The sequence below is a fragment of the Thalassovita litoralis genome, from assembly GCF_900182725.1.
In the GTDB taxonomy this organism is placed as follows: Bacteria; Pseudomonadota; Alphaproteobacteria; order Rhodobacterales; family Rhodobacteraceae; genus Thalassobius; species Thalassobius litoralis.
The window spans coordinates 229,270-312,195 of record NZ_FXTO01000002.1; the positions used below are offsets into that span (position 1 = coordinate 229,270).

The 82,926-nt window shown below is 59.9% G+C and carries 75 protein-coding genes and 1 pseudogene (1 of these 76 only partly in view); 24 read left to right on the forward strand and 52 right to left on the reverse strand.

From position 1 onward, the window contains the following. A protein-coding gene (locus tag FN828_RS03325) for a ribonuclease J (protein WP_142491968.1) crosses the window boundary here: on the forward strand, window positions 1-1,144 show its 3' portion. 524 nt of this gene lie to the left of the window's left edge; only the last 1,144 of its 1,668 coding nucleotides appear in the window; the start codon falls outside the window, past its left edge; it ends in the stop codon at window positions 1,142-1,144. Window positions 1,145-1,225: 81 nt separating this feature from the next. Here FN828_RS03325 and FN828_RS03330 read toward each other — a convergent pair whose 3' ends face one another. From FN828_RS03330 to FN828_RS03365, 8 genes are all read right to left on the reverse strand, one after another. After that, on the reverse strand, window positions 1,226-2,659 hold the full coding sequence (locus FN828_RS03330; protein ID WP_142491969.1) for a DEAD/DEAH box helicase: 1,434 nt from the start codon (window positions 2,657-2,659) through the stop codon (window positions 1,226-1,228). Between the two features lie 153 nt (window positions 2,660-2,812). Next, on the reverse strand, window positions 2,813-3,751 hold the full coding sequence (locus FN828_RS03335; protein ID WP_142491970.1) for a glycosyltransferase family 2 protein: 939 nt from the start codon (window positions 3,749-3,751) through the stop codon (window positions 2,813-2,815). Then, on the reverse strand, window positions 3,748-5,517 hold the full coding sequence (locus tag FN828_RS03340; RefSeq protein ID WP_142491971.1) for a glycosyltransferase family 2 protein: 1,770 nt from the start codon (window positions 5,515-5,517) through the stop codon (window positions 3,748-3,750). Before FN828_RS03340 ends, FN828_RS03335 begins: the two co-directional genes overlap by 4 nt. 176 nt (window positions 5,518-5,693) lie before the next feature. Beyond that, window positions 5,694-6,536 carry an alpha/beta hydrolase gene (locus FN828_RS03345; protein WP_142491972.1) on the reverse strand — a complete coding sequence of 281 codons (843 nt, stop codon included), beginning with the start codon at window positions 6,534-6,536 and terminating at the stop codon, window positions 5,694-5,696. A 235-nt stretch (window positions 6,537-6,771) separates the two neighbouring features. After that, a complete protein-coding gene (locus tag FN828_RS03350; protein ID WP_142491973.1) occupies window positions 6,772-8,382 on the reverse strand; it encodes a peptide chain release factor 3 in 1,611 nt (536 codons plus the stop codon). Window positions 8,383-8,463: 81 nt separating this feature from the next. Continuing rightward, a complete protein-coding gene (locus FN828_RS03355; protein WP_142491974.1) occupies window positions 8,464-9,303 on the reverse strand; it encodes a 2OG-Fe(II) oxygenase in 840 nt (279 codons plus the stop codon). 180 nt (window positions 9,304-9,483) lie between these two features. Continuing rightward, window positions 9,484-10,332: a universal stress protein gene (locus tag FN828_RS03360; RefSeq protein WP_142491975.1), complete on the reverse strand. Its 849-nt coding sequence runs from the start codon at window positions 10,330-10,332 to the stop codon at window positions 9,484-9,486. A 185-nt stretch (window positions 10,333-10,517) separates the two neighbouring features. Continuing rightward, the gene (locus tag FN828_RS03365) at window positions 10,518-11,546 is read right to left on the reverse strand and encodes a Hint domain-containing protein (RefSeq protein ID WP_142491976.1); all 1,029 of its coding nucleotides are present in this window, start codon (window positions 11,544-11,546) and stop codon (window positions 10,518-10,520) included. A gap of 206 nt (window positions 11,547-11,752) precedes the next feature. Between FN828_RS03365 and FN828_RS03370 the strand changes: the two genes are divergently transcribed. The 7 genes from FN828_RS03370 (at window position 11,753) to FN828_RS03400 (ending at window position 17,633) form a co-directional block, all read left to right on the forward strand. Then, window positions 11,753-12,532: an SDR family oxidoreductase gene (locus FN828_RS03370; RefSeq protein WP_142491977.1), complete on the forward strand. Its 780-nt coding sequence runs from the start codon at window positions 11,753-11,755 to the stop codon at window positions 12,530-12,532. 239 nt (window positions 12,533-12,771) lie between these two features. After that, entirely contained in the window at window positions 12,772-13,812 is a 1,041-nt protein-coding gene (locus tag FN828_RS03375) for a methyltransferase domain-containing protein (RefSeq protein WP_142491978.1), read from the forward strand. 69 nt (window positions 13,813-13,881) lie between these two features. Continuing rightward, window positions 13,882-14,976, forward strand: coding sequence for an ABC transporter ATP-binding protein (locus FN828_RS03380; protein ID WP_235891384.1), 1,095 nt, complete (start codon window positions 13,882-13,884; stop codon window positions 14,974-14,976). A gap of 151 nt (window positions 14,977-15,127) precedes the next feature. Then, window positions 15,128-15,343 (forward strand): twin-arginine translocase TatA/TatE family subunit, encoded by a 216-nt coding sequence (locus tag FN828_RS03385; protein WP_142491979.1) that lies wholly within the window; start codon window positions 15,128-15,130, stop codon window positions 15,341-15,343. A gap of 3 nt (window positions 15,344-15,346) precedes the next feature. Beyond that, a complete protein-coding gene (gene tatB / locus FN828_RS03390; protein ID WP_142491980.1) occupies window positions 15,347-15,883 on the forward strand; it encodes a Sec-independent protein translocase protein TatB in 537 nt (178 codons plus the stop codon). Continuing rightward, on the forward strand, window positions 15,880-16,800 hold the full coding sequence (tatC, locus tag FN828_RS03395; protein WP_142491981.1) for a twin-arginine translocase subunit TatC: 921 nt from the start codon (window positions 15,880-15,882) through the stop codon (window positions 16,798-16,800). The genes tatB and tatC overlap by 4 nt, the downstream gene beginning before the upstream one ends. A gap of 38 nt (window positions 16,801-16,838) precedes the next feature. Next, the gene (locus FN828_RS03400; RefSeq protein ID WP_142492051.1) at window positions 16,839-17,633 is read left to right on the forward strand and encodes an ATP-binding protein; all 795 of its coding nucleotides are present in this window, start codon (window positions 16,839-16,841) and stop codon (window positions 17,631-17,633) included. 98 nt (window positions 17,634-17,731) lie between these two features. On the opposite strand, the gene FN828_RS03405 is transcribed toward FN828_RS03400, so the two are convergent. The 5 genes from FN828_RS03405 to panC form a co-directional block, all read right to left on the reverse strand. Continuing rightward, complete coding sequence (locus FN828_RS03405; RefSeq protein WP_142491982.1) at window positions 17,732-18,943, reverse strand: M23 family metallopeptidase; 1,212 nt, start codon at window positions 18,941-18,943, stop codon at window positions 17,732-17,734. A 56-nt stretch (window positions 18,944-18,999) separates the two neighbouring features. Then, window positions 19,000-19,653, reverse strand: coding sequence for a protein-L-isoaspartate(D-aspartate) O-methyltransferase (locus FN828_RS03410; protein ID WP_142491983.1), 654 nt, complete (start codon window positions 19,651-19,653; stop codon window positions 19,000-19,002). Continuing rightward, complete coding sequence (gene surE / locus FN828_RS03415; protein ID WP_142491984.1) at window positions 19,650-20,432, reverse strand: 5'/3'-nucleotidase SurE; 783 nt, start codon at window positions 20,430-20,432, stop codon at window positions 19,650-19,652. The genes FN828_RS03410 and surE overlap by 4 nt, the downstream gene beginning before the upstream one ends. A gap of 252 nt (window positions 20,433-20,684) precedes the next feature. After that, window positions 20,685-21,494, reverse strand: a complete 810-nt coding sequence (panB, locus tag FN828_RS03420; RefSeq protein ID WP_142491985.1) for a 3-methyl-2-oxobutanoate hydroxymethyltransferase — start codon at window positions 21,492-21,494, stop codon at window positions 20,685-20,687. Next, a complete protein-coding gene (gene panC, locus FN828_RS03425) occupies window positions 21,491-22,339 on the reverse strand; it encodes a pantoate--beta-alanine ligase (protein WP_142491986.1) in 849 nt (282 codons plus the stop codon). Before panC ends, panB begins: the two co-directional genes overlap by 4 nt. A 193-nt stretch (window positions 22,340-22,532) precedes the next feature. Between panC and FN828_RS03430 the strand changes: the two genes are divergently transcribed. Next, complete coding sequence (locus FN828_RS03430) at window positions 22,533-25,037, forward strand: GcvT family protein (RefSeq protein ID WP_142491987.1); 2,505 nt, start codon at window positions 22,533-22,535, stop codon at window positions 25,035-25,037. Between the two features lie 179 nt (window positions 25,038-25,216). Further along, on the forward strand, window positions 25,217-25,534 hold the full coding sequence (locus FN828_RS03435; RefSeq protein ID WP_142491988.1) for a hypothetical protein: 318 nt from the start codon (window positions 25,217-25,219) through the stop codon (window positions 25,532-25,534). Between the two features lie 36 nt (window positions 25,535-25,570). Here the strand turns inward: FN828_RS03435 and FN828_RS03440 are convergent, their stop codons facing one another. From FN828_RS03440 to xdhA, 9 genes are all read right to left on the reverse strand, one after another. Then, a complete protein-coding gene (locus FN828_RS03440) occupies window positions 25,571-25,909 on the reverse strand; it encodes a carboxymuconolactone decarboxylase family protein (RefSeq protein ID WP_142491989.1) in 339 nt (112 codons plus the stop codon). 109 nt (window positions 25,910-26,018) lie between these two features. Continuing rightward, on the reverse strand, window positions 26,019-26,669 hold the full coding sequence (locus FN828_RS03445) for a DUF938 domain-containing protein (protein ID WP_142491990.1): 651 nt from the start codon (window positions 26,667-26,669) through the stop codon (window positions 26,019-26,021). Between the two features lie 182 nt (window positions 26,670-26,851). Continuing rightward, window positions 26,852-27,925 (reverse strand): BMP family ABC transporter substrate-binding protein, encoded by a 1,074-nt coding sequence (locus FN828_RS03450; protein ID WP_142491991.1) that lies wholly within the window; start codon window positions 27,923-27,925, stop codon window positions 26,852-26,854. Window positions 27,926-27,964: 39 nt separating this feature from the next. Beyond that, window positions 27,965-28,885: an ABC transporter permease gene (locus tag FN828_RS03455; protein WP_142491992.1), complete on the reverse strand. Its 921-nt coding sequence runs from the start codon at window positions 28,883-28,885 to the stop codon at window positions 27,965-27,967. Further along, window positions 28,885-29,970 (reverse strand): ABC transporter permease, encoded by a 1,086-nt coding sequence (locus FN828_RS03460; protein WP_142491993.1) that lies wholly within the window; start codon window positions 29,968-29,970, stop codon window positions 28,885-28,887. The genes FN828_RS03455 and FN828_RS03460 overlap by 1 nt, the downstream gene beginning before the upstream one ends. A gap of 48 nt (window positions 29,971-30,018) precedes the next feature. After that, entirely contained in the window at window positions 30,019-31,533 is a 1,515-nt protein-coding gene (locus FN828_RS03465) for an ABC transporter ATP-binding protein (RefSeq protein ID WP_185958918.1), read from the reverse strand. Beyond that, window positions 31,533-32,471 (reverse strand): xanthine dehydrogenase accessory protein XdhC, encoded by a 939-nt coding sequence (gene xdhC / locus FN828_RS03470; RefSeq protein WP_142491995.1) that lies wholly within the window; start codon window positions 32,469-32,471, stop codon window positions 31,533-31,535. Before xdhC ends, FN828_RS03465 begins: the two co-directional genes overlap by 1 nt. Further along, window positions 32,461-34,785: a xanthine dehydrogenase molybdopterin binding subunit gene (gene xdhB / locus FN828_RS03475; RefSeq protein ID WP_142491996.1), complete on the reverse strand. Its 2,325-nt coding sequence runs from the start codon at window positions 34,783-34,785 to the stop codon at window positions 32,461-32,463. The genes xdhC and xdhB overlap by 11 nt, the downstream gene beginning before the upstream one ends. Further along, window positions 34,782-36,176: a xanthine dehydrogenase small subunit gene (xdhA, locus tag FN828_RS03480; protein ID WP_142491997.1), complete on the reverse strand. Its 1,395-nt coding sequence runs from the start codon at window positions 36,174-36,176 to the stop codon at window positions 34,782-34,784. The genes xdhB and xdhA overlap by 4 nt, the downstream gene beginning before the upstream one ends. A gap of 227 nt (window positions 36,177-36,403) precedes the next feature. Here xdhA and dnaE point away from each other — a divergent pair, with 227 nt between their 5' ends. Continuing rightward, on the forward strand, window positions 36,404-39,910 hold the full coding sequence (gene dnaE / locus FN828_RS03485; protein WP_142491998.1) for a DNA polymerase III subunit alpha: 3,507 nt from the start codon (window positions 36,404-36,406) through the stop codon (window positions 39,908-39,910). A 256-nt stretch (window positions 39,911-40,166) separates the two neighbouring features. Here the strand turns inward: dnaE and FN828_RS03490 are convergent, their stop codons facing one another. The 18 genes from FN828_RS03490 to FN828_RS03575 all read right to left on the reverse strand — a co-directional run bounded on the left by FN828_RS03490 (window position 40,167) and on the right by FN828_RS03575 (window position 58,720). Then, window positions 40,167-40,814, reverse strand: coding sequence for an SDR family NAD(P)-dependent oxidoreductase (locus FN828_RS03490; protein WP_142491999.1), 648 nt, complete (start codon window positions 40,812-40,814; stop codon window positions 40,167-40,169). Window positions 40,815-40,900: 86 nt separating this feature from the next. Then, window positions 40,901-41,470 (reverse strand): DUF2199 domain-containing protein, encoded by a 570-nt coding sequence (locus FN828_RS03495; RefSeq protein WP_142492000.1) that lies wholly within the window; start codon window positions 41,468-41,470, stop codon window positions 40,901-40,903. A 78-nt stretch (window positions 41,471-41,548) separates the two neighbouring features. Beyond that, window positions 41,549-41,824 (reverse strand): pilus assembly protein PilP, encoded by a 276-nt coding sequence (locus FN828_RS03500; RefSeq protein WP_142492001.1) that lies wholly within the window; start codon window positions 41,822-41,824, stop codon window positions 41,549-41,551. Between the two features lie 371 nt (window positions 41,825-42,195). Beyond that, the gene (gene purF, locus FN828_RS03505) at window positions 42,196-43,650 is read right to left on the reverse strand and encodes an amidophosphoribosyltransferase (RefSeq protein ID WP_142492052.1); all 1,455 of its coding nucleotides are present in this window, start codon (window positions 43,648-43,650) and stop codon (window positions 42,196-42,198) included. Between the two features lie 177 nt (window positions 43,651-43,827). Then, window positions 43,828-44,382 carry a CvpA family protein gene (locus FN828_RS03510; protein ID WP_142492002.1) on the reverse strand — a complete coding sequence of 185 codons (555 nt, stop codon included), beginning with the start codon at window positions 44,380-44,382 and terminating at the stop codon, window positions 43,828-43,830. A gap of 26 nt (window positions 44,383-44,408) precedes the next feature. Next, window positions 44,409-45,773, reverse strand: a complete 1,365-nt coding sequence (radA, locus tag FN828_RS03515; protein ID WP_142492003.1) for a DNA repair protein RadA — start codon at window positions 45,771-45,773, stop codon at window positions 44,409-44,411. Window positions 45,774-45,804: 31 nt separating this feature from the next. Next, complete coding sequence (locus FN828_RS03520; protein ID WP_142492004.1) at window positions 45,805-46,245, reverse strand: paraquat-inducible protein A; 441 nt, start codon at window positions 46,243-46,245, stop codon at window positions 45,805-45,807. A 72-nt stretch (window positions 46,246-46,317) separates the two neighbouring features. After that, a complete protein-coding gene (locus FN828_RS03525) occupies window positions 46,318-47,064 on the reverse strand; it encodes an ABC transporter ATP-binding protein (RefSeq protein WP_142492005.1) in 747 nt (248 codons plus the stop codon). Beyond that, a complete protein-coding gene (locus tag FN828_RS03530; protein WP_142492006.1) occupies window positions 47,061-47,843 on the reverse strand; it encodes an MlaE family ABC transporter permease in 783 nt (260 codons plus the stop codon). Before FN828_RS03530 ends, FN828_RS03525 begins: the two co-directional genes overlap by 4 nt. Continuing rightward, the gene (gene alr / locus FN828_RS03535; protein ID WP_142492007.1) at window positions 47,840-48,883 is read right to left on the reverse strand and encodes an alanine racemase; all 1,044 of its coding nucleotides are present in this window, start codon (window positions 48,881-48,883) and stop codon (window positions 47,840-47,842) included. The genes FN828_RS03530 and alr overlap by 4 nt, the downstream gene beginning before the upstream one ends. 117 nt (window positions 48,884-49,000) lie before the next feature. Next, window positions 49,001-50,500 carry a replicative DNA helicase gene (locus tag FN828_RS03540; RefSeq protein WP_142492008.1) on the reverse strand — a complete coding sequence of 500 codons (1,500 nt, stop codon included), beginning with the start codon at window positions 50,498-50,500 and terminating at the stop codon, window positions 49,001-49,003. Window positions 50,501-50,680: 180 nt separating this feature from the next. After that, entirely contained in the window at window positions 50,681-51,361 is a 681-nt protein-coding gene (locus FN828_RS03545; protein ID WP_142492009.1) for an orotate phosphoribosyltransferase, read from the reverse strand. An 87-nt stretch (window positions 51,362-51,448) separates the two neighbouring features. Further along, entirely contained in the window at window positions 51,449-52,492 is a 1,044-nt protein-coding gene (gene pyrC, locus FN828_RS03550; protein WP_142492010.1) for a dihydroorotase, read from the reverse strand. 84 nt (window positions 52,493-52,576) lie between these two features. Continuing rightward, the gene (locus FN828_RS03555) at window positions 52,577-53,530 is read right to left on the reverse strand and encodes a phosphoadenosine phosphosulfate reductase (RefSeq protein ID WP_142492011.1); all 954 of its coding nucleotides are present in this window, start codon (window positions 53,528-53,530) and stop codon (window positions 52,577-52,579) included. Between the two features lie 87 nt (window positions 53,531-53,617). After that, the gene (locus FN828_RS03560; protein WP_142492053.1) at window positions 53,618-54,682 is read right to left on the reverse strand and encodes a glycosyltransferase family 2 protein; all 1,065 of its coding nucleotides are present in this window, start codon (window positions 54,680-54,682) and stop codon (window positions 53,618-53,620) included. Between the two features lie 8 nt (window positions 54,683-54,690). Beyond that, on the reverse strand, window positions 54,691-57,033 hold the full coding sequence (locus FN828_RS03565; RefSeq protein WP_142492012.1) for a glycosyltransferase family 2 protein: 2,343 nt from the start codon (window positions 57,031-57,033) through the stop codon (window positions 54,691-54,693). Continuing rightward, complete coding sequence (locus FN828_RS03570; protein ID WP_142492013.1) at window positions 57,033-57,692, reverse strand: sulfotransferase family protein; 660 nt, start codon at window positions 57,690-57,692, stop codon at window positions 57,033-57,035. Before FN828_RS03570 ends, FN828_RS03565 begins: the two co-directional genes overlap by 1 nt. Beyond that, the gene (locus FN828_RS03575; RefSeq protein ID WP_142492014.1) at window positions 57,689-58,720 is read right to left on the reverse strand and encodes a glycosyltransferase family 2 protein; all 1,032 of its coding nucleotides are present in this window, start codon (window positions 58,718-58,720) and stop codon (window positions 57,689-57,691) included. Before FN828_RS03575 ends, FN828_RS03570 begins: the two co-directional genes overlap by 4 nt. A 211-nt stretch (window positions 58,721-58,931) precedes the next feature. Between FN828_RS03575 and FN828_RS03580 the strand changes: the two genes are divergently transcribed. Next, entirely contained in the window at window positions 58,932-59,840 is a 909-nt protein-coding gene (locus FN828_RS03580; protein WP_142492015.1) for an AAA family ATPase, read from the forward strand. A gap of 48 nt (window positions 59,841-59,888) precedes the next feature. After that, window positions 59,889-61,148 (forward strand): vWA domain-containing protein, encoded by a 1,260-nt coding sequence (locus FN828_RS03585; RefSeq protein WP_142492016.1) that lies wholly within the window; start codon window positions 59,889-59,891, stop codon window positions 61,146-61,148. Here the strand turns inward: FN828_RS03585 and FN828_RS03590 are convergent. Continuing rightward, window positions 61,145-61,756 (reverse strand): class I SAM-dependent methyltransferase, encoded by a 612-nt coding sequence (locus FN828_RS03590; protein ID WP_142492017.1) that lies wholly within the window; start codon window positions 61,754-61,756, stop codon window positions 61,145-61,147. The genes FN828_RS03585 and FN828_RS03590 overlap by 4 nt on opposite strands. 189 nt (window positions 61,757-61,945) lie before the next feature. Here FN828_RS03590 and FN828_RS03595 point away from each other — a divergent pair, with 189 nt between their 5' ends. The 5 genes from FN828_RS03595 (at window position 61,946) to FN828_RS03615 (ending at window position 67,825) form a co-directional block, all read left to right on the forward strand. After that, window positions 61,946-62,911, forward strand: a complete 966-nt coding sequence (locus FN828_RS03595) for an XdhC family protein (protein WP_142492018.1) — start codon at window positions 61,946-61,948, stop codon at window positions 62,909-62,911. Next, window positions 62,908-63,897, forward strand: a complete 990-nt coding sequence (locus FN828_RS03600) for a molybdopterin-binding protein (RefSeq protein WP_142492019.1) — start codon at window positions 62,908-62,910, stop codon at window positions 63,895-63,897. The genes FN828_RS03595 and FN828_RS03600 overlap by 4 nt, the downstream gene beginning before the upstream one ends. A gap of 161 nt (window positions 63,898-64,058) precedes the next feature. Next, window positions 64,059-64,544, forward strand: a complete 486-nt coding sequence (locus FN828_RS03605) for a (2Fe-2S)-binding protein (RefSeq protein WP_142492020.1) — start codon at window positions 64,059-64,061, stop codon at window positions 64,542-64,544. 116 nt (window positions 64,545-64,660) lie between these two features. Further along, complete coding sequence (locus FN828_RS03610) at window positions 64,661-67,030, forward strand: xanthine dehydrogenase family protein molybdopterin-binding subunit (RefSeq protein ID WP_142492021.1); 2,370 nt, start codon at window positions 64,661-64,663, stop codon at window positions 67,028-67,030. A 12-nt stretch (window positions 67,031-67,042) separates the two neighbouring features. Then, window positions 67,043-67,825: an FAD binding domain-containing protein gene (locus FN828_RS03615; RefSeq protein ID WP_142492022.1), complete on the forward strand. Its 783-nt coding sequence runs from the start codon at window positions 67,043-67,045 to the stop codon at window positions 67,823-67,825. 133 nt (window positions 67,826-67,958) lie between these two features. On the opposite strand, the gene FN828_RS03620 is transcribed toward FN828_RS03615, so the two are convergent. Further along, on the reverse strand, window positions 67,959-68,552 hold the full coding sequence (locus tag FN828_RS03620; protein WP_142492023.1) for an SAM-dependent methyltransferase: 594 nt from the start codon (window positions 68,550-68,552) through the stop codon (window positions 67,959-67,961). Window positions 68,553-68,629: 77 nt separating this feature from the next. Continuing rightward, entirely contained in the window at window positions 68,630-69,244 is a 615-nt protein-coding gene (infC, locus tag FN828_RS03625) for a translation initiation factor IF-3 (RefSeq protein WP_328592201.1), read from the reverse strand. Between the two features lie 127 nt (window positions 69,245-69,371). Between infC and FN828_RS03630 the strand changes: the two genes are divergently transcribed. Beyond that, complete coding sequence (locus tag FN828_RS03630; protein WP_142492024.1) at window positions 69,372-70,088, forward strand: hypothetical protein; 717 nt, start codon at window positions 69,372-69,374, stop codon at window positions 70,086-70,088. Between the two features lie 73 nt (window positions 70,089-70,161). Here the strand turns inward: FN828_RS03630 and FN828_RS03635 are convergent, their stop codons facing one another. The 5 genes from FN828_RS03635 to FN828_RS03655 all read right to left on the reverse strand — a co-directional run bounded on the left by FN828_RS03635 (window position 70,162) and on the right by FN828_RS03655 (window position 74,200). Then, complete coding sequence (locus FN828_RS03635) at window positions 70,162-71,010, reverse strand: ferredoxin--NADP reductase (protein WP_142492025.1); 849 nt, start codon at window positions 71,008-71,010, stop codon at window positions 70,162-70,164. 80 nt (window positions 71,011-71,090) lie between these two features. Continuing rightward, on the reverse strand, window positions 71,091-71,501 hold the full coding sequence (locus tag FN828_RS03640) for a DUF934 domain-containing protein (RefSeq protein WP_142492026.1): 411 nt from the start codon (window positions 71,499-71,501) through the stop codon (window positions 71,091-71,093). Beyond that, complete coding sequence (locus FN828_RS03645) at window positions 71,498-72,241, reverse strand: phosphoadenylyl-sulfate reductase (RefSeq protein ID WP_142492027.1); 744 nt, start codon at window positions 72,239-72,241, stop codon at window positions 71,498-71,500. Before FN828_RS03645 ends, FN828_RS03640 begins: the two co-directional genes overlap by 4 nt. Further along, window positions 72,231-73,898, reverse strand: a complete 1,668-nt coding sequence (locus FN828_RS03650) for a nitrite/sulfite reductase (RefSeq protein ID WP_142492028.1) — start codon at window positions 73,896-73,898, stop codon at window positions 72,231-72,233. Before FN828_RS03650 ends, FN828_RS03645 begins: the two co-directional genes overlap by 11 nt. Beyond that, window positions 73,898-74,200, reverse strand: a complete 303-nt coding sequence (locus FN828_RS03655; RefSeq protein WP_142492029.1) for a DUF2849 domain-containing protein — start codon at window positions 74,198-74,200, stop codon at window positions 73,898-73,900. The genes FN828_RS03650 and FN828_RS03655 overlap by 1 nt, the downstream gene beginning before the upstream one ends. A gap of 157 nt (window positions 74,201-74,357) precedes the next feature. Here FN828_RS03655 and FN828_RS03660 point away from each other — a divergent pair, with 157 nt between their 5' ends. Next, on the forward strand, window positions 74,358-74,819 hold the full coding sequence (locus tag FN828_RS03660; RefSeq protein ID WP_142492030.1) for an Lrp/AsnC family transcriptional regulator: 462 nt from the start codon (window positions 74,358-74,360) through the stop codon (window positions 74,817-74,819). 88 nt (window positions 74,820-74,907) lie between these two features. Here the strand turns inward: FN828_RS03660 and tyrS are convergent, their stop codons facing one another. Beyond that, complete coding sequence (gene tyrS / locus FN828_RS03665) at window positions 74,908-76,161, reverse strand: tyrosine--tRNA ligase (protein WP_142492031.1); 1,254 nt, start codon at window positions 76,159-76,161, stop codon at window positions 74,908-74,910. An 83-nt stretch (window positions 76,162-76,244) separates the two neighbouring features. Between tyrS and FN828_RS03670 the strand changes: the two genes are divergently transcribed. Continuing rightward, the gene (locus FN828_RS03670) at window positions 76,245-77,348 is read left to right on the forward strand and encodes an anhydro-N-acetylmuramic acid kinase (protein WP_142492032.1); all 1,104 of its coding nucleotides are present in this window, start codon (window positions 76,245-76,247) and stop codon (window positions 77,346-77,348) included. Window positions 77,349-77,494: 146 nt separating this feature from the next. Here FN828_RS03670 and FN828_RS03675 read toward each other — a convergent pair whose 3' ends face one another. Continuing rightward, the gene (locus tag FN828_RS03675) at window positions 77,495-78,448 is read right to left on the reverse strand and encodes a radical SAM protein (protein ID WP_142492033.1); all 954 of its coding nucleotides are present in this window, start codon (window positions 78,446-78,448) and stop codon (window positions 77,495-77,497) included. 217 nt (window positions 78,449-78,665) lie between these two features. On the opposite strand from FN828_RS03675, the gene zwf reads away from it, so the two are divergent. The 3 genes from zwf to pgi are packed head-to-tail and all read left to right on the forward strand — an operon-like array spanning window position 78,666 to window position 82,404. Then, window positions 78,666-80,123, forward strand: a complete 1,458-nt coding sequence (gene zwf, locus FN828_RS03680) for a glucose-6-phosphate dehydrogenase (RefSeq protein WP_142492034.1) — start codon at window positions 78,666-78,668, stop codon at window positions 80,121-80,123. Then, a complete protein-coding gene (gene pgl, locus FN828_RS03685; protein ID WP_142492035.1) occupies window positions 80,102-80,791 on the forward strand; it encodes a 6-phosphogluconolactonase in 690 nt (229 codons plus the stop codon). Before zwf ends, pgl begins: the two co-directional genes overlap by 22 nt. A gap of 5 nt (window positions 80,792-80,796) precedes the next feature. Continuing rightward, a complete protein-coding gene (gene pgi / locus FN828_RS03690; RefSeq protein ID WP_142492036.1) occupies window positions 80,797-82,404 on the forward strand; it encodes a glucose-6-phosphate isomerase in 1,608 nt (535 codons plus the stop codon). A 35-nt stretch (window positions 82,405-82,439) separates the two neighbouring features. On the opposite strand, the gene FN828_RS03695 is transcribed toward pgi, so the two are convergent. Both FN828_RS03695 and FN828_RS03700 read right to left on the reverse strand, forming a co-directional pair. Beyond that, entirely contained in the window at window positions 82,440-82,841 is a 402-nt protein-coding gene (locus tag FN828_RS03695) for a hypothetical protein (RefSeq protein WP_142492037.1), read from the reverse strand. After that, window positions 82,838-82,926: pseudogene (locus FN828_RS03700) on the reverse strand (IS5/IS1182 family transposase); the annotation flags it as partial. The pseudogene FN828_RS03700 and the gene FN828_RS03695, both read right to left, overlap by 4 nt.

Consider the following 82,926-nt stretch of genomic DNA (forward strand, 5'->3'; position numbering starts at 1 on the left):
CGGCGAAGCCTTTGATTCCGATTTGTGGGCGTCGGTGGCGGCCCCCGGTGTGCGGGCGCTGGTGTGTGATTCCACCAACGTGTTCACCCCGGTTGCAGGCCGGTCCGAGGCCAGCATTGCCGATGAAATCACGAATCTGGTGTCCGAAGCAAAGCAGATGGTTGTTGCGACCACTTTCGCGTCGAACGTGGCGCGGGTCAAAACCCTGGCCGAGGCGGGGCAAAGGGCAGGGCGGTCCGTGTGTCTGATGGGGCGGGCGATGCGCCGGATGATTCAGGCGGCGGTGGAAACCGGCGTGCTGACCGATTTCCCGAAAACCATCAGCCCCGAGGATGCCGCATCCCTGCCGCGCCAGAATGTTATGCTGCTGGTCACGGGCAGCCAAGGCGAACGCCGCGCCGCCAGCGCCCAATTGGCCAATGGCAAATATAACGGCCTGACCCTGAAAGATGGGGATTTGTTCCTGTTTTCGTCAAAAACCATTCCGGGGAATGAACGCGGTGTGATCCGCATCGTGAACCAGTTCAGTGAAATGGGCGTGGATGTGGTGGATGACACCCAAGGCCGGTATCACGTCTCGGGCCATGCCAACCGCCCCGATCTGGTGACGATGCACAAGCTGATGAAGCCGCAGATCGTGATTCCGATGCACGGCGAACACCGCCATTTGCGCGAACATGCGAAACTGGCGGAATCGAACGGGTTCCAATCCGTTGTCGCCCCGAATGGCGTGATGCTCTCTCTATCTGCCAAAGGCCCGAAGGTCGAAGGCTATGTGGAAACCGGACGCACCTATCTGGATGGCCGCATCCTGATTGGGGCACTGGATGGCATCGTGCGGGATCGTATCCGTATGGCGCTGAACGGTCATGTCATGGTGACGGTGATCATCGACGAAGACGGCGAACCGCTGGGCGAACCGTGGTGCGAAGTCCGGGGCCTGTCTGAAACGGGCCGGTCCAACGCGCCACTGGTGGACGCGCTAGAGGAAGATCTGGATCAGTTTATGGGCCGCGCCAAACCCGCCACCCTGCGCGATGACGATAAGCTGGAAATGGAACTGCGGCGACTGGTGCGTAAAACCACGCTGGATGAAATCGGCAAAAAACCCGAAGTCACCGTGGTCATCAGCCGTCTGGCATAACGCGCCAAAATAATCGGTCGTTCCAAAAACAAACCCCCGCCAAAAGCGGGGGTTTTTAACGTTTTGGCGTAGATCGGAACCTTATCCGGCGCGGCGCTGTTCAAAGCTGAGCGCGATAAAGCTGGGCATGTGATCGCCCATGCCGACAACGTCCCGCCCACCGCGCGAGGACCGGCGGTCATATTTATCCGACTTAGAACTGGATTGCGGCGCTGCGTCCCGTGGTTCGCGTTGTTCGCGCGGGGTGTCTGCCTTGCGGTCGTCTTTACGCTCGTCCCGGCGGTCATCCGATTTCCGCGACCGCGAGGATTTTTCATCCCGTGCGTCGGGCTGATCGTCCTGCGCCTTGCGGGCGGGTTTTTCATCCTTCAGCGGGTTTTCAATCCGGGGGATTTCCAGCTCGACCAGCTTTTCAATCGCGTCAAAATTCTTCTCGTCGCGCGGGGTGCAGATCATCATCGCGGTGCCGGTACGCCCGGCGCGGCCCGTGCGGCCAATGCGGTGAACGTAATCTTCGGCATGAGAGGGCACATCGAAATTGAACACATGGCTGACATTGGGAATATCCAGCCCGCGTGCGGCCACGTCTGACGCCACAAGGAACCGCAAAGACCCATCGCGGAACCCGTCCAGCGTTTTCATGCGCTGGCTTTGGTCCAGATCGCCATGAATGGCCGCCGCGTCATAGCCGTATTTTTTCAGGCTTTTCGCGGTGATATCCACGTCAATCTTGCGGTTGCAGAAAATGATTGCGTTCTTGCACTTGTCGCCTTCGGCGTCGATCAGCGCGCGTAGAACCCGGCGCTTTTCGCTACCTTCGCGGTCGCGACGGCTGGCTTTGAACATCACCACGCCCTGCGTGATCGTATCCGATGTGGTGGCCTGACGGGCCACTTCGATCCGTTCCGGCGCAGACAGGAACGTGTTGGTGATCCGTTCGATTTCCGGTGCCATTGTGGCGCTGAAAAACAGCGTTTGCCGGGTAAAGGGCGTCAGGCTGAAGATGCGTTCGATATCGGGGATAAAGCCCATGTCCAGCATCCGGTCGGCTTCGTCCACCACCATGATCTGAACGCCGGTCAGCAGCAGTTTGCCACGTTCAAAATGGTCCAGCAGGCGGCCCGGTGTGGCGATCAGCACATCAACGCCGCGATCAATCAGCGCGTCCTGTTCCTTGAACGACACGCCCCCGATCAGCAGCGCCTTGGTCAGCTTCATGTGCTTGGTATAGGTGTCGAAATTTTCCGCCACCTGCGCGGCCAATTCGCGTGTGGGGCATAGCACCAGACTGCGCGGCATCCGGGCGCGGGCGCGGCCTTTGCCCAGCAGGGTAATCATCGGCAGGGTAAAGCTGGCGGTTTTGCCGGTGCCTGTCTGGGCGATTCCCAGCACATCGCGGCCTTCCAATGCGGGGGGAATAGCCCCTGCCTGGATCGGTGTCGGCGTTTCATAGCCGGCTTCTTCGATGGCTTTCAGGACTTTCGGATCGAGTTTCAGATCAGAGAATTTTGTCATGTGTATCCGTGGTTTACGGACACTTTTTGGCCCGTAGCGTATATGGAAGGGTGGGCCCGTGCGGCCCAGTGGCGTCAGCCTTGGGAACTTCCTGTGCGCGCCGTTTACCCGAAACTGTGCCTCGGGTCAATCTTTGCCTTTTTTTGTGGGGATTTAGGCGTCGGGAAAATGGATTTGGCGTTTGCGTTCCAAATCCATCGCGTGACTGGACAGCAAGTTTTCCGCCGACAGTCGCGCCAGCAGTTCGGGATTGGCGGTGCATACCTCGTTATAAAAGGCCAGCAACCCGGCTTCGCCGCTGTCTTGCCAGATGGATGAAAACAGATCGTGCATCGTCACGCCGCCCTGCGTGGCTGGCCCCAGTTCTGAACGGTAAGAGCCGCTTTTCAGCCGGTATCGGAACGCCGCCAGAAACGCCTTTGGGCTTTTGGCGTGCATATGCAGCAGCTCGGTTCCGGTTAGTTCCTGTTGGCCGGGGTTCATCTGCTCCCCTACGAAAACATTGTGGATTTTCGCGTGCAGGCCGGGCTGTCCGGTGCGGTAGATCAGTTTTCCCTGCACATGGGACAGAAACCCGCCATTCAGATGCCGCCCGAATGTGGGGTATATCCGGCGGCTTTGCTGGTCACGCATCGCGCGGTCAATGGTCAGCCGCTTGAAATGCGTCACCGGGGCCGGGGTGGTTGCCGCCAATGCCTCGGCCGGGCGGATGCGGGCTACGATGCAATCATCGGGCAGGGCCGCCAACTGATCGGGCAGGGGTGTTGCGGGCCACAGGAATTCATCCACGTCGATATGGGTCAGCCAATCCACCTCGACCCGGCGGCCATAGGCATGGCGGGCGTTTTCCACCTGTCGCGGCTGGTGCTTGGCCGGGCGGCGGCCCAGATGGCGGTTCCAATACCCTTCGTCACAGACCTGCACCCGCAGTTTCGGATGCGCTGACAGGCTGTCTGCGCCATCCTGTTCCGGGTCATCCAGATACAGGTAAATCCGGTGCGCCCCCAGTTGCAGATGGTGGGCGCAAAAGGTCTGTATCTCGACCAGCGGGGCTTTGATCGTTGATACGATCCCCCATTTTGGGGCACTCATTTCGTGGTCTCCTGTTCGGGCAGGGGGCCGAAATGACGCAAAACCTTGGCATCCAGATCCAGCGGATAGCGCAGCAACATATTGTGCGCCTCCAGCCCTTCGATCAGGCGCGGCGTGGCTTCGCAGACTTCGGTGAAAAAGGTGCGCACCCCTTGTTCGCCTTCTTCCTCTTGCAGAAAGGACAGGATGTCCAACAGGCGGAACTTGTCTTCGTCCGATTTGCGATATGATCCGCGCGTCATGCGAAATGCCATGTGATCGCGGAAATACGGCCAGTCCGGCGCATGGGCATGGCCGATATACAGGTTATCGACCTTGGTTCGGTTCGCCATCACAGCTCCGCCCTGCATCACCGTATGGATGCCCACGCGTATGCCCATCAGCCCGGTGCGGGCGAAATTTTTGCCTTCCCGGTGGCTGATGAACCCACCCGGCAAATGCGCCCCGTAGGTGGGATACAGGTCTTCCAGCACCCCGCGCGTCTGCCCGGCAAAGCGCGGCATCAGCTTGAACAGCTCGTTGCCCTGCGATCCTGCCAGCAATTCCACCGGATAGATGCGCAACACCGTGCTATACTTGTCCAGACCGGCCAATAATTCCTTCATCGGGGCAGGCGGCAGCAGGAATTCATCCACGTCGATATGCGCCAGCCAGTCCACATCCGTGTCCTGATAGGCCTGCGTTGCCACCCATGTCTGACGCATCTGATGCGCTTTCATTCGGGGTTTTTTCTGTGCCGCCCAGAACGCCGCATCGCATTCTGTCACCTGCACCTTTGGGTTTTGCGCCAGAAACGCCGCTGTTTCCGGCGCTGGCGCGTCCAGATAAATATGCAGGCGGTCGGCGCCCAAATCCAGATGATGCGCCGCGAAACGGGCGATTTGTGGCAAGGGGGCTTTGATCAGGCTCACCAGCCCCCAGCGCAACGTATCGGGGTCTTTTGACGCCAGAAACGCTGGCACCTCTGCCACGCGTTCCCGTTTTGGGCCGGATTTGCGACGAATGCCTTTCTCGGCCAATGCCGCTTCGCGCTCTTGTCGCATCAGCCGCAGACGGCGAAACACGGTCTTGTCATCTCCGATCAGCATATCCAGCAAATGCCGCGCCAGTGGGCGGATCACCGGATCATCCCCGGCCTGTACCCACAACCCGCCCAGCAGGTTCACATCCAGCCCCCCGGACGAAATCGCATAAGGGTCCATTTGCATGGCCAGATGTTTCGCGCTGCGTTCTTGTGTGGCAAAGGCCACGTTTGGCGCATGACCGGAATACAGCCGTTCGGTTTCGTACAGCTTCATCATGCCAAACAGAACCGACAAGGCCTGACCTAATTGTCGCTGGGTATCGGTCAGCCCGGCATCGCCAAAGGTGGTGATCGCCGAAACCAACCACCGGGCATCCAGATGCCGGATCAGATACTCGGATTCTTCGGCCCATAGTCGGACAAACAGCGCCGCAGTGTGTGCTGGCTGCCCGGTGCGGCGCAGGTTGGACACCAGCATTCCATGCAAATGCAACAGCGCCGGACGGCGATGAAACTCTTGTGCCAGTTCCCGATATTTGCGGGCATAGGTGGACCGTGACCGCCCCACCTCGGCGGCGTCTTTGTGTATGGTCTGCGCCTTCAAGGGCTGGAAATCCACATCCAGCGGCGGTAGCGCCTCCCCTTCGTCATAGGTCAGCGGGTCCATCCGCAGGCCCATCTGCTTCAGGATGGCGCGGAACCCGCCGGGATAGGTTTCCATCGGTTTGCTATCGTCGCTCATGACCCAAGAATGACCCGCCAACAGATGCGGGGCAAGCGAAAGCTGACCACCGTTTCCGCCCCCCATATCGCCGCCCACACAGACCCGATATTCAGCACAACCGCCTGTTTCATCTTGCCAAAAATACTCACTGCACAGCCGTTACTCTGGGTGTTTCGTTGCTTGGGGACACGCGGTCAGGGGTGTGACCAAAACCCGACCTTTGTCAAAAAGCTATCAATGGCATCGGTGTAATCCGGGTGCAGCCCCAATTGTTCGTTCACGGATCGGTGGCTAAGCGGAAGCGGCAAAACCTGTGCCGTTCCCCCAAGGCTGGACAGTTGCGCGGCGAACCCGTCGGCTTGTGGGCATGACTGGGACCGTCGGGTTGAACATACCAACAGGATCGGCGGGGCCACCGGGGTCAGCCGGTCATAGGGGGATGCCGCTGCCCAAATCGCCGCATCTGGCCCGAATGCCTGCTGATGAAAATAGGATGGCGTGGTTTGCATGATGGCCGGTACGTTGAGCGCCGCCGAATCCAGCACGACGCTGGCCAGCCATGCCTGTGCGCCCTCGGCCCAGGCCAGCGCGGGGTCGGCCGATAACAGCGCGGTCAGATGCCCCCCGGCAGAATGCCCCATCATGACCAAACGCTGTGGTTCTGCCCCCCAGAGCGGAGCTTTTTTTTGCACGAAAGCCAACGCACGGGCCACATCGCGGGCCTGCTCCAAGGGGGCCACCGCAGGCAACAGCCGGTAATTCGTGCTGACAACCACCGCGCCGCGCTTGGTCCAATGTTCGGCCTTGTGGCGCCATGTGGCTGCGTCTGATTTGTCGCCAAACCGCCAGCCGCCCCCATGCACCAGAAACAGGATCGGTGCGTTTCGTGTATGCGGTGGCAGATATACATCCAGCTTTTGCAGCGGGTCAGGCCCGTAGATGAAATTCAGCGGGCGCAAGGCGGGCTGGGCGGTTACGGGGGCCGATAGCACGCAAACCAGACAGATCAGGCGCAATACGATGAACAGCAGGGGCATTCGGCATTCCTTGGGGAATCGTTGGGGCGATCAGTTGGGGGGATGCAACTAGCATGTGGCGAAATTAGGGCGTTTTCCGCCCCCAGTTTTCCGCCGAAGATCCGGTTTGCAAAGACCAAACCGGGATTGTCCCCTGTGCCCTTTGGGCTTGTGACGAAAAAGACGGCAGGCGCAAGCGCTTGCCGTCTTTGAAACTGTATCTGCACAGGGGGCCGCAGGAGGTAGGGGGCAGGGCTTAGCCCCCGTGCATTTCCTTGGTCGCGGTCAGGGTGATGTCGGGGTAATCCCGTTCCACCCGGTCAATATCCCATTGCAGGCGTGTCAGATACACCACGTCGCCGTCATGGTCATGGGAAATGTGCTGTTTGTTGGCTTGGACGAATTTATCCACCGCCAGCTTGTCACCGGATACCCAGCGGGCGCTGGTGAACTGGGTTTGTTCAAACCGCACGGGCAGGCCGTATTCCAGCTCGATCCGGCTGGCCAGCACCTCGAATTGCAGCGCACCCACTACGCCCACGATGAACCCGGACCCGATATTGGGTTTGAACACCTTGGCGGCGCCTTCTTCGGCGAATTGCATCAGGGCTTTTTCCAGATGCTTGGCTTTCATCGGGTCGCCCGGACGCACGGTTTGCAGCAACTCGGGCGCAAAGGACGGGATGCCGGTGGCGCGGATCGCTTCGCCTTCGGTCAGGGTGTCGCCGATGCGCAATTGGCCGTGGTTAGGAATGCCGATGATGTCGCCCGCCCAGGCTTCTTCGGCCAATTCACGGTCGGCGGCCAGAAACAGCACGGGGTTGGAAATCGTCATCGGTTTCTTGGACCGCACATGGGTCAGCTTCATGCCCCGCAAGAAATGCCCCGAGGCCAGCCGCACAAAGGCCACGCGGTCGCGGTGTTTGGGGTCCATGTTGGCCTGAACCTTGAACACGAAGCCTGCGACCTTGGTTTCCTCGGGCAGAATTTGCCGGGGCGCGGCCTGTTGCGGCTGTGGTTGCGGGCCGTATTCCGCGATTCCGTCCATCAGCTCCTTTACCCCAAAGGAATTGATCGCCGATCCGAACCAGATCGGGGTCATATGCCCCTCCAGCACCGATTGCGGGTCCAGCGCGGGCAGCAGTTCGCGGGCCATTTCGACCTCTTCGCGCAACTGATCTACCAGATGGGCGGGAACGTGTTTATCCAGTTCCGGGTCGTCCAGACCTTTGATCTTGATCGATTCCGCCACCTTGTTACGGTCGGCGCGGTCCATCAGTTCCAGCCGGTCGTGCAGTATGTCATAGCAGCCGATGAAATCGCGCCCTACGCCGATGGGCCAGCTTGCCGGGGTCACGTCAATGGCCAGCATGTCCTGAATTTCGTCGATGATCTCGAACGTGTCGCGGGATTCGCGGTCCATCTTGTTACAGAAGGTCAGGATCGGCAGATCGCGCAGGCGGCACACCTCGAACAGCTTTTGGGTCTGGCTTTCCACACCCTTTGCCCCGTCGATGACCATGATCGCGGCATCCACTGCGGTCAGCGTGCGATAGGTATCTTCGGAAAAATCGCTGTGGCCGGGGGTGTCCACCAGATTGAAGCGGAACTTGCCGAAATCGAACGACATGGCCGAGGCCGAAACCGAAATGCCCCGGTCCTGTTCCATCTTCATAAAGTCCGAGCGCGTGCGCCGGGCTTCGCCCTTGGCGCGGACCTGACCGGCCATCTGGATCGCGCCCCCGTACAACAGGAATTTTTCCGTCAACGTCGTTTTACCGGCGTCCGGGTGCGAGATGATCGCGAATGTACGGCGCCGCGCGATTTCGGGCGGCAATTCGGGGCGGTTCGAGGTCGTGTCCAACATGTTCGCGCATATATTGGGGCGCGGAACGCTTGGCAATGATTTGCTGGCGGTCCCGCGCGTAACACGCCCCAAAACCGGGGATCAGAACCCCAATCGCTGCAATCGTCCGATCAGCTTGCGGAACACGAAAGGCGGCAGGATTTCCTTTAGCACCTGTTCGCGGGCGACTTTCTTATCCTTCTGGTCCTTGGTGCCGGGGCGTGGTTTGAACAGGGTGGTGTGTTCAATGCGTGTGTCATCCCATGTCGCGGTGTAATAATATAGCGCGATGGACAGGCGTGGTTCCCCATCCGGGTGGTTCACGGGTTCCGGATTGCCGTGGAACGTGTCCGATCCGGTCGAAAAGCACACCATCCGGTTATAGGTCGGGGTAAAGCTGGCCATTTTCCGGGTCATGTCATTGTCCCAGACTTCAAAACTGCCGCCGTATTCCGGTTGCCAGTCCTTGTTCAGATAGATCAGCACGTTCAGCCGCCGTTCCAGCCGCATCGCCTTGTGAACATTGAAATCGGCATGAATATCCAGATGCCCGCCATTCAGCGTTTTGTGAATGCCCGCGCCCACGAAATAGGGGTCGGGGATCAGCCCCTTGATGCCGGTCATTTCTTCCAGAAAGAAAATGAAATGGCGGGAATTGAAGCTGTTGAACAGATGCCGCGTAAAATCCGGCAACCGATCCGGGTTGAAAGAGCTTTTCAGGTTTTCCTGAGGGCGGGAAAAGTTGGATTCGGATTGCGGCAGATGGGCCATATCCGCGATGACGTGATCCACCACTGTTTCGGGCAGGAAATTGTCGATGCAGATGTGATGATAGGGTTGGCCGGACTGATAGGCCTCGGCATGGCTGCGCCCAATTTCACGCGCTTTGTCAGAGGACAGAAGCAGGGTGGACGGGTCCAGCGGATAGTGCGCTTCGGGCATTTGAAATCCTGTGTGTCTAATACTTTGGTCAGATCATCAGGCTAGCAAAAATCCGCCGAAACGCCTATCGAAACGGGCTGATTTTGCGAATATGGCAAAAATAAGGCCCGTTTTGTTGCTGCAAAAGGCAAAATCCCGCGCGAGGCGCGGGATTGATGAAATCTGTCATTCGGTGCTGATTCACGCTATGGGCCGGGCAATCAGAATGTCGCACGGCGGATTGCGCATCAAATCGGTTGCCACACTGCCCAAAAGCGACCGATGCGCCCCGGTACGCCCATGTGCGCCCACGGTGATCAGATGTGCGCCGGTTTCCGTAACCGCATTCGCCACCGCTAGAAATGGTCCGGCTTCTGGAAACAACGTATGCCCCAATCCAATCGGTAGCGCATGATGGGCACGCCATGCGGAATCGGCATCCTGTGCCTCGGCGCGGAAAGATGCGGAAATGGTATTGGTGGACATGGCCACCGCGCCACCGGCCCCCAGCAAGGCCTCGTATGGGATATGCAGAGCGTTGAGCGGAACAATCCGCGCCGATGGTGCCAACCTATGCCCCAGATTTAAGGCAGCGGTTGCCGCAGGGGTAAAATCAGTGGCGGCGATGATGGTTTCATAAGCGTGGTCGTCAGGGGCGCGCACAACCAGCACCGGGCAATCTGTCATGCGCACGACACGCTGCGCCGTGGTTTCGCGCCATTCGTCCAGCAATGATCGGGGTCTATGTACGCCGATCACCAACAGATCGGGGGCCTGATCCTGTATCGTTTCAATCAGCGTCGCCGCTGGACTGCCGATACAGGGCAACAGGCTGTAATCCAGCCCATCTGCAACATGGGCGGCAAAACGTTCTAATTGTTCAATCGCGCTGGCTTGGCGGACCGCCAGCAAATCATCTGGCAGGGAATCGTCCTGTACATGGACAAAGCTTAGACGGGCCTGATGTTCGCGGGCCAGCCGCACGGCGCGGAAAACAGCGCGGTCGGATCGGGGGGATAAATCCGTTGCAACAAGTATATGCTTCGGCATTGGGTTCTCCTGTATCAATACGGCGCACGAGACTACGCATACTGTGCCGCACCAGTGATAAGAGGCCAAGAGCCTATCCGATGAATATGACTGACATGCGCGTGTTGTCCGTGGGCGGCCTATTTAACCGTCGCGCCTGTGGTGGGAATGTCCACGCGCGACCGCCGGTATAGGGCGATAGGGGGCTAGCCGGTTGTCGCGCGTTTCAGCAGGGCCGCCATGTCGGTGTCACGGTCCAGTAGCGATTCCTCGACCTCGTAATCCCTTAGCAGATCGGCACTATGGCGCAGTCCGCTTTCTTGTAGGGTGGTTGCCAAATCCTCGGGCAGGGCGGGGCGGGTGCGTTCATCCAGCAGCAGGGTTTCGGCGGCGATCCCTTCGGCATAGATGATCTGATGGGCATCAAACAGCAGTTGGAAATATTCGACGAACCCGCCGTCCTGTCGGGTGATCGTGGTGCCGTTCACCAGATGCCGCGCCCGGATCAGCAATTCCGACCGCCCCACGCCCAATTCGTCGCTGCGCTGGTAAATGAACAGGCGGTGTTCGGGGCTGACGATCAGATCGTCCGTATTGTGCAAGACCCCGGCGGCAATGCGGATCGGGGCGAAATCACCCACGGCGCGGGTGGTGGATTGGCCGATCCAGCGGATGTCCTGCGGTCCGTCATCGCGCGTCAGAACCCGGTCGCCCACCTGTAAATCCTCGATCCGGCGCTGTTCGCCGGTGGCCAGCGTGATGTGGGTGCCACGGGTGAAGGATACGAACGCCACCTGCGCCAGCTTGGCGCGGGCGGTTTCAGTGTCGACCCCGACCAGCCGGTAATCTGTTTTCGAGGACATTCGCGCCAGAGGTAGCGCGTATAGCGCCGCGATATGGCCATCTGGTTCCAACTCCACGAAAATCAGCACTTCGGTGGTGCGCCCGTCTGGGGACATCAGCGTTAGGCAACTGTCCAGACAGACCTGACGTCCCGGTTCCCCCGTTTCGCTGCTTTGCGAGATTTGAAAGGCCCCCTGAGCCTGCGCCCCCTGCGGTTGGGGGATCAGGCTAAGCCGCCGGGGCGTGTGATCGGGCATCAGAACATAGGTATCGTCCAGAATCAGGTCATCCGCGATGGAAAGCGCATCGCCCATATTGGCCCCGTGTTCCACATGCAGCGCGGCGGCGGGCAGAACAGGCAGGGTGAAGATGGAATGCGGGCTGTTGGGCATGGAACACCTGATGGTCTGACGTCGGCGGGACATGCCCGACAAATCACGGGATAGATTAGGAATGTGGCAGTACCGGGTCAACGCGGCGAAGATTTGCAGGCGAATACCGTTCCGAATATCAAGGGGGGCATTTTGCAAGAAAACTTGATTCAGGTTTCTTGTGAAATACGCTAGGTCTATGCGGGATAAAAATGGGAGATGGACAAATGGATTTAGGTCTGAAGGGGAAGCGCGCATTGGTCTGTGCCTCGAGCAAAGGCTTGGGGCGCGGCTGCGCAGAGGCGCTTGCCGCAGAAGGGGTTAACCTGATCATGAACGCCCGCGGTGTCGAGGCGCTGGAGGCGGCCGCCGCAGAAATCCGGGCGAAATACGGTGTGGATGTGGTGGCTGTGGCTGCCGATGTCACCACCGAAGAAGGCCGCGCCAAAGTGCTGGCGGCTGCTGCTGACGTAGATATCCTTGTGACCAATGCCGGTGGCCCGCCCCCCGGCATGTGGAGCGATTGGGAACGCGAGGATTTCATCAAGGCGCTGGACGCGAACATGCTGACGCCAATCGCGCTGATGAAAGCGTTGTTGCCGCAGATGATGGCAAAGGGCTGGGGACGGGTGGTCAACATCACCTCGCAATCGGTGAAGGGGCCGATTGCGGTTCTGGGCCTGTCTAACTCGGCGCGTGCCGGTTTGACCGGCTATGTCGCGGGAACGGCCCGTCAGGTTGCCGGATCGGGTGTGACGATCAACAATCTGCTGCCGGGAATCCACGCCACGGATCGCGCCATTTCGCTGGACGGTGGTGTGTCCAAGGCCAAGGGGATCAGCATGGACGAGGCCAAGGCTGAACGATGCGCGACGATTCCGGCGGGGCGCTATGGCACCGCAGAAGAATTCGGCGCGGCCTGCGCGTTCCTGTGTTCGCAACAGGCCGGGTTTATTGTTGGGCAGAACCTTCTGCTGGACGGTGGCGCACTGAACGCGACGCTTTGAAGAACCAGAATCCCGCCTGAGCCAGATAAACGGTTTGGGCGGGGTTTTGCCCGCAGGGAAAAGCGCGGAGGGGAAAAGAACGGAAAATTTCAAATTTTCCGTGCCTCCGGCGGAAGTATTTGCAATCAGAAAGAAGCCGGGGCTGGGGGCGGTCATGGTTTCGTCATGCGACAGGCGTGGAATTGCGCCGGGCGTAGGGGGCATTTACCCTTACGATCATCATAAAAGCAGGGGCTGCGATGAAGCACGAAAGCGTTCAGGATTATTATGGCAAGGTATTGCAAGGCAGCGATGATCTGCAAACCAATGCGTGCTGCACCCCGGATGCCATGCCGGACTATGTGAAGGCAGTGCTGTCGCAAATCCATGATGAGGTGCTGACCCGCTATTACGGCTGTGGTCTGGTGATGCCCTTGGCGCTGGACGGGGCGAAGGTGCTGGATCTGGGCTGTGGGGCGGGGCGGGATGTCTATGCGCTGGCGCAGCTGGTCGGGCCAACCGGGCGCGTTGTTGGCGTGGATATGACACCCGAGCAACTGGATGTGGCACGGCGGCATCAGGGCTGGCACGCGGAGCGGTTCGGGTTCGACAATGTCGAATTTCATCAGGGCTATATCGAAGAATTGGACAAGCTGGGGCTGGAGCCGGGCAGCTTTGACGTGATCGTGTCTAATTGCGTGCTGAACCTGTCCACGGACAAGCAGGCGGTGTTGCGCGGCGCCTATCATCTGCTGAAACCCGGCGGGGAAATGTATTTTTCCGATGTCTATGCCGATCGCCGCGTGCCCGCAGCAATGGCGCAGGACGAGGTTCTGTATGGCGAATGTCTGAGCGGGGCGTTGTATTGGAACGATTTCCTGAGCTACGCCAAACGGGCCGGGTTTGACGATCCGCGATTGGTGTCGCATCGCCCGCTGACGATTGAAAACCCGGCGCTGGAGGCGCGGATTGCCCCGCTTAGCTTTACCTCGGCCACATATCGGTTGTTCCGGTTGGATGGGTTGGAACCGGCCTGCGAAGATTACGGGCAGGCGGTGATTTACAAGGGAACACTGCCCCACGCGCCCCATGCTTTTGAACTGGATGATCATCACGTCATGCAGGCGGGCAAGGTGTTCCCGGTGTGTGGCAATACATGGAAAATGCTGGCGGATACGCGGTTTGCGTCACATTTCGATTTCATCGGGGATTTTTCCACCCATTACGGTATTTTCGAAGGCTGCGGTGGCGAAAGCCCGTTCGAGCGGGACGAAAGCGTCGCGCCGGGTGGGTGTTGCTAATGAAGGCGGGGCTTGTTATCTGCGCCCGTGAAACCCGATAAATTCCATCGGAATAGCAGGAGGCGCCGCGTGGCCCAGCCCGTTCCCAGACTGGAAATCCGCAATCTGGTTCGCCGTTTCGGCGGGCAGACGGTGGTGGATCATGTGTCTTTAAGCGTGATGCCGGGGCAAGTAACCTGTCTGCTGGGGCCGTCTGGTTGCGGCAAATCCACAACGCTGCGGATGATTGCCGGTGTGGAAATGCAGGATTCGGGTGAAATCTATGTGGATGGTAATCTGATCTGCGACACGGTGTTCCGAATCCCGCCCGAGCGGCGGCATATCGGGCTGATGTTTCAGGATTTCGCGCTGTTCCCGCACCTGAGCGTGGGGGATAACGTGGCCTTTGGGCTGAAAGGCACCAAAGAGGAAAAGCGCGCGCGGGTCGAGGAACTGCTGGATAAGGTCGGGTTGAAACGCTTCATTGACGGCTTCCCCTATCTATTGTCGGGCGGCGAACAACAGCGCGTGGCGCTGGCACGGGCCTTGGCCCCGCGTCCCCGGATCATGCTGATGGATGAACCGTTTTCAGGGCTGGATAACCGGCTGCGCGATGACATCCGCGATCAGACATTGGAACTTCTGAAAGAAGAAGACGCCGCTGTTCTGTTGGTCACGCATGAACCCGAAGAAGCGATGCGCATGGCCGACGAAATCGCCCTGATGCGCAAGGGCAAGATCGTGCAGCAGGGTGCGCCCTATAATATCTATAACGCGCCGGTGGATAAGCAGGCGGTCTCCTTTTTTAGTGATATCAATGTGATACGTGGGGTCGTTAAGGGGGCGTTGACCGACACGGCCTTTGGGCAGTTTCTTGCTCCCGGTATTCCGGACGGGGCCGAGGTGGAGATTGTGATCCGCCCGCAGCACCTGAAGATTGATCTGGACCGGGCGGGCAAAGGGCCGCTGCCCACCCCGCAAGACGGCGTTGCCGCGCGGGGCGAGGTGGTCCGCGCCCGCTTCATGGGATCGGAAAGTTTGGTGGAAATCCGCATGGATTTTGACGGCTCGATTCTAAAGGCAACCGTGCCGAATGTGTTCCTGCCAAAACCGGGCAAACCGCTGTGGTTGATGTTCCGGCGGGATCGTTGTTTTGTGTTCCCATTGGGCAAAAGCGTGGTCTGACCCCGCGCCACAGGGGATGCCCCCGGTGGGCCTATACGAAAAATCCCCCGGTTGCGGCGCTTTGGTTCTTCCAACCATGCCCGTTCAACATTAGATACAGAATGTGTTTTCGCAGGGTCGGCACCAATGACCCAAGCAAGGGAGAGACAACATGCTTAACAATATCGGCCTGCCCGGCCTTCTGCTGATCGCCGTCGTTGTGCTGGTGCTGTTCGGCCGTGGCAAAATCAGCTCGTTGATGGGCGAAGTGGGCAAGGGGATCACCTCGTTCAAAAAGGGCATCAACGAAGGCACCAAGGAACTGGAAGACCAGGCCGCTGCCGACGCCAAGGACGTGACGCCCGAGTCCGAGAAGGACAAGGCGTAATTCATGTTCGATCTGGGCTGGACGGAGCTTCTGCTCATCGGGATCGTCGCGTTGATCGTGGTCGGTCCCAAGGATTTGCCGGGCCTGTTCCGGTCCGTGGGCCGGTTCGTGGGCAAGGCCAAGGGCATGGCGCGGGAATTCAGCCGCGCGATGGAAGATGCCGCAGATGAAGCCGGGGTGAAGGACATCTCGACCTCGTTGAAAGCAGCGGCCAATCCCAAACAGTTCGGTCTGGACAAGGTCAAAGAAGCAACCGATAGCTTCAAAAACTGGGAACCGGGCAAAGAAACCGGGCTGGACGAGGATCGCGCCGCGATGGCGAAAAAGATCCACGATGCCAGCGCCAAGGCCGCAAGCGACCGTCAGGCCGCCGAAGCTGCCGCCGCAGACAGCCCCGAACCTGACGCCAAACCAGTCAAGAAAGCGGCCCCCAAAGAGGCCAAGGCAAAGGCCCCGGCCAAATCGGGCGCAAAGGCCCCGGCCAAGAAGGCCCCGAAAAAAAGCGCCGGGAAAGCGCCTGCCTCTGAGGATAAGGCATGACCAACAGCGACGAGATCGAAGATACCAGCGCGCCCCTGATCGAGCATCTGGCGGAACTGCGCACGCGGCTGATTCATTCCGTGGTGGCATTCATCATCGGGATGGTGATTTGTTTTTCGGTCTGGAACCCGATCTTTAATTTCCTGACCCATCCGCTGTGTACGGCTATGGCTGAACGGGGGCATACCGATTGCGGGCTGATCCTGATCAAGCTGCAAGAAGGGTTCTTTGTCGCGGTGTCGATCTCGCTGGTTGGGGGGCTGGTGCTGTCCTTCCCCTATATCGCGTTCCAGATGTGGCGCTTTGTGGCGCCGGGCCTGTATAAATCCGAAAAAGGCGCGTTTCTGCCGTTCCTGATTGCCTCGCCCTTCATGTTCTTTTTGGGGGCTTCGTTTGCCTATTTCGTTGTCACCCCGATGGCGTTCAATTTCTTTCTTGGGTTCCAACAGGTTGGCAGTGTTCTGAACGAAGGGGACGTGAATAACGCCACCGCCGGGATCGCCTTTCAGGGGTCGGCGCAGGAATATCTGAACCTGACCATCAAATTCGTTGTCGCCTTTGGCCTGTGCTTCCAGTTGCCGGTTCTGCTGACCCTGATGGGTAAGGCCGGGCTGGTCAGCGCCGAAGGGCTGGCGAATGTGCGCAAATACGCGGTCGTGGGGATCTTGATCCTTGCCGCGATTGTGACGCCGCCGGATGTTGTGACGCAGGTCATCCTGTTCGTGGTGGTTTACGGCCTGTATGAAATTTCGATCTTCCTAGTGCGCCGCGTCGAAACCAAACGCGAAGAACGCCTGCGCGAAGAAGGCTATTACGACGACGAAGAGGGTTTCGCGGACGAGGAAGAAGAATTCGACGATCCCTTGTTGAAGGAATTCGACCAAGAGGATGACGACGACAAGGACACGTCCAAGTGAAAAAACACCTGAAACGGATCGCTGCGGCGCTGGAACGTATGTCCCCCGCGCCGCTGGATGCCCCTGATTTTGCTGCGGCGGATGCGTTCGTTTGGCATGTGGAACCGGACCGTCTGGCCCCCGTGCCACAGGTCAACCGGGTGGATTTGTCATTGCTGATCGGGGTGGATCGCACCCGCGATACGCTGCTGGCCAATACGCTGCAATTCGCCCAAGGGATGCCTGCGAACAATGCCTTGCTGTGGGGTTCGCGCGGGATGGGCAAATCGTCATTGGTCAAAGCCATCCATGCCGAGGTGCTGAAACAAGGCCATGCGCTGAAAATCGTGGAACTACAGCGCGAAGACCTGCCCAGCGTTGCCCGGTTGCTGAACCTGCTGCGCGACAGCGGCGAACGCTTCCTGTTGTTCTGCGATGACCTGTCTTTTTCCCACGACGACCAGCATTACAAATCGCTGAAGGCGGTTCTGGATGGCGGGATCGAAGGGCGGCCTGACAATGTGGTGTTCTACGCCACATCGAACCGCCGCCATCTGATGCCGCGCGACATGATCGAAAACGAACGCTCCAGCGCCATCAACCCGTCCGAGGCCGTCGAGGAAAAAGTATCCCTGTCCGACCGTTTCGGCCTGTGGTTGGGCTTCCACCCATGCACGCAGGATGACTATCTGGCGATGATCCGGGGCTATTGCGATGCTTACGGGGTGCAGGTGGACGAAGACACCCTGCGGGCTGAAGCTATTGAATGGCAGGCGACGCGCGGATCGCGCTCGGGCCGGGTGGCGTGGCAATATTTCACGGACTTGGCCGGGCGTAAGGGCGTGCGCCTCTGACGCGCTGATTTCATCTTGCCTGAAATACTCATACCGCCCCCGTAAGGGGGCGCATTTGTTATGCGGCCCGCGATAGCGGGCCACATTGGGATCCAACCTTATTTCAGATAAGGGGTCGGATCGACGGCATCGAACCCTTTGCGCACCTCGAAATGCACATAGTTCGATTGACCTGCGCGGATTTTCCCCACGCTTTGCCCGCGCTTGATCGTATCGCCCTTTTTCACGGAAATCGCATCCACATTGGCGTAAACGGTCAGCAGGTTGTTGTCGTGTTTGATCAGCAGGATCGGCACCTGATCGGCATCCGTGGTGATTGCCGCGACTGTGCCAGCCGCTGCCGCGCGTACCGCTGTGCCGGGGGCTGCCGCGATGTCGATCCCATCGTTTTTGCCCTTCTTGTAATCGCGGATGATGCTGCCATTCACAGGCATGTCCATCTGTGCCTTGCTGCTTTGGGTTTTCCCCAGATCAGGCGCACCCGTGGCCGGTTTTGCCTTTGCGGCCGGGGTGGTTTTCTCGGCGGGCAAGGCCTGTTTGGCGCTGGGCGGCACCGGGGTTGGGCTGCCCTGTCCCGGTTGCGTGTTTTGCGCAGCGGCAGCGGGCTTGCGTTTCGGCGCAGCGGTATCCGGCACCGGGATCAGCAAATACTGGCCTTCGCGGATTTTGAAGTCCGGTCCCAGCCCGTTCCATTCGGCAAGCGCGCGCACGGATACATTATACATCCGCGAAATCGTATAGGCGGTTTCGCCCCGCTGCACCCTATGGCGGATCGGTTCAATCCCGACCTGTACTTTTTCTGCGGGTTTGGCCGCTTCCGTTTTTGGCAGTTCCGAGGTTTCCACCTTCGAGGCCGACGCGCGGTCAATCGCTCCGCCTGCGATGCTTTCAATATCTACCGTCGACGGGGGCTGGATCGGGCCGGTTGTCGCGGCACCAGTATCGGGGGAGGGTTCCGCAACACGGCGGGGCAGGGCCAGTACTTCGTCCTTGCGTAGCACATCGCCGGTTTGAACACCGTTGTAACGGGCCAGTTCTTCGGCATTCATGCCAATCCGGGTGGCCACATCCGCGACAGTATCGCCGCCGCGCGCCACAACGACCTGATAACCGGGATAGGATATGATCCCGCGATTGTCCGGTTTCGGGCGCTGCCCGGTGGCTTGGCGGGCGGCGTCCGCTGTTGACAGCGCATTGCCGAAATTGCCGCGCAGATCAAAATCAAAAGGTTTGTCGCAGGCGGTCAGCAACGCCAGCGCGGACCCTGCAAGGATCAGGCGGGCCGGAAAATATCGGCGGGTCTGGGTCATCTCGATTTCCTCTATACGCCCCTGTTCACCGGGGCTTTGTCACCATCGTTTGCCGATCACTCGTCCCGTGCCAGCCCTTCGACCAGCGGAACAAAGCGAACCGGGCGTAATTCGTCATAGTCAAAACCCTGTTCCAGACGCCGCACGCGGATCAAGCTTTGCACCGCATCCGACTGGCCCACAGGCAGCACCATGATACCCCCGATTTTCAATTGGGCCAAGAGAGGGCCGGGCGGGTCTTCGGCGGCGGCTGTCACAAGGATGCGATCAAACGGCGCCTGATCGGGCAGGCCAAAGCTGCCATCGGCTGTAAATGCAGTAATATTGACCAGATCCAGGGCATCGAAAATATCGCGGGCTTCACGAACCAGACGGCGGTGCCGGTCCACGGTGTACACCCGCCGCGCCAGTTGCGACAGGATCGCCGCCTGATAGCCGGACCCGGTGCCGACCTCTAACACCTTGTCGCGCGGGGTGACTTCCAAGGCCTGCGTCATCAGCCCCACAACCGAAGGCTGGCTGATCGTCTGCCCGCAGGCAATGGGCAGGGGCATATCCTCGTAGGCGCGTTCGGCAAACAGCCCGCGCACGAACAGTCCCCGGTCGATCTTCTCCATTGCGGACAACACGCGCTGATCGGTGACGCCGCGCGAACGCAGGGCGAACAGGAACTGCATTTTTCGCGTTGCGTCCTCGGAGTCGTCGATCATTCAAGATCCTTCAGTGTTGCCAGCAGTGCGTGATCGGTCAGATCGGCCCGCATGGGCGTCACCGAAATATAGCCTTCCAGATTGACCGCGGCATCGCTGCCCGGCGCGGTGGGGCGATGCTGATCACCGCCGCGAATCCACAGAAATTGCCGCCCGGAGGGCGACAGGTGTGGTTCGCAGGTGAACCGGCTGTGTTCGCGGAACCCTTGCGGCGCGATTTTCATCCCCTGCACATTGGCGGCGGAAACCGGCGGGAAATTGATGTTATAGAACAACCGATAGCCCGCGCTGTCTTCGGGCCAGACGCTCAGCAATTTGCGGATCAGATCGGGGGCATGGACGCGGGCGGCCTCGAACGGATCGTCGGCCTGAAAATTATCCGGTCCCAGATATTGCGACAGGGCAACTGACGGAATGCGCTGCAAGGCACCTTCCATCGCGCCGCCCAACGTGCCGGAATACAGCGCATTCTCGGCAGAGTTATTGCCCCGGTTTACCCCGGACAGGATCAGATCGGGGCGGGCATCTTGCAAGACATGATGCAGCCCGGCCAGAACACAATCGGCAGGGCTGCCTTCGGCGGCATAGCGTCGCTCGCCCATTTTGGATACCATCATGGGGTGGGTGTAGCTGATGCAATGCCCGACGCCGGATTGTTCAAAGGCCGGGGCAACGGTCCATACCTCGCCGTCGGGACCGGCCAGATCGGTTGCAATTTCATGCAGGGCGACCAGACCCGGTGCGTTAATCCCGTCGTCATTGGTAATCAGAATACGCATAAGCCCCACCCATTTTTGCCTCTTTTCCCTTAGTAGCGGCGGGGTTGGGTTGGGGCAAGCGCAGAACCTAAAGCGGTTCGGGATTAAATCACGCTTAATATCCGTGACATCAGCCGCTTTTACACATCGCGTAAAAACTGCTCTTGGTGCGTCTTCACACCTTGCCCAAGGTATTGCATCTGCGCTGGCTTCTTTCTGATTTCAAATACTCAATCCCGCAGGATCAAGGGCGCCGAGCTTCGCCGCTATGGGTTAGCGATATGTTTGGTCCGGGCCGGGGAAGGCGCGGGATTTGACCTCGGTCGTGTACTCGCTGACGGCTTGTTCAATGGCTGGTCCCAGATTGCCATAGACTTTGACGAATTTCGGGGTCCATTCGTTCAGGCCCAGCATGTCCTCCAGTACCAGTATCTGCCCATCGCATTCGGCGCTGGCTCCGATACCGATGGTGGGGATTGCGATTTGCTTGGTGATCCGCGCGGCCAATGGTTCCACCATGCCTTCCAGCACGATCGCAAAAGCCCCGGCGTTTGTCACGGCTTGGGCGTCAGCCTCGTGTTGGGGCCAGCTCTCTTCGTCCCGGCCTTGAGTTTTGAAGCCGCCCATCGTGTTGGTGCTTTGCGGGGTCAGGCCGATATGCGCCATCACGGGGATGCCGCGATCCACCAAAAAGCGGATCGTTTCGGCCATGCGCGCACCGCCTTCCAGCTTTACCGCGCCACAGCCGGTTTCCTGCATGATCCGCGCCGCATTGCGAAAGGCGATTTGCGGGCTTTCCTCGTATGTGCCAAAGGGCATGTCGACCACGACCATCGCCCGTTGCGTGCCGCGCATCACGGCGCGGCCGTGGGTGATCATCAGGTCCAGCGATACGCCCAATGTGCTGTCCATCCCGTGCATCACCATGCCCAGACTGTCGCCCACCAAAATGAAATCCGCGTATTTGTCCACGATAGCCGCCGTATGCGCGTGATAAGAGGTCAGCGATACAATCGGTTCCCCACCTTTGCGGGCGGTGATCTGCGGGGCGGTGATGCGGCGGATTTTGGTTTGTGCGCTCATGGTTGTATAACCTTTTGATCAATCAGAAGAATATCGCCAAACTGGACAGAAATCATAATCGCTACGGGGGTGCTTAGTGGCCCAGTGATCGGGTGCAGCCCTTCGGCGGTTACGCTGTCCAGCCCCCGCAAGGTGGCGCGGGGTTCGGCGGCTATCGTGTCAGTGATGATGGTGCGCAGGTCATCCACTGTGGCACCGGGGCGGTGGGCGTGATCCTGCGCCGCGTTCAGGGCGCGGTTCAGCACAATTGCAGCGGCGCGATCTTCCGCAGACAGCCGCACATTGCGCGAGGACATGGCCAGCCCGTCGGCTTCGCGGACGGTTGGCCCGCCGATGATACGCACGGGCATGTGCAGGTCGCGCACCATTTGCCGGATGACCTGTAGTTGCTGGTAATCTTTTTCGCCAAACACCGCGACATCGGGCTGTACGATATTGAACAACCGTGTGACCACAGAGGCGACACCGCGAAAATGGCCGGGCCGGACCTGCCCATGCAGGATATTGGCAAGGCGGGTGGTTTCGACGACGGTTTCATCCCCCGCGGGGTACATGGTGTCAACGTCGGGCAGGAACACCACATCCACCCCGGCCTGTTCCAGCAGCGCCAGATCGCCAGATTCGTTGCGGGGATAGGCGGACAGATCCGCCGCCTCGCCAAATTGGGTGGGGTTCACGAAAATCGACACCACTGTTGCACCGCATTCCGCTTGGGCGCGGGCCACCAGCGACAGGTGGCCGTCATGCAAAAAGCCCATCGTTGGCACAAAACCAATGGATTTGCCTGTTCCGCGCAGGGCCGCAACGGCGGCGCGGGTGTCGGCAATAGTGCGGCAAATTTGCATTGGCATGGGTCTCCTCAGGGAAATTACCGTAGTTTTACGGTATTTGCTGCGCGGCGGCAAGCAATTGCACCCGAAACGGCGGATTTGTGACGCAGTGTCGGTTTCAGGCAATCATGGGTCGGCTGGTAAAAGCGAGGGCCGATGCAATCGGTAAACATCACAGGCAAATCCACGCAACGGAGTCGCCTGCGTAATGAAAACCCATGTCAAAGCCCTTGTCGTCGGTGGTGGCGCCGTCGGCACCTCGATCGCTTATCATCTGGCCCGTGCGGGTTGGTCCGATGTGATGTTGTTGGAACGGGACGAGCTGACCAGCGGATCAACATGGCACGCGGCCGGGCTGTTGCCGCTGTTCAACATGTCCTATGCGACCACGCATATTCATAAATATTCCGTCGATTTCTATAAGACGCTAGAGGCCGAAACTGGCTTGAACGCGGGCTTTTCCATCGTGGGCAACCTGCGCATGGCGCAGACGCAGGCGCGGATGGATGAATATATGGTGTACGCCACCACGGCGGAAACGGCGGGTGTGCCTTATGAATGGATGACCCCGGCGCAGATCAAGGAACGCTGGCCGCTGGTGAACATCGAAGGGCTGAAAGGCGCGATTTACCACCCGACCGATGGCTATATCAATCCGGCGGATGTGACGATGGCGATGGCCAAGGGCGCACGTCAGCGCGGTGTGATCATCGAACGCAAATGGCAGGTCGATGGCTATGAATGGACCGGCAGCGAATGGCGCGTCACCGTCACCAAGATGGTGGAAAAGGGCGGCAACCTTGTTCCGTCCGATGAACAAACGGTCATCACCGCCGAACATGTGGTCACGGCCACGGGCAACCACGCGCAGCGCACGGCAAAGCTGCTGGGGATCAAAATCCCGGCAATCCCGGTGGAACACCAGTTCATCGTTACCGAACCCGATCCGGCGCTGGTGGAATATCGCAAAAACGGCGGTGCGGAACATCCGGTGCTGCGCGATGCCGATGCCAAATGGTATGTCCGCGAAGAACGCGGCGGCTGGATCCTTGGCCCCTATGAACGCAATGCGCCCGCACGGTTCCAATATGGCGTGCCCGATAGCTTCCGCGCGGACCTGTTCCCGCTGGATCTGGAGCGGATCGAAGAAGAATACATGTCGATGATCCACCGGCTTCCGTCTTCGGAAACGGTGGGCCTGAAGGACGATTTCAACGGCCCGATCTGTTACACCCCCGATGGCAACCCGCTGGTTGGTCCGGCGCCGGGGCTGCGCAACATGTGGCTGGCCGAAGGGTTCAGTTTCGGCATCACCGCCGCAGGTGGCACCGGCTATTATCTGGCGCAGATGATGGTCGAAGGCGAAGCCGAGATCGACATGGCATCGCTGGACCCGAAACGCTATGGTCCGTGGATGACCACCGATTACGCGGTGCAAAAGAACGAAGAATGCTACGAGCATGTTTTCATCCTGCACCACCCGGACGAAGAACGCGAAGCCGCCCGCCCGCTGCGCACCGCGCCTGCCTATGATCGGCAAAAGGCAATGGGCGCACAATTCGGCGTGGTGAACGGTTGGGAACGTCCCAACTATTACGGCCCGGTCGATGCGCCTGCGAATTTCGATCACAACGCCCGCAGCTTCCGCCGTGGTGGCTGGTGGCAATATGCCGTGGACGAGGCAAAGGCGATCCGCGAAGGCGTGGGCCTGATCGACGCCACCGCCTTTACCAAGCATGTCGTCAAAGGCCCCGGTGCCACGCAGTTTCTGGACTGGTTCACCTGCAACAAACTGCCCAAGGTGGGGCGGATCAACCTGACCTATGCGCTGACCAGCGCCGGGACGACGCGCACGGAATATACCATCGTGCGCCGTGGCGAAGATGACTATTATCTGGTGTCTGCCGGGGCGTGGTCTGCCTATGACGCGGATTATCTGCGCAAGGCCGCCGAAGATAAGGCCGGCGAATTCGGTTATATCGAAATTCAGGACGTGACCACCCAATACGGCGTGTTTGCCGTGGCTGGCCCAAAATCGCGCGACCTGCTGAAAGAGGTGCTGAAAGACGCGGACCCGGAAACGGCACTGTCGAACAAACGCTTCCCGTGGCTGTCCTCGCACCGGATTGAACTGGGCATGTGCCCGGTGGATGCAATCCGCGTGGCCTATACCGGCGAATTGGGCTGGGAATTGCACCACCCGATCGAAATGCAGAACTACCTGTGGGATCTGCTGATGGCCGCAGGGCAGAAATACGGGCTGAAACTGGTGGGGGCGCGGGCGCAGAACTGGCTGCGTCAGGAAAAATCCTATCGCGCCTTCGGCAATGAACTGGGCCGCGATGCCACACCCGCCGAAGCTGACCTGCCGCGCTTTATCGACCTGTCCAAGGCATTCCACGGTAAAGATGCGATGGTGGACAAGGGCATCCGCAGCCAGTGCTGCACCCTGTTGATTGATGGCCCGGCAGATGCCGACCCGTGGGGCCGCGAGGTGCTGTACCAAGAGGATGGCACCCGTGTTGGCCGCCTGACCTCGGGCGGGTATTCGGTGGCTTTCGGCAAATCCATCGGCATGGGCTATGTGCGCCCCGATCTGGCGGTCGAAGGCACCAAGCTGAAGGTCAAAATGTTCGATCAGCTATGGGATGCCGTCGTGACCTGCGACAGCCCCTATGATCCCAAAAACGAAACCATCCGCAAGGATGGCTAAGGGCATGGCGCGCTCCGGTTTTCGGGGCGGCTTCTTTGCGTTGATCCTTTGATCAGGATCAACGCACTTTTGATAATTACATGCGATAATTCTTATATGGAGCCTGTCTCAGGCATTCGAGAATGGCTGAGCGTGTTGTTTTGGCGCGGCTTTCAGGCTCCGGCTATAGGAGAGTCGGTATGAAACTTATTTCTGCTACAACGATTGGTCTGTTGATGGTTTTTGGGGCGGGTATGGCCCTTGCAGGTGAACAGGCACCGCTGACAGGTAAGCTTCAGAGTTTCGCTGCGGATGGGACCTACCAGTTGGCGCAAAGCTGCCCCTATACAGGAACGCAGCCGTGTCCGGCGGGGCCATATGGGCCGGGGGGCTGTTATCGTCCGGGATATGCCGAATGTAAGGGCGGGTTGATTTGCACTGGTGGCATGAGAGTCTGTGTTCCCTCGAATGGTGGTCCCGCCTATTGTTACGCACCCCAAAAAGGCAACTGCAAATAAAAACAAACGGCGGCCAAATGGCCGCCGTTTTTCATGTTACTGGGCAGTCAGCTCGTCATAGCATTCCAGCGCCTTGGCCGCATACATCATGGCGGGGCCGCCGCCCATCTGGATCGTCATCGCCAGAACATCGCCAACCTCTTCGCGGGTGGCCCCGGCTTTGATCAGGGTATCAACATGCAGCACGATGCAGGATTCGCAGCGTTGCGATACGGCAATCCCCAAGGCCACGAATTCCTTGGTTTTGAAGTCCAGCGTTCCGCCTTCTTTCACCGCTTTGCCCAAGGCGCCAAACGCGCGGGTGGTGTCGGGGATGGTTTTGTTCAGGGCGCGAAGCTGGTTGCGGGTGCCGTCCAGTTTGTCGGTCCAGGCCATATTCCAAAGTCCTTATAAGTTTCCTGCGTCGGGGCAAAACACGCGCTGGGGCAGGGCGCTTTGATCCTGATCAGATTGGCGCAGATTGCGTTACGTCATATGCAAAAAGTCAGGGCTTTCGGGCGACAAAACACAGATTATTGGCTGGCATTTCAATCACCTGGACCAGTTCCAGCCAGCTTTCATGAATCCAGTCAATGACATCCCAATCGTCCTTATATCCGATCCGGGGATCTTGGGCGCGCAGGCTGGCATCAAACCGGGCATCACCATCGGATGTGGTTTCCCCATCGCGCAGAAACGGACCATACAGGATCAATCGCCCCCCCGATGCCAGCGCCAGCGCAGCCTCGGCAATCAGGGTTTTGGCGTCCGGTTCAGGGATCAGATGCAGTAAATTCACGGTCAGGATCAGCGCCTGATCGGGATGCTCCGCCGACCATCCCGGCTGGGCGGCATTTAATGCCACGGCTGGGCGAATATTCTCTATCCCGGCGGCATGGGCATCAATGGACCGGCGGCGATCTTCTGCCGGGTCGCTGGGCTGCCAGATCAATCCGGGCAAATGCCGCGCCAGCGCCGCCGCATGTTCCCCGGTCCCCGAGGCAATTTCCAACGCCGCCCCCTGTTGGGGGGCGTGTTCGGCCACAACCGCTATAATCGCATCAATATTGCGTGCTGCTGACGGCGCATACATGCGCCCGTCCGGGGCCGTATCCGCAAGGGAATGGGTATCGGGTAAGATCAGTTTATCGCTCATAGCCTCAGCAATGCCACGCCATGCGGCTCAAAGAAAGCACAACCATCCTTCCCAGCATTTCTTTCTGATCTCAAATACTCTGGGGGAGGGCGCCGCAGGCGACCGGGGGCAACGCCCCCATCTGCCAACGAAAAAGCCCCGGCGCGGTTGCCGGGGCTTTCTGAATTCATCCGATGGGCCGCTTATTGCGGGATCGCGCCTTCGATGCCTTCGACATAGAAGTTCAGACCGGCCAATGCGCCATCATCGGCCACTTCGCCCGCAGCCAGCCAGGGGGTGCCGTCTTGCTTGTTTAGCGGGCCGGTGAAGGGATGATAGGCGCCCGAAACGATAGCGTCTTGCAGGGCGACGGCCTCGGCTTTTACATCCGCCGGAACCACGTCAGAAATTTCGCCGATGCCAACCATACCGGCTTTGATGCCGTCCCATGTGTTCACGCTGGCCCAGCTTCCGTCGATGACGGCTTGGGTGCGTTGAATGTAATAGGGTGCCCAGACGTCGATGATCGAGCTGATCCGCGGCATCGGGCCATATTCGGCCATATCGGCGGCCTGACCAAAGGTATAGACATTGCCCGCTGCCTGCGCGGCCGCGTGCGGTGCGGTGGAATCGGTGTGTTGCAGGATCACGTCAGCGCCCTGTTCGATCAGCACCTTGGCGGCGTCGGCCTCTTTCGCGGGATCAAACCAGGTAAAGGCCCAGACGATTTTGAATTTCACATTCGGGTTGACCTTCTTGGCGTGGATATAGGCCGAGTTGATGCCCCGGATCACTTCGGGGATCGGGTAGGACGCAATATAGCCCACCACGTTCGATTTGGTCATGCGTCCGGCCAGCGTGCCCTGAATGGCGCGGCCTTCGTAGAAACGGGCCGAATAAACAGACACGTTCGGCGCGGTCTTATAGCCGGTGGCGTGTTCAAATTTCACGTTCGGGAATTTTTTCGCCACGTTCACCGTGGGGTCCATGAAGCCGAAAGACGTGGTAAAGATCAGATCGGCACCTTGCAGGGCCATCTGGGTAATCACACGCTCGGCATCCGCGCCTTCGGGGACGTTTTCCTGCTCGACGATTTCCACCTTGTCGCCGAAATGCTTGGCCATTTCCACCGCTGCTTCGTGGTGGTGTTGGCTCCAGCCGCCATCATTGCGCGGGCCAACATAGATGAAGCCGACCTTGGTTTTATCTGCGGCCACGGCGGCGGTCGCCAGACCCAGCGCCATTGCGGCAGTTGTCAGAAGTTTCGTTAGTTTCATACGGGTTCCCCCTGTTGGTGGTTCAGGTTTCAGTTCGCCTTATTGAGAGGCATGGAAAGACCGGCCAAGCGATGCAGGTGCGCTGCTGCGATCGGCCGACATGATGACAAGCACAAGAATGGTTATCAGATAGGGCGACATTGCCAAGTACTCGACCGGAATTGCAAAGCCTGCGGCCTGCAAATTCAGTTGCAGCACATTCACCCCGCCGAACAGGCAAGCCCCCAGCAAAACGCGCCACGGTTTCCAGCTTGCGAAAACCACCAGCGCCAATGCGATCCAGCCGATCCCGGCGGTCATGCCTTCGGTCCATTGGGGGACGCGGATCAGGCTGATATAGGCCCCGCCCAGCCCGGCACAGGCCCCGCCGAACATGATGGCCAGAACGCGAATGCGCACCACCTTGTATCCCAGCGCATGGGCCGCGTCGTGGTTTTCCCCCACGGCGCGCAGGATCAGCCCCACGCGGGTGTATTTCAGCACCAGCCAGACACCCAGCGTCAGCAAAAAGGCCAGATAGACAACGATGTCATGGGAAAACAGGATATGCCCCACCGCAGGGATGTCCGACAGCAGGGGAATATCGGTTTTCGGAAAGGCAGGCGCTTTTTCACCCTGAAACCCTTGGCCCAGAAGTGCGGAAATGCCCAGCCCGAACAACGTCAGCGCCAGCCCTGACGCCACCTGATTGGCCAGTGCGAATTGCGTTAGGATAGCAAACAGAAGGGACAGCACCGCGCCGCCCATCGCCGCAGCCAACAGCCCCAGCAACGGCGAGCCGGTATTGACCGCAATCGCAAAGCCGCAGATTGCGCCGGTGATCATCATGCCTTCGACGCCCAGATTCAGAACACCGGATTTTTCCACCACCAGTTCCCCGATGGCCGCCAGCAGCAGCGGGGTTGCGGCCACGATCAATGACGCCAGCAGCAGGACCGGATTGATTGCAGACATATCCATTACGCCACCTCTGCCTTGTTGGTAAGCCTGATGCGGAAATTGGTCAGAACATCCACCGCCAGCAGGAAAAACAGCAGCATCCCCTGAAACAACTGAATGGCTGATGATGGCAGGCCCAGATTGGATTGCGCGATTTCGCCACCGATATAGGTCAGCGCCATCAGCCCGCCCGCCAACAGGATGCCCACCGGATGCAGACGGCCCAGAAAGGCGACGATAATGGCGGTAAATCCGTAGCCGCTACCAAAGTCGATGCCGATCTGGCCGGAGGGGCCGGACACCTCGAACAGCCCGGCCATACCGGCCAGCGCCCCCGAGGTTCCCAGACAAAACAGGATCAGCCGCGCGGGGCGCACCCCGGCAAACCGGGCGGCGCGGGGCGCTTCGCCGGTCAGGCGGATATGAAAGCCCAGCATATGCCGGTTCAGCAGCACATAGGCAAAAATCACCGCAATCAGCGCCGCCACCACGCCCCAGTGCATCCCCGATCCGGTGATCAGTTCCGCATTATGGGCGCTGGGATATTGTTGCAGGTTGCGCGAGCCGGGAAAGCCGAAGCCTTCGGGGTTTTTCAGCAGACCCACCGCCATCGACGCCAGCAGGTTTTCCGCGACATAGACCAGCATCAGCGACACAAGGATTTCATTGGTGCCGAATTTGACCTTTAGCAGCGCGGGGATCATCGCCCACAGCATCCCGCCCAACGCCCCGGCAATCACCATCGCAGGGAACAGCCAGAACGCCTCCATCGGATACAGCGCCAGCGCCACACCGGCCCCGCAAATGGCCCCGACGATATACTGCCCTTCGGCCCCGATATTCCAGATCCCGGCGCGAAAGCCCAGCGACAGGCCGATGGCAATCAGCACCAGCGGCGCCCCCTTCACCAGCAATTGCGGGCGATAGTAGAACGCGAATTCGGAAAACAAGGGATCCCAGAAAATCGTGCGGATTGCCTCGAACGGGTCTTTGCCCAGAAAGGCGAACAACGCCCCCCCGGCAATCATGGTCAGCAACACCGCCAGAACCGGCGTCAGATAGGTCCAAAGCTGCGAGGGCTGAGGCCGTTTTTCCAGTCTGATCATAGGACACGCCCCCCTTTCATCTTGCTGAAAATACTCGAATTCCGACGGTCAGACATGGGCCACCTCCATGCCATGTGCGCCGCCCATCATCAGGCCGATTTCATCCACGGTCAGGCCACGCGCGGGACGGATGTCTGACAGTCGCCCTTCGTTCAGGGCGCCGAAATGGTCTGAAATTTCCATCAGCTCATCCAGATCCTGACTGATGACAATCACAGCCGTGCCGCCTGCGGCCAGATCCAGCAGCGCCTGCCGGATCGAAGTGGCGGCGGCGGCATCCACGCCCCATGTCGGCTGGTTCACAACCAGAACCGTAGGCAGTTGCAGCACCTCGCGCCCGATGACGAATTTTTGCAGGTTCCCGCCCGACAGCGACCGCGCCGCATTGCCCGGTCCCGGTGTGCGGACATCGAATTTGGCGATGATTTCTTCGGCAAATTCGCGTGTCTTTGTCCATTTCAGGAACCCGTTCGATTCCAGCCCTTGCCGCACCGATCCGGTCAGCAGCGCGTTTTCGGTCAGGCTCATGTCCGGGGCGGCGGCATGACCCAGCCGTTCCTCGGGGGCGGTCAGCAGGCCCAGTTTGCGCCGTGCGGTCGGGCCAAGCGCGCCGATGGGCTGGCCTTCCATCACCACCGTATTCGGGGTGGTCAGGATTTCGCCGGACAGGGCCGCCAGCAATTCATCCTGCCCGTTGCCTGCGACGCCGCCCAGCCCCAGCACCTCGCCCGAGCGCACCTGAAGCGTGATCCCCTTGAGCGACGTGCCAAATTCCGAGGGCGATTTGACCGACAAATCGGTGAGTTCCAGCAGCACCGGCCCCAGATCGCCGCCCGCCCGTTCCGGCACATGCAGCGTGGTGCCCACCATCATTTCTGCCATGTCGCGGGCGGATACTTCGCGCGGGATACAGGTGCCAACCTTTTTGCCCAGCCGCAGGATGGTGGCGGTGTCGCACAGGGTGCGGATTTCCTCCAGCTTGTGACTGATATACAGGATCGCCACGCCTTCGGCTGTCAGCTTGCGCAGGGTTTGGAACAGGATATCCACCTCTTGCGGGGTCAGAACGCTGGTGGGTTCGTCCATGATCAGCAGGCGCGGGTCTTGCAGCAGGCAGCGGATGATTTCCACGCGCTGCCGTTCCCCGGCGGACAGGTCGCCGACCGTGCGATACGGGTCCAGCGGCAGGCCATAGGTTTCGGACACGTCCTTGATCCGGGCGGCCAGATCGCGCATTTTGGGCGGGTTTTCCATTCCCAGCGCGATGTTTTCAGCGACATTCAGCGCCTCGAACAGGGAAAAATGCTGGAACACCATCGCCACGCCCGAAGCGCGCGCCATTCGCGGTTCTGCGGGGGCATAGGGTTGGCCGCGCAACGTCATTTGCCCGCTGTCAGGTTTGACCAGACCGTAAATCATTTTGACCAGCGTGGATTTCCCCGCGCCATTTTCCCCCAGCAGGGCGTGAACCTCGCCTTCCTGAATGTCAAAAGACACGTCGCTGTTGGCAATAACCCCCGGATAGGCCTTGGTCAGGCCGCGTAATGATAGCAGTGTCCCCATCACCCTGTTTTATCCTTGTATTGCAGAGTCTTGCGCTCTGTTGTTTTTAGTAACTCACCGGCGACCCCAATCGCAATGGCTTGTGGGTGTTTGCCCAGATCGGGGCGGCCAATCGGGCAGGTGATGCGTGAAATCGTGGCAGGGCTATGGCCCAAAGCGCCCAGACGGTTGCGAAACCGCGCCCATTTGGTCGCCGACCCGATCAACCCCGCGCTGGCAAAACCGTGCCCCAGCAACGCGTGGCACAGTTCCAGATCCAGCGCATGGGAATAGGTCAGGATCAGGTGATGCGCATTCGCGGGGGCATGGCGGACCAAATGCCGGGGCTGCGCGGCAGGCAGGGCCGTGACATGCGCGGGGATGGTATCGGGAAACCGTTCCGCCGCAGTATCGACCCATGTGATTGCCAGATCGGGCAGCGGGGCCATCACATCCACCAAAGCCCGCCCAACATGGCCCGCGCCCCATATCCACAGCGGTGTTTCCGCGCGGTGCAGCGGTTCCAGAAACCAGCCCTGCACCAGTTGCGCAGACGGGCGTTGGCCTTGATTGCGGGCCTGTGCCAGCATTCGTTTGACAGCCAGCGGCATCGCGCTGCCATCGGTGGGCCGGGCGGTCAAATCCTGACCTTCCAGCCCTCCCAGCCGCGCTGCATCATAGATTTCGCGCAACAGGGTGATCCGCCCGCCGCAGCATTGGCCCAGTTCCGGCCCAAGCGCATGGCTGGACAGGCGGTCTGTCGTGGCGTTGCGGGCGTCTTGTGCCGCAAGATATTCCAATGCGCCGCCGCCAATCGTGCCAGATTGCCCGCTATCCCAAACCAGCATGGCTGCACCCACTTCGCGGGGGGACGATCCTTCGATTTTTGCAATGACCACGCGGGCCACGCGGCCATGTTCGGCCACCGCCGCGCATAGCGCCTTCAGATCAAACCCCATCGCGTAGCTTCCCGATGGTGGTCAGCACGCGTTCTGCCGTGGCCGGGGCATCCAGCGCGGGATAGTCCGCGCCACAAGCCGCGACAGCGTTGGACAGCGCCAGCCAAGCGGATATGCCCAGCATAAAGGGCGGTTCACCCACGGCTTTGGATCGGTAAATCGTGTCTTCGACATTGCGGCCATCCCACAGGGCGACGTTGAACACCTGTGGCTGGTCTGAAAACGCCGGGATTTTATAGGTCGATGGCGCATGGGTGCGCAGGCGGCCCTTGTCGTCCCACACCAGTTCTTCGGTGGTCAGCCAGCCCGCGCCCTGCACATAGCCGCCTTCGACCTGCCCGATATCCAGCGCCGGGTTCAAAGACGCCCCGGCATCATGCAGAATATCGGCCCGCAGAATGCGGTTTTCGCCGGTCAGCGTATCTACGATCACTTCGGTCAGCGCGGCACCATAAGCGAAATAGAAGAACGGTCGCCCTTCGCCCTTGATCCGGTCCCACGCCAGTTTCGGGGTTTTGTAAAACCCGGTGGCTGACAGGCTGATCCGGTTTTCATAGCAAAGCTGCGCAGCCTTGGCGAAAGGCAGAGCTTCGTCGCCGATGCGCACGGTATCATCAGCGAATTGCACGGTCGCGCGATCCGTCTGGAAGTAGCCAGCCAGAAATTCCGCCATCCTTTCGCGGATCGTATCGCAGGCGGTCTTTACCGCCATCCCGTTCAAATCCGACCCCGAGGATGCCGCCGTGGCCGAGGTGTTGGGCACTTTGGCGGTATCTGTGGCGGTGATGCGGATGGTTTCCATGCCCACGCCAAACCGGCTGGCCGCGACTTGGGCGACCTTTTGGAACAACCCTTGTCCCATTTCAGTGCCGCCGTGGTTCAGGTGGATTGATCCGTCCTGATAGACATGCACCAGCGCCCCGGCCTGATTCAGATGCGTCAGGGTAAAGGAAATACCGAATTTCACCGGGCTGAAGCCCAGCCCTTTCTTTAGCACCGGGTTCGCCGCATTCCACGCGTCCACCGCCGCCCGCCGCGCGGCATAATCCGCGCTGTCCAGCAATTGCGCCGTCAACCCATGCAAAACGAAATCTTCGACCGGCTGCCCATAGGGGGTGCAGTTGTCTTTCATCTTGCCCGAAATGCTTGGGGCGGGGGTCGCGCCCCCTTCGACCGCGTCGTAATAGTTCCGTTGCCGCAGTGCGACAGGGTCCATGCCCAGATCATGCGCAACGTGATCCATCACCCGTTCAATTCCCACCATGCCCTGTGGTCCGCCAAATCCGCGATAGGCGGTGGCGCTTTGGGTGTTGGTGCGCAAACGGTGGCTTTCGATCCGCACATGCGGCAGGTAATAGGCGTTATCGGCATGTAGCATTGCCCGATCCGCCACCGGCAGGGTCAGATCCTGCGCCCAGCCCCCGCGCGTCATCTGGTTGAACTCGATGCCGTGGATCATCCCATCGTCATCGAACCCCACGCGATAGGTGATGCGGAAATCATGCCGCTTGCCGGTGATGATCATGTCATCGTCCCGGTCATAGCGCATTTTACAGGGCTTTCCGGTCAGCCGCGCGGCGATGGCGCAGGCGCAGGCCAGCGCGTTGCCCTGGCTTTCCTTGCCGCCGAAACCGCCCCCCATACGGCGGGTTTCCACCCGGACCATATGCATCGGCACGCCCAGGGCTTCGGCCACTTTATGCTGAATTTCCGTTGGGTGCTGGGTGGAGCTATGCACCAGCATATCGCCATCTTCACCGGGCAGGGCGGCAGCGGCCTGTCCTTCCAGATAGAAATGTTCCTGTCCGCCCAGTTCCAGCACGCCTTCGATCACGCGGGCGGCGGCGGCGATTGCGGTCTTTGGGTCGCCACGGATGTATATGCGTGGCCCTTCCTCGAACCGGCTGTTTGCGGCCAGCGCCTGATCAATGGTCAGGATCGGGGTAGTTTCCTCGTAGGATATGGCGGCCTTACGGGCGGCCTTGCGGGCGGCAAGATGGGACCGTGCGATTACCAGAAACACAGGTTGTCCGACATAATGCACGGTCCCGCCGGACAAAAGCGGTTCATCATGAGCCGAGGGCGAAACGTCATTCGCAAACGGCAAATCTTCGGCGGTCAGTACCGCCACCACACCGGGCGCTTGGCGCACATCGGTCAGGTCCATCGTGGCAATCCGCCCCGCCGGGATGGTGGACAGTCCAAAGGCCAGATGCAGCGTGCCTGCCGGGGTGGGGATGTCATCAACATACCGCGCCTGACCTGTCACATGCAGGCGGGCGGCGTCATGCGGAAGGGGTTTGGTGACGCTCATGCCCGGACCTCCTGCACTGAAACATCTGCGCCCAGATCATCAAGGAAATAACGGCTCAGCATGTTGCGCGCTGTTTCCTGCCGGTATTGGGTCGAGGCCCGCATATCGCTCATCGGGGTGAAATCCTGCGCCCATGCGTCCCATGTGGCGGCGATTGTGTCCTCGGTCCACGGCTGGCCGATCAGCGCGGTTTCAACATGGGTGGCACGTTTGGGGATGCCTGCCATGCCACCAAAGGCGATCCGGGCGTCTGTCACGGTGCCGTCTGTCACGGTGATATTGAAACAGCCACAAACGGCGGAAATATCCTGATCGAAGCGTTTTGACAGCTTATAGCATTTCAGCCGGTCGGGTTGTTTGGGGATACTGACGGAGTCCACAAATTCGCCGGGGGCGCGATCTTGTTTTCCGTACTCAAGGAAAAAGTCCTGTAGCGGGATCTGGCGGCGGGTGTCGCCGTGGCGCAGATGCAGCGTGGCCCCCAGCGCGATCAGCGCAGGCGGCCCGTCCCCGATGGGCGAGCCATTGGCGATATTGCCCCCGATCGTCGCCGCCGCCCGCACCTGAGCAGAGCCATACCGGCGCAGCATTTTCCCCAGCGACGGATGCAGGCGGTCCATGACAGGGATCAGCCGCGCGATGGTGATGCCCGCGCCGATGGTAAGTGTATCATCGGTTTCAGCGATCTGTTGCAGGTCAGCGCAGCGATTCAGAAAGGCGACTTGCGGCAAGTCGCGCAACTGTTTCGTGACCCAAAGCCCGACATCCGTGGCCCCCGCGATCAGCGTGGCCTGTGGGTGGGCAGCATACCATGCGGCCAGTTCATCGGCGGTTTCGGGCTGAACCGTGTCGCCGGTGGGGGGCTGGCTGCCCCCCACACCCCCCGCGAGTATTTCCGGCAAGATGAAATCAGACAGATGCGCCGGGGCAGGCAGGGATTCGGCAGCTTTGGCTGCGCGCAGGATCGGGGCATAGCCGGTGCAGCGGCACAGATTGCCCGCCAGCGCGGTGGCGTGATCCGTATCACCGTTCAGGTGGGCGGTTGCCATCGAGGCGACAAAGCCGGGGGTGCAGAACCCGCATTGGCTGCCGTGGTGGTCGATCATCGCCTGTTGGACCGGATGCAGATCACCCGTGGGGCTGGCCAGCCCTTCGACGGTGCGGATGGATTTTCCGTTCAGTTGCGGCAGGAACAGGATGCAGGCGTTCAGGGCGCGATTACCGTCCTGATCCTGCACCATCACCGTGCAGGCACCGCAGTCGCCTTCGTTGCATCCTTCTTTGGTTCCAGTGAGGCCGCAATCATTGCGCAGCCAGTCAAGCAGCGTGACGGTAGGGGACACATCGCGCAGCTCCACGCTCTCTCCGTTCAGAAGAAAGGTGATATCCATGTAAATAGACCCGCCGCCTTACCATTGTTTTTGCCTTTGTGGCCCGTCTTCGATGCGGCGTAGAAAACGGGTAGGCCCCTGTTGGTTTGTGTCAGGAAAGCGTGGATTCGTTCATTTGGCAAGAAAAACCGGACGTGTGATGTGGATTGCCTGTGCAAGCGCCGGAAAATTGGGCGCGATATAATCACCGCTTTCCGGTGCCGGATCAGTGGCATAGGATGGCAGGCATGAGCAAAGATCCCCGATTCATTCACCTGCGCGTTCACACGGAATATTCCCTGCTGGAAGGGGCCGTGCGGCTGAAAAAGCTGCCCGGCATGTGCGAAGCGATGGACATGCCCGCCGTTGCAGTGACGGATACCAACGCCATGTTTTCGGCGCTGGAATTTTCGGTCACGGCCTCGGGGGCGGGGATACAGCCAATTTTGGGCTGTCAGGTGGATGTTGGCTGGCACCATCCGGAACCGGGCGAAAAACAAAAAGACCCCGCGCCGGTGGTTTTGCTGGCGCAAAGCGAAACCGGATATGAAAACCTGATGCGGTTGTCGTCGTGTCTGTATGTGGACAAGGGCGGGCAGCTTCCACAGGTCACGTTTGAGGACTTGCAAGAGTTTTCCGAAGGGTTGATCTGCCTGACTGGCGGGGCACTTGGCCCGGTGGGGATGGAATTGCAGGCGGGGCATCGCGCCGAAGCCGAAGCCATGATGCGCCGGTTTGCCAATATATACCCGAACCGCTGCTATGTGGAATTGCAGCGCCATCCGGGCGATAACGGTCTGCCCGAGGCTGAAAAGCGGACTGAGCGCGGCTTTGTCGAAATGGCCTATGACATGGGGTTGCCGTTGGTGGCCACCAATGACGTATACTTCCCCAAGGAAGATATGTACGAGGCCCATGACGCGCTGATCTGTATCGCCGAGGGCGCTTATGTGGATCAGGTGGAACCGCGCCGCCGCCTGACCCCGCAGCATTATTTCAAATCGCAACAGGAAATGGTGACGCTTTTCGCGGACCTGCCGGAAGCGATTGAAAACACCGTGGAAATCGCCAAACGGTGTGCCTTTAAGGCGTATAAACGCGCCCCAATCCTGCCGAAATTCGCGGATGACGAGGTGGTGGAACTGCGTCGACAGGCCAATGAGGGGCTACAGCGGCGTCTGGCCGTGATCCCGATGACGGGGACGGCAGAAGATTACCAGAAGCGGCTGGATTTCGAGCTGGACATCATCGAGGGCATGGGCTTCCCCGGCTATTTCCTGATCGTGGCCGATTTTATCAAGTGGTCCAAGGATAACGGTATCCCGGTGGGGCCGGGGCGGGGGTCTGGTGCGGGCAGTCTGGTGGCCTATGCCCTGACGATCACCGACCTTGATCCGTTGCGCTACAGCTTGCTGTTTGAACGCTTTTTGAACCCTGAACGTGTGTCGATGCCTGACTTTGACATCGACTTTTGCATGGACCGACGCGAAGAAACCATTCGCTATGTTCAGCAGAAATACGGGCGCGATAAGGTGGGGCAGATCATCACCTTTGGCGCGTTGCTAAGTAAGGCCGCCGTGCGCGACATCGGGCGAGTGTTGCAAATGCCCTATGGGCAGGTGGACCGCCTGTCCAAGCTGATCCCGGTGGAAGGGGTGAAACCCGTATCCATTGCCGAGGCGCTGAAACAAGAAGAACGCCTGCGCGAAGAGGCCCGCAACGAAGAGGTGGTGAACCGGCTTCTGACCTATGGCCAGCAGGTCGAAGGCTTGTTGCGCAATGCCTCAACCCACGCGGCGGGTGTTGTGATCGGGGACAGGCCGCTGGATCGGCTGGTGCCGCTGTATCAGGACCCGCGTTCGGATATGCCCGCGACGCAGTTCAACATGAAATGGGTGGAACAGGCCGGGCTGGTCAAATTCGACTTTTTGGGCCTGAAAACCCTGACCGTGATCCAGAACGCCGTGGACCTGATCAAGAAAAACGGGCGACACCTGCATATCGGCCCGGATGGTACGCAACTGTATGACCCGCCCGAAGGGGCCGTGGATGACATCGGCCATATCCCGCTGGATGATGAGCCAACATATAAGCTGTATGCCAGTGCGAAAACGGTCGCTGTGTTCCAGGTGGAATCCAGCGGCATGATGGATGCGCTACGGCGTATGAAACCCACCTGTATCGAAGACATCGTGGCATTGGTTGCGCTGTACCGCCCCGGCCCGATGGAAAACATCCCCACCTATTGCGAGGTGAAAAACGGCCTGAAAGACCGCGAATCCGTTCACCCGCTGATTGACCATATCCTTGAGGAAACGCAGGGCATCATCGTTTATCAGGAACAGGTGATGCAGATCGCGCAGGTTATGGCGGGATACAGCCTTGGCGGTGCGGACCTGCTGCGCCGCGCGATGGGTAAGAAGATCGCCGAGGAAATGGCCAAAGAACGCCCCAAGTTCGAAGAAGGGGCGATGCAAAACGGGGTGGACAAGAAAAAAGCCAGCGAGGTGTTCGACCTTCTGGAAAAATTCGCCAACTACGGGTTCAATAAATCTCACGCGGCGGCCTATGCGGTGGTGTCCTATCAAACCGGCTGGCTGAAGGCGAACCACCCAGCGGAATTCATGGCCGGTGTGATGAATTGCGATATCCACCTGACCGACAAACTGTCGATCTATGCCGAAGAAGTGCGCCGTGGGCTGGAGATCGAAATCGTACCGCCCTGTGTGAACCGATCCCTGCCAACCTTTGATGTTGCGGATGGCAAACTGATCTACGCGCTGGGCGCGCTGAAAAACGTCGGTCTGGAGGCCATGAAACTGGTGGTCGACGGGCGCGAGGGCAGAGCCTTTACAACGTTGTTTGATTTCGCCCGCCGGGTCGATTTAAAACGCGTGGGCAAACGCCCGTTGGAAATGCTGGTGCGGGCGGGGGCTTTTGACCAACTGGACCGCAATCGCCGCCGCGTGTTCGAGGCGTTGGACCCGCTGGTTGCCTATTCTGCGGCAATTCACGAACAAAAAGCCAGCGATCAGGTGTCGTTGTTCGGGGACGCAGGCGAAGACTTACCCGAACCGCGCCTGATGCCGGTCGAAGATTGGTTGCCCGCCGACCGATTGGCCGAGGAACATAAGGCGATCGGATTTTACCTGACGGGGCATCCGCTGGATGACTACTTACCGGCGCTGAAACGCAAGAAATTGCTGACATTGGAAGGATTGCGCCAAAAAGCCGAAGCCAACGGCGCGGCAATGGAACGGGTTGGCGTGTTGGTTTCCGGTTTGCAAGAACGCAAGTCAGGTCGCGGCACCCGATTTTTCCGCATGAATATCAGCGACCCGACTGGGCAAGTCAGCGGGATGGTGATGTTCCCGGAAGATTTTGAAGCCACCCGCCGCGTGTTCGACCAGACCAATCAGGTGGTGATGACGTTGGAAGGCCGGTTCAACGAAGGCCAGTTCGACCCAATGGGGCGTTCGGTCGCCCCGATGGATACCGTGATTGCGGATGCTGGAAGTTCGGGTTTGAAAATCCTGATCGAGGATGTCGAGGCTATACAAAGCGTCGCCAATATTCTGAACCGGGCGCAAGAAACGGTAAAAGGCGTGGACAAGGGACCGATTGCATTCTGTCTGATTAATCCGAATTTGCCCGGCGAGGTTGAAATCGACGCAGGAATTGAATGTCCGATCAATCCGCAAATCAAAGGGGCGATCAAAAGTCTGGGCGGCGTCCTGAATGTCGAGGAAATTTAAACGCGCCCTGTGACCCAAGCAATCAGGTTAAACGGCGGCGCTGACCGGGGGGATTTTCGGTTAGGTGTAATGGGACAGGGGGCTTTGCCCCCTCGGGCTACGCCCTCACCCCCAGAATATTTAAAATCAGAAAGAAGCGGATTGGTTTCTTTCTGATCAGCAATACTCCGGGGTTTGGGGCAGCGCCCCAAGGCCAGCGACGAAGCCAGAGAACCCGCTGAGTGACAGGCCGTCAGAGCAGGCTAAAGCGCGCCCCTCAATCTGGGTAGAAGGCTTTAAGCAGGCGGGTGGCTTCTTCGCGGGGTTGGGCCAAGGCAGCACGGTCTTCACCGGGGAAAAAACGGGCGCGGGTGGCCGTGGCCATCGGGGCCGGTGTCAGCACATGAACGCGGGGGCCGGTTTTCGCCGTTTCAGCGGCCCAGCTTTGTGCCAGTGCGATTTGCGCGGCTTTGGTGGCCCCGTAGGCGCCAAAGAATTTTGTTCCGGCGCGGGCGTCGTCGAAAAAGACCGCCGTGCCGGTATCGCCAAGCAAGGGCGCAACAAAGGGGATCAGTTTGCCCGTGGCCGTTACATTGCAGGCAACGGATTTGTCCCAGTCTTTCTGATCAATGAAATTCGCCGGTGACAGCGGCGCTGCGTGAATGGCGGTATGCGCCCAGATATCCACCGCGCCCCAGCGATCATAGATCGAGCGGCACAACTGTGCCATCGCATCCATGTTGGTGATGTCCATCGGGGCCAGCGTGGCTTGTCCGCCAAGCGCCTTGATACGGTCGTCCAATTCCTCCAATGCGCCGGTGGTGCGGCCAACGGCGACAATGTGATGGGTTTGGCAAAGCGCTTCGGCCAAGGCTGCACCAAGGCCGCGGGTTGCTCCGGTGATGAGGGCGATTTTCTGTGTCATATGCGCGGTGTGAGGTGAAAACTGCGACAGGTCAAGGGCAAAGCTAAGCTGTGTACAACGCGCCGCAGGGCGGTTTGGGGCCAGCGTTAGCCCTGCATCAGGTGAGGGCGGATATCATCGCCGCAGGCCGCGTAGAGATCCAGCAGGGCATCGAAGTCGAGGCCGTTTGTCAGTGCTGTAGCCAACGCGCCAGTGGCAGTGTCGATTTGTGGACGTGCATCACGCGAAGGGAAACTGATTTGCACGGCTGTGCCGGTTTCGGCCAATGCGGGCAGATCATTCGCCAAGAGCGCCGGTGCCGGGGCGGGCAGGGGGGCATCTGGGTTATCCCATGTTTCCAGATAGGCATAAAACACGTCCGGGCTGACCTGTACCCACGGCGTGATATGCACGGATTCATCCGCGCCCTGTATCGGCAGGCTCAGGATTGCCCGCAGCAGCCGTATATCGCCAACGCGGCACAGATCGGGCGAAAGCTGATCAGCGCCTTGTTTCACGAAAGGATGTTCGCCACGTTCGGCATGAGGCCAGTCCACAGGATGATCGAACCCCAGATCGTAGACCCCGGAAAATTGTCGGCCACAGCAGGGGCAAGCGCGGGTTTCATCGTTGAACCGGCGCCAACGGGCATCGAGGTTGAGAAGAGACAGGGACATAGAAAGGCGGCCTTTATCGGAACTGTTCGGACAGGGTATGAGGTGCCGAAGGCCGGGGCAAGGGGCTGTAGGCGGGGCTTAGCTGCCGGGAACACGCAGGGCTTGCACCTGACCGTTGCGGGCCAGCAGGATGCTACCGCTGTCGATGCTGGTAACAACATGCCCACCGATCCGGTCGCCGGTCGAGACTTGTTTGATACGGCCAGACTGGCGCAATAGGGCGCGCGCGCCTTTGGGGGCAAGGATCGTTCCCAGCAAGGTCAGACCCGCTAGCGGCAGCGCCTCGGGCTGGGTGGCGGCGGTGGCGGTTTTGGTGTTCGTATCGGTGGTTTGGTCGTTCGTAATGTTGGTCATGGTATCCCTTCGGGTGGCGCTGCGTCTTGGTGCTGCGGTGCGGCATATGGCGTGGCGTCGGTGCGGACGAAAGGGGGCTATGCGAAGGAACAGGGCAGAACGGCAGAGTTTGGCCTGTCAGGCGACAGCAGCGGCAAAGCCCCGCCGGTTATACGCAGGGTGACAGGGATGTGATGCGCCGGTGCGCAAAGGCGCGGTTCGTGGCGGTTTCATCTGCCTCAGATATTCCAATGCCGGGCTGCCCACAGGGATGGGGGGCTTGCGGGGCGTGGAACGAAAAAGGGGGGCTTTGCCCCCCTCTTGGCCTGTGGCCAATTCACCCCTCAGGATATTTTCCCAAGAAAGAACACAAATTTAGCTGAAACGACGGATTATTCCGCCGCTTTCAGTTGGAACCCTTTTTGGATCATGTCCGACGGGATGACCGGATATTCACCCGAGAAACAGGCGTCGCAGTGTTGTGGGCAATTGTTGTCACGGCCCCCGGCTTCGCCAACGGCGCGATACAGCCCATCCAGCGAAATGAATTTCAGGCTGTCGACGCTCAGATGCTGGCGCATTTCTTCTTCGGTCATGGTGGCGGCCAGCAGCTTTTCACGCTGGGGGGTGTCCACACCGTAGAAGCAGGGCCATGCGGTCGGCGGCGAGGCGATACGGAAATGCACCTCGGCCGCGCCTGCATCCAGAATCATTTCCTTGATCTTGCGCGAGGTGGTGCCACGCACCACGGAATCGTCCACCAGAACCACGCGCTTGCCTTCGATCAGGGCGCGGTTGACGTTCAGTTTCAGGCGCACCCCCATGTTGCGGATCTGTTCGGTGGGTTCAATGAAGGTCCGGCCCATATATTGATTGCGGATGATGCCCATACCAAAGGGAATACCGCTTTCGTGGGCAAAGCCGATGGCTGCGGGGGTGCCGCTGTCTGGGACGGGGCAGACCAGATCCGCCTCGACCGGGGTTTCGCGCGCCAGTTCCACGCCGATCTGACGGCGCGTTTCATAGACCGAGCGCCCGCCGATGATGCTGTCGGGACGCGAGAAATAGACATGTTCGAAAATGCAGAACTTGGCGGGTTGCGGGCGGAAGGGGCGCACGCTTTCGACGCCGTGTTTTTCGCTGATCACCACCATTTCGCCGGGTTCGATTTCCCGGACCAGTTGCGCCCCGATAATATCCAGCGCACAGGTTTCCGAGCTAAGCACCCAGCCATCGCCGACCTTGCCCAGAACCAGCGGGCGCACGCCCATCGGATCGCGCACACCGATCAGTTTTGTGCGGGTCATGGCCACGATGCTGAACGCGCCTTCGACCCGGCGCAGGGCGTCTTCCATGCGTTCGGGGATGTTGCGTTGCAGGGACCGCGCCATCAGGTGAATGATACATTCGCTGTCGGACGAGCTTTGGAAGATCGAGCCACGCTCGATCAATTCGCGGCGCAGGGCATCGGCATTGGTCAGGTTGCCGTTATGGGCAATCGCGGCCCCGCCCATCGCAAATTCGCCAAAGAAGGGCTGCACATCGCGGATGGCCGCGCCCTTGGACCCGGCGGTGGAATAGCGCACATGCCCGATGGCAAGCGGCCCCGGCAAGGTTTGCATCAGCGATTGCGAGGTAAAGTTATCACGCACATAACCAAAGCGGCGGGCGCTGTTGAAGCCTTCGACCGGGTCGTGGCTGACGATCCCGCCCGCTTCCTGCCCGCGGTGTTGCAGGGCGTGAAGGCCAAGGGCCACGAAATTGGCCGCATCGGCAACACCGATGACGCCGAAAACGCCGCACTCCTCCTTCAGCTTGTCATCGTCGAAGGGGTGAGCAGGTGGCATAAGCTTGGACAAGGCTGTGCTCCGAATCCGTTGGCTGGGTGTTTGGCCCTTACATAGGGCGTGGGAACGCAACTGTCACGAAAGGATCATAAACAAAACGCCCGGCAATTGCACGGGCGCTTTGTGGTTTTGCTGCGTTGCGGCGACGTGCGGCGCTTTTACGCAGGGGCGCGTGGCTTATTTTTCGCAGACCCCGACAAGGTTTTCGTACTGCGATGTAATCCATCCCAGCGCCTGTGCGGGGTCTTCGTTTTCGATTTTCCCAGTCATCTTGGCAAAGACGCGGGCCGAACGGCTGTCATCCACCATCGGGATTTGTTGCGAGGTGATGACGGTTTCATAGACGAAAAATGCAATAGCCACCAACAGGATGCCGCGCAGCACACCGAACAGGAACCCGAACCCCTGATCCAGCCCCCCCAGCACCGAGCGTTGAACCAGCGAGGAAAACAATGGCGTGAACAGCGAGGCCAGAACCAGCGCCACGGCAAAGACGGCAGCAAAGGCGGCAATAATGCTCAGCTCGCAGCTATCGGAAATAAAGTCGCCCAGAACCGGGATTTCCTTGACCAGAGGCTGAACCTGCGGCGCAAAGATATAGGCCAGCACGGCGGCAGCAATCCATCCGGCGATAGCCAGACCCTCGCGGACGATGCCGCGCGAATAGGCCAACAGGGCCGAAAGGATGATGACGACCGCTACAACGCCGTCGATAATGGTGAAACCGTCCATAAATGTCCGTCCCTGTTCCTGTGGCGCTAGCCCGCGCCGAAAATATCACCAACAAAGGCGGTCAGATCTCCGAATTGTCGAAGCATCATCCCGCCATCCCCGACGATCTTGCCGCCGCTGGGTGCAATTGCCGTGGTGAAACCAAGTTTTTGCGCTTCTTTCAACCTGTTTTCGGTTTGTCCGACCGGGCGAAGCGCCCCGGACAGGCTGATTTCCCCGAAAATTACCGTGTCAGCGGGCAGGGCGGCGTCCTCGCGGGCAGAAAGCAGCGCAGCGGCCACGGCCAGATCGGCGGCGGGTTCGCTGACTTTCATCCCGCCCGCGACGTTCAGATATACATCCAGCCCGGCAAAGGGGATGCCGCAGCGAGCCTCTAGCACGGCAAGGATCATGGCCAGCCGCGACCCATCCCAGCCCACCACGGTGCGGCGGGGCTGGCTGTGCGGGGAGGGGGCCACCAGCGCCTGAAATTCCACCAATACGGGGCGGGTGCCTTCGACTCCGGCAAAAACCACCGAACCGGGGCTGGGTTCGCCACGCTCGGACAGGAACAGCGCGGACGGGTTGGTGACTTCGCTTAGCCCGCCGCCAGTCATTTCAAAGACACCGATTTCATCGGCAGGTCCAAAGCGGTTTTTCACCGCCCGCAGGATACGGAACTGATGACCGCGTTCGCCCTCGAAATACAGAACTGTATCAACCATATGCTCCACCACGCGCGGGCCTGCGATCTGCCCCTCTTTGGTGACATGCCCCACAAGGATCACGGACATGCCCTTGCGTTTGGCAAAGGTGGTCAGCTCGTGCGCGGCGGCGCGGACCTGTGACACGCTGCCCGGTGCGCTGTCGACATTGTCGGCCCACATGGTTTGAATGGAATCGATAATCGCCAGTTGCGGCTTTTCCGCGTCCAGCGTGGTCAGGATATCGCGCAGGTTGGTTTCCGCGCCCAGTTGCACCGGCGCATCCGTCAGGCCCAGCCGTTGCGCCCGCATCCGCACCTGTGCGCTGGCTTCCTCGCCCGAGATATAGATGGTTTTCAGCCCCGCCCCGGCAAAGCGGGCGGCGGCCTGCAACAGTAATGTGGATTTCCCGATCCCCGGATCGCCGCCGACAAGGATGGCGCTGGCAGGCACCAGCCCGCCGCCTAATACGCGGTCCAGTTCATCCAGCCCCGAATGCGTGCGTGGGGGTGGGGTTTCCTGTGTCGCCAGATCGGTCAGCGGGATGGTGGCCCCGCGTTTGCCGCCTAATGACTTGGTCGCAGGTCCGGCGGACAGGGGGGTGTCCTCGGATATGGTGTTCCATTCGCCGCAGCCATCGCAGCGCCCGGACCATTTGTTGAATGACGCCCCGCAGGCCGAACAAGAGAAGGTTTTTGCTTTTGCCATGATGGAGTGATGCCTTAGGGGGCGGTCGGGGTCAAACCGATCTGCGCGGGCGTTTGGATTCGATCAGGGAAATGACCAGTGACGCCAGAATACAGGCGGTGAACAGGTACAGCCCCCATGCCACCTCGATCTTGCCCAGCCCGATGCCCTTGGCCAGCGTGATGTAAAGCGCAATCAGGAAAATATCGGCCATCGCCAGTTTTCCCAGCACGGTCAGCACCGGCAGGGTGCGCTGATCCAGCAGGCCAAATTGCACCAATGCCAACCCGATGGTTTTCAGATAGGGGGCGAATAGCGCGAAAACCGTGACGACCAGCGCCAGTACGACATCCGTCCCCCACAGCGATTGCAGTCCTGAAATCACGCTGATTTCGCTGAGGCTGAACAGCGGCAACAGTCCGGCGCGCAGAAGCGGCGCGAACCACGCGACAGGGAACAGGATCAGGAGGCAAAGATTGGCGTATTTCAGCATTTGGCCCTCATGTGACAGGTGCCAAATTCTTTAAAAGAACTTGGTCAAGAATTTTTGAAAAATTCTTGGGTGTCACCGTACCGCCTCGATCGGGCCTTCGGCGCGGCCATGAATGAACTGATCCAGATAGGGATCGCCCGAGGCATCCATATCCGCCACCGGCCCCGTCCATTTGATCACCCCGTCATGTAGCATGGCGACATTATCGGCAATGGCACGGACGCTGGTCATGTCATGGGTGATAGTCATGGCGGTGGCGCCCATTTCCACCACGATTTCGCGGATCAATTCGTTGATCACGCCGGACATGATCGGGTCCAGCCCCGTGGTGGGTTCGTCGAAAAAGATGATTTCAGGCTCGGCCGCAATGGCGCGGGCCAGTCCCACGCGTTTTTGCATCCCGCCCGATAATTCCGCAGGGAATTTATCGGCCACATCCGGTTTTAGACCGACGCGGCGCAGCTTTTCCACGGCGATTTCGCGGGCTTCGTCCTTGGGGCGCTTCAGCGATCCGCGTAGCAGGCGAAAGGCCACATTCTGCCACACAGGCAGGGAATCGAACAGCGCGCCGCCCTGAAACAGCATCCCGAACCGCGCCAAAAACGCATCACGGTCGCCTTGGGTCACGTCCTGCCCATCCAGCGTGATTGTGCCGCTGTCGGGCGTCACCAGCCCCAGAACGCATTTCAGCGCCACGGATTTCCCGGTGCCAGACCCGCCGATGATCACCATCGACGTGGCCTTGGGAATGGTCAGGTTCACCCCACGCAGCACGCGATTGGGGCCGAATGTTTTATGGACATTGCTGAGTTCGATCATGCGGAAAAGAACACCTCGGTCAGCAGATAGTTGGCGGCCAAAATCAGGATCGACGCCGCGACAACAGCGGATTTCGTGGCCCGGCCCACACCCTGCGCCCCCCGGCCCGAGTTCATCCCGTAATAGCACCCCATCAGGGCCACGATGAACCCAAAGGCCGCGCCTTTTACCAGCCCGGACACCACATCAAAGGTTTCCAGAAAATCAACCGTGTTGGTCAGATAGGCCGCTGGATTGAACCCCAGCCGCGAAATCCCCACCAGATAGCCGCCCATGATGCCGATCACGTCACCAACACCCACCAGAACCGGCACGGCCAGCGTGGCCGCCAGAACGCGGGGCAGGGTCAGGTATTTCATCGGATGGGTGGACAGCGTGACCAGCGCATCAATCTGTTCGGTGACTTTCATCGTCCCAATCTCAGCAGCAATTGACGATGCAACCCGCGCGGCCACCATCAGCCCGCCCAGCACCGGCCCCAATTCGCGCACCATGCCAATCGCCACGATCGAAGGCACCACAGCCTCGGCATTGAAGCGGCTGCCACCTGCATAGATTTGCAGCGCCAATGCGCCGCCGGTGAATAGTGTGGTCATGCCCACAACAGGCAGGGACAACCAGCCGATCTGGACCAGCGCATTCAGAAATTCCCGCCCGTAAAACGGGGGCCGGAACAGGTGGGATATGGTTTGGACGGCATAAAGCGTGACCTGACCCACAAGGGCCAATGCGGCCAGCACCTGTCGGCCAATCGCAGCAAGAGGAGCGGTTAACATCATGAACTGGTATAACGACGGCGATAGCGCGCGCCCAAGGAGGTCAGAATTTCATAGCCGATGGTTCCGGCATTATCGGCCAGCACGTCCACCGTTTGTACGTGGTTCAGCAACGACAGTTCTTTGGGGTCTTCGTCCAGATGTGTGACATCGACGCCGATCAGATCCATCGAAATGCGGCCCCGGATCGGGCAGGGGGTTTCACCTGCATACAGCGAGGTTTTCGGCCCCATCGCGCGGTGAATCCCATCGGCATAGCCCGCTGCCACGGTGGCGATCCGGGCCGGGGCGGTGGCGGTCCATGTGTTGCCATAGCCCACGGTTTCGCCCGGTTCGACCTCGCGGATCTGGATCACGGGCAGGGCGATATGTGCCACGGGCTTGGCCTGTTCGAACGGCAGACCGCCATACATGCCGATGCCGGGGCGGGTGACGTCAAAATGGTAATCCGGTCCCAACAGGATGCCGCCGGTGGCGGACAGCGACCGGGGAACATTGCAGCCTTCGGTCATTTCAACAAAGACCCGCTGCTGATAGGTGTTCATCGGGTGGTCCGGTTCGTCCGCACAGGCCAGATGCGACATGATCAGGCGGATGTTCTGCGCCAGCGCGATGTCGCGCAGCGCGGCCCATTCGGCGGGTTCCATGCCCAGACGGTTCATGCCGGTGTCCAGTTGCACCCCGAATGGGTGGCCCGGTAACGCCTCGACATGGCGCAGCATCTGGTCGATGGAATTCAGCATCGGCGTCAGGTGCAGGTCATGGATCATATCCGTGTCGCCCGACATATGCCCGGAAAACACACAGATTTCCGGCCCCGGCCCAAGCGCCTCGCGGACGGCTGCGGCCTCTTCGGCGACGGCGACAAAGAAGCGCCGCGCCCCGGCCTGTGCCAGTACCCGCGCCACCCGGCCCGCGCCCAGCCCATAGCCATTGGCCTTTACCACAGCGGCGGTTTCCACCCCGCTGTTTGATGCCGCATCCAATGCCCGCCAGTTTTCGGCAAGGGCGTTCAGGTCGATTGTCAGTGTCGCAGTAGCCATGCGCGTGTTTTGACAGAGTGGCGGAATTGGTCAAGCGCAAACGCCATGCCGGTGCGGCATGGCGGAATTGCGGGCTGATTGCTGCCGAAACCCCGGCAGCGCCAGCCGCGGTTTGGATCAGTATTCCGGTTCTGATCCCTGTTGCCAGGGTTTGACCAGATTGCCGAAACGGGTGAACTGCGCCTCGAACGCCAGCTCCACTGTGCCGATGGGACCGTGACGCTGTTTGCCCACGATCACCTCGGCCTTGGCGTGAAGACGTTCCATCGCCGCCTTCCACTCTTCCATCTTTTCCAGTTCATGTTCGCCGGGTTTTTCGCGTTCTTTGTAATATTCCTCGCGGAACACGAACATCACCACGTCCGCGTCCTGTTCGATGGACCCCGATTCCCTCAGGTCGCTAAGCTGGGGGCGTTTGTCATCGCGGCTTTCAACCTGACGCGAAAGCTGTGACAGGGCGATCACCGGAATGTTCAGTTCTTTTGCAATCGCTTTCATCCCCATCGAGATTTCGGCGATTTCGTTCACCCGGTTGTCCGACATGCCCCGGCAAAGCTGAAGATAGTCGATAATCAGCAGGTCCAGCCCATGTGTCCGTTTCAGGCGCCGCGCACGGGCGGCCAACTGGCTGATCGGCAGGGCGGGGGTGTCGTCAATGAATAGCGGGCAGGCTTCCAGTTCTTTCGCGGCTTCGACGAAGCGGCGGAACTCTGATTCAGTCATGTCACCCTGACGGATGCGGTGCGACGAAATCTCGGACGCTTCGGCCAGAACCCGGCCAGCCAACTGTTCGGCGCTCATTTCCAAGGAAAAGAACCCAACCACACCGCCATCGACGGTGCCTTCGGTGCCATCGGGTTTCAGCCCGCGCTTATAGGCCTTGGCCACGTTAAACGCGATGTTGGTCGCCAGCGATGTTTTCCCCATCGACGGACGCCCGGCCAAAATCAGAAGGTCCGAAGGGTGCAACCCGCCAAGCTGTTTATCCAGATCAATCAGGCCGGTGGAAATCCCGGCCATGCCGCCGCCGCGCTGGTAGGCTTCGTTGGTGACGTTCACCGCCTCGGTCACAGCCTTCAGGAAGGACACAAAGCCGGTGTCGGTTTTGCCCTGTTCGGACAGCTTATAAAGCGCCTGTTCGGCTTCGACGATCTGTTCCTTGGGTTCCGAGGCGATGTCGACCCGCGCGGCCTTGCCTGCGATATTATTCCCCAGCCCGATCAATTCGCGCCGGATCGCCATGTCATAGATCATTTGTGCGTAATCACGGGCCGCATAGGCCGAAATCGCCGCCCCCGCCAGTCGCGCCAGATAGGCCGGACCACCCAGTTCTTTCAGCCCGGTGTCATCTTCCATGAAGGCCTTGAGCGTGACAGGGCTGGCCAGCGTGTTCTTGGCGATACGCGCGGCGGCCACTTCAAAGATGCGGGCATGAACGGGGTCATAGAAATGCTGCGCGCCAATGATGGCGGCCACGCGGTCGTAAATATCGTTATTGGTCAGGATCGCGCCCAGAAGCTGCTGTTCAGCCTCGATGGAATGGGGCATCGGATCGCCGCCCCCGGTCTGGTCCTTGGATTGGTTTTCAATTCCGTCGATTTTGGCAATTTCGTTCATATGGTCCGGTCCCCTTCGGAGAGTCCGTCATACAAAACCCGCAGGGGGGCGGGCAAATTGTATAAATCTGGGGAAAACCCTGTGGGTTTTCCCGGTTTCGCAATATCATGGGGGTGTGATGCCTGTCGCGTCAATATCTGGCATCAGGAAGGGCCGCCGCTTGGGCGGCCTTTCGCCGCGTCAGCTCTTTTGGCGGGCTTCCTGCCACGGGCGCGGGCTGGTCAGGAAGGCTTCGACCTCTTTCAGGGTTTCGTCATCGAACGCTTTTGACGCGCGGGCTTCGGCCAGCACATCCCACCATGTACACAGATGATGCAGTTTAACGCCATGATCGCCAAGGGTTTTCTCGGTTTCGGGGAAAATCCCGTAATAGAAGATCACCGCCGTATGCCCACAGGACGCGCCGGTTTCGCGAATCGCATCCACAAAGGACAGCTTGGATCCGCCATCGGTGGTCAGATCCTCGACCAGCAGTACGCGCTCGCCTTCGGTCATGGCACCTTCGATGCGGGCATTGCGACCGTAGCCTTTGGGTTTCTTGCGCACATAGGTCATCGGCAGCGCCATGCGTTCAGCCACCATCGCGGCAAAGGGGATGCCCGCGGTTTCACCGCCTGCGATGTTGTCGAATGCCTCGAAACCGGCTTCGCGCATGACGGTGACGGTCAGGAAATCCATCAGGGTGGACCGGATGCGCGGATAGCTGATCAGCTTGCGGCAGTCGATATAGGTGGGGCTGGGCAGGCCGCTGGCCAGTGTAAACGGTTCCGCCGCATTGAAATGCACGGCTTTGATTTCCAGCAGCATACGGGCGGTCAGGCGGGCGATTTCTTCTTTCGAGGGATAGGACGACGGGATCATGGGCGGGTTCCTTTGTTCGTTTTCGGGCCGGGGTGCGTGCGGATGGTGCGGGATGCCTGCGGCGCGAGTATTTTCAGCAAGATGAAATCAGGGCGTCACGCGCCAAAAGACAGGAAAGCCCGGATCGAATACGGTCACGGGGCCATCGCCGCTTGTGATTTTGGCGGGGAATTCCGTGGCGCTGTCCGATTTGGTCAGGGTCAGCGAGCCGCTGTTGACTGGCAGGCCATAGAAGGCCGGACCATTCAGCGATGCGAAGCCTTCCAGCTTGTCCAGTGCGTTTTCTTCTTCGAACACATGGGCCAGCAGGGGCATCGTGTTGGTGGCGGTGAAACAGCCCGCGCAGCCACAGCCGCATTCCTTGGCCGGGTCCACATGCGGGGCGCTGTCAGTGCCAAGGAAGAACCGCGCATCGCCCGAGGTGGCCGCCGCGCGCAGGGCAAGGCGATGTTCTTCACGCTTGGCGACGGGCAGGCAGTAGTAATGCGGCTTGATCCCGCCCACAAGGATGTGGTTGCGGTTGATGATCAGGTGATGCGTGGTGATCGTGGCCCCCAGATCGGCGGCGTTGGATTTCACATAATCCACCCCGTTCGCGGTGGTGATATGTTCCATCACTACACGCAGCCCCGGCGTGGCGCGGCGGACCGGGTCCAGCACACGATCAATGAACACGGCCTCGCGGTCGAAAATGTCCACCGCCGGATCGGTCACTTCGCCATGCACGCAAAGCGGCATTCCGATTTCGGCCATCTTTTCCAGCACCGGACGGACCTTGTCGAAATCCGTAACCCCCGAGGCGGAATTCGTGGTGGCCCCTGCCGGGTATAGTTTCACCGAAGCGCACAGGCCGGACTGATAGGCCGCTGCCACATCGGCGGGGTCTGTATCTTCGGTCAGGTACAACGTCATCAGCGGTTCAAACGTCATGCCATCGGGCAGGGCGGCCATGATCCGGTCACGATAGGCGGCAGCCTGTGCGCCGGTCACAACGGGCGGCACAAGGTTGGGCATGATAATGGCACGCGCGAAATCGCGGGCGGTTTCGGGCAGGACAGCCTGAAGCATTGCGCCATCGCGCAGGTGCAGGTGCCAATCGTCGGGGCGTGTGATGGTGATCGAGGTGCTCATGCCTTTGCGATTACACCTTTGCGCGGCTTTGGGCCAGTGGGCTTGACGCTGAAAATGCCCGTCTTGCCCCCGGAAATGACGCGCCTATTGGGCCGGGATCGTGATCTTGCCCTCGGCTGCGGCTTTTTCCAGCGCCTCCAGCCGCCTGCGAATGCGGGGGGCGTGCATCCGGCCCAGCACATTGCGGCACAGCATCGTGGCCAGCCAGGGGCGGTCCTGTACGTCCAGCCGGGCCAGAAGCCCGCGCAGATAAGACGCGTTATTCCGCCGGGCACGGTACAGATTGGCAAAGGCAGCCGCCGAAAATGTGCCTTGCCCGGCTTGGCTGAGGACGGTGAAGAGCAGGTCCATCGTCAACAGCTCGGTTTGCAGCGCATCGCCCATGTTGGGCATACGCAGCTTTGTTACATTGGGGCGCGTAAACAGCGCGGCGTGCATCGCGTCCAGATCTTCGTAAGGGTCATAAAACACAAACGTCTGATCCGCCGCGTCGATCATTTCGGGGGCAAATCCGTAGCGATCTGTAAAACAGGTGCGGCGTTGTTCGATGAAACGATCATCCCATTCGGTCACGCGCGGGTCCAATGTGGCCTGTGGCTGGACCGCCAGCACCGTTGCGCCGGGTGCGGCCACGGAAAACGCTGCTGCGGCATAACCACAGGGACCGGCGCCGTAGAACACGATGCGATCGAATTCATCGAAAAATCCGTCGTCGATCAGGTGGTCGAAGAAGTCATACACCGCTTGATCCCGAAACCATGTATCCCCGTCCGAAATCAGCGCCAGATGCGACCAGCTATGTTCACGGGCCACTTCCCAACCCATCGGTTGCGCGGCTTCTGAAAGCGCCTGAATCCCCTGAATCGATTCAAAGGTCACGATCAGGGTTTCGGATATATCCGCGAAAGACGCAAAATGGCGCTTCCCCAAGGGTTCAAAAAAGCCGGTTTCGTCGGAAATATCCTGAAGTTTACCCAACCAAGAGGGCTTTTTCAGCCCGTTCATGGGGGTTTCCAGCAATTTCTTCAGATCGGTCATACCATTCATCCTGCAAAATCCGCAGTCGTGCGGACTGTGTGTTGGATCAAGGTCTAGGCGTCTATTGGGGCGAAAATGCGGTAAATCCTAGGGCTTTCTGCGGGGCTTTTCGGGTGCGGATTCGGCACGGCGGGCATATTGCGCCAGATAGCGCGCCGCCGGGGGCGGAACAGGGCGCGATGGTGGTGTGACCATCAACCGTCCCATCAGGGCACGATAGGGTTCCTGCGTCATTAAATCTTGAATGCGGGACTTGCGCCATGCCACGGCGGTTTGGTGCAATTGTGCCAATTGGGAATCAGCGGCCAGCGCGACCCGTTCGGCCTGTACCTTGGGGGTCAGTGACAGGATCGAGGTATCTTCGTCCGTGCAATAATTGCGTTCAACCCAGTAATCCATGCCCAGCATATGATCCGAATGCACGGCGCGGCCACGGTCTGTCTTGAGCAGGTAGCTTTCCATTGCGCCCAACGGATAGTGATTCAGTTGCGCCAGCTTGTATTTGGGGCGGGTGTAATTGTTGAAAATCCGGGTGGTTTTATGCGCCTCCCCCAGTTCCTGCCCCTGACTATCGAACCAGCGGGCGGATGGCAGGCGGGCGGGATCGGGCTGCCGGGGGCGGTGGACGCCCAGCCTGTTATAGGTGCCATCGTTGCGATACAGGGTTTTGAACATGGCGCTGCGCCACGGCCAGTTCAGGATTTCCGGCGCGGCGCGGGTGAATTGTTCGGTCACGGGCTTGTCCTCGTATGGGACGATGCCGGGGTTTCCGAACAGCCGCCAGGTCAGGGTGATGGCGCTGGCATCGGGCAGGGCGTCAATCAGCGCCCCAAGGCTGCGGTCGCCGACATGGACGTTCACAAATTCATCCACATCCAGCGGCAGCAACCAATCGGCGCGTTTCACAATCGGCAGGTCGCTGGCGCGGTTCAGGGCGGTGAACTGGATGCCCCGCGCGTCATACGGCCCGTTGTTGCGTTTGTGAACCAGCAGCCCCATGGCTTGCAGCCGGTCCAGCATGGTGTCGGTGCCATCCTGACAATCGTTGGAAAACACCAGAAAATCGGTGACACCACAGGCACGGTGATGGGCCAGCCAGTCCAGCAAAAAGGCGGCTTCGTTGCGTACACATAAAATGGCAAGGATACGCAGCCCCATCCCTAGCTTTCCATATCCAGCGCCAGCGCCCATGCCACGCGTTCGGTGGCCGTCAGTTTGACCGAAATCGCCTGTTCATAAAGATCCTGAAATTCCGGCATGGCGTGCAATTCGTCCGCCTTGGCGCGGTGCCAGTCCAGCCCGGCCTGATGCAGATTGCGCAGGGTGTCGTCCTGCATCAGCCGGTCACATTCGGCGCGGGTGCGGGGGGTGTTGCGCTGGATCGTCAGGTCGCGGTGATCGTTCCAATCCATCCTGATCCAGTAGTTCAGCCCGATCGACCGATCCACATGCAAGGCCCGTCCGCGCTGGCGTTTCACAAGGAAACTTTCGGCAGATCGCAAGGCATAGTGGTTCAGTTGGATCAGGTCATAGCCGATGGATTTTTTCGAACTGCGCCAGCCGTTTTTCAGCGCCTCATGCGTCATATCCCGGCCAGAGCCGTTGACCCATTTTACCTGATCGGCCTTATCTTCGGACAGTTTGTTGGGGCGGTGGCAGCTTAGTTTTCCATAAGCGCCATCGTTGCGGAACAAGGTTTTGAAGCCCCATACCGTGTGGGGTTTCGGGCAATAGCGCGGGGCGCAGCGGTCGAATTGTTCGATCACGAAACGGTCCGCCAGATCGGTCACGCCGCTGTGGCCGAACAGCCGCCATGTCATTGCCACGTTCGTTGCATCGGGAACGGCGGCGCGGAAATCGTCCAGCGTGCCGTTGCCACAGCGGATATTGATAAATTCGTCCACATCAATATGGGCGATCCAGTCGGCGTTCCGCAGCACGGGTTCATCCAACGCCTTGTCCAGGGCATATTGCTGGGGGGAATTGCCGTTCCAGTTGTCATTGTTGCGATGTTGCACGATGCCCATGTCCTGTAGCCGGGACAGGATGGCATCGGTGCCATCGGTGCAGTCGTTGGTATAGATCAGGAAATCCGTAACCCCGATGGCACGGTGATAGGCGACCCATTCCAGAATATAGGGGGCCTCGTTTTTCATGCAGCCCACAATGACGGTGCGTATCTGCGCCGGGGCGGCGGGGGCAAAGGGCGGGGCAGCGTTTTCTTCGTCCACCTGCCCGATATTGTTATGTGGCTTGAACGAGGACCGTTGCAGTTTGACGAAATTCTGCACGGCCATCGGCGGCATGTGTGCCACTGCGGTTTCGCTGATCCCTGCCGCCTGTGGTTTGCGGGCCTGTCGCTGGGCCGCCTGTGTCACCTGTGCTTCGCGCCGGGCGCGTTTTTCGACGCGGGTGGCGCGATCAATCCGGGGCATGAAGGCCAACAGATATTGCGAGGCGCGGAAGCCATTGGTCGGGTCTGCCTCCTCCCATTCCGGTGCCGGGGGTGGGGGCGTCAGGGCAGGTGCCAGCGCCGGATTGGCGGCGCAAAGCGCGGCATTGCTGGCGGCGAACCCATCGGAAATGGCGGCAAAGGCACCGGGGTCAATGGCATCGCCCGACACGGCCAGTTCATCCAGCAGAGATTTCCACAGTTTGCGGGAAATCAGCCGATCAGAGCGCGCCAACAGACGCAGCAGCAGGTTATTCAACTGCCGGGCGCGGGTGACATAGGCGGCGGATGGGGGCGGGGGCGGTGTGGCGGCCCGCGCCTTGCCAATCTGGGCGTCGATGCCAAAGGCGTCGCGCAATTCCTGCGTCACGTTTTCCGAATAAAACAGGTCGGGATCATAGGGGCGCAGGCTGACGGTGCCGCTGCCGAACACCGCTTCCCATTCGTCAATCAGCCGGGGATAATCCAGCCAGAATGCCGGGCATTGGGTTTCCTGATACTGGCCCTTGTCCGGGCGGATTTCATGCCCATCCAGCAGCGCATCGTCCCACCAGTCGGCGCTGCCCGCCATGTCCAGTTCCAGATCGGGCGCGGCGGCGCGGCCTTCCATCACCTGTGCGGCGTAATGGCGGGCCAACAGGCGGGCCTGTTCATCTACATGGGCGACAATGCGAATGTCATCGGACAGGGGCGACAACAGCGCCTTTAGACGCGCGATTTCCGAAGCGCGGGACAGCGTGCTGCCCAATTGGCTGGCGGACAGGATCATCAGATCGGGTTTGTGGGTTTCCGCTTCGGCCACCAACCCACGGGCCACGCTGTCAAACAGGCGTTTTTGCTGATCTTCGGGACCATAACCGCGATTGTGGCGCAGCGGGTCGATATGATCGGGGTCGGTCACGGCCATGAACAGGCGGGTGTGATTTTTTGCCCCGACCGAGCGAGGAAACAACACGCCCTTGGCCAAAAGCTGTTCGCGTTTGGCCGCTAGCACATCCTGTAGCCGCGCTGCGCCCACCTGTTCCAGACCGATATGCAGAACGATACGCATCAGCAAACCTCTTGCGGTTCGGGGTGGTCGGTTGGGGCGGGCTGGGGATTGCGATTGGCCTTGCCCCACCACGGCAGATCACGGCCCAGAAACGCTGATAGCCGGGCGCAGGCGTCTGCTGCGCCGACATCCAGCAGCAGAAAACGCGGGTCATCGCGGAACAGGCGTTCCAGATGGGCGTAATGTGCGCATATCCATTGCACCCGCTGCGCAGGGTTTGCGCCATACCCCTTTGGCAGGCCGGGGATTTGGCCGTGGGGCAGGCGCTTGGTTCCCAGATCAGACCAGTTCAGGATGGAATTAGACAGCGCCTCGGGCATACGCCATGTGGCGATGAAATGCGTATTGGGGTGGTGCAGGCGAATGGCATCAATCACGCCCCAATCCATTTGCGGCCACAGCGAATGGCCCTCGCTCAGGGTGCTGATTTCGGAAAACCCGTCAAACAGATCTAACCCGTGCAAGGGATCGCCGGTGGTAAAATAGCCGTGGTACAGCCGTTCCCCCACATAAGCCCCGTGCAGGTTCGTGTCGGGTGTCTGTCGGCGGCGGATGCGGTAATCAGCAATCCGCAACCCTGCGCGGCGCAGGGCATGGGCCAGCGTGGTGGTGCCTGATTTCGGCAGGCCCAGATTGACGATACGTTGCCGGTTGTTCATGGGGCGACCCCCAGTTTTGCCAACAGCTCCAATTCGGCCTGTGGCAGGGATGGGACGCTGCGCAGTTGCGCCTGCATGTCCCGATAGGCGGGTTGATCCAACAGCGCGTCCCGTTTTTCCCGGTGCAGGCGCACGCAATCCTGATGCAGGGCGGCAATCGCGGGATCGTCCATCAGTTGCGCCAGTTCTGCCTTCAAGGCCGGGATCATGCGCAGGATACTGGTTTCGGGAACAGAACTGTCATTGCGTTCGCGCCAATATGTATCGTCAAAGGCGCGGTTTTCGCGGTTCACATCGCCCCGGTCATTTTTTACCAGATAGCTATCCAGCGACCGCAGGGCATAATGGTTCAACGTGGCAAAATCCCGTGCGCCCTTGGCCGGGAATTTGCGGATGCGGCGGGGATTGGCGGCGACCAGAAATTTATGCGGCACCGCGCGCCCGGACCCGTCCGTCCAGCGGGGGTGTTTGCGGGGCGGCAGTTTGTCCCGAAAAAACGGACGATGCGCGCCGAAATATTTCAGCGGGAAATCGCGGCGCATCAGGGTTTTTACCTCGATCGCCATTTCGCCACACCAGATATCCGGGTCATGGGTTTGGGTGAATTGTTCGATCACCGGGCGGTCCTGATAGGTTTCGATCCCAGCATTGGCAAAGAACCGGAATGTCAGGGAAATCGCCTGCGGATCGCCGCAGGCATCAATCAGGGCGGGGATGGTGTGATCGCCGACATGGATATTCAGGAATTCGTCCACATCCGCGACCCAAACCCAATCGGCCTGTGCGACCACCGGCTGTTTGGCGGCATGGCGCAGGGCTTCCATCTGGTAATTGCGGCCCTGCGCGGGGTTTGGCAGATGTTGCACGATGCCTTTGGCGGCCAGCGCATCCAGCAACAGGTCTGTGCCGTCATCGCAATCGTTGGAATAAAACAGGAAATCGGTCACGCCAATGGCGCGGTGATAGGCGATCCATTCCAACAGGAAGGGGCCTTCGTTTTTGACACAGGTCACGGCGGTTATGCGCATGGCACACGCCCTTGCCCGGTCTGCTGTTTATGACACATGACTATACTGCCCATAATCCGGTTGCGGGTTGGTCCCGTTTTGCGCCGGTAAATCTTACCAAAAGAATGACAGGTGTGGGCAAAACCGTCAATGTCAGGACGCCCCTACGACATTGGTGCCCCTTGACGGCCCCGGCATCCCCTGCATCTGATAGGCCCGAGGGAGGACAGGCATGAGCGACATTTCCACGATTGACGATGTGCAAACCCTGCTGGCGGGGCAGAACTATGTGTGTGGGCGGGCTTTAGCGACGGTAACGTTCCTGTCGCTGAAACTGGGCCGACCCCTGTTTCTGGAAGGCGAGGCGGGCGTCGGCAAGACCGAGATCGCCAAAGCCATCGCCGCCGCGCTGGGGCGCCGCCTGATCCGCCTGCAATGTTACGAAGGGTTGGACGCGTCCAGCGCCGTTTATGAATGGAATTTCGCGGCGCAGATGATTGCCATCCGAACCGCCGAAGCCTCGGGTGGGGCGGATCGGGATGCGCTGAAGGACGAACTGTTCACGCAGGATTATCTGATTGAACGTCCGCTGTTACAGGCCATGCGCCCACAGGACGGCGGCGCGCCGGTGCTGTTGATTGACGAACTGGACCGCACCGATGAACCGTTCGAGGCGTTTTTGCTGGAGGCGCTTTCGGATTTTCAGGTCACAATCCCCGAACTGGGAACGGTCAAAGCGCCCGAGCCGCCGATTGTCATCCTGACCTCGAACCGCACGCGCGAGGTCCATGACGCGCTGAAACGCCGCTGCCTGTATCATTGGGTCGATTACCCGGATTTCCAGCGCGAAGTTGACATCTTGCAGGCCCGCGCCCCCGAAGCAGCCGAAAACCTGAGCCGCGAAGTGGTGGCCTTTGTGCAACGCCTGCGGACCGAGGATTTGTTCAAAAAACCCGGTGTCGCGGAAACGATTGACTGGGCCAAATGCCTGTTGGCGCTGGACGTGCTGTCGCTTAGCCCCGAGGTGATTTCAGACACGATTGGCGCAATCCTGAAATATCAGGACGATATTGCCCGTTTGCAGGGGTCCGAAGCCAAGCGGTTGCTGGACGAAGCACAAGCCACGCTAGAGCCGGTCTGATGTATGGCGACGGGGCTGGTGGCCGGGGGTGCTTGTGGGGGCTTGTGAATGGTTGAATATCCCGATCTGGACCTGCCGGATAACCCAAAGCTGACGCATAATATCACCTATTTCGCCCGTGCCCTGCGCAAGGCGGGGCTGCCTATCGGGCCGGGTCGGGTGATTGATGCCATCCGTGCAGTCGAAGCGGCGGGATTTACAGATAAGCGGGATTTTTATTGGACGCTGCACGCCTGTTTCGTGAACCGGCCTGAACATCGGGCGGTGTTTTCGCAAATCTTCCGGCTGTATTGGCGTGATCCGCGCTACATGGAACATATGATGGCGATGATGCTGCCCGCCATTCGGGGCGTGCAAGAGGACCGCCCCGCGCAAGCCGCTGAAAAACGCGCGGCACAGGCGTTGCTGGATGGACAATTGCCGGATGTCCCCCAACCCGAAGAGGCCGAGGAAGAAACCAAGATCGAAGTCGATGCCTCGATGACCATGTCATCCGAGGAACGGCTGAAAACGCTGGATTTTGAACAGATGAGCGCCGAGGAAATGGCGCAGGCCAAGCGGATGCTGGCGCGGCTGAGCCTGCCGGTGAAACCGATCCCGTCACGCCGGGCGCAGACCAGCTTGCAGGGGCGGCGGATCGACTGGCGGCGCACGATGCGCGGGGCCATGCGACGGGGCGGTGAACTGCACGACATCGCCCTGAAAGCGCCCAAACCCCGTTGGCCCAATCTGGTGGTGCTGTGCGATATTTCCGGGTCGATGAGCCAATATAGTCGGATGGTGCTGCATTTCCTTCATGCGGTTGCCAACGAAAAGGGGGCAGGCTGGGCCAAGGTTCATGCCTTCACCTTTGGCACGCGGCTGACCAATATCACCCGCCATCTGGCAACCCGTGACGTGGATCAGGCGTTACATGCAGCAGGGGCCGAGGCGCAGGATTGGGAAGGCGGCACAAGGATCGGCGATTGCCTTCATGCGTTTAACCGCGACTGGTCGCGCCGGGTTATGGGGCAGGGGGCGGTGGTGCTGCTAATCACCGACGGTCTGGACCGGGGCGATGCGCGGGCCTTGGAAAAAGAGGTGGAACGCCTGCACCTGTCCGCCCGCCGTCTGATCTGGTTGAACCCGCTGCTGCGCTGGGATGGGTTCGCGCCCAAGGCCACGGGGATCAAGGCCATGCTGCCCCATGTGGATGCCTTTCGCGCGGGGCATTCCATCGCCACGCTGGAAGAGCTGGCCGCCGCGATTTCCCGCCCCGATGACGGAGGCGAGAAGGACCGGCTGATGGCATTGCTGCGAGCGGGTTAATCAACCCGCTGAAACAGGGTGTAGCAATAGCGTTGTTCAACGCCTGATGGCGTGGTGTGAATGTGGCGCTGTTCGCTGATCAGGCGGAACGCTGGTCCCAACAGGCGGTGCAGGCTGGTCCCATCATGGCGCTGAACCGGCTGGCCAAAGCATTTTTCCGGCCCATCCGGCGCGAATGTGGCGATGATGGCATGGCCATTGGGGGCCAGCGCGCGGGTCAGCGTGGTGGCGTAATCGGCCTGATCCTGTGGCGTGGTCAGGAAATGCAGCGCCGCACGGTCATGGCACAGCGCATAGCGGCGCTGCGGTTGCCAGTGGCACACATCCGCAATCAGCGTTTCGGCCAACGCCCCATTGGGTAAATCGTTTCGCAGCCCTGCCAATGCCGCTTCGGATAGGTCCAGCGCGGTCAGATCGTCAAACCCCGCCGCTGCCAATGCCCGCAGCAAGGGGGAGCTTCCGGCACCGATATCAACAACGGCATCGTGTGGGCCAATACCTGCTTGCCGGACCAAGGATAAGGACAGTTCCGGGACGGGTTCGTGCCATGAAAGATCACTGTGATCTTTTTCCCGATAGGCGCGGTCCCAATCGGCGCGGTGTGACATGTGGTTTTCCTTCCCTGTGTTGCATCCGGGGATGCTTTGGTTTTGGATATATAATATTCACAATTTAAAATATGAAAATACATTCCTGAAAATATATGATTGCGGGACGGTTGGACCTTTGTCGTAGCATCTGGGGGGCAGACAGCGCCCGATCCTGTGCTAGATTGCCCCGTGTGAGGGGGAAAGATCATGGACCGTTTCGACAATATCCCGGAAATTGCACTGGCCTGGCATAAGACGGGCAAGGGCGCGGCGCTGGCGACCGTGGTGGAAACATGGGGCAGTGCGCCCCGGCGTGTGGGCAGCCAGTTGGCGATTTCCGGCGCGGGGGACATCGAAGGCTCGGTTTCGGGCGGCTGCGTCGAAGGCGCTGTGGTGGTCGAGGCGCTGGAGGCGCTGGAGGATGGCAAGGCCCGGATGCTGGAATATGGCGTCAGCGATGGTGATGCCTTTGCCGTGGGGCTGGCCTGTGGCGGCACGATCCGGGTGCTGGTCGAACCCATTGGCGATGCCTTGCCGCTGGACCTGCTGGAGGGGTTGGTTGCCGCCCGCGCGGCGCGGCAGCGGGTGGCTGTGGTGGCCGATCTGGTGGATGGCGACCGCTGGCTGACCCATCACGGGCATGACGAACGGTTCCGCATGGATCGGTCGGGGTTCGAGGAAGACGGGCGCTTTTTCGTGTCGATCCACAACCCGCCGCTACGGATGATCGTGGTGGGCGCGGTACATATCGCACAGGCCTTGGTGCCGATGGCGCGGCTGGCGGGGTATGATCCCACGCTGATCGACCCGCGCGACAGTTTCGGATCGCAGGCGCGGTTTCCGGGGGAAACGATCCTGCATGACTGGCCTGACGATGCGGTGAAATCGCTGGGGCTGGATACCCGCACGGCACTGGTGTTGCTGACCCATGACCCAAAACTGGACGATCCCGCGCTGGAACAGGCCTTGGCCGCGGAAGTGTTTTACATCGGGGCGCTGGGATCGAAGCGCACCCATGCCAAACGGGTGGAACGGCTAAGCCAGCGGGGCTTCACAGCGGAACAAATCGCCCGGATTCACGGCCCAGTGGGGCTGGATATTGGCGCGGCCAGCCCGGCGGAAATCGCGGTGTCCATTCTGGCGGAATGCACCCAAGTGTTGAGGCAGGGATGAAATTCGGTCCGGTTGATCCGGCACAGGCCGAAGGGGCCATTCTGGCGCATTCGCTGGATTTGCAGGGGCAGAAATTGCGGAAGGGTCTGGTGCTGGACCCCGTGCATATCAGCGCGATGCAGGCCGCCGGGATCACGCAGGTGATCGTTGCGCAACTGGGCGCGGATGATCTGCACGAAGATGACGCCGCACAGCAATTGGCAGCGGCGATTGCCCCCGATCTGACTGGGCTGCGGTTGTCCAATGCCTTTACCGGGCGGGTCAATATACTGGCCGATGGGCCGGGTGTGGTGGTGCTGGACGAGGAAAAGCTGATCGCCGCCAACGAGGTGCATCCGATGATTACCGTGGCGACAGTTCCGCCGTGGCAACAGATGGGTGCGCGCGGAATGGTGGCAACGGTCAAGATCATTTCCTATGGCGTGGCAGCGGCGGATGTGGCGCGGGCCTGTGATCTGGCGGCGGGCGCGATCCGCTTTGCCCCGGTGGTGCTGCGGAATGCCACGCTGATCGTCACGGAAATCCCCGGCGGCGCGGGCGAAAAAGGCGTGGCCGCGATCGAAGGACGGCTGACCGCCTTGGGGATGTCATTGGACACGGTCGTGACGGTTCCCCATCAGGAAATCCCGCTGCGTGATGCGCTGTCGGCGGTAAACAGCGATCTGGCGCTGATTTTGACGGGGTCGGCCACATCGGACCCGATGGATGTCGCCCCGCAGGCGGTGCGTCTGGCGGGCGGTCGGGTGGAACGGTTCGGGATGCCGGTGGACCCCGGAAACCTGCTGTTTTTGGGGGAATTGAACCAACGCCCGGTGATCGGCCTGCCGGGCTGCGCGCGGTCCCCGGCCCTGAACGGGGCGGATTGGGTGCTGTCGCGGGTGGCCTGCGGCATTCCCGTGACGGGGCGCGATATTGCCCGCATGGGCGTGGGCGGCTTGCTAAAGGAAATCCCCACCCGCCCGATGCCGCGCCGGGGCAAGGGCTGAGCTTGCCCGCGCTCTCGTTTTTCGGGAGGCTGCTTTTGTCAGAACAATTTTTGCGTCAGGCGGTGGAAACTGTCCTGTTTCGGAAAAATCGCCTTCTCAACTGGAAAGGCGCGTGATTAACTCCACCATACCAAGCAGAAATTGCGCCAGGGAGGAGTTACATGACAAAAGTGGAAATGACGGTAAACGGAAAATCCGTTTCCGGGGACGTAGAGGGCCGGACGCTGCTGGTTCAGTTTCTGCGCGACGGGCTGGGGCTGACTGGCACCCATGTGGGCTGTGACACCAGCCAATGCGGGGCCTGTGTGGTGCATGTGAACGGTGTGGCTGTGAAATCCTGCACCATGCTGGCGCTGGAAGCTGACGGGGCAGATGTGTCCACCATCGAAGGACAGGCCGCGCCGGACGGCACGCTGAACGTCATTCAACAGGCGTTTCAGGATCATCACGGGTTGCAATGTGGGTTCTGTACGCCGGGCATGGTGATGTCTGCGGCGGCATTGCTGAAAGACAACCCCAAACCGACCGAAGCGGAAATCCGTCATTATCTGGAAGGCAATATTTGCCGCTGCACCGGCTATCATAACATCGTCAAGGCGATCATGGCTGCATCCGGGCAGGATGTCGGGGCTGTTGCCGCCGAGTGACCAATATCCGGCTCCGGCGCTTTGGGTTGCCGGGGGGGTTTGAGTATTTTTGGCAAGATGAAAGGCGGGGTGCGCGTCAGGAGGAGGCCGCAGTTCGCCGCAAGGGAGGATGAACCATGCCGAAAGATCACGGCATCGGCGCCAGCAATAAGCGGCGCGAGGATGTGCGGTTCCTGACCGGAACCGGCAACTATACCGACGACATTAATGTGAATGGTCAGGCCTATGTGTATTTCCTGCGCTCGGACGTGGCGCATGGGCGGATCAACAAGGTGGATACCAGCGACGCCGAAGCCATGCCCGGCGTGGTGCGGATTTTCACCGGCAAGGATTTCGAGGGTGTCGGCGGTTTGCCTTGTGGCTGGCTGGTGACGGATAAACACGGCCAGCCGATGCAGGAACCGGGGCATCCGGTGCTGGCGCAGGGCAAAGTACGCCATGTGGGCGATCCCATCGCCGCCGTGGTGGCTGACAGTCTGGCGCAGGCACGCGATGCGGCCGAAGCGATTGTTCTGGACATCGAAGAATTGCCCGCCGTGGTGAACATGAAGGCCGCGCTGGCCGATGGTGCGCCCAAGGTGCATGACGATCTGGCCAATAACCTGTGCTACGACTGGGGCTTTGTCGAAGAAAACAAGGGCGCGGTCGAAGATGCCTTTGCCAAGGCAGCGCATGTGACCACGCTGGAACTGGTGAACAACCGCCTGATCGCCAACCCGATGGAACCGCGTGTGGCGGTGGGGGATTTCAGCCGGGCCACCGGGGAATCGACGCTGTACACCACCAGCCAGAACCCGCATGTGATCCGGCTGCTGATGGGCGCCTTTGTGCTGGGCATTCCCGAACACAAGCTGCGGGTGATTGCCCCGGATGTGGGCGGGGGCTTTGGCACCAAGATTTTCCACTATGCCGAGGAAGCATTCTGTACCTTTGCCGCCAAGGCGCTGAACCGGGCCGTGAAATGGACCGCCAGCCGGTCCGAGGCGTTCATGTCCGATGCACATGGCCGGGATCATGTCAGCAAGATCGAACTGGCGTTGGATGCAGACAATAACTTTACCGCGCTGCGGACTGAAACCTATGCCAATATGGGGGCGTATCTGTCCACCTTTGCGCCATCGGTTCCAACATGGCTGCATGGTACGCTGATGGCGGGGAATTACCGCACGCCGCTGATCTATGTGAACGTGAAGGCGGTGTTTACCAATACCGTGCCTGTGGATGCCTATCGCGGCGCTGGCCGCCCGGAAGCGACCTATCAGTTGGAACGCGTGATCGACAAGGCCGCGCGGGAATTGGGCGTTGATCCGGTGGCGCTGCGCCGTCAGAATTTCATCCAGCCCGATCAGTTCCCCTATGCCACCCCTGTGGCGGTGGAATATGACACCGGCGATTATGACGCCACGATGGATAAGCTGATTGAAATCGCTGATTTTTCAGGGTTCGACAAACGTCTGGCCGAGTCCAAAGCCCGTGGCAAGCTGCGCGGTTTGGGGGTGAACTGCTATATCGAGGCATGTGGCATCGCACCGTCCAATCTGGTTGGCCAATTGGGCGCACGGGCGGGGCTGTATGAATCCGCCACCGTGCGGGTGAATGCCACCGGCGGTATCGTTGTGATGACCGGATCGCACAGCCACGGGCAGGGGCACGAAACCACCTTTCCGCAGGTGATTGCTGAAATGATCGGGATTGACGAAAGCATGGTGGAAATCGTGCATGGCGATACGTCAAACACACCGATGGGCATGGGCACCTATGGGTCACGGTCGCTGGCTGTTGGTGGCTCGGCCATGGTGCGGGCCGCTGAAAAGGTGATCAACAAGGCCAAGAAGATCGCGGCGCATTTGCTAGAGGCATCCGAGGCCGACATTGAACTGAAAGACGGCCAATTCAGCGTGGCAGGCACCGATAAATCGGTGGCATGGGGTGATGTGACCCTGGCCGCCTATGTGCCGCACAATTACCCGCTGGAAAATCTGGAACCGGGGCTGGAGGAAACGGCATTCTACGATCCGTCCAACTTCACCTATCCCGCCGGGGCCTATGCCTGCGAGATTGAGGTGGACCCGGATACCGGCAAGGTGACGATCGAACGGTTTGCCGCTGCTGATGATTTCGGCAATGTGGTCAATCCGATGATCGTCGAAGGTCAGGTTCATGGCGGTTTGGCCCAAGGTATTGGACAGGCGCTTCTGGAAGGGGCAGTTTATGATGAAAACGGGCAGCTTCTGACCGGATCTTACATGGACTATGCAATGCCCCGCGCCAGCGATGTGCCGTTCTACAGCGTGGATCATTCGTGTCAAACGCCCTGTACCCACAACCCGCTGGGCGTCAAAGGCTGTGGCGAAGCCGGGGCCATTGGATCGCCGCCTGCGGTGGTTAATGCCGTGGTAGACGCGTTGCAACGGGCCGGAAAGCCCGTCACCCATATCGACATGCCGCTGTCGCCCGCCCGTGTCTGGGCCGCGATGAACGGTTAAGGAGAGGTAAGCATGTATAATTTCGACTTTGTGAAACCTGCGACTGTGGCCGAAGCGGTCGAAGCCCTGTCGGGCGAGGAGGCGCAGGCGTTGGGTGGGGGGCAAACGCTGCTGCCCACAATGAAACAACGGCTGGCATCACCCGCGACGCTGGTCAGCCTGACAGGCATCGCCGATATGCAAGGCGTCAGTCAGAAAGACGGCGCAATCTGCGTGGGCGGGGCCACCCCCCATGCGGTCGTGGCGGCGAATGCCGGGGGGTATCCGGCGCTGGCGGCCTTGGCGGGCGGCATTGGTGATCCGGCGGTGCGCAATCGCGGTACTGCGGGCGGCAGTCTGGCCAATAACGACCCGTCTGCCTGCTATCCGGCGGCGGCGCTGGGGTCGGGGGCAACCATTGTCACCAATACCCGTGAAATCGCGGCGGATGATTATTTTGAGGGCATGTTCACCACCGCCCTGAACGAAGGCGAGATCATTACCGAAGTGCGCTTTCCGATCCCGGAAAAGGCCAATTACCAGAAGTTTGAACAACCCGCCTCGCGCTTTGCCTTGGTGGGGGTGTTCGTGGCGAAATTCGCCGATGGCGTCCGCGTGGCCGTAACCGGCGCGTCGGAAGATGGTGTTTTCCGCTGGGCCGAGGCCGAAGCCGCGCTGAGCGCCGATTTCAGCCCCGCCGCATTAGACGGGCTGACCGTCCCGGCGGATGGCATGATTTCGGACCTGCATGGCACCGGGGCTTATCGGGCGCATCTGGTGGGTGTGATGACCAAACGGGCCGTTGCGGCGGCCTGATATGTTCTAACCAATTAAGAAAGACGCCCTTGGAAACGGGGGCGTCTTTTTGCTGGGGCAGGGCAACGCCTTGCTTTTCATCTTGCCCCAAATACTCATCTGCGGAACCTGTGCCGGGGGCAGGTCGCTGGCGTCAAAGCGGCTTGCGGGCGACAAAGTCGATCAGGGCGGATTGGCCGGAATGGCCGCGACCTTCCTGAACCTCGCGCTCATAGGCGCGGCATTCCAGAATATCCCAACCAGCAAAGGCCGTGCGCAAAAGTTCCGGGGTATACATGTTTTCGGCAAAGGGCGGGCCGCCGGTGCCGTGTTGCAATTGGTCTGGCGTGTAGCCGTGTAACAGGACCAGCCCGCCGGGTTTAACGGCGGATTTCATGCCCTCGAACAGGGTATGGCGACCATCCGGGCCGGTGAATTGGATGAATATCCCGGCAACCAGATCGTATTGGTTGGGCCAGTCGTATCCCAGCACATCGACCTGTTGAAAATCCACGTGAACGCCGTGTTCTGCTGCCAGTGCCGTCGCCTTGCGCAGGGCTGACGGGGCAAATTCCAGCGCCGTCACCTGTAGTCCGCGTTCAGCCATATAGACGGAATTGCGGCCTTCGCCATCGGCAACGGACAGCGCGGTTGCTCCGGGCGTCAGGTGGGGGTCATGGTCTGTCAGGAACCGGGCAGGGGCCTTGCCGGATATATAATCGTCGGTTGCGAAACGTTGTTCCCACATAGGCCCCTCGTACAAAAGAAATCGCCCCCACGTTTCGGATAAACGCAGGGGCGATGCAAATCACATGGCTGTCAGGATCACTTGCTGAGCGGTCCGATCATCATGATCATCTGGCGGCCTTCCATTTTCGGCATGTTTTCGACCTTGCCGATTTCTTTGACATCTTCGGACACGCGTTCCAGCAGTTCGCGGCCCAGATTCTGGTGGGCCATTTCGCGGCCCCGGAAGCGCAGGGTGACTTTCACCTTGTCGCCGTTTTCCAGGAATTTCACCACGTTCCGCATCTTCACCTCATAATCATGGGTGTCAGTGTTGGGGCGGAACTTGACCTCTTTGACTTCGATGATCTTCTGCTTTTTACGCGCTTCGGATTCGCGTTTTTGCTGTTCATACTTGAACTTGCCGAAGTCCATGATCTTGCACACCGGCGGCGTGGCATTCGGCGAAATTTCGACGAGGTCCAGACCTGCCTCTTCGGCAAGGGAAAGGGCATGTTGCGGCGTCACCACACCGACGTTTTCACCATCTGCGCCAATCAGGCGGATTTCAGGTGCGCGGATGCGATCATTGATCCGGGGGCCGGTATCGCGGGTGGGCGGCGCGTTGTGAGGTCTGCGAGCTATGGTTTTCTTCCTTCGATAATTGACGAAATTTCGAGGACGTAAAGTAGACGTCGTGGTTGCTTTCTTCAAGCGGCAATTCTGTGCCGATGACGGAAAACGGGCGCTTTTCCCCCTTGTTGTTGCAGGCGGGTGACCTCATGTCGTGACGGGACAGGGTTGGGCATGGTGGCCTTTCCCACAGATGAAGGATTGGATTATGAAAAACATTATCGGGATTGTGGTGGTCGTGGCGCTGGCTGTGGTCGGATATGTTGTTTTCGGCCCGAAAGATGAACCGCAAACCCCGGCGGAAACTGCAACGGTTTCTGACCCCAAGCCGGTGCAAACCCAGCCCGTACAGGATGACACCCTGACCGATCAGGCAAAAGCCGCCGCAGAAGAAGCGCGTTTGGCCGCCGAAAAGGCTGCGCAAGAGGCCCGTGAAGCAGCCGAAGCTGCCGCGGCAGCAGCCAAGGAAAAAGCGGCCGAGGCGGCTGAGGCCGCAAAAGAGGCTGCCGGTGACGCCGTGGAAGCGGCCAAGGATGCGGCTGGCGATGCAGTCGAAGCCGCCAAGGATGCCGCAGATACGGCGATGGACAAAGCTGGGGCAGCGGTAGAGGCAGCCAAGGACACCGGCGCAAATGTTGCTGAAGCTGTCGAGGAAAAGGCTGCCGGTGCTGCGGAAGCCGTCGCTGAAACCGCAACTGATACGGCGAATGCGGTGACGCAGGAAGAAACCTCTGACAAGGCCGCGTTGTCGGATTTGTTCACTGTCGACGGCTTTGATTATGACAAGGCAATCGAAGCGATTGATGGCTCGGATATGAATGCCAGCGTGAAGCTGACCACCAAAGCCGCCCTGAAACAGGCCAAGGATAATCCCGATCTGCTGAAGGAGGTGCTGGCGCAGGTGCGCAACCGTTTGGGCCTGTAATTCTGGCTACCGAAAAATAGAAAACGCCGCGTCCCAATAGGGCGCGGCGTTTTGTTTTGGGGATGGGGCGGGATCAGTCCAGAAACGCCTTTTCCACCACATATTCGGCGGGCTGGGAATTGGCCCCTTCGCGCAGGCCGTAATCTTCCAGCATTTGCTTGATTTCCAGATTGAAGGCCAGATTGCCGCAAACCATCGCGCGGTCGGTTTCGCGGTGGATCGGTTCAACGCCCAGATCCCGGAACGCTGTCCCATCGCGCATCAGATCGGTGATCCGGCCCATTTTCGGGCTTTGTTCGCGGGTGGTGGTGGGATAGTAGCGCAGCTTTTCGTGGAACCCTTCGCCGATCAGTTCGGCCAGCAATTCATCCTGCCGGATCGAATCGATCAGTTCCTTGCCATAGGTCAGTTCGCCCACTTCGCGGCAGGTGTGGGTGATGATCACCTCGTCATAATCTGCATAGGTCTGCGGATCACGCAGGAGCGACGCAAAAGGTGCAAATCCGGTGCCGGTGGCAAAGAACCAAATCCGTTTGCCGGGCAGCAGGGCGTCATGCACCAGCGTCCCAACGGGTTTGGGGCGCAGGATGATTTCATCGCCCACCTGAATATGTTGCAGGCGGCTGGTCAGTGGGCCATCCTGAACCTTGATCGAATAAAATTCCAGTTCCTCGTCCCAGGACGGCGAGGCAATGGAATAGGCGCGCAACAGCGGTTTTTGCTTGCCGGTATTGGGATCGGGATCGCCCATCAGGCCAATCATCACGAATTCACCAGACCGGAACCGCAAAGATGCGGGGCGGGTACACCGGAAAGAAAACAGCCGGTCGGTCCAGTGTTTGACCTCGGTCACGGTCTGGGCGTCGGGCAGGTGGGGGACTTTTACGGCTTTCGCTTCGGTCACTGGTCTAATCTCGGTCATGTGTCTCTTTCGTGCCGGTCAGTAAACCGGCATTCCCCAGTTATCTTTGATCCATGTCAGATGAAAGGCGAAGACGGGAATTATCCCGCCCGCAGCCGCGACTGATAGTCGTTGGCGCGCCAATCGGCCCGGAAAACCCACTGATCTTCGGGTTGGCGGGCAGCCAGGTCGTTGCTGATTTCCACCTCGTCAAAGCCAGAGCGGCGGGCCATAGCGTATTGATCCGCAATCACATGCCCCTTGGCCCGCAGCCGCCCGGTATAGCCCATCAGGCGCAGGCGTTTGGCTAGCGTAAACCCGCGACCGTCCGCAAAGCTGGGAAAATCCACGCGGATCATGCGCAGGGCGGTCAAATGCCCCGCCAGCGCGTCGGGGTCTGCGTCCGAGGGCAGATCAACCGCCACCACATCATTCGCGGCATCGGTCAGCGCGGTGAACCCATCGGTCCAGTCATCAGGGGCAAAGCCCGTGTCGGTTACGATTACAGTCATTGGGCAGTTCCCGTTCTTACCATTTTGCCATCTACCAGATGGATGCCGCATTCAATTTTTTCGCTGCCACGCCAGCGGCCCGCGCGTTCGTCCTCGCCGGGTTTGACGGGGGATGTGCAGGGGCGGCACCCGATTGACGGATAGCCCCGCGCCACCAGCGGATGCCGTGGCAGGCGGTTGTTGATCATATAATCCTGCACATCGCCCTTGTCCCAATGGGCCAGCGGGTTCACCTTGATCCGCCGATCTTCTTCGCTTTCAAAGAAGTCCAGCGCGGCGCGGCTGGCACCCTGAAACCGTTTGCGCCCGGTGATCCAAGCGTCAAACCCGCTAAGCGCCTGTTCCAGCGGGCGGGTTTTGCGCAGATCACAGCAGGCATCGGTATCGCGCAGATGCAACGCGCCATAGGGGTCTTCGGCATCCAGCTCTTGCGGGTTGGCGTGGATCACGCGCACATCCGTCAGGCCCAGCTTTTGCGCCACCTCTTGCTGATAATCCAGCGTTTCGGGGAATAGCATCTGGGTGTCGATGAACAGCACCGGCGTTGTGCGATCCACCATTGCCACCATATGCAGCAGCACCACGCTTTCCGCCCCGAAAGAGGACACCATCGCGATACGGCCCACCTGTGGGTCCGACATGGCGCGTTTCAGAACGGCGCTGGCGGCGTGATGCTGATAGCGCCGGTTCAGGTGATCGACCCGTTCCTGAATAGGGCCAAGGGGTTGCTCAAGCGGCATTTTTCCGCGATGCCTCCGGGTATAGCGCGTCCTTGAACGGCGCGGCGCCAAGGCGACGATAGGCCTGAAGAAAGGTTTCCTCGGGTGTTTCGCGCAGGTCCAGATAGGCGCGGACGATCCGTTCGATGGCGTCGACGATTTCATCATAGGCAAAGCCCGGCCCGGCGCGTTCGCCGATCACGGCGTCCTGTGTGCCGTCACCGCCAAGGGTGATCTGGTAGTTTTCCACCCCGGCACGATCCAGACCCAGAATGCCGATATGACCGACATGGTGATGCCCGCAGGCGTTGATGCAGCCCGAGATTTTGATCTTCAGCGGGCCGATGTCATGTTCCAGCTTCAGTTCGTCGAACCGTTGGGCAATCTGTTGCGCCACGGGAATGGACCGCGCGGTTGCAAGGGCGCAATAATCCATGCCGGGGCAGGCGATAATATCGCTGATCAGCCCCACATTGGCCGTAGCCAGCCCATCGGTTTTCAACGCGGCATGAAGCGCGGGCAGGTCCGATTTATGGACATGCGGCAAGATCACGTTCTGTTCGTGGCTGATGCGCAATTCGTTGTGGCCGTATGCTTCGGCCAGATCGGCCAGAAGGCGCATTTGGTCGCTGCTGGCATCGCCGGGCGTCTGGCCGTGTGCCTTTAGCGATACGGTAACAATGGCATACCCATCGGCGCGGTGCGCGTGCAGGTTGGTATCAGCCCACGCCCGGAAAACCGGGTCTGCCTGATATGTGGTGTCATAGGCGGCGGTATCTTTGTGCAGGAATGCAGGCGGGGCGAACTGTGCGGCGATTGCGGCCAGCGCGTCCTGATCCATGCCTTTGAACAGGGGGCGAATTTCGGCAAACCGCGCCTCGGTCAGTTCGCGGAACGTATCCAGCCCGTTTTCATTGACGGTGATCTTGATCCGCGCCTTGTATTTGTTATCGCGCCGCCCCAGCAGGTTATAGGTGGTCACGACCGCCTCCAGATAGGGCAGCAGGTCGGCTTGCGGCAGGAAGTCATTGATGACTTTGCCAATAACGGGCGTGCGGCCCAGGCCCCCGCCCACGATGATCCTGTAGCCGATTTCGCCATTCTGACGGACAATCTGAATGCCGATGTCATGGGCGCGGATCACGGCGCGGTCCTGATCGCTGCCAGTCACAGCGATTTTGAATTTGCGCGGCAGGAATTGGAATTCCGGGTGGTCGGTGGACCATTGCCGCAGCAGTTCAGCCACGGGGCGGGGATCGGCGATTTCATCGGCTGCGGCCCCGGCGAAATGGTCGGCGGTCACGTTGCGGATGGTGTTGCCACTGGTCTGGATGGCGTGCAGGTTCACCTGCGCCAGCGCGTCCAGCATATCTGGCACATCCGGCAGTTTGGGCCAGTTATACTGGATGTTCTGACGGGTGGTAAAATGACCATAGCCCTTGTCCCACTTATCCGCGATCAGGGCCAGTTGGCGCATTTGTGCGGCAGACAATGTGCCATAGGGTATGGCCACCCGCAGCATATAAGCGTGTAATTGCAGATACAGCCCGTTCATCAGACGCAGGGGGCGGAATTCATCCTCGGTCAGCGACCCATCAATCCGGCGCTGAACCTGTGCGCGGAACTGCGCATTGCGGGCCGCCAGAAAGGCGTGATCGAATTCGGAATAGCTGTACATTATGCGACCTCTGCCTGTTTGCCGTGGAAGTAGTTCGAGGGACCAGTACGGCGGAAATCCTCGCGGAAGTGGGTGGGTTCGGGACCGTTCGGCCCTTTGGCGACATCGGCCAGATATGCGCCGACAATCTGATTTTGCTGGCGTTCAGCATCCAGCAGGCGCACCTGTGCGTGGGCCTCGTCCTCGATCAGTTCGGCCTCGGACATGTGCCGGGTCCAATTGTCCTGTGGGGTGAAATAAACCACGTCCCCTTCCAGAAGGGCGTTGGCGGTGATCACCTTGGGGGTAAAAGGGCGGGACATCGGGCTTATCCTTGCTGCATGTGGTGCGGTTGGTTTTTCTTGGGGGTAATATAGGAAAAATTCCCCTATTTGCGCCATATGTAGGAAAAAATAAGGACAATGTCATTTTTGAGTGCTACGGATGGGTAAATATTCTTCCGAAGGTAAGGAGAAGGAAATGTCGGTTCGGTTAGATGACACAGACAGAAAAATCCTTGTGGAGCTTCAGAAAGACGCGGGGCAGTCTTTGGATGAAATCGCCCGCAAGGTGGGGTCGTCAAAGACCCCGGTTTGGAATCGCATCCGCAAAATGCGCGAAGCGGGCGTTATGGGGCCGCAAACTGTGGTTCTGGATGCGGAAAAGCTGGGGTTTGATGCGTGTTTTTTCGTGTTGATCCGCACGTCTGAACACGAAGCGGACTGGCAGCGCAAATTCCTGAAAGCCCTGCAAGACCGCCCCGAGGTGCAAGAGGCGCACAGGCTGGCGGGGGATATCGACTATATCCTAAAGGTGCGGGTGAAAAACGCGCGGGCGTATGATGTATTCTATCAGTCGCTGATTTCCGAGGTGAAAGTCCACAACGTCACGGCGCTGCTGTCGATGGAGGAAATCAAATCCACCACGGCGCTGCCGCTGTAGCATATCCGCGGCGGGCCGTGCCCTGTGGTGTATGGCTTCCCCCGCCGTGGTTTCGGCAGGGGAAGCGCAGATTTTCAGGGCAGGGGGCTTAGTCCGCCAGTTTGATCAGCGCGTGGCGCTTTTTCCCCGCAGACAGTTTCACTGGCGCAGACAGCGCCCCCGCGTCCAGCATCATCCCGGCGTCGGTCAGTGGTTGGTCGTCGATCTTTGCCCCGCCTTCGGCGATCAGGCGTTTGGCGTCCTTGCCCGATTTCGACAGGCCAGACCGCACCAGCGCCTGCACGATGGACAGCCCGTCGCTCAGTTCCGCGCGGGTCAGTTCCACGGTGGGCAGATCATCGCCAACGCCGCCTTTCTCGAACACCTCGCGGGCGGTGGCTTCGGCGGCTGCGGCGGCTTCGGCCCCGTGGCACAGGGTTGTCACCTCATTCGCCAGAATGATCTTGGCCGCGTTGATGTCTGACCCTTGCAAAGCCCCCAGCCGTTCGCATTCTTCGACCGGCAGCTCGGTGTACAGCTTCAGGAAACGGCCCACATCGGCATCGGTGGTGTTGCGCCAGAACTGCCAGAATTCATAGGGCGAACGCATGTCGGCATTCAGCCAGACCGCCCCGTCGGCGGTTTTGCCCATCTTTTTCCCGTCCGAGGTGGTCAGCAGTGGGCTGGTCAGGCCGTAAATTTCATGATCCAGAACGCGGCGGGTCAGGTCGATCCCGTTGACGATATTGCCCCACTGGTCCGACCCGCCCATCTGCAACAGACAGCCATACCGGCGGTTCAGTTCCAGAAAGTCATAGGCCTGAAGGATCATGTAGTTGAATTCAAGGAAGGACAGCGATTGTTCCCGGTCCAGCCGCGATTTCACGGATTCAAAGCTCAGCATCCGGTTGACGCTGAAATGTCGCCCGATGTCGCGCAGGAAATCCAGGTAGTTCAGCCCGTCCAGCCATTCGGCATTGTTCAGCATCAGGGCAGGCGTGTCAGCCCGGTCGTAATCCAAGTACTTGGCGAAAACCTTCTTGATCCCGGCGATATTGTCGTCGATCTGACCGGCCGTCAGCAGCGGGCGTTCATCGGCGCGGAAGCTGGGATCGCCCACCTTGGTTGTGCCGCCGCCCATCAGGGTGATCGGCTGGTGGCCGGTCTTTTGCAGCCAGCGCAACATCATGATCTGGATCAGCGAACCGACGTGTAGCGATTTCGCCGTTGCGTCAAAGCCGATATAGGCCGGGACCACCCCATTGCTCAGCGCCTCGTCAAGGCCCTGATAATCGGTGCAATCCGCGATATAACCGCGTTCCATCATGACGTTCATGAAGTCCGATTTGGGATGGTAAGTCATCGTTTTGTTCCTATTGAGCGTTGCGCGGCACTGTATAGTGTGCAATCGGCAAGAGCGAAACCAGTTTTCAGCAGGGTTGGGGTATGAAAACAGCGGAACCTCAATGGGTCTTGGGTACGATGTCCGGCACTTCCTTGGATGGGGTGGATGCGGCGATGGTGCTGACTGACGGGCAGCGCATTCTGGATTTTGGCGAAACCGGCTATCGGGCCTATTCTGCGCAGGAACAGGCCGTGCTGCGCAATGCATTGGGCAAATGGCCCGGCGAGGATGGCGTGGCAGCCGCCGCGCAACTGGTCGAGGAGGCGCATATTGATCTGATGCGTGGTATCGGCGGCGCGGCGCTGGCGGGGTTTCATGGTCAGACCCTGGCGCATGATCCCGATGGGCGCGGCACCCATCAGGCGGGCGATGGGGCGCGTCTGGCCGAAGAATTGCGAATCCCCGTGGTCTGGGATTTCCGCAGTGCCGATGTGCGGATGGGCGGGCAGGGCGCACCGCTGGCCCCCTTCTATCATTTCGCCTGTGCGCAGTGGATCGGCGCGAAAAAGCCGCTGTGTTTCCTGAATCTGGGCGGCGTGGGCAATCTGACATGGGTCGATCCCACGCGTGCCACCCCCGAGGAACCGGGCGCCTTGCTGGCATTCGATACCGGCCCGGCCAATGCGCCGCTGAACGATCTGATGATGGAACGCCGGGGCGAAGCATTCGATCAGGGCGGGGCGCTGGCGGCGCAGGGCGAAGTGGTCGCCGGGGCGCTGGAGCTTTTTCTGGATGACATCTATTTCCGCCGGATGCCGCCGAAGTCGCTGGATCGGGATGCGTTTGCCGACATGCTGGAACTGGTGCGCGAACTGGATGACGCGGATGCCGCCGCGACAATGACGGGCATGGCCGCCGCTGCCGTGATGCAGGCGATGGAACATTGTCCCAGCTCCCCCGATCAGATGCTGGTCACGGGTGGCGGGCGGCATAATCCGGTGTTGATGGAAATGCTGCGCGTCGGTCTGGATTGCCCGGTTCACGCAGTCGAGGAGGTGGGACTGGACGGCGACATGCTGGAAGCGCAGGCCTTTGCCTTTTTGGCGGCACGGGTGCAGCGCGGATTGCCCACGTCCTGCCCGACCACCACCGGGGTGCGGGCGCTGGTGGGGGGGGGCGAAATCTCTTGGCCGTCGATCCTGTAAATTCTGCTGTGCATTGAGTATTTCAAATCAGAAAGAAACCAACCTGCTTCTTTCTGATCGCAAATACTCTGGGGGTGATGGCCGCAGGCCAGAGGGGGCAAAGCCCCCTTGTTCCGCTCGCCGCAGGCGTTGCCCTGAAAGGGGTGTCAGGCAGAACAGCTTGCCCCGCCCAATACGCAGAATTTGGCGCAGTGGGGGTGGTTCAGGGCCACGTCTTTTTCTGCCTCGGCCAATGTTTCCCCCAGTTCAAACTGGGGATCATAGGCCAGCAAGGTGCAGGCCAGCACCACGGGGCGGTCTGCGCCTTTGCGTTTGACCACCATGCGGGACGAGGCACACATCACGTCGTCGGGGGATTTGTTCAGAATGCCCCAGCAGGCGGTGGTGATTTCCGGCACCTCGGCGCTCAGGTCCATTTCGGGGAACAGCACACAGCGAGCCGGGTTGAACGCGTCAATCGCATAACCCTGCCGTGCGAACAGATCGGCATAGCCCTGCCGGGCTGTTGTATCGCTTTCGTGCCACAGCGCGCGGCCCGCGACTGTCATGGGGATGCCTGCATCGCGCAGGAAATCCATGCCCTTCAGGGTTTTGGCAAAGCTGCCCGTGCCGCGTTCGGCATCGTGGCGGCGTTCGTCCCAATGATCCAGTGACACCCGCAGGGTCAGCTTGCCGGGGTGGGCCGCGTTCAGCGCCTTGATCCCGTTGCGCATGGCGGGGCGCATCATGGGCAGCATGGCGTTGGTCAGGATCAAAACCTCGAATCCGGCCTCCAGCGACAGGCGGGCCATGTCGATGATCTGAGGATTCATAAACGGCTCGCCCCCGGTGAAACCGATTTCGTGCAGCGGCCAGTTGCGGGTGCGGACCTGCGCCAGATAATTGGCCACGTCATCCGCTGTCAGATAAACCAGCGCGTCATTGCTGGGGGAGCTTTCAATATAGCAATTGGCGCAGGTGATATTGCACAGGGTTCCGGTATTGAACCACAGCGTTTCGGGATGCGTCAGTGCCACGCGGGCGCGATCTTGCCCATCTGCGGTGTGCTGCGGATCGCGGAATTTTCCCTGATTGGCGGTCGGGCTGTGGGAATCCTTCATCGAAACCTCTTGAAATCAGGCAAATGTCATGACGGCGTGTGTATGCTATGCAGGCTAACGTCTGACGCCGCCAGAGAAAAGCAACGCTTTGATGCCTGACGCCATTGTGAAAGAGGCTGGGGGTGGTAGAAAGGACAAAGGCGGTTGTGACCGCTGGCATAGCACTCGAAACCGCCGGGGGTGTCCGGTCACACAGGATAAAGCGCGAGGGAACAGAATGGCATCGCGGATCATTCCGGTCGACCCTTTCGATCTGGTTGTTTTTGGGGGTACGGGCGATCTGGCGCGGCGGAAAATTCTTCCGGCGTTGTTCCGGCGTTTCTGTGCTGGCCAGATGGAGGAAGGCACGCGGATCATCGGCGCGGCGCGGTCCGATATGGACGACGCCGAATACCGGGCTTTCGTCGCCGAGGCGCTGATTGAATTCAATGGGGATCATTCGGGGTGCGAGCCGGGCACGATCACGCGGTTTCAGCAAATCCTGTCCTATGTCACGTTGGATGCACGCGGGGATAAAGGTTGGGGGGAACTGGCGGCCAAAATGCATCCGGGGCGGGTGCGGGCGTTTTACTTTTCCGTTGGCCCAAGCCTGTTTGGCGATCTGGCCTTGCGGTTGCACCAGCACGGTATGGCCGATCATGACACGCGGATCGTGGTGGAAAAACCGTTCGGGCGGGATCTGGCCTCGGCGCGGGCGCTGAACAAGGCACTGGCGGATCATTTCGACGAAAGCCAGATTTACCGGATTGATCATTATCTGGGCAAGGAAACCGTGCAAAACCTGATGGCGTTGCGCTTTGGGAACATGTTGTTTGAACCCCTTTGGAACAGTCATTACGTGGATCACATCCAGATCACGGTGGCGGAAACCGTGGGTGTGGGCGGGCGCGGCGATTATTATGATCGGGCCGGGGCCATGCGCGATATGGTGCAAAACCATCTGATGCAATTGTTGTGTCTGATCGCGATGGAACCCCCCGCCAAATTTGACCCGGATGCCGTGCGCGATGAAAAGCTAAAGGTGATCCGCGCATTGGGCGAGGTGGACCCGGCGCAGATCGTGCGCGGGCAATATCTGGAGGACGAGGATAAGCCCGGCTATCTGGAACATGTGGAAAACCCCAAATCCCTGACTGAAAGTTTCATTGCCCTGAAACTGCATGTGATCAACTGGCGTTGGGCCGGGACGCCGTTTTATGTGCGCACGGGGAAACGGCTGAAGGCGCGGACCAGTGAAATCGCTGTGGTGTTCAAAGAAGCCCCGCATAACATTTTCGATCAGGACAGCGGGCGGCACCGGAATATCCTGACGATCCGGTTGCAACCGAACGAAGGCATTGATCTGGACGTGACGATCAAGGAACCGGGACCGGGGGGGATGCGTTTGGTGGATGTGCCGCTGGACATGACCTTTACCGAGGCGCTGGGACCGGATGCCGAGGATGTGCCGGATGCTTATGAGCGGTTGATCATGGATGTGGTGCGTGGCAACCAAACCCTGTTCATGCGCGGTGACGAGGTCGAAGCCGCCTGGGCCTGGACCGATCCGATCGTGGCCGCGTGGGAGGAGCGGGAGGATAAGCCGCTGTCTTATGAAACCGGATCGTCCGGCCCGGACGAGGCGCTGGCCCTGATGCACAAGGACGGGCGTAAATGGAGGGACATACGCGCGTGAAACTGCTGACCTATGCGGATCGTGATATGATGGCGATTGATCTGGCCCAAAAGCTGGCTGGGGAATTGACCGCCACCTTGATGCACGAGGAAAGGGCGCTGTTGGTGGTGCCGGGCGGGACTACGCCGGGACCGATCTTTGATGCGCTGTGTGCCGCTGATCTGGATTGGAACCGCGTGGATGTGCTGCTGAGCGATGAACGCTGGGTGCCTGCGGATCATCCGCGCTCCAATACCCGTTTAGTGCGGGAACGGTTGCTGGTGGGGCGGGCCGCTGCGGCGCGGATGCTGCCGCTTTATGCGTCAGCAGATACGCCTGAACTGGCGCTGGCGCAGCTGGAACAGGTGATCCGGCCTTATTTGCCGATTTCGGTGGCGCTATTGGGGATGGGGGACGACATGCACACGGCATCACTGTTCCCGGATGGGGATAACCTGACGGCGGCATTGGCCCCGGATGCCCCGCTTCTGGTGACGATGCGCAGCCCCAGCCAACCTGAACCGCGCATTAGTCTGACTGCGCGGGTTCTGCGCGAAGCATTATCGTTACATATTGTGATTACCGGAGCAGAGAAGCGGGCAGCTTTGGGCCGCGCAAAGGACTTGCCACCGGAACAGGCGCCGATTGCGGCGCTGTTGGATGACGCCATGATACATTGGGTGGATTAGAAAGAATGAATTTTGACACCTTGTTGGCCTTGCGGGAAGATACCCGGACACGGCGGATTACGGATTTGTTTGATACCGATCCAGATCGGGCCAAGGGGTTTTCTGCCGGGTTTGATGGCCTGTTTTTCGATTACAGCAAGACGGCGATTGACGCCGGGATTCGTGCCGAACTGATCGCACTGGCCGAACAGGCCGGATTGGCGGAGCGGCGGGCAGCGATGTTTCGCGGCGACCGGATCAACCGGACCGAAGGGCGCGCGGTATTACACGCGGCGTTGCGGGCCGGAAAGGATGCGGTGATTGCGGTGGACGGGCAGGATGTCATGCCCGAGGTGCGGGCCACGCGGGCGCGGATGGAAATATTCGCCGAGGCGGTACGCAGCGGTGCATTTGCCGGACCCGGCGGGCAGATCACCGATGTGGTTAATATCGGCATTGGCGGGTCTGATCTGGGTCCAGTCATGGGGGTGGCGGCGCTGGCGCCCTATTGCGACGGACCAAGGGTGCATTTCGTGTCCAACGTGGATGGGGCGCAAATCCATGATGTGCTGGCCCCGCTGAACCCGAAAACCACGCTGGTGATCGTGGCCTCGAAAACCTTTACCACGACTGAAACCATGACCAATGCCCAGACGGCAAAGCGCTGGCTGGCGGCGGGGGTAGCGGAGCCAGCAGCGCAATTTGTGGCCCTGTCGACTGCCGAGGATAAAACCGCAGAATTTGGCATCCCGCCTGACCGGGTGTTCGGATTCGAGGATTGGGTTGGCGGGCGATATTCCATGTGGGGGCCGATTGGCCTGTCGCTGATGATTGCCATTGGGGCGGATGATTTCGCGGCGTTTCTGGAGGGGGGCGCGTCGATGGATGCGCATTTCCGCGCTGCACCGTTGATGGATAACCTGCCGGTTCTGTTGGCGCTGGTTGGGATTTGGCATCATCAGATTTGTGGCTATCCCACGCGGGCGGTTCTGCCCTATGAACAACGTCTGTCACGACTGCCTGCCTATCTTCAGCAGCTAGAGATGGAAAGTAACGGCAAATCCGTGGCTATGGACGGTACGCCGCTGGGGTATGTGTCTGGCCCGGTTGTCTGGGGGGAACCCGGCACCAACGGGCAGCACGCATTTTATCAGCTGATCCATCAGGGGACAGCCGTTGTGCCGTGTGAATTCATGGTGGGCGCGCGGGGGCATGAACCGGATTTGGCGCATCAGCATCGGTTGCTGGTGGCGAATTGTCTGGCGCAGTCCGAAGCGTTGATGTGTGGCCGATCATTCGATGTGGCATTGACCGAAGCCCATGCCAAGGGGCTGTCGGGCAAAGCGGCGGAGCAACTGGCCCGGCACCGGACTTTTCCGGGCAATCGACCTTCGACGACCTTGGTGTATGACCTGCTGACTCCACGGCGGCTGGGGCAGATCGTGGCGCTGTATGAACACCGGGTTTTTGTAGAGGGGGTGATCTTGGGGATCAATTCCTTTGATCAGTGGGGCGTTGAACTGGGAAAGGAACTGGCCACAGCCCTGCAACCCTTATTAGAGGGGGCAGACGGGGGGGACACCAAAGACGGTTCAACCCGGATGTTGGTGGAATATCTTCGGCATATGATGTGATCAACCCACAGAACTGAAAGCTATCACGACGCGATTTAGTGAATATCGGCATCGCAATTGGGAAAGCCCATTTCAATCAATTGCGCGCCGGTCAGATGGTAATAGCCCTGTGACAGATGTCGGGCGGTTTGCATGTACCAGCGGGCCAGATGCTTCGGGTAATGGTCCGCAATCACCTGTGACCAGTAATCGAACTGAGGATGCGAGAGCGGTTTGCCGTGATCGCTGGGACCGTGGAACCCAAAGCGGGTTCGCGGCACGACGCAGACATTGTCGGCACCCAGATACATCGTGCAAGAGGACAGGCAAACCGTTCCGCGAATTTCGATACGGGTGTTCTTTTGTTGCAGACGGCGGATTTGCGCCTGACGGTCGGATACCAGCCCGCCGCGATCATCCCTGACAATAAACACGGGCTGATTAGGCTCAGGACTCATAACCAAAACATGACTGTTGCGGCGAGAGCGATGGCCGAGAGGAAGACTTCGGGGCAGCGGTCATATCGGGTGGCGACCCGCCGCC

What these genes read in the sequence shown, in the direction of transcription:
- FN828_RS03330 (WP_142491969.1), bottom strand. Translation starts at nt 2,659, where the DNA reads ATGACAAAATTCTCTGATCTGAAACTCGATCCGAAAGTCCTGAAAGCC.
- FN828_RS03335 (WP_142491970.1), bottom strand. Translation starts at nt 3,751, where the DNA reads ATGAGTGCCCCAAAATGGGGGATCGTATCAACGATCAAAGCCCCGCTG.
- FN828_RS03340 (WP_142491971.1), bottom strand. Translation starts at nt 5,517, where the DNA reads ATGAGCGACGATAGCAAACCGATGGAAACCTATCCCGGCGGGTTCCGC.
- FN828_RS03345 (WP_142491972.1), bottom strand. Translation starts at nt 6,536, where the DNA reads ATGCCCCTGCTGTTCATCGTATTGCGCCTGATCTGTCTGGTTTGCGTG.
- FN828_RS03350 (WP_142491973.1), bottom strand. Translation starts at nt 8,382, where the DNA reads ATGTTGGACACGACCTCGAACCGCCCCGAATTGCCGCCCGAAATCGCG.
- FN828_RS03355 (WP_142491974.1), bottom strand. Translation starts at nt 9,303, where the DNA reads ATGCCCGAAGCGCACTATCCGCTGGACCCGTCCACCCTGCTTCTGTCC.
- FN828_RS03360 (WP_142491975.1), bottom strand. Translation starts at nt 10,332, where the DNA reads ATGCCGAAGCATATACTTGTTGCAACGGATTTATCCCCCCGATCCGAC.
- FN828_RS03365 (WP_142491976.1), bottom strand. Translation starts at nt 11,546, where the DNA reads ATGCCCAACAGCCCGCATTCCATCTTCACCCTGCCTGTTCTGCCCGCC.
- FN828_RS03370 (WP_142491977.1), top strand. Translation starts at nt 11,753, where the DNA reads ATGGATTTAGGTCTGAAGGGGAAGCGCGCATTGGTCTGTGCCTCGAGC.
- FN828_RS03375 (WP_142491978.1), top strand. Translation starts at nt 12,772, where the DNA reads ATGAAGCACGAAAGCGTTCAGGATTATTATGGCAAGGTATTGCAAGGC.
- FN828_RS03385 (WP_142491979.1), top strand. Translation starts at nt 15,128, where the DNA reads ATGCTTAACAATATCGGCCTGCCCGGCCTTCTGCTGATCGCCGTCGTT.
- tatB (WP_142491980.1), top strand. Translation starts at nt 15,347, where the DNA reads ATGTTCGATCTGGGCTGGACGGAGCTTCTGCTCATCGGGATCGTCGCG.
- tatC (WP_142491981.1), top strand. Translation starts at nt 15,880, where the DNA reads ATGACCAACAGCGACGAGATCGAAGATACCAGCGCGCCCCTGATCGAG.
- FN828_RS03400 (WP_142492051.1), top strand. Translation starts at nt 16,839, where the DNA reads ATGTCCCCCGCGCCGCTGGATGCCCCTGATTTTGCTGCGGCGGATGCG.
- FN828_RS03405 (WP_142491982.1), bottom strand. Translation starts at nt 18,943, where the DNA reads ATGACCCAGACCCGCCGATATTTTCCGGCCCGCCTGATCCTTGCAGGG.
- FN828_RS03410 (WP_142491983.1), bottom strand. Translation starts at nt 19,653, where the DNA reads ATGATCGACGACTCCGAGGACGCAACGCGAAAAATGCAGTTCCTGTTC.
- surE (WP_142491984.1), bottom strand. Translation starts at nt 20,432, where the DNA reads ATGCGTATTCTGATTACCAATGACGACGGGATTAACGCACCGGGTCTG.
- panB (WP_142491985.1), bottom strand. Translation starts at nt 21,494, where the DNA reads ATGAGCGCACAAACCAAAATCCGCCGCATCACCGCCCCGCAGATCACC.
- panC (WP_142491986.1), bottom strand. Translation starts at nt 22,339, where the DNA reads ATGCAAATTTGCCGCACTATTGCCGACACCCGCGCCGCCGTTGCGGCC.
- FN828_RS03430 (WP_142491987.1), top strand. Translation starts at nt 22,533, where the DNA reads ATGAAAACCCATGTCAAAGCCCTTGTCGTCGGTGGTGGCGCCGTCGGC.
- FN828_RS03435 (WP_142491988.1), top strand. Translation starts at nt 25,217, where the DNA reads ATGAAACTTATTTCTGCTACAACGATTGGTCTGTTGATGGTTTTTGGG.
- FN828_RS03440 (WP_142491989.1), bottom strand. Translation starts at nt 25,909, where the DNA reads ATGGCCTGGACCGACAAACTGGACGGCACCCGCAACCAGCTTCGCGCC.
- FN828_RS03445 (WP_142491990.1), bottom strand. Translation starts at nt 26,669, where the DNA reads ATGAGCGATAAACTGATCTTACCCGATACCCATTCCCTTGCGGATACG.
- FN828_RS03450 (WP_142491991.1), bottom strand. Translation starts at nt 27,925, where the DNA reads ATGAAACTAACGAAACTTCTGACAACTGCCGCAATGGCGCTGGGTCTG.
- FN828_RS03455 (WP_142491992.1), bottom strand. Translation starts at nt 28,885, where the DNA reads ATGGATATGTCTGCAATCAATCCGGTCCTGCTGCTGGCGTCATTGATC.
- FN828_RS03460 (WP_142491993.1), bottom strand. Translation starts at nt 29,970, where the DNA reads ATGATCAGACTGGAAAAACGGCCTCAGCCCTCGCAGCTTTGGACCTAT.
- FN828_RS03465 (WP_185958918.1), bottom strand. Translation starts at nt 31,533, where the DNA reads ATGGGGACACTGCTATCATTACGCGGCCTGACCAAGGCCTATCCGGGG.
- xdhC (WP_142491995.1), bottom strand. Translation starts at nt 32,471, where the DNA reads ATGGGGTTTGATCTGAAGGCGCTATGCGCGGCGGTGGCCGAACATGGC.
- xdhB (WP_142491996.1), bottom strand. Translation starts at nt 34,785, where the DNA reads ATGAGCGTCACCAAACCCCTTCCGCATGACGCCGCCCGCCTGCATGTG.
- xdhA (WP_142491997.1), bottom strand. Translation starts at nt 36,176, where the DNA reads ATGGATATCACCTTTCTTCTGAACGGAGAGAGCGTGGAGCTGCGCGAT.
- dnaE (WP_142491998.1), top strand. Translation starts at nt 36,404, where the DNA reads ATGAGCAAAGATCCCCGATTCATTCACCTGCGCGTTCACACGGAATAT.
- FN828_RS03490 (WP_142491999.1), bottom strand. Translation starts at nt 40,814, where the DNA reads ATGACACAGAAAATCGCCCTCATCACCGGAGCAACCCGCGGCCTTGGT.
- FN828_RS03495 (WP_142492000.1), bottom strand. Translation starts at nt 41,470, where the DNA reads ATGTCCCTGTCTCTTCTCAACCTCGATGCCCGTTGGCGCCGGTTCAAC.
- FN828_RS03500 (WP_142492001.1), bottom strand. Translation starts at nt 41,824, where the DNA reads ATGACCAACATTACGAACGACCAAACCACCGATACGAACACCAAAACC.
- purF (WP_142492052.1), bottom strand. Translation starts at nt 43,650, where the DNA reads ATGCCACCTGCTCACCCCTTCGACGATGACAAGCTGAAGGAGGAGTGC.
- FN828_RS03510 (WP_142492002.1), bottom strand. Translation starts at nt 44,382, where the DNA reads ATGGACGGTTTCACCATTATCGACGGCGTTGTAGCGGTCGTCATCATC.
- radA (WP_142492003.1), bottom strand. Translation starts at nt 45,773, where the DNA reads ATGGCAAAAGCAAAAACCTTCTCTTGTTCGGCCTGCGGGGCGTCATTC.
- FN828_RS03520 (WP_142492004.1), bottom strand. Translation starts at nt 46,245, where the DNA reads ATGCTGAAATACGCCAATCTTTGCCTCCTGATCCTGTTCCCTGTCGCG.
- FN828_RS03525 (WP_142492005.1), bottom strand. Translation starts at nt 47,064, where the DNA reads ATGATCGAACTCAGCAATGTCCATAAAACATTCGGCCCCAATCGCGTG.
- FN828_RS03530 (WP_142492006.1), bottom strand. Translation starts at nt 47,843, where the DNA reads ATGATGTTAACCGCTCCTCTTGCTGCGATTGGCCGACAGGTGCTGGCC.
- alr (WP_142492007.1), bottom strand. Translation starts at nt 48,883, where the DNA reads ATGGCTACTGCGACACTGACAATCGACCTGAACGCCCTTGCCGAAAAC.
- FN828_RS03540 (WP_142492008.1), bottom strand. Translation starts at nt 50,500, where the DNA reads ATGAACGAAATTGCCAAAATCGACGGAATTGAAAACCAATCCAAGGAC.
- FN828_RS03545 (WP_142492009.1), bottom strand. Translation starts at nt 51,361, where the DNA reads ATGATCCCGTCGTCCTATCCCTCGAAAGAAGAAATCGCCCGCCTGACC.
- pyrC (WP_142492010.1), bottom strand. Translation starts at nt 52,492, where the DNA reads ATGAGCACCTCGATCACCATCACACGCCCCGACGATTGGCACCTGCAC.
- FN828_RS03555 (WP_142492011.1), bottom strand. Translation starts at nt 53,530, where the DNA reads ATGACCGATCTGAAGAAATTGCTGGAAACCCCCATGAACGGGCTGAAA.
- FN828_RS03565 (WP_142492012.1), bottom strand. Translation starts at nt 57,033, where the DNA reads ATGCGTATCGTTCTGCATATCGGTCTGGAACAGGTGGGCGCAGCGCGG.
- FN828_RS03570 (WP_142492013.1), bottom strand. Translation starts at nt 57,692, where the DNA reads ATGAACAACCGGCAACGTATCGTCAATCTGGGCCTGCCGAAATCAGGC.
- FN828_RS03575 (WP_142492014.1), bottom strand. Translation starts at nt 58,720, where the DNA reads ATGCGCATAACCGCCGTGACCTGTGTCAAAAACGAAGGCCCCTTCCTG.
- FN828_RS03580 (WP_142492015.1), top strand. Translation starts at nt 58,932, where the DNA reads ATGAGCGACATTTCCACGATTGACGATGTGCAAACCCTGCTGGCGGGG.
- FN828_RS03585 (WP_142492016.1), top strand. Translation starts at nt 59,889, where the DNA reads ATGGTTGAATATCCCGATCTGGACCTGCCGGATAACCCAAAGCTGACG.
- FN828_RS03590 (WP_142492017.1), bottom strand. Translation starts at nt 61,756, where the DNA reads ATGTCACACCGCGCCGATTGGGACCGCGCCTATCGGGAAAAAGATCAC.
- FN828_RS03595 (WP_142492018.1), top strand. Translation starts at nt 61,946, where the DNA reads ATGGACCGTTTCGACAATATCCCGGAAATTGCACTGGCCTGGCATAAG.
- FN828_RS03600 (WP_142492019.1), top strand. Translation starts at nt 62,908, where the DNA reads ATGAAATTCGGTCCGGTTGATCCGGCACAGGCCGAAGGGGCCATTCTG.
- FN828_RS03605 (WP_142492020.1), top strand. Translation starts at nt 64,059, where the DNA reads ATGACAAAAGTGGAAATGACGGTAAACGGAAAATCCGTTTCCGGGGAC.
- FN828_RS03610 (WP_142492021.1), top strand. Translation starts at nt 64,661, where the DNA reads ATGCCGAAAGATCACGGCATCGGCGCCAGCAATAAGCGGCGCGAGGAT.
- FN828_RS03615 (WP_142492022.1), top strand. Translation starts at nt 67,043, where the DNA reads ATGTATAATTTCGACTTTGTGAAACCTGCGACTGTGGCCGAAGCGGTC.
- FN828_RS03620 (WP_142492023.1), bottom strand. Translation starts at nt 68,552, where the DNA reads ATGTGGGAACAACGTTTCGCAACCGACGATTATATATCCGGCAAGGCC.
- FN828_RS03630 (WP_142492024.1), top strand. Translation starts at nt 69,372, where the DNA reads ATGAAAAACATTATCGGGATTGTGGTGGTCGTGGCGCTGGCTGTGGTC.
- FN828_RS03635 (WP_142492025.1), bottom strand. Translation starts at nt 71,010, where the DNA reads ATGACCGAGATTAGACCAGTGACCGAAGCGAAAGCCGTAAAAGTCCCC.
- FN828_RS03640 (WP_142492026.1), bottom strand. Translation starts at nt 71,501, where the DNA reads ATGACTGTAATCGTAACCGACACGGGCTTTGCCCCTGATGACTGGACC.
- FN828_RS03645 (WP_142492027.1), bottom strand. Translation starts at nt 72,241, where the DNA reads ATGCCGCTTGAGCAACCCCTTGGCCCTATTCAGGAACGGGTCGATCAC.
- FN828_RS03650 (WP_142492028.1), bottom strand. Translation starts at nt 73,898, where the DNA reads ATGTACAGCTATTCCGAATTCGATCACGCCTTTCTGGCGGCCCGCAAT.
- FN828_RS03655 (WP_142492029.1), bottom strand. Translation starts at nt 74,200, where the DNA reads ATGTCCCGCCCTTTTACCCCCAAGGTGATCACCGCCAACGCCCTTCTG.
- FN828_RS03660 (WP_142492030.1), top strand. Translation starts at nt 74,358, where the DNA reads ATGTCGGTTCGGTTAGATGACACAGACAGAAAAATCCTTGTGGAGCTT.
- tyrS (WP_142492031.1), bottom strand. Translation starts at nt 76,161, where the DNA reads ATGACTTACCATCCCAAATCGGACTTCATGAACGTCATGATGGAACGC.
- FN828_RS03670 (WP_142492032.1), top strand. Translation starts at nt 76,245, where the DNA reads ATGAAAACAGCGGAACCTCAATGGGTCTTGGGTACGATGTCCGGCACT.
- FN828_RS03675 (WP_142492033.1), bottom strand. Translation starts at nt 78,448, where the DNA reads ATGAAGGATTCCCACAGCCCGACCGCCAATCAGGGAAAATTCCGCGAT.
- zwf (WP_142492034.1), top strand. Translation starts at nt 78,666, where the DNA reads ATGGCATCGCGGATCATTCCGGTCGACCCTTTCGATCTGGTTGTTTTT.
- pgl (WP_142492035.1), top strand. Translation starts at nt 80,102, where the DNA reads ATGGAGGGACATACGCGCGTGAAACTGCTGACCTATGCGGATCGTGAT.
- pgi (WP_142492036.1), top strand. Translation starts at nt 80,797, where the DNA reads ATGAATTTTGACACCTTGTTGGCCTTGCGGGAAGATACCCGGACACGG.
- FN828_RS03695 (WP_142492037.1), bottom strand. Translation starts at nt 82,841, where the DNA reads ATGAGTCCTGAGCCTAATCAGCCCGTGTTTATTGTCAGGGATGATCGC.